Annotated in this window: 89 protein-coding genes and 1 rRNA gene (1 of these 90 cut by a window edge); 61 read left to right on the top strand and 29 right to left on the bottom strand. The window is 71.2% G+C overall.

The window, feature by feature from the left end; all coding sequences use genetic code 11:
* The 5 genes from rrf to ACIA8K_RS32745 form a co-directional block, all read left to right on the top strand.
* Positions 1-94: ribosomal RNA gene (gene rrf, locus ACIA8K_RS32765) — 5S ribosomal RNA — on the top strand; the annotation flags it as partial.
* A gap of 92 nt (positions 95-186) precedes the next feature.
* Positions 187-2,811 (top strand): valine--tRNA ligase, encoded by a 2,625-nt coding sequence (locus ACIA8K_RS32760; protein WP_396066313.1) that lies wholly within the window; start codon positions 187-189, stop codon positions 2,809-2,811.
* A 75-nt stretch (positions 2,812-2,886) separates the two neighbouring features.
* Complete coding sequence (locus ACIA8K_RS32755; protein ID WP_396066321.1) at positions 2,887-4,158, top strand: bifunctional folylpolyglutamate synthase/dihydrofolate synthase; 1,272 nt, start codon at positions 2,887-2,889, stop codon at positions 4,156-4,158.
* A gap of 4 nt (positions 4,159-4,162) precedes the next feature.
* Positions 4,163-4,516: a DUF4233 domain-containing protein gene (locus ACIA8K_RS32750; RefSeq protein WP_396066311.1), complete on the top strand. Its 354-nt coding sequence runs from the start codon at positions 4,163-4,165 to the stop codon at positions 4,514-4,516.
* 20 nt (positions 4,517-4,536) lie between these two features.
* On the top strand, positions 4,537-5,568 hold the full coding sequence (locus ACIA8K_RS32745) for a winged helix DNA-binding domain-containing protein (RefSeq protein ID WP_396066309.1): 1,032 nt from the start codon (positions 4,537-4,539) through the stop codon (positions 5,566-5,568).
* On the opposite strand, the gene ACIA8K_RS32740 is transcribed toward ACIA8K_RS32745, so the two are convergent.
* Positions 5,522-6,763: a glycosyltransferase 87 family protein gene (locus ACIA8K_RS32740; RefSeq protein ID WP_396066307.1), complete on the bottom strand. Its 1,242-nt coding sequence runs from the start codon at positions 6,761-6,763 to the stop codon at positions 5,522-5,524. The two genes, ACIA8K_RS32745 and ACIA8K_RS32740, sit on opposite strands and share 47 nt — an antisense overlap.
* On the bottom strand, positions 6,739-13,332 hold the full coding sequence (locus tag ACIA8K_RS32735; protein WP_396066305.1) for a VOC family protein: 6,594 nt from the start codon (positions 13,330-13,332) through the stop codon (positions 6,739-6,741). Before ACIA8K_RS32735 ends, ACIA8K_RS32740 begins: the two co-directional genes overlap by 25 nt.
* A 176-nt stretch (positions 13,333-13,508) precedes the next feature.
* Here ACIA8K_RS32735 and ndk point away from each other — a divergent pair, with 176 nt between their 5' ends.
* Entirely contained in the window at positions 13,509-13,934 is a 426-nt protein-coding gene (gene ndk, locus ACIA8K_RS32730; protein ID WP_396066303.1) for a nucleoside-diphosphate kinase, read from the top strand.
* Positions 13,935-14,348: 414 nt separating this feature from the next.
* On the opposite strand, the gene ACIA8K_RS32725 is transcribed toward ndk, so the two are convergent.
* Genes ACIA8K_RS32725 through ACIA8K_RS32715 form a run of 3 tightly spaced genes read right to left on the bottom strand, consistent with a single transcriptional unit; the run spans position 14,349 to position 16,887 of the window.
* Positions 14,349-15,125 (bottom strand): ABC transporter permease, encoded by a 777-nt coding sequence (locus ACIA8K_RS32725; RefSeq protein ID WP_396066301.1) that lies wholly within the window; start codon positions 15,123-15,125, stop codon positions 14,349-14,351.
* Positions 15,122-15,892: an ABC transporter permease gene (locus tag ACIA8K_RS32720; protein ID WP_396066299.1), complete on the bottom strand. Its 771-nt coding sequence runs from the start codon at positions 15,890-15,892 to the stop codon at positions 15,122-15,124. Before ACIA8K_RS32720 ends, ACIA8K_RS32725 begins: the two co-directional genes overlap by 4 nt.
* Positions 15,889-16,887, bottom strand: coding sequence for an ATP-binding cassette domain-containing protein (locus tag ACIA8K_RS32715; protein ID WP_396066297.1), 999 nt, complete (start codon positions 16,885-16,887; stop codon positions 15,889-15,891). Before ACIA8K_RS32715 ends, ACIA8K_RS32720 begins: the two co-directional genes overlap by 4 nt.
* Positions 16,888-17,203: 316 nt before the next feature.
* Here ACIA8K_RS32715 and ileS point away from each other — a divergent pair, with 316 nt between their 5' ends.
* Complete coding sequence (gene ileS / locus ACIA8K_RS32710; RefSeq protein ID WP_396066295.1) at positions 17,204-20,356, top strand: isoleucine--tRNA ligase; 3,153 nt, start codon at positions 17,204-17,206, stop codon at positions 20,354-20,356.
* A gap of 121 nt (positions 20,357-20,477) precedes the next feature.
* The gene (locus tag ACIA8K_RS32705) at positions 20,478-21,164 is read left to right on the top strand and encodes a lysophospholipid acyltransferase family protein (RefSeq protein WP_396066293.1); all 687 of its coding nucleotides are present in this window, start codon (positions 20,478-20,480) and stop codon (positions 21,162-21,164) included.
* Here ACIA8K_RS32705 and ACIA8K_RS32700 read toward each other — a convergent pair.
* Positions 21,151-22,623, bottom strand: coding sequence for a cryptochrome/photolyase family protein (locus ACIA8K_RS32700; protein WP_396066291.1), 1,473 nt, complete (start codon positions 22,621-22,623; stop codon positions 21,151-21,153). The genes ACIA8K_RS32705 and ACIA8K_RS32700 overlap by 14 nt on opposite strands.
* A gap of 93 nt (positions 22,624-22,716) precedes the next feature.
* Positions 22,717-24,687, bottom strand: coding sequence for a hypothetical protein (locus ACIA8K_RS32695; RefSeq protein ID WP_396066289.1), 1,971 nt, complete (start codon positions 24,685-24,687; stop codon positions 22,717-22,719).
* A 176-nt stretch (positions 24,688-24,863) separates the two neighbouring features.
* Here ACIA8K_RS32695 and ACIA8K_RS32690 point away from each other — a divergent pair, with 176 nt between their 5' ends.
* The 5 genes from ACIA8K_RS32690 to ACIA8K_RS32670 all read left to right on the top strand — a co-directional run bounded on the left by ACIA8K_RS32690 (position 24,864) and on the right by ACIA8K_RS32670 (position 29,873).
* Positions 24,864-26,816, top strand: coding sequence for a TIGR03960 family B12-binding radical SAM protein (locus ACIA8K_RS32690; RefSeq protein ID WP_396066287.1), 1,953 nt, complete (start codon positions 24,864-24,866; stop codon positions 26,814-26,816).
* Positions 26,817-26,876: 60 nt separating this feature from the next.
* Entirely contained in the window at positions 26,877-28,034 is a 1,158-nt protein-coding gene (gene rffA / locus ACIA8K_RS32685; protein WP_396066285.1) for a dTDP-4-amino-4,6-dideoxygalactose transaminase, read from the top strand.
* 135 nt (positions 28,035-28,169) lie between these two features.
* Entirely contained in the window at positions 28,170-28,928 is a 759-nt protein-coding gene (locus ACIA8K_RS32680; protein WP_396066283.1) for a type IV toxin-antitoxin system AbiEi family antitoxin domain-containing protein, read from the top strand.
* 2 nt (positions 28,929-28,930) lie between these two features.
* Positions 28,931-29,173 carry a hypothetical protein gene (locus tag ACIA8K_RS32675; RefSeq protein ID WP_396066281.1) on the top strand — a complete coding sequence of 81 codons (243 nt, stop codon included), beginning with the start codon at positions 28,931-28,933 and terminating at the stop codon, positions 29,171-29,173.
* Positions 29,174-29,201: 28 nt separating this feature from the next.
* Positions 29,202-29,873 carry a nucleotidyl transferase AbiEii/AbiGii toxin family protein gene (locus tag ACIA8K_RS32670; RefSeq protein WP_396066279.1) on the top strand — a complete coding sequence of 224 codons (672 nt, stop codon included), beginning with the start codon at positions 29,202-29,204 and terminating at the stop codon, positions 29,871-29,873.
* Here ACIA8K_RS32670 and ACIA8K_RS32665 read toward each other — a convergent pair whose 3' ends face one another.
* Positions 29,874-30,377, bottom strand: coding sequence for a GNAT family N-acetyltransferase (locus ACIA8K_RS32665; protein ID WP_396066277.1), 504 nt, complete (start codon positions 30,375-30,377; stop codon positions 29,874-29,876). It lies immediately after the preceding gene.
* Positions 30,361-31,461, bottom strand: a complete 1,101-nt coding sequence (locus ACIA8K_RS32660) for a glycosyltransferase (protein WP_396066275.1) — start codon at positions 31,459-31,461, stop codon at positions 30,361-30,363. Before ACIA8K_RS32660 ends, ACIA8K_RS32665 begins: the two co-directional genes overlap by 17 nt.
* A gap of 90 nt (positions 31,462-31,551) precedes the next feature.
* Here ACIA8K_RS32660 and ACIA8K_RS32655 point away from each other — a divergent pair, with 90 nt between their 5' ends.
* Entirely contained in the window at positions 31,552-31,938 is a 387-nt protein-coding gene (locus ACIA8K_RS32655) for a GtrA family protein (RefSeq protein ID WP_396066273.1), read from the top strand.
* On the top strand, positions 31,935-34,529 hold the full coding sequence (locus ACIA8K_RS32650) for a hypothetical protein (protein ID WP_396066271.1): 2,595 nt from the start codon (positions 31,935-31,937) through the stop codon (positions 34,527-34,529). Before ACIA8K_RS32655 ends, ACIA8K_RS32650 begins: the two co-directional genes overlap by 4 nt.
* A 432-nt stretch (positions 34,530-34,961) precedes the next feature.
* Here the strand turns inward: ACIA8K_RS32650 and ACIA8K_RS32645 are convergent, their stop codons facing one another.
* Together ACIA8K_RS32645 and ACIA8K_RS32640 are read right to left on the bottom strand one after the other, a co-directional pair.
* Positions 34,962-35,690, bottom strand: coding sequence for a class I SAM-dependent methyltransferase (locus ACIA8K_RS32645; protein ID WP_396066269.1), 729 nt, complete (start codon positions 35,688-35,690; stop codon positions 34,962-34,964).
* Positions 35,690-36,757 (bottom strand): glucose-1-phosphate thymidylyltransferase, encoded by a 1,068-nt coding sequence (locus tag ACIA8K_RS32640; RefSeq protein WP_396066267.1) that lies wholly within the window; start codon positions 36,755-36,757, stop codon positions 35,690-35,692. The genes ACIA8K_RS32645 and ACIA8K_RS32640 overlap by 1 nt, the downstream gene beginning before the upstream one ends.
* Before the next feature lie 147 nt (positions 36,758-36,904).
* On the opposite strand from ACIA8K_RS32640, the gene ACIA8K_RS32635 reads away from it, so the two are divergent.
* The 11 genes from ACIA8K_RS32635 (at position 36,905) to ACIA8K_RS32585 (ending at position 47,481) form a co-directional block, all read left to right on the top strand.
* Positions 36,905-37,639 carry a TIGR03936 family radical SAM-associated protein gene (locus ACIA8K_RS32635; RefSeq protein ID WP_396066265.1) on the top strand — a complete coding sequence of 245 codons (735 nt, stop codon included), beginning with the start codon at positions 36,905-36,907 and terminating at the stop codon, positions 37,637-37,639.
* A 174-nt stretch (positions 37,640-37,813) separates the two neighbouring features.
* Complete coding sequence (locus ACIA8K_RS32630; RefSeq protein WP_396066263.1) at positions 37,814-41,380, top strand: Rne/Rng family ribonuclease; 3,567 nt, start codon at positions 37,814-37,816, stop codon at positions 41,378-41,380.
* Positions 41,381-41,501: 121 nt separating this feature from the next.
* Entirely contained in the window at positions 41,502-42,068 is a 567-nt protein-coding gene (locus ACIA8K_RS32625; RefSeq protein WP_396066261.1) for a hypothetical protein, read from the top strand.
* A 256-nt stretch (positions 42,069-42,324) separates the two neighbouring features.
* Positions 42,325-42,642 (top strand): 50S ribosomal protein L21, encoded by a 318-nt coding sequence (gene rplU / locus ACIA8K_RS32620; protein WP_033340082.1) that lies wholly within the window; start codon positions 42,325-42,327, stop codon positions 42,640-42,642.
* 11 nt (positions 42,643-42,653) lie between these two features.
* Entirely contained in the window at positions 42,654-42,917 is a 264-nt protein-coding gene (gene rpmA / locus ACIA8K_RS32615; protein ID WP_396066259.1) for a 50S ribosomal protein L27, read from the top strand.
* 164 nt (positions 42,918-43,081) lie between these two features.
* Positions 43,082-44,575: a GTPase ObgE gene (gene obgE, locus ACIA8K_RS32610; protein ID WP_396066257.1), complete on the top strand. Its 1,494-nt coding sequence runs from the start codon at positions 43,082-43,084 to the stop codon at positions 44,573-44,575.
* 64 nt (positions 44,576-44,639) lie between these two features.
* Positions 44,640-45,089, top strand: a complete 450-nt coding sequence (locus ACIA8K_RS32605) for a GNAT family N-acetyltransferase (protein ID WP_396066255.1) — start codon at positions 44,640-44,642, stop codon at positions 45,087-45,089.
* Between the two features lie 68 nt (positions 45,090-45,157).
* Entirely contained in the window at positions 45,158-45,559 is a 402-nt protein-coding gene (locus ACIA8K_RS32600; protein ID WP_396066253.1) for a hypothetical protein, read from the top strand.
* Positions 45,560-45,912: 353 nt separating this feature from the next.
* Positions 45,913-46,176 carry a hypothetical protein gene (locus tag ACIA8K_RS32595; protein ID WP_396066251.1) on the top strand — a complete coding sequence of 88 codons (264 nt, stop codon included), beginning with the start codon at positions 45,913-45,915 and terminating at the stop codon, positions 46,174-46,176.
* Positions 46,173-46,706 (top strand): hypothetical protein, encoded by a 534-nt coding sequence (locus ACIA8K_RS32590; protein ID WP_396066249.1) that lies wholly within the window; start codon positions 46,173-46,175, stop codon positions 46,704-46,706. Before ACIA8K_RS32595 ends, ACIA8K_RS32590 begins: the two co-directional genes overlap by 4 nt.
* A gap of 196 nt (positions 46,707-46,902) precedes the next feature.
* Entirely contained in the window at positions 46,903-47,481 is a 579-nt protein-coding gene (locus tag ACIA8K_RS32585; protein ID WP_396066247.1) for a cellulose binding domain-containing protein, read from the top strand.
* 6 nt (positions 47,482-47,487) lie between these two features.
* Here ACIA8K_RS32585 and ACIA8K_RS32580 read toward each other — a convergent pair whose 3' ends face one another.
* On the bottom strand, positions 47,488-47,715 hold the full coding sequence (locus tag ACIA8K_RS32580) for a DUF397 domain-containing protein (RefSeq protein ID WP_033340074.1): 228 nt from the start codon (positions 47,713-47,715) through the stop codon (positions 47,488-47,490).
* A gap of 134 nt (positions 47,716-47,849) precedes the next feature.
* Between ACIA8K_RS32580 and pepN the strand changes: the two genes are divergently transcribed.
* The 7 genes from pepN (at position 47,850) to ACIA8K_RS32545 (ending at position 53,751) form a co-directional block, all read left to right on the top strand.
* On the top strand, positions 47,850-50,363 hold the full coding sequence (gene pepN, locus ACIA8K_RS32575) for an aminopeptidase N (protein WP_396066245.1): 2,514 nt from the start codon (positions 47,850-47,852) through the stop codon (positions 50,361-50,363).
* A 118-nt stretch (positions 50,364-50,481) separates the two neighbouring features.
* Entirely contained in the window at positions 50,482-51,078 is a 597-nt protein-coding gene (nadD, locus tag ACIA8K_RS32570) for a nicotinate-nucleotide adenylyltransferase (protein WP_396066243.1), read from the top strand.
* 102 nt (positions 51,079-51,180) lie between these two features.
* Positions 51,181-51,585 carry a ribosome silencing factor gene (gene rsfS, locus ACIA8K_RS32565; RefSeq protein ID WP_396066241.1) on the top strand — a complete coding sequence of 135 codons (405 nt, stop codon included), beginning with the start codon at positions 51,181-51,183 and terminating at the stop codon, positions 51,583-51,585.
* Positions 51,582-52,211 (top strand): histidine phosphatase family protein, encoded by a 630-nt coding sequence (locus ACIA8K_RS32560; protein WP_396066239.1) that lies wholly within the window; start codon positions 51,582-51,584, stop codon positions 52,209-52,211. The genes rsfS and ACIA8K_RS32560 overlap by 4 nt, the downstream gene beginning before the upstream one ends.
* Before the next feature lie 37 nt (positions 52,212-52,248).
* On the top strand, positions 52,249-52,656 hold the full coding sequence (locus ACIA8K_RS32555) for a hypothetical protein (protein WP_396066237.1): 408 nt from the start codon (positions 52,249-52,251) through the stop codon (positions 52,654-52,656).
* A gap of 18 nt (positions 52,657-52,674) precedes the next feature.
* Positions 52,675-53,496, top strand: coding sequence for a DegV family protein (locus tag ACIA8K_RS32550; RefSeq protein ID WP_396066235.1), 822 nt, complete (start codon positions 52,675-52,677; stop codon positions 53,494-53,496).
* 36 nt (positions 53,497-53,532) lie between these two features.
* Positions 53,533-53,751 carry a hypothetical protein gene (locus ACIA8K_RS32545; RefSeq protein WP_396066233.1) on the top strand — a complete coding sequence of 73 codons (219 nt, stop codon included), beginning with the start codon at positions 53,533-53,535 and terminating at the stop codon, positions 53,749-53,751.
* On the opposite strand, the gene ACIA8K_RS32540 is transcribed toward ACIA8K_RS32545, so the two are convergent.
* Positions 53,748-54,923: a hypothetical protein gene (locus ACIA8K_RS32540; RefSeq protein ID WP_396066231.1), complete on the bottom strand. Its 1,176-nt coding sequence runs from the start codon at positions 54,921-54,923 to the stop codon at positions 53,748-53,750. The two genes, ACIA8K_RS32545 and ACIA8K_RS32540, sit on opposite strands and share 4 nt — an antisense overlap.
* Positions 54,924-54,979: 56 nt before the next feature.
* Between ACIA8K_RS32540 and ACIA8K_RS32535 the strand changes: the two genes are divergently transcribed.
* From ACIA8K_RS32535 to ACIA8K_RS32520, 4 genes are all read left to right on the top strand, one after another.
* Positions 54,980-55,738 (top strand): helix-hairpin-helix domain-containing protein, encoded by a 759-nt coding sequence (locus ACIA8K_RS32535; RefSeq protein ID WP_396066319.1) that lies wholly within the window; start codon positions 54,980-54,982, stop codon positions 55,736-55,738.
* Positions 55,735-58,140 (top strand): ComEC/Rec2 family competence protein, encoded by a 2,406-nt coding sequence (locus ACIA8K_RS32530; RefSeq protein WP_396066229.1) that lies wholly within the window; start codon positions 55,735-55,737, stop codon positions 58,138-58,140. Before ACIA8K_RS32535 ends, ACIA8K_RS32530 begins: the two co-directional genes overlap by 4 nt.
* 65 nt (positions 58,141-58,205) lie before the next feature.
* Positions 58,206-59,189: a DNA polymerase III subunit delta gene (gene holA, locus ACIA8K_RS32525; protein ID WP_396066317.1), complete on the top strand. Its 984-nt coding sequence runs from the start codon at positions 58,206-58,208 to the stop codon at positions 59,187-59,189.
* Complete coding sequence (locus ACIA8K_RS32520; RefSeq protein ID WP_396066227.1) at positions 59,186-60,688, top strand: hypothetical protein; 1,503 nt, start codon at positions 59,186-59,188, stop codon at positions 60,686-60,688. Before holA ends, ACIA8K_RS32520 begins: the two co-directional genes overlap by 4 nt.
* Positions 60,689-60,783: 95 nt before the next feature.
* Here ACIA8K_RS32520 and ACIA8K_RS32515 read toward each other — a convergent pair whose 3' ends face one another.
* From ACIA8K_RS32515 to ACIA8K_RS32505, 3 genes are all read right to left on the bottom strand, one after another.
* Positions 60,784-61,338 (bottom strand): GNAT family N-acetyltransferase, encoded by a 555-nt coding sequence (locus tag ACIA8K_RS32515; RefSeq protein WP_396066225.1) that lies wholly within the window; start codon positions 61,336-61,338, stop codon positions 60,784-60,786.
* A gap of 72 nt (positions 61,339-61,410) precedes the next feature.
* Positions 61,411-61,683: a 30S ribosomal protein S20 gene (gene rpsT, locus ACIA8K_RS32510; RefSeq protein WP_396066223.1), complete on the bottom strand. Its 273-nt coding sequence runs from the start codon at positions 61,681-61,683 to the stop codon at positions 61,411-61,413.
* Positions 61,684-61,829: 146 nt separating this feature from the next.
* Positions 61,830-62,831 carry a phosphotransferase gene (locus ACIA8K_RS32505; RefSeq protein ID WP_396066221.1) on the bottom strand — a complete coding sequence of 334 codons (1,002 nt, stop codon included), beginning with the start codon at positions 62,829-62,831 and terminating at the stop codon, positions 61,830-61,832.
* Between the two features lie 427 nt (positions 62,832-63,258).
* Between ACIA8K_RS32505 and lepA the strand changes: the two genes are divergently transcribed.
* The 3 genes from lepA to ACIA8K_RS32490 all read left to right on the top strand — a co-directional run bounded on the left by lepA (position 63,259) and on the right by ACIA8K_RS32490 (position 65,983).
* The gene (lepA, locus tag ACIA8K_RS32500) at positions 63,259-65,121 is read left to right on the top strand and encodes a translation elongation factor 4 (RefSeq protein ID WP_396066219.1); all 1,863 of its coding nucleotides are present in this window, start codon (positions 63,259-63,261) and stop codon (positions 65,119-65,121) included.
* Between the two features lie 23 nt (positions 65,122-65,144).
* The gene (locus tag ACIA8K_RS32495) at positions 65,145-65,618 is read left to right on the top strand and encodes an NUDIX domain-containing protein (protein WP_396066217.1); all 474 of its coding nucleotides are present in this window, start codon (positions 65,145-65,147) and stop codon (positions 65,616-65,618) included.
* Between the two features lie 86 nt (positions 65,619-65,704).
* A complete protein-coding gene (locus tag ACIA8K_RS32490; protein WP_396066215.1) occupies positions 65,705-65,983 on the top strand; it encodes a GlsB/YeaQ/YmgE family stress response membrane protein in 279 nt (92 codons plus the stop codon).
* A gap of 91 nt (positions 65,984-66,074) precedes the next feature.
* Here the strand turns inward: ACIA8K_RS32490 and ACIA8K_RS32485 are convergent, their stop codons facing one another.
* Both ACIA8K_RS32485 and ACIA8K_RS32480 read right to left on the bottom strand, forming a co-directional pair.
* Positions 66,075-66,890, bottom strand: coding sequence for a hypothetical protein (locus tag ACIA8K_RS32485; RefSeq protein WP_396066315.1), 816 nt, complete (start codon positions 66,888-66,890; stop codon positions 66,075-66,077).
* 66 nt (positions 66,891-66,956) lie between these two features.
* The gene (locus ACIA8K_RS32480) at positions 66,957-67,733 is read right to left on the bottom strand and encodes an enoyl-CoA hydratase-related protein (protein ID WP_396066213.1); all 777 of its coding nucleotides are present in this window, start codon (positions 67,731-67,733) and stop codon (positions 66,957-66,959) included.
* Positions 67,734-67,750: 17 nt separating this feature from the next.
* Between ACIA8K_RS32480 and hemW the strand changes: the two genes are divergently transcribed.
* The gene (gene hemW, locus ACIA8K_RS32475; RefSeq protein ID WP_396066211.1) at positions 67,751-68,968 is read left to right on the top strand and encodes a radical SAM family heme chaperone HemW; all 1,218 of its coding nucleotides are present in this window, start codon (positions 67,751-67,753) and stop codon (positions 68,966-68,968) included.
* A 24-nt stretch (positions 68,969-68,992) separates the two neighbouring features.
* Here the strand turns inward: hemW and ACIA8K_RS32470 are convergent, their stop codons facing one another.
* On the bottom strand, positions 68,993-69,700 hold the full coding sequence (locus ACIA8K_RS32470) for a DUF4870 domain-containing protein (RefSeq protein ID WP_396066209.1): 708 nt from the start codon (positions 69,698-69,700) through the stop codon (positions 68,993-68,995).
* A 194-nt stretch (positions 69,701-69,894) separates the two neighbouring features.
* Between ACIA8K_RS32470 and hrcA the strand changes: the two genes are divergently transcribed.
* The 4 genes from hrcA (at position 69,895) to ACIA8K_RS32450 (ending at position 73,652) form a co-directional block, all read left to right on the top strand.
* Complete coding sequence (hrcA, locus tag ACIA8K_RS32465; protein ID WP_396066207.1) at positions 69,895-70,917, top strand: heat-inducible transcriptional repressor HrcA; 1,023 nt, start codon at positions 69,895-69,897, stop codon at positions 70,915-70,917.
* Between the two features lie 44 nt (positions 70,918-70,961).
* Positions 70,962-72,104, top strand: coding sequence for a molecular chaperone DnaJ (gene dnaJ / locus ACIA8K_RS32460; protein WP_396066205.1), 1,143 nt, complete (start codon positions 70,962-70,964; stop codon positions 72,102-72,104).
* Between the two features lie 208 nt (positions 72,105-72,312).
* The gene (locus ACIA8K_RS32455; RefSeq protein ID WP_396066203.1) at positions 72,313-73,044 is read left to right on the top strand and encodes a 16S rRNA (uracil(1498)-N(3))-methyltransferase; all 732 of its coding nucleotides are present in this window, start codon (positions 72,313-72,315) and stop codon (positions 73,042-73,044) included.
* Between the two features lie 35 nt (positions 73,045-73,079).
* Positions 73,080-73,652 (top strand): GNAT family N-acetyltransferase, encoded by a 573-nt coding sequence (locus ACIA8K_RS32450; protein WP_396066201.1) that lies wholly within the window; start codon positions 73,080-73,082, stop codon positions 73,650-73,652.
* Between the two features lie 5 nt (positions 73,653-73,657).
* Here the strand turns inward: ACIA8K_RS32450 and ACIA8K_RS32445 are convergent, their stop codons facing one another.
* Both ACIA8K_RS32445 and ACIA8K_RS32440 read right to left on the bottom strand, forming a co-directional pair.
* On the bottom strand, positions 73,658-74,143 hold the full coding sequence (locus ACIA8K_RS32445) for an NUDIX hydrolase (protein ID WP_396066199.1): 486 nt from the start codon (positions 74,141-74,143) through the stop codon (positions 73,658-73,660).
* A gap of 10 nt (positions 74,144-74,153) precedes the next feature.
* Positions 74,154-76,568, bottom strand: a complete 2,415-nt coding sequence (locus ACIA8K_RS32440; protein ID WP_396066197.1) for a beta-glucosidase — start codon at positions 76,566-76,568, stop codon at positions 74,154-74,156.
* Between the two features lie 87 nt (positions 76,569-76,655).
* Between ACIA8K_RS32440 and ACIA8K_RS32435 the strand changes: the two genes are divergently transcribed.
* The 3 genes from ACIA8K_RS32435 to ACIA8K_RS32425 are packed head-to-tail and all read left to right on the top strand — an operon-like array spanning position 76,656 to position 78,996.
* The gene (locus tag ACIA8K_RS32435) at positions 76,656-77,273 is read left to right on the top strand and encodes a DUF1707 domain-containing protein (protein WP_396066195.1); all 618 of its coding nucleotides are present in this window, start codon (positions 76,656-76,658) and stop codon (positions 77,271-77,273) included.
* Positions 77,274-77,296: 23 nt separating this feature from the next.
* The gene (locus tag ACIA8K_RS32430) at positions 77,297-77,650 is read left to right on the top strand and encodes an HIT domain-containing protein (protein ID WP_396066193.1); all 354 of its coding nucleotides are present in this window, start codon (positions 77,297-77,299) and stop codon (positions 77,648-77,650) included.
* Entirely contained in the window at positions 77,647-78,996 is a 1,350-nt protein-coding gene (locus tag ACIA8K_RS32425) for a serine hydrolase domain-containing protein (RefSeq protein ID WP_396066191.1), read from the top strand. The genes ACIA8K_RS32430 and ACIA8K_RS32425 overlap by 4 nt, the downstream gene beginning before the upstream one ends.
* A 42-nt stretch (positions 78,997-79,038) precedes the next feature.
* Here ACIA8K_RS32425 and ACIA8K_RS32420 read toward each other — a convergent pair whose 3' ends face one another.
* Both ACIA8K_RS32420 and ACIA8K_RS32415 read right to left on the bottom strand, forming a co-directional pair.
* A complete protein-coding gene (locus ACIA8K_RS32420; protein WP_396066189.1) occupies positions 79,039-80,172 on the bottom strand; it encodes an SseB family protein in 1,134 nt (377 codons plus the stop codon).
* 40 nt (positions 80,173-80,212) lie between these two features.
* The gene (locus ACIA8K_RS32415; RefSeq protein ID WP_396066187.1) at positions 80,213-80,632 is read right to left on the bottom strand and encodes a YbaB/EbfC family nucleoid-associated protein; all 420 of its coding nucleotides are present in this window, start codon (positions 80,630-80,632) and stop codon (positions 80,213-80,215) included.
* Between the two features lie 117 nt (positions 80,633-80,749).
* Here ACIA8K_RS32415 and ACIA8K_RS32410 point away from each other — a divergent pair, with 117 nt between their 5' ends.
* From ACIA8K_RS32410 to ACIA8K_RS32370, 9 genes are all read left to right on the top strand, one after another.
* Positions 80,750-81,079 (top strand): hypothetical protein, encoded by a 330-nt coding sequence (locus tag ACIA8K_RS32410; RefSeq protein ID WP_396066185.1) that lies wholly within the window; start codon positions 80,750-80,752, stop codon positions 81,077-81,079.
* A complete protein-coding gene (locus ACIA8K_RS32405) occupies positions 81,076-82,161 on the top strand; it encodes a WXG100 family type VII secretion target (protein ID WP_396066184.1) in 1,086 nt (361 codons plus the stop codon). Before ACIA8K_RS32410 ends, ACIA8K_RS32405 begins: the two co-directional genes overlap by 4 nt.
* Before the next feature lie 16 nt (positions 82,162-82,177).
* On the top strand, positions 82,178-83,068 hold the full coding sequence (locus ACIA8K_RS32400; RefSeq protein WP_396066182.1) for a hypothetical protein: 891 nt from the start codon (positions 82,178-82,180) through the stop codon (positions 83,066-83,068).
* Positions 83,069-83,268: 200 nt separating this feature from the next.
* On the top strand, positions 83,269-84,333 hold the full coding sequence (locus ACIA8K_RS32395; protein WP_396066180.1) for a PhoH family protein: 1,065 nt from the start codon (positions 83,269-83,271) through the stop codon (positions 84,331-84,333).
* Between the two features lie 28 nt (positions 84,334-84,361).
* Positions 84,362-84,844, top strand: a complete 483-nt coding sequence (gene ybeY, locus ACIA8K_RS32390) for an rRNA maturation RNase YbeY (RefSeq protein ID WP_396066178.1) — start codon at positions 84,362-84,364, stop codon at positions 84,842-84,844.
* Positions 84,844-86,208 carry a hemolysin family protein gene (locus tag ACIA8K_RS32385; RefSeq protein WP_396066176.1) on the top strand — a complete coding sequence of 455 codons (1,365 nt, stop codon included), beginning with the start codon at positions 84,844-84,846 and terminating at the stop codon, positions 86,206-86,208. Before ybeY ends, ACIA8K_RS32385 begins: the two co-directional genes overlap by 1 nt.
* Positions 86,201-86,581, top strand: a complete 381-nt coding sequence (locus tag ACIA8K_RS32380) for a cytidine deaminase (protein ID WP_396066174.1) — start codon at positions 86,201-86,203, stop codon at positions 86,579-86,581. Before ACIA8K_RS32385 ends, ACIA8K_RS32380 begins: the two co-directional genes overlap by 8 nt.
* Entirely contained in the window at positions 86,578-87,465 is an 888-nt protein-coding gene (gene era / locus ACIA8K_RS32375) for a GTPase Era (protein WP_396066172.1), read from the top strand. Before ACIA8K_RS32380 ends, era begins: the two co-directional genes overlap by 4 nt.
* Before the next feature lie 310 nt (positions 87,466-87,775).
* Entirely contained in the window at positions 87,776-88,858 is a 1,083-nt protein-coding gene (locus tag ACIA8K_RS32370) for an acyltransferase (protein ID WP_396066170.1), read from the top strand.
* Here ACIA8K_RS32370 and ACIA8K_RS32365 read toward each other — a convergent pair.
* On the bottom strand, positions 88,817-89,602 hold the full coding sequence (locus ACIA8K_RS32365) for a DUF4097 family beta strand repeat-containing protein (protein ID WP_396066168.1): 786 nt from the start codon (positions 89,600-89,602) through the stop codon (positions 88,817-88,819). The two genes, ACIA8K_RS32370 and ACIA8K_RS32365, sit on opposite strands and share 42 nt — an antisense overlap.
* 142 nt (positions 89,603-89,744) lie before the next feature.
* Between ACIA8K_RS32365 and recO the strand changes: the two genes are divergently transcribed.
* The 4 genes from recO to ACIA8K_RS32345 all read left to right on the top strand — a co-directional run bounded on the left by recO (position 89,745) and on the right by ACIA8K_RS32345 (position 94,376).
* Positions 89,745-90,506 (top strand): DNA repair protein RecO, encoded by a 762-nt coding sequence (gene recO / locus ACIA8K_RS32360; protein WP_396066166.1) that lies wholly within the window; start codon positions 89,745-89,747, stop codon positions 90,504-90,506.
* Positions 90,507-90,518: 12 nt separating this feature from the next.
* Entirely contained in the window at positions 90,519-91,349 is an 831-nt protein-coding gene (locus tag ACIA8K_RS32355) for an isoprenyl transferase (RefSeq protein WP_396066164.1), read from the top strand.
* A 110-nt stretch (positions 91,350-91,459) separates the two neighbouring features.
* The gene (locus ACIA8K_RS32350; RefSeq protein ID WP_396066162.1) at positions 91,460-92,281 is read left to right on the top strand and encodes an SAM-dependent methyltransferase; all 822 of its coding nucleotides are present in this window, start codon (positions 91,460-91,462) and stop codon (positions 92,279-92,281) included.
* Positions 92,262-94,376 carry a putative bifunctional diguanylate cyclase/phosphodiesterase gene (locus tag ACIA8K_RS32345; RefSeq protein ID WP_396066160.1) on the top strand — a complete coding sequence of 705 codons (2,115 nt, stop codon included), beginning with the start codon at positions 92,262-92,264 and terminating at the stop codon, positions 94,374-94,376. Before ACIA8K_RS32350 ends, ACIA8K_RS32345 begins: the two co-directional genes overlap by 20 nt.
* Before the next feature lie 266 nt (positions 94,377-94,642).
* Here ACIA8K_RS32345 and ACIA8K_RS32340 read toward each other — a convergent pair whose 3' ends face one another.
* From ACIA8K_RS32340 to ACIA8K_RS32320, 5 genes are all read right to left on the bottom strand, one after another.
* A complete protein-coding gene (locus ACIA8K_RS32340; RefSeq protein WP_396066158.1) occupies positions 94,643-95,170 on the bottom strand; it encodes a hypothetical protein in 528 nt (175 codons plus the stop codon).
* Positions 95,170-96,879, bottom strand: coding sequence for a PHP domain-containing protein (locus ACIA8K_RS32335; protein WP_396066156.1), 1,710 nt, complete (start codon positions 96,877-96,879; stop codon positions 95,170-95,172). Before ACIA8K_RS32335 ends, ACIA8K_RS32340 begins: the two co-directional genes overlap by 1 nt.
* 105 nt (positions 96,880-96,984) lie before the next feature.
* The gene (locus tag ACIA8K_RS32330; RefSeq protein WP_396066154.1) at positions 96,985-97,782 is read right to left on the bottom strand and encodes an energy-coupling factor transporter transmembrane component T family protein; all 798 of its coding nucleotides are present in this window, start codon (positions 97,780-97,782) and stop codon (positions 96,985-96,987) included.
* Positions 97,779-99,299: an ABC transporter ATP-binding protein gene (locus ACIA8K_RS32325; RefSeq protein WP_396066152.1), complete on the bottom strand. Its 1,521-nt coding sequence runs from the start codon at positions 99,297-99,299 to the stop codon at positions 97,779-97,781. Before ACIA8K_RS32325 ends, ACIA8K_RS32330 begins: the two co-directional genes overlap by 4 nt.
* Positions 99,300-99,301: 2 nt before the next feature.
* A protein-coding gene (locus ACIA8K_RS32320; protein WP_396066150.1) for an ECF transporter S component crosses the window boundary here: on the bottom strand, positions 99,302-99,397 show its 3' portion. It continues 489 nt past the right edge of the window; 96 of the gene's 585 nt are visible here — the last part of the coding sequence; the start codon falls outside the window, past its right edge; it ends in the stop codon at positions 99,302-99,304.

Below are 99,397 nucleotides of genomic sequence, written 5' to 3'. Positions count from 1 at the left end.
AACGCCCGGTTACATTCCGAACCCGGAAGCTAAGCCCACCAGCGCCGATGGTACTGCACTCGTGAGGGTGTGGGAGAGTAGGACACCGCCGGACTCCTTTCTAATCAGGGCCACCCCTCATGGGGTGGCCCTGATTGTGTTTCACCCCGAAACGGGTGCGCTGCCGCGCGTCCGTAGAATCGACGGGTGACCGATACGACGGATGCCCGCACGACCCCGACCACCGAACTCCCCAGCCAGTACGCGCCGGCCGAGGTAGAGCAGCGGCGGTACGAGACGTGGGTATCCAACGGCTACTTCACGGCCGACCCGGCCAGCGACAAGCCGCCGTTCGCGATCGTGATCCCCCCGCCGAACGTGACGGGTTCGCTTCACGTCGGCCACGCGCTTGACCACACCATCCAGGACGCGATTATCCGCCGTAAGCGGATGCAGGGCTTCGAGACGCTGTGGCTGCCCGGCATGGACCACGCCGGCATCGCCACGCAGAACGTGGTGGAGCGCCAGCTCGCCGCGAACGGTCAGTCCCGTCACGACCTGGGCCGCGAGGCGTTCGTCGCCCGCGTCTGGGAGTGGAAGGCCGAGTCCGGCGGCGCGATTCTTGGGCAGATGCGGCGTCTCGGTGACTCCGTGGACTGGAGCCGCGAGCGGTTCACCATGGACGAGGGCCTGTCCCGCGCGGTCCAGACCGTGTTCAAGAAGATGTTCGACGACGACCTGATCTACCGGGCGAACCGGATCATCAACTGGTGTCCGCGCTGCCTCACCGCGCTCTCCGACATCGAGGTCGAGCACAGCGATGACGACGGCGAGCTGGTCTCAATCCGCTACGGCGAGGGTGACACCGCGATCGTGGTGGCTACCACGCGTGCCGAGACCATGCTCGGTGACACCGCGATCGCCGTGCACCCGGACGACGAGCGTTACAAGCACCTCGTGGGTACGGAGGTGGAGCTGCCGCTGACCGGCCGCCGCATCCCGATCGTGGCGGACGAGCACGTCGACCCGGCGTTCGGGACCGGCGCGGTGAAGGTGACGCCGGCCCACGACCCGAACGACTTCGAGATCGGCCAGCGGCACAACCTGCCGAGCCTGACGATCATGGACGAGCGCGCGGTCATCACCGTACCCGGGCCGTTTGAAGGTCTTGATCGGTTCGAGGCTCGTCCTGCGATCGTTGCGGCTCTGCGCGAAGAGGGCCGGATCGTCGCCGAGAAGCGGCCGTATGTGCATGCGGTCGGTCACTGCTCCCGCTGCAAGACCACTGTTGAGCCGCGCCTGTCGCTGCAGTGGTTCGTCAACACCACGCCACTGGCGCAGGCCGCCGGTGATGCGGTGCGGGACGGCCGGGTGCGGATCGATCCGCCGGAGCTGGCCAAGCGCTACTTCGCCTGGGTCGACAACATGCACGACTGGTGCATCTCGCGACAGCTGTGGTGGGGGCACCGGATCCCGGTCTGGTACGGCCCGGACGGCGAGATCGTCTGTGTCGGCCCGGACGAGGAGCCGCCGGCCGGCGACGGCTGGACCCAGGACGAGGACGTGCTTGACACCTGGTTCTCCTCCGGTCTGTGGCCGTTTTCCACGCTGGGCTGGCCGGAGCAGACGCCGGAGCTGACCAAGTTCTACCCGACGTCCGTGCTTGTCACCGGCTACGACATCCTGTTCTTCTGGGTCGCCCGGATGATGATGTTCGGGCTGTACGCGATGGACGGGAAGCAGCCGTTCGACGTCGTGGCACTGCACGGCATGGTGCGTGACCAGTACGGCAAGAAGATGTCGAAGTCGTTCGGCAACGTCGTCGACCCGCTGGACTGGATCGAGCGCTTCGGTGCGGACGCGACCCGGTTCGCGCTGGCCCGCGGCGCCAACCCCGGCTCGGACGTCGCCGTTTCCGAGGAGTGGACCCAGGGCTCCCGGAACTTCAACAACAAGCTGTGGAACGCGACCCGGTTCGCGCTGCTGAACGGCGCGACGCTTGCGGGTGAGCTGCCGGCCGAGCTCTCCACGGTGGACCGCTGGATTCTGTCCCGGCTGCAGCACGTGACCGCCGAGGTCGACGACTACTTCGAGGCGTACGAGTTCGCGAAGGTCTGTGACGCGCTCTACCACTTCGCCTGGGACGACGTCTGCGACTGGTACCTGGAGCTGGCCAAGCCGGTCATGCAGGCCGGCGGCCCGGCCGCGGACGCCACCCGGCGCGTGCTCGGCGAGGTGCTGGAGAAGCTGCTCAAGCTCCTGCACCCGATCGTCCCGTTCGTGACCGAGGAGCTGTGGCTGGCGCTGACCGGCGGCGAGACCATCGTGCGGGCCCCGTGGCCGGTCCCGGTCTCCGCCCTGATCGACGACGCGGCCGAGGCCGAGGTCGCCACGCTGCAGAAGGTGGTCACCGAGGTCCGCCGATTCCGGTCCGACCAGGGTGTCAAGCCGACCCAGCGGGTCTCGGCGCGGCTCACCGGGCTGGACGCGGCCGGCATCGCGGCACACGAGTCGCTGATCCGCTCGCTGGCCCGGCTTGACGCGTCAGGCGACGACTTCGCCGCGTCCGCGACGCTTGCGGTCTCCGACGCGGTGACGGTCGAGCTGGACACGCGCGGCACCATCGACGTGAAGGCGGAGCGCGCGCGGCTGGAGAAGGACCGGGCCGCCGCAGCCAAGGAGCAGGCGCAGTGCCAGGCGAAACTCGGCAACGAGGCGTTCATCGGCAAGGCACCCGAAGCCGTGGTGGCGAAGATCAAGGACCGGCTCGCGACGGCCGAGGCAGACTTGGTGCGAATCGCGGCGGCGCTCGACGCGCTGCCCGCGGCCTGAGTCGTACCGTAAAGAGGCATTGTGGTCAGTTATAAAGAGGCTGTGGCCGCGCTCGATGGGCGCGGCTTCACCCGCATGGAGTTCGACCTCGGCAAGATCGAGGATCTGCTCGACGTGCTCGGGAGCCCACAGCGGGCCTACCCGACGATCCACCTGACCGGCACGAACGGCAAGACGTCGACCGCACGCATGATCGACTCCCTGCTGCGGGCGTATGGGCTGCACACCGGCCGGTACACCAGCCCGCATCTGGAGTCGGTGCGCGAGCGGATCAGCCTGGACGGCGAGCCGGTCTCGGAGGAACGGTTCGCGGCCGTCTACACCGAGATCGAGCCGCTCGCGGACATGGTCGACGCACGGCACGCGGAGCCGCTCACCTACTTCGACATGACTACCGCGCTGGCGTTCGCGACGTTCGCGGACGCGCCGGTAGACGTGGCCGTGATCGAGGTCGGGCTCGGCGGCGAGGACGACGCCACGAACGTCATCCAGGCCGGCGTCTGCGTGATCACCCCGATCGGCCTGGACCACCAGGAGTTCCTCGGCGACACGATCGAGGACATCGCGCTTGCCAAGTCCGGAATCATCCACGCCGGCGCCACAGTCATCACCGCGGTACAGGACGACGAGGCGGCCCGCCCGCTGCTGCAACGGTGCGCTGACGTCGGTGCCACGCTGGCCCGCGAGGGCGGTGAGTTCCGGGTGATCGAGCGCGCGGTCGCGCTCGGCGGCCAGGTGGTCAGCCTGCAGGGCCTCGGCGCACGGTACGACGAGGTGTTCCTCCCACTGCACGGCGAGCACCAGGCGCAGAACGCGGCACTGGCGCTCGCGGCCGTCGAGGCGTTCCTCGGCGCCGGCAACGCCAAGGAACTGAGCGACGAGATCGTCCGCGAGGGCTTCGCGAGCGTCGACTCGCCCGGCCGTCTGGAGCGGGTCCGCCACGCGCCGACGATCCTTGTCGACGGCGCGCACAACCCGCACGGCATGAAGGCCACGGTCAAGGCCGTCGAGGACGAGTTCATGTTCCGCAACCTGGTCGGCGTGGTCGCCATGCTCGCGGACAAGGACGTCGAGGGCGTGCTGGAACTGCTGGAACCGGTCATCTCCGAGCTGATCATCACGCGGAACTCGTCGCCCCGGTGCATGCCGCCGGAACAGCTCGCGGTCATCGCGGACGAGATCTTCGGCGAGGACCGGGTGCACGTGCTTCCGGAGATGCCGGACGCGATCGAACGCGCTGTCGAACTTGCCGAGTCCGACACCGAGGGCGGCATGAGCGGCGTCGGCGTGCTGATCACCGGCTCGATGGTGACTGTCGCGGACGCCCGTACCCTCCTGAAGCGGTGATCGTGTGACGGACGAGAAGAAGCCGTCCGGGCTGAGAAACCCCGCGGGCGCGGTGCGGGGTCTCGGCGCCGGGACGTTGATCATGGAAGCGATCATCCTGCTGCTGGCGATCCAGCCGATCCGGCTGCTCGGCGGCGACCTCGGCCCGGTGGCGATCGGCCTGGTCATCACGCTTACCGTGGCCGCGATCGCGCTGGCCGGGCTGATGGGCCGGGCGTGGGCCTGGCACGGCGGCAGCGCGATCCAGGTCGCGCTGCTGGCCGGCGGCTTCCTGCACTACTCGCTTGCCGCGCTCGGCGTCATCTTCGGCCTCGTCTGGCTCTACGCCTTGCACGTCAGAAAGACGATTCTGTCGTAACCCGGTCCTAGGCTCGGGCTGTGACGACGACGATCGAGCAGGTGGGCCCGCTGCGGCTGGTGGCGCAGCGGGTCGCGGGGCCGGGCTTCGCGACCGCTGCCGAGGCGGTCCGGTGGATGACCGCGATGCAGGCGCAGGACCCGCGCGGCGCGGCCGAGTCCGTGCTGCTCCGCGCGGCCGGCGGGGATGTGGCCGCCGCGTTCACCGCCGGGGAGATCGTCAAGTCCTGGCCGATGCGCGGCACCCTGCACCTCACGGCCGCGGAGGACCTGCAGTGGATCCTCGGGCTGACCTCCGCGCGCACGCTCAGGGCCGCTGCCTCCCGCAAAGCCGGGCTCGGGCTCGACGACACGACCATCGGACAGGCCCGTGACCTGCTGATCGAGGCGCTGACCGGCGGCCGGTCGCTGCCGCGCGCCGGGCTGATGGCGCTCTGGGACACCGGCGGCGTCAGCACCGCGGGCCAGCGCGGATATCACCTGCTCTGGGACTGCGCGCTCACCGCCCTGGTCTGCTTCGGGCCGGTCCGCGACGGCGAACACCACCTGGTCCTGGCCGACGAGTGGATCACCACGCCGCGCCGGCCCGGCCGCGAGGAGGCGCTCGCCGAGCTGGCGCTGCGCTACTTCCGCAGCCATGGGCCGGCCACCGCGCGCGACTTCGCCCGCTGGACCGGGCTGCTCGCCGGCGACTGCCGTACCGGGATCGCCGCCGCCCGCCCGTCGCTCACGGCCGTGAACATCGACGGCGTCGAGCACCTGATGGACCCGGCCACGCCCGACCTGCTGGCCGCGCACCGGCGGGACGCGCACGGCGTACACCTGCTGCCCGGCTTCGACGAGTTCATCCTCGGCTACGGCGAGCGCGGCGCGGTCCTCGACCCGGAGTTCGCGCAGCTCATCGTGCCCGGCAACAACGGCATGTTCCGGCCCACCGTGATCGACCACGGCCGGGTCACCGGCGTCTGGAAACGCGGTCGCACCGGCGCGGTCGACGCCACGCCGTTCACCGCGTTCCCGGACCGGGTGACGAAGGCGCTTGCCGTGCGCTGACCACACCCAGCCCGGCCAGACACACGGCCACGGCCCCGAACGCCCGCGCGTTCTCACCAAGGAACAGCACCAGGGGGTACGCCCCGGCGCCGCTCGCCACCGCCCCGAACGACACGACAGCGGTGGCCAGCAGCACCCCACCCGCGATCCGGGCCGCGCGGCCGCTGCGCGCCGCCGGGTCGCCCGTCGCTGTGCCTCCAGCCGGTGCCACGAGCAGCACGACCGCGGCGAGGGGCAGCCACACCTGGTGATGTGTCCAGGAGACCGGCGACGCGGCGACGGTCGCGCAGCCGATCACCACGGCGGCCCGGAGCGGCTCACCGGCGAGCTGGGCGCGGCGGGCCTGCCAGAGCGCCGCAAGACAGACCACCGAGGCAAGCGCCAGCCAGAGCGGCGTCAGCATGCCCTCAGGTACCCCGGCGCGCAGCAGCACACCGTTGATCGACTGGTTGCCGGTGGAGGTCAGGTCGCCGATCCGGGACGTGTGCAGGAACGTGCCGGACCAGTACGTCAGGCTGTCCGACGGGAGCACTGCCGCACCCAGCAGGCCGCAGACGAGGAAGGCGGCGATCGCGCGTACCGCCGAACGGGTCTGCCCTGAAGCCACGAAGAAAAGCACGAAGAGCAGCGGGGTCAGCTTGATCGCGGCGGCCAGGCCGATCAGCACGCCGCGGTATCGCGCGGGCGTCAGACCGGCCGCATCGATCAACGCCAGCAGCACCAGAAACACGCTCACCTGCCCGAACCGCAGGTTGCTCTGTGTTGACGCGGTGACCAGCACGGTGATCGCGATGCCGGGCGCCAGCAGGCCCCGGCGCGCCGGCAGCAGGCGCGCCACCGCCACGCCCAGCCCGGCCACCGCCGCGGTCGTCGCGGCCAGCCAGATGATCCGCAGCGTCAACTCCGGAATCCAGGTCACAATCACGAACAACACCGCGGCGAACGGGGGGTACGTGAACGGGCCGCCGTTCTCCGCGACAAAGCCGTAGAGCGCGTCGCCGGCCCGGACCGCCTCCGCGGCGCCGTAGTAGATGTGCAGGTCGGAGAGGCGGTCGTCCGGCGAGCGACGCAACACCAGCACGGACGAGACGACCGCGGTCACCGTAAAGACCGCCCACAGCAGGGCCACCCACAGTGCGGCCGCCCCCGTGTGGGGACGGCCGGACCAGGTCACGCGGGTGGGGCGGATCTCCATTGGGACACCGTAATGCCATTGCCGTCCGGGTCACTGAACGCGGCGGCCCACAGCTCCAGCTTCTCGCCCCGGTTCACCGCCCGCGGCTCGTGCACGAACGACACACCCTTCCGGCGCAGCGCGTCATAGACCGCCTGGACGTCGCCGACCTCCAGGTTGAGGTGCACGGTCCGCACGTTGACCGGCAGCGTCTCCGACACCGTACGCAACACCAGCCGCGTGTCACCGGACGCCAGGAACACGTTCCGCTCGCCCCTGTCGATCTCGTGGAAGCCGAGCATGTCCCGGTAGAACTCGATCGACCGATCAAGCTCCGTCACCAGGATCGTGATGCCGACGCCGTGGATCCCGCCGGCCGCGCCCGGTCGTGCACTCGGATACGCGGTGATCAGGTCATCCACCGCCCCGGCCTCCGGATCGTCCGAGAACCGCGACCGTGCCCGTACCTCGTCGGCACGATGCGCACCCCGGCTCAGCGGCCGATCCGGTGCGGTAGCCGGATCCACCTCCCGCCACCCCACCGTCCCGATCCCGGACACCCGGTTCCCGTCGCCCCCGCCCAACTGCAGCGTCTGACGGGCCGCGTGCGCCCCGGCTTCGGGGCTGCCCGTCCCGCTGTCCGGCACATCTGCGCCGGGTACGGCCTGGTCGCCGGGTACGGCCTTGGCGTTGCCGGTTGCGGGCAGGGCTTCTCCGGCGGCGGCCGTGGCTCTTCCGGTCTCGACCGGGGGCGACTCTGCCTCGGTACGCCGAGTTCCGGTCGTGGCGTTGTCGTCCGCGCCGGTTGTTGTGACATCCGGAGATCCCGCAGTCCCGCCGACGACGGACGGGGCAGCGGCTTCCTGAACACCGGACGGCGTGCGGAGAGCTGCCGGCGGCGTGTCCCCGGTACTCCACGGCCCCGGCACCACCTGCGCTCCGAGCACCGGTCCGAGACCGCCGCTCTCCGACATGGGCCCTTCGTCGTGAGCCGGTGTGCGATCGACGTCAACGCCCGGGGCAGCCGCCGTCGTACCGTCGCCGTGGTCTTCCGCGGCCTCGGTCGTGCGGTCAGCCCAGAGACGGGTCGTGGTGGAACCCGAGGCGTCGCCGATGTTCGTGCCCGGGATGTCGGTGGTACCGGTCTCCGAGGTCTTGGAGGTGCCGGTGTCCGAGGTCTTGGAGGTGCCGGTGTCCGAGGTGTCGGTGGTGCGGATGACTGCGGGCTCGGTGGTGCGGATGGCCGCGGGTTCGGTGGTGCCGTCAGCCGCCGCGCCGACCATGACGGCCCTCAAGTCGGAGTCCGTGGAGCTGGACTCGGCGTCGGGGGCGGGATGAGTAGTCCCTTCGGCGGTTCCCTGGCCCGCCCTGTCCCGGTCGGAGACCACCGGGGTGACTGTCGTGCCCGCCGCGCCGGCGGCCGGGTCTGCCGGCCGACGCCAGCTCGCGTCCGCCGCGGAGGTGTGCGTTGTCCGGCCGGGCGGTGTGGCCTCCGGGGCGGACTCCGCCGAGGTGGTCGGCCGACGCCAGTCGAGATCCGCGTTCGCAACACCGGCAGGTGATTCGTCAGTGCCCTGCGAGACAGCGTGGACAGACGAGGCCGGGGGAACCTGCGAGGCCTGCGCGGTCGCAGAACTCGGATAGGCCGGCGAGACCGGCATGTCCGTCGCAGCGGAGGACGGGGCCTCGGTCTCCAGCGGTGGCAGGGAATGCGGCGAGATGAGCGTCATCTCGATCGTGGTCTGCCGCTTCGGTAGGCGCGGCGGCCCGATCTTGTTTCCGGTCGGCCGCTGCAACCGAGGGTTGACCGGCGCCGTACCCGGCTGCGCGGGCCGAGCGGACTCCCGCTCCCAGGCCTCCGGCACGGCGGAGCGCTGCCCCGCCGACTGCGGCCCGGCCGGCCGTGGACCACCGGCTTGCGGTCCCGGCCACTGCGGATTGCCCGACTGCGGGTCGGTCGTCTGCGGGCCGATTCTCTGTGGGCCGGGCGACTGTGGGCCAGCCGACTGTGGGTCAGCCGACTGTGGGTCGGACGGCTGCGGGCCGGTAACCCGGCGGGGGCCCGGCGACTCCGGCGTTGTGGTCGGAGCGTGTGGGGCTACCGGACGGCCCGGGTGGGCCGTCGGTGGTGCCGTTGCCGAGGCGGGATCAGACGTGGCCGGTGCGACGAAGTGTGCGGACGGAGACTCCGTACCACCGACGCCGGTCGCCCCGCCACCCTCCGGAGCAGCGTCCGGTGCGGTCAGGTCGTAGGGATTCGGGCTGGCCGAGATCGTCCGTCCGGTCCCGGCGCCCTGCGACGGGGGAGTGCGCCGCGTGGCAGTGGGTGGCGTGGCCCATGCGGACTCGGTGGGTCGCCGGTCCTCCGCGGAATCGGAGGCGTCTGCGGCAGCGCCCAGCGCGGCTCCCGCCGCGACAGCGCCGGTCGTCAAGGCGGATCCGGCCGTTCCTGTCGTGCGGCCGGTGCCGGTCGTGCCGGTCGTGCCGGTTACGTCCGGCGCCGTGTCGTCGCGACCCTCGGCGCGGGTTTCGGGACGGGCCTCGGCCGGGGCATCGCGGCGCGGACCGGCCGGCGTCCTACCCGCGACGATGCGGCGGGGCAGACCGCCCGGAGTATCGGCTTGCAGCGGCGTCTTCGCCCAGGTGGTTCGCTCCCTCCTTGGCAGTTCATCACCGCCGGTGACACCACCTGCCGCAGCCCCGCGGACATCCCGAGCAGTCGCACCGCTTGCCGCCGTGCCGCCTGCCGCCGTGCCGCCTGCCGCCGCACCGCCATCGGCCGTGTTGCCTGCTGCCCCACCGCCAGCGGCCGTGCCGCCTGCTGAGGCCGGGCTACCACCTGTCGCGCGTGCTTCCGCCGTGCCGCCTGTTTCCCGGGCGGCTGTCGTGCCGCCAGATTCTGTTCCACTGCCAGCGCCGCCGCTTGCTTCGCGCCCTGCCGTCGTGCCGCTTGCCGATGCGCCGCCTGTTGCTGCAGCGCTACCGCCTCCTGCGTGCTCTTCTACCGCGCCGCTTGCTGCGCCGCTTGCTGCGCCGCTCGCCGTGCCGCTTGCCGCGCCGCTCGCTGGCGCTGCGCCGCCCGCCGCGGTACCGCCGCCTGCTGTGCGGCCTGTCGGCGCTGCGCCGCCAGCTGCTGTACCGCGTGCCGCCGTTGTACCGCTGCCCGCTGTGCCGCCTACTGGTGCACCGCCGCCCGCAGCCGGGCGGCTCGCCGCCGTTGTACCGCTGCCCGCTGTGCCGCCTACTGGCGCACCGCCGCCCGCAGCCGGGCCGCTCGCCGCTGTTGTACCGCCGCCTGCTGCACGGCCTGTCGTTCCCGGTCCGCTGTCTGCTGTGGGGTCGTCCGCCGTGCCTCTCTCGAATCCGGCCATGTGGCGCTCATCGCCGGAACGTGCATCCGGCACCGGCTTGCCGCCGCTGCCGGTGGTGTCGCTCCTGGCTGGGGCGGCAGGAACGGCCGAAGTCGGCATCCCTGTCGTGCGACTCGGTTCCCGGCCGGTTGTCGCCGCCGACGCCGCATCTCCTGCGGAGCCGGCGTCACTCCCCGCGGGGACGGAACTGTCCGGTGCGGCAGGGAAGCGGTCGTCGGGCTCGGACTGTGCGGGGTCGGTGAGCGGCACCAGGTCCGGCGCCGCACGCCCGCCGGGTACGACACGTCCGCCGGGCACGATGGGCCTGGAGGGGGCGGGTTGCGGCCCGTCGTCCAGCGGCAGGTCGACGTCGTCATGCAACGGCAGGTCGATGTCGTGGTCGACCGGCGCCGTGGCCGCCGCGCTCGTCGGTACGGACCGGCTGGGCACCGGATCGCCGAAGTCCCTCCGCGTGCTCACCGCAGGTGAGTCATGGCCGGCCGCGGTCTCGCCAGGAGCGCCGTCAGCCGCGGACGATGTCGTCGACGTGACGTCACCCGGAGAGTCGGTGCCGGCGGACGCCGCACCGGCGATCGGCTCCTCATCGGCAGGGAAGTCCAGCTCGTCGAGGGCGTCCCGGCCGCGATCACGGTCGGAGGTGTCTCGGTCGGCGGGCGCCGGGCGGCGCTCGGCGACGGCTGGTCGCGGCCGAGGCGTCCTGGGCCGTTCGTCGCGCCTGACGTCATCGTCATCGGTGGATGCCGGCCGTGGAGCGGTGGCCAGCTTGCGAGCGGCGGAACCGTCGTCCCCGCCGCGCTGCTCGGGTGGGCCTGTGAGACGGCCGAGGAAGCCCTTCACCCCGGCGAGGAAGCCCTTCACCGGGTTTCCTGCCGACCCGACCACCGGACCGCGGCCGGTCGTCATCGCCGGGTCTTCGACCTGACCACGGCCGGTCTCCATCGCCGATAACTCGCTTCGGCCACTACCGGCCGCCGCGTCCTCACCGCGGTCGCGGCCGGTGGCGGGCGCTGCCCCCTGAGCAGGGCTGCGCCCGCCGTCCGCTGCCGGTTCCTGACCGCTGTCCGCCGCCGAGAACGTGGCTGCCTGCCGGTCTGGATCCTCGTCTCGGTTCCGGCCGGTGGCACGCGCTGACCCTTGAGCCGGGCTGTGTCCATCGCCCGTCGCTGGGCCGTCGCTGTCCACAGCCTTACTCCGGCCGCTGTCCGCGGCCGGGAACTCGGCCGCGCGCCGGTGGTCCAGGTCCTCATCCAGGTCACGGCCGGTGGCGTCCGCCGTCCGTCCGGTGACCCACGGAGGGTCCTCATACAACTCGTCGTCGTCGAATTCGGCCGGATCCCGGTGGCGATCAGCGTCCGCAAGCGAGCCGGCAGCGCCCCCGCGTTCAGAACCAGCCGATCCTTTCTCGCCATCGGACGCCATCCCGGTCACCCGAGACGCCGGCCGCGTGCCGGCCACCCCGGCCGACGCCGGGTCGGCCTCCGGCTCATGACCCCTGGCGCGAGCGTCGTCCCCCGCCCCCTCCGCAGCAGCGGAAACCCGCTCGCTTGCGGCGGGTCCGCGGTCCCGCTCACTTGCGGAGGATCTCAGGTCCCGCTCGGAAGCTGCGGAACCCCGGTCCTCTTCGGACTCCGTCTCCTCGTCCGGTGCGGGCGTGAAGCGGTCGCGTGCCGGCCGCCGGTCATCGGCCGGCTCCTCCGCCTCGTGCTCGCCGCCCTCCTGGTCACGCCGGTTGCGGAAGCGTGACGCCGCAGCCCCCACCGCCGCTCCCGCGGCAGCCGCAGCCGCCGTGCGGAACCCGCCTCCCGCCTTCGACGGCCGAGAGTCGGCCTCGGGGGAAGGATCCGGCTCGGCGAACAGGTCGTCATAATCCGCGTACGCCTCGTCGTCCACGAACGGGTTCGGCGCCGGTGGTGCTACGTCCTCCTCGGTTCGCCGGTCACGGGCCGAGGGGGACGGGTTTCGTGTGTCGTCCTCCGCATCGTCGTCAGTGCTCCGCGGCCTGGCCGACGGCCGGCCCTCACCGCGCGGCTCGCGGGGTGAGTAGGCGCCGCGCCACGCCTCCGCGTCGTCGTCGCGGACCGTCCGGGCGCTGCGCGGGGAGTACCCCTCGCCGGGGTCGGCCGGCTCGCCCACTCCGCGTGGGGAGTATCCGGCCGCGGTCGAGGGTGCGGTCGAGCCACGGGGTGAGTACGCCGAACCCATGCCCGGATCGCGCTCGGTCCGCCAGGGCGAATAGTCCTCGTTCGCAGGCAGGTCCGGTTCGGAGATCAGCTCCGGCTCGTCGTCGTCATCGTCGTCGTCCGCGGCGGAGGACGTCGTCCCGGGCGCGGTCGACCAGGCGCTTCCGGAGCGGGCGCCGGGTGCGGGTGGCGGGTCGGCGAGGGCGGTGCCGGTGCCGCGGTGCGGCCGGGGGCGGCGGGCGCGGTGCGGGAGCTGGGTGACGCTTGTGTCGTCCTTGGCGACGAAGCTTCCTTCAAGCACTATTCCGCCGCCGGGCGTCTCGCGGATGACCACCGGGTGCTCGCCCTCGGGCACGCGGCCGTGCGGGATGTCCGCGCCGCCGGCCGGGGCGCCGCCACCGGACGGCGGCTCCGCCGGGTACGAGTCCGCACCGTACGGGTCCGGCCCGTACGGCTCGGAGGTGTATAACGGCGTGCCGCCCGGGTTGTCGTCGGCGCGGCGGTCCCACGGGGTCTGCTCGGCCTCGCGGAGCATCTCGTCCACGTCGTCGTCGTGCTGGCCCAGGAAGCTCGCCGGGCCCTCGCCCATGCCGGCGGCGGCCTCGCCGTGAGTGAGCACGTCGTCCCACTGGATGCGCGCGTACCGCATGTCGTCCATGGCGACCAGCACGGGAAGTGTGGCGCCGGGGTCGGGCCACTTGTTGACCGGGACGCGCGGGTCGCGGATGCGCACGGACGCGGCGGGCAGGCCGGGCGCGTCGATCATCACCTGCATCTCGGCGCGACCGTACGGCGTGCCTATCGGCGCCTCGGAGATGCTGTGCACGTGGGCGGTGCCCTGGACCAGCGCGCGCGGGCCGCGCCGCATCACGTTGGTCACCAGCAGGCTGATCGAGAGCACAAGCAACGCGATGCCGAGTGCGGCGATCGGCCAGCTCTGCATGCCGGCGCCGAACAGCATGATGAACACCGCGATGGTGCCGAGGACGGCCGCGCTCACCTTGCGGATCGGCGCGATCGGTCGGGTACCGTTCGCCACAGTGGACCTCCTGGGAGTGTTGAAAACCAGGCTAGGCCGCTTCGCGGGCGGATGGGAAGGGCCAGGTCATCCGCTGGGTGACGGCTGCGCCGCAACCTGCGGCTATTAGTCTGAGTACCCAACGTCACGGCTGATCCATCAGTGACTCTCGAAGATCCACCCCAGGAGGCAGTTCGGTGTCCACCACCACCCCGGCCGAGCGCACGCTCGTTCTCCTCAAGCCTGACGCGGTCCGCCGTGGCCTCGTCGGCGAGGTGCTCGGCCGCTTCGAGCGCAAGGGCCTGACGATCGACGCGATGGAGCTGCGCACGATCGACGCCGCCGCGGCGGACGCGCACTACGCCGACCACACCGCCCAGCCGTGGTACCCGCCGCTGCGCGACTTCGTGACCAGCGGCCCGCTTGTCGCGCTCGTGCTCTCCGGCGACGAGGCGATCTCCGTGACACGCGGCCTGATCGGCGCGACTGACGGCCGGAAGGCGGCCGCGGGCACGATCCGCGGCGACTTCTCCCTCTCCAACCGCGAGAACCTGGTGCACGCCTCCGACTCCCCGGAGAGCGCGAAGCGCGAGATCGACCTCTGGTTCCCCGGCCAGGCCTGATCCCGTAGTCATGAGGGCCGCGCGGGCCACCCACTGTCCGCGCGGCCTCGTTTCACCCGGACGCCGACGTCAGACCCCAAGCCGACGTCAGAACCAGAAGCCGACCTCAGAACCAGAAGCCGACCTCAGAACCAGAAGCTGAAGTCACAAGCAGAGCCAGAAGCGGATTTCCCACTCTGTGGACGGTGCTGCCCGCGTGCTCCCGCGGGCCGCGGACCCGTGGGTGGTCACCGCGAACACGCGACGCCCGTCGTGGGCCGCGTCACCGGCGCGACCCACGACGGCGGTCGCGAAAGATCTGGACGTCACCCCCACGGGCCCGCGGCCCGCGGGAGCGTGCGGGCCGGACCACCCACCGAGTGGGAAATCCAGATCTTGATCTGCTTAGGGCCCATGATCAGGCCGGTCCTCGTCCTACAGCGTGTCCAGGGACGCCCGCCGCCGGGACTCGGCCTCGAAGACCCGGAGCAGCACGGCGGTCAGTACGGCGTAGGCGAGCCCGATGCCGGCCTCGGCCAGCAGGTCCGGCGCGATCTGGGAGAGACCTGCGCCGGCCGCCGCGTCCCGGGCGGCCGCGGCCGCGTGGGTGACCGGCAGCGCGGTGCCGATCGCCCGCAGCCCGGCCGGCAGCTGGTCGAGCGGCACGTTCACGCCGGTGAGCAGCACCATCAGCGCGGTCGTCACGTTCGAGATGACCCAGATGTCGCGGAACCGCAGCCCGAGCGCGCCGAGCGTCAGCCCGAAGAACGAGCACGCCACCGAGCTCACGGCCAGGCACAGCGCAAGCGACGGGATTGCGGACGCCGGGATGTGCAGGCCGAGCAACAGCGCGCCGACGGTCAGGATGACCGCGGCCACCAGCAGGCCGTTCGCGGCGTAGGGGGTGGCCCGGCCGAGGAAGATCAGCGTGCGGCTGCGCGGGGAGAGCAGCACGTGCCCGAGCGTGCCGAACCGGCGCTCGTTGCCGATCGCCATCGTGCCGCCGAACACGCAGGTCCAGGCGACGGAGAGCACCGCGTTGCCGACGATGTAGAACCTGTCGTCGCCGACGGCCAGCTCCCGGCCCACATAGGCGAAGAAGATCAGCTGGAAGAGCGGGCCGATCAGCAGCGAGCCGATGAACACGATCGGCGTGGTCCAGTTGAAGAGCGCACGGTAGGCGATCACGCTGCCCAGGCCCAGGAGCCTCATGCGAGCGCCAACGTCGCCGCCGCGCGGGCCTGCCGCTCGACGTGGACCAGGGCCAGCGCGCCGAGTCCGAGGCAGACCGCGCTGATCCCGGCGCAGAGCGCGAGCGACGGCCAGACCTTGCCACCGGCGGTCGCCTCGCGCAACGCCCGAGCGCCCCAGGTGGTGGGCAGCGCGGCCGCGATCGGGCCGGTCCAGGCGGGCAGCGACGCGATCGGCAGCAGCATGCCGGAGAGCAGCCAGATCGGGTACTCAAGCGCGTTCATGAACGCGTTCGCGTGCCGGACCAGGATGAACAGCGACGCCAGCAGGATGCCGAACGCGCCGAGCGAGAGCACTGTGACGAGCGCGGCGACCGGGAACGCGAACGGGTGCGCGAAGTCCAGCGGGATGCCGTAGAGGACGCGGCCCCAGACCAGCGTGGCCAGCAGCGCGTAGCTGCCCATCGCGCCGTTCGCGAGCGTGATCGGCAGGAACACCATCACCGGGCGCCGGGGCGCGAGCATCAGCATCTCAAGCGTGCCCTGCCAGCGCTGGGACTGGATCGCACCGCCGGCGCCGAACAGCACCGACGACCAGACGCCCATCATCCCGGCGCCGACCGCGGCCTGCAGCAGCTTCTGCGGCTCGTCCGACGCGCGGAACAGGTAGACCGCGAGCGTGGCCTGCACGATCGGTACCACCACGAACGAGCCGATCTCGAACGGCGAGCGGGACGCGTGCTTGAGGTGGAACAGCATTCCCATGAACAGCATGCGCAGCGTGCTCATGCGACCACTGCCGGTTCGCGTTTGCCGGCCGCGGAGATGATCGCCACGTAGGCGTCCTCGAGGGTGGGCTCCCGGGACGTGACCCGGCCCAGGCGCACGCCGTCCAGCCGGCGCAGCACGTCCGCCTGCACGTCGGTGTCCGCGTCCGACTGCACTGTCACAAGCTGGACCTGGCCGCGTTCCTCGACCGCCGCCTCGCGTACCCCCGGCAGCTTTTGAAGATCTTCAAGGGCATCCGTGGGTACGCCGTAGGCCTCGATCTCCAGCACCCGGCGCCCGTCCGCCCGGTGGCGCAGTTCCGCGGGCGTGCCGAGCGCCTGGATCTCCCCGTCCGAGATGACGGCGATCCGGTTGCAGAGCTCGTCCGCCTCGGCCATGTAATGCGTGGTCAGCAGCACTGTGGTGCCGGTCGCGGCCAGGTTCGCCACGGTGGTGCGCAGCTCGCGGGCGGCCACCGGGTCCACACCGATCGACGGCTCGTCCAGGAAGATCACCTCGGGCTTGTGCAGCAGGCCGCGGGCGATGTGCAGTCGCTGCCGCATGCCGCGTGAGTAGCCCTCGACCCGCTCGTTCTCCCGGCCGGTCAGCTTCACCAGCTCCAGCAGCTCGGCGATCCGGCTCTTCTGCTCGCGGGCGGGCACGCCGTAGAGCTCGGCGAAGTAGCGCAGGTTGTCGAGCGCGGTGAGGCGCTCATAGAGGCCGCGGTCGCCGCCGAACACGTAGCCGATCCGCCGCCGCACCTCGCGGGTCTGGGTGACCACGTCGAAGCCGCAGATCCGGGCCGTTCCCGCGGACGGGATGAGCAGCGTGTTCAACATCTTGATCGTGGTGGTCTTGCCGGCGCCGTTCGGCCCGAGCAGGCCGAAGAGCTCGCCCCGGCCGACCGCGAGGTCCACGCCGCGCACCGCGTGCACCTCGGTCGTCCTGGGTCTCAGCCACCCCGTGCGGCTGCGGTAGGTGCGCCGCAGCCCTTCAGCCTCGATCGCATAGTCCATGCGGGTGACGCTAGGGGTTTTCGAATGCGTGTGCGAACCGGTTTCGTGCTTGATCGAACGACGGCGGTTGGTAACTCGGATGAGAACGCTCCGCGAGGGTGGGTACTCTTGGGGGCAGCAAGGCGTTGATCCGGCCATCACCGGGGAGCCTCCGGAAGAAAAGCTCTCAGGAGCCCAGTAGAACCGGACGGGGCGGCCCGTCACAGCCGACATTGAGCGGGTGGTCGTTCCATGATCACCAAGCGGGGTGGTACCGCGGGTCCGTGAGGGCTCGTCCTCGCAGTCCGTGCAGGCTGCGAGAAGAGAGCGACCTCCGATGGCGTACCCCAAGAACGCTGCGACACCCGGCGTGCCGGCCAGCCCGGACCTGCCGGCGGTCGAGCGCGGCGTCCTGGACTACTGGGCGTCCGACAAGACCTTCGAAGCCTCCGTCGAGGCTAGGCCCGCCTCCGGCGGGAAACCGGAGACGACGGACAGTGCCGCTGAGGGCTCCGCAAGCTCCGCCGATAATGAGTACGTCTTCTACGACGGCCCCCCCTTCGCCAACGGCCTTCCGCACTACGGCCACCTGTTCACCGGATATGTGAAGGACCTGGTCCCGCGCTACCAGACGATGCGCGGGCGGCGGGTGGAGCGGCGCTTCGGCTGGGACACGCACGGCCTGCCCGCCGAGGTCGAGGCGGAGAAGCAGCTCGGCATCTCCACCAAGGCGGAGATCCTTGACCTGGGCGTGCAGACGTTCAACGACGCCTGCAAGACGTCGGTGCTCAAGTACACCAAGGACTGGGAGCGGTACGTCACGCGCCAGGCCCGCTGGGTCGACTTCGAGAACGACTACAAGACCCTCGACCCGGACTACATGGAGTCCGTGATGTGGGCCTTCAAGACCCTTCACGAGAAGGGGCTCGTCTACGAGGGCTTCCGCGTGCTGGCGTACTGCTGGCGCTGCGAGACCCCGCTGTCGAACACCGAGACCCGGATGGACGACACCTACCGCGACCGGCAGGACCCGTCCGTCACCGTCTGGTTCCAGCTGGACTCCGGCGAGAAGATCGCGGTCTGGACCACCACGCCGTGGACGCTGCCGTCGAACCTGGCGCTTGCGGTCGGCCCGGACATCACCTATGCGGTCCTGTCGCGCGATGGGGAGAAGTATCTCCTGGGTGAGAACCGGGTGGCCGCCTACGCCAAGGAGCTCGAGGGCTTCGAGCAGGTCGGCACCGTGCAGGGCTCGGAGCTTGTCGGGAAGCGGTACACGCCGCTCTTCGACTACCTGGTCGAGCAGGCCGGGCCGAACGCGTTCCAGGTGCTCGGCGCCGAGTTCGTCACCACCGAGGACGGCACCGGCGTGGTGCACATGGCGCCCGCGTTCGGCGAGGACGACCAGAACACCTGCAACGAGGCGGGCATCCCGACGATCGTGACGGTGGACGAGCACACCCGGTTCACCGCGCTGGTCCCGGACTTCCAGGGCGAGCAGGTCTTCGACGTCAACAAGCCGATCATCCGGCTGCTCAAGGACCGCGGGGTGGTGCTGCGGCAGGACACATACACGCACTCGTACCCGCACTGCTGGCGCTGTGAGACCCCGCTTGTCTACAAGGCGGTCTCGTCCTGGTTCGTGGCGGTCTCCACGTTCCGGGACCGGATGGTCGAGCTGAACCAGGAGATCACCTGGACGCCGTCGCACATCAAGGACGGCTCGTTCGGCAAGTGGCTTGCGAACGCGCGCGACTGGTCGATCAGCCGCAACCGCTTCTGGGGCTCGCCGATCCCGGTCTGGAAGTCGGACGACCCGACGTACCCCCGGGTCGATGTCTATGGCTCCTATGCGGACATGGAGCGGGACTTCGGCGTGAAGATCGAGGACCTGCACCGGCCGTTCGTGGACGAGCTGACCCGGCCGAACCCGGACGACCCGACCGGGCAGTCGACCATGCGCCGCGTGCCGGAGGTGCTTGACTGCTGGTTCGAGTCCGGTTCGATGCCGTTCGCCCAGGTGCACTACCCGTTCGAGAACACCGAGTGGTTCGAGGACCACTACCCGGGCGACTTCATCGTCGAGTACATCGGCCAGACCCGCGGCTGGTTCTACACCATGCACGTGCTGGCCACCGCGCTCTTCGACAGGCCGGCGTTCCGCAACTGCCTCAGCCACGGCATCCTGCTCGGCGAGGACGGGCGCAAGATGTCCAAGAGCCTGCGGAACTACCCGGACGTCTACAAGGTGTTCGACTCGCACGGGTCGGACGCGATGCGCTGGATGCTGATGTCCTCGCCGGTGCTGCGCGGCGGCGACATGGCGGTCACCGAGGTCGGCATCCGCGACGCGGTCCGGCAGGTGCTGCTCCCGCTCTGGAACGTCTACTACTTCTTCTCGCTCTACGCGAACGCGGAGGGTTACGAGGCGAAGCGGAAGACGGACAGCACAAACGTCCTCGACCGCTATGTGCTGGCCAAGACCGGCGAACTCGTCGAAACCGTCCAGCGTCAGATGGACGACTACGACATCTCCGGCGCCTGCGCCAGCGTGCGGTCCTACCTGGACGCGCTCACCAACTGGTACGTGCGCCGGTCCCGCGACAGGTTCTGGGAGGGCGACGCCGACGCGTTCGACACGCTCTACACAGTGCTTGAGACGCTCGCCCGGGTGGTGGCGCCGCTCGCGCCGCTGACAAGCGAGGAGATCTGGCGCGGCCTGACCGGCGAGCGCTCGGTGCACCTGACCGACTGGCCGTCCGCGAGCGAGTTCCCGGCCGACCACGCGCTTGTCGCGGCGATGGACTCGGTCCGGGACGTCTGCTCCGGGGCGCTGTCGCTGCGCAAGGCCCGCGCGCTGCGGGTCCGGCTGCCGCTGCCGCGCCTGACCGTCGCCACGCCGGACGCCGCCTCCCTCGGTGACTTCACCGCGCTCATCGCGGACGAGGTGAACGTCAAGGAGGTCGTGTTCACCACGCAAGTGGAGGACTACTGCCGGCAGGTGCTCACGGTCGTGCCGCGCGCGCTCGGACCGCGCGTCGGCGGCCAGGTGCAGCAGGTGATCAAGGCGGTCAAGACCGGGAACTGGGAGCTTGTCGACGGCGCACCCGTCGCGGCCGGCGTCACGCTGCAGGACGGCGAGTACGAGCTGAAGCTGGTCGCGGTCGACGTGGAGAACTCGGCCACGCTGTCCAACGGCGGCGTGGTCGTGCTCGACACCGCTGTCACGCCTGAGCTGGCCGCCGAGGGCCTGGCCCGGGACGTGGTCCGGGTGGTCCAGCAGGCCCGCCGGGACGCGGACCTGAACGTGTCGGACCGGATCACGGTCACGGTCTCCGCCTCGGACGAGGTGGTCGCGGCGGTCCGCGGGTACCGGGACTTCGTGGCCGGCGAGGTGCTCGCGGACGATCTCGTCTTCGACCAGGTCACCGACGGCTTCATCGGCGAGGTCGGCGACGGCGAGCAGGTTGTCGTCCGGGTCGCCCGCTGATGTGACGTAATAGCACCCCGTGCCGCTGTTACCCGGGGCACGGGGTGCTTTCATTTCGGCGCCGGTCCGCTACCGTGTGATCGCCCGTGACAGCGGGGCTACGTCGCGGGAGGGTCGAGGGTTGCCAGCGCTCTATTCGGTGGGGAAGGTCACTGTCGGCCCGCTCCTGAACCTGATTTGGCAGCCCACTGTCGAAGGCCGGGAGAACATCCCGCACTCCGGTGGCGTCGTCTTCGCGAGCAATCACCTCTCCGTCGCCGACGAGCTGCTCTCCGCCGTCGTCGTCCCCCGCCACCTGGCGTTCTGGGCGAAGGCGGAGTACTTCAGGGGTTCCGGCCCGCGCGGCCTCTTCCTCAAACACCTGCTCCAGGCGCTCGGTGCGATTCCCGTCGAGCGCGCCGGCGGCCGCGCCGCGCTCGCCGCGTTCGATGCGGCGATACCGGTCCTCAAGGGCGGCGGCCAGGTCGTCGTCTACCCGGAGGGCACCCGCTCGCCCGACGGCCGCCTCTACAAGGGCCGCACCGGCGCCGCCCGGCTCGCCACCATGGCCGGCGTCCCGGTCATCCCGGTCGGCGTGGTCGGCACGGACCGGATGCAGCCGATCGGCCAGCGCATGCCCCGGCTGCTGCCCAGCGACGTGACGATCCGCTTCGGCACGCCGATGGATCTCAGCGGACGCCCGGCGGACACCCTCGGCCTGCGCGCGATGACCGACGAGATCATGGCCGAGATCCAGAAGCTGACCGACCAGGAGTACGTCCCCCGCTACGCCCCGCCGAAGGACCAGCCCGCCGCTACGGGGCTCTAGAGCCGCGGTCCTGCTCCTGGGCGATGATCTGGTCCAGGTCGTGGATGCTCTCGAGCTGCTGTAACGAGCGCATCATCCGGACGTTGCCGGACAGGCGCTCGCGGGTGCGGTGCAGGAACGTCCAGTAGCCGGCCGTGAACGGGCAGGCGTTCTCGCCGAGCCGGGTGCGTGGGTCGTAGCGGCAGCCGGAGCAGTAGTCGCTCATCCGGTTGATGTAGTTGCCACCCGCGGCGTACGGCTTGGTGGTGATCTTTCCGAGGTCGGCGTACTGGCTCATGCCGACCACGTTCGCGACCATCACCCACTCGAAGCCGTCCACGAAGTTGCGGTGGAACCAGTCGACCATCGCGGCCGGCCGCCACCCCCGTTGCAGCGCGTAGTTGCCGAGCACCATCAGGCGCGGGATGTGGTGCACATATCCCCGATCGCGTACGCCGGACAACACGTCCGACAGACAGCGCGCGTCGACCGCGTCCGCGTCCAGGTTCGCGAACCAGTCGGGCAGCCGGTTGCGCGCGTGCAGCTCGTTGACGGAGCGGTAGCCGGCGTCGAAGTACCAGTAGAGGTGCCAGACGTAGTCACGCCAGCCGATCAGCTGCCTGATGAAGCCCTCCGCGCCGGCCAGCGGCACCGCGTCGACCCGGTAGGCCTGCTCGGCGAGGTCGATCGCCTCCACCGGGTCGAGCAGGCCCAGGTTGAAGCTGCTGGACAGCAGGCTGTGCGCCATGAACGGGTCGCCGGAGAGCATGGCGTCCTCGTAAGGGCCGAAGAGCGGCAGCCGGTCCGTGACGAAGTGCCGTAACCGGGCCAGCGCCTCCGCCCGGGTCGCCGGGAACAGGCGCGGGCCGTCGACGCCTGTGAACTCGACGCCCTCGGCCGCCCATCGGTCCAGGTCAGCGCGGACCTCGGCGTCGATCTCGTCCTCGACGATCTCCGGCGGCGGGGGCACGTTGAGCCGGGTGACACCGCGCGGCGGCGGGTTGCGGTTGTCCGCGTCCAGGTTCCACTTGCCGCCGGCGGGACTCCCGTCCGGCTCCATCAGCACGTCGTGCCGATGCCGGGCGTGCCGGTAGTAGTCCTCCATCCGGAGCGTGCCGCGCCGCGCGTCGGCCCAGCTCACGAAGTCCTCGTGGCTGGTCACGTAGCCGCGCGGCGGGAGCACTGTGACGTCGTCGAGCGCGTCGACGAGCCTGCGGGCCCGCAGCGTGGTGGGTGCGCAGACGTCGACCGGCTCACCGGCCAGGCGCAGCGCCTCCCGATAGGTGCGGGTCTTCAGGTAGAGCACCCGATCGCCCAGCTCAGCGGCCCGGTGCCGCATCGCGGAGAGCGTCAGATGCGCCTTCTGCCTGTGGAACGCGCGCCGCTCGAAGACCCCGCGCGACTCCACCATCAGCACGGTCTGCTGCGGCTCGTCGAGAAAGTGCGGCCCCAGTTGGTCTCCGAACAGCCAGCGCCGCATGCGACGAATTCTTTCCCTGCCGGAGGTCTCATCCGGCGGCGACGCACCTTTTATTACTGTGGTTCAAGTCACATGCAAGTTGCAGATTTTTACCTACACCGAGATGGAGATCTGCTCGCGGGTGATCACCGACGAGCGGATCCGGTCAAGCAGCGCCGCGCTGTCCGACAGTGAGCGGCGGGTGAAGACCACCGCGCCGAGGCTGCCGTGGTCGGCCCAGCCGCAGACGACCACTGCCGCGCCGTCCGACTCGCCGGTGCCGCAGCGCTGGAAGCCGCCGACCTCGCCCGCGTCCACCGGCTCGGTCTCGGCCAGGTTGTACTGATTGCTCAGCCTGGTCATCTCCTCGGTCAGGTCGGTCTCGGGCGACCAGCGGAACCCGGTGATGCCGTAGATCGTCACGCGCTTGCCGGAGCCGTCGCCGTAGACGCCTGCGAACGTGCTCTCGGCCAGCAGGTACTCGCCGCGCATCTCGTCCTGAAGCGTCCGTGCGGTGTCGTCCGCCTCGGTGCCGCCGCGCAGCGCCAGATCGCCGATCGCCTCAGGTGTCGACGCGCTCGCCGGGTACTGCTGCCACAGCGGCGTCCCGAAATACGCGGGCAGCCCGCAACAGCACGCCACGGTCAGCAACAGCATGGTGAGCAGCACCATCGGCCAGCGGCGACGACGGCGCCGGGGACGGCGCATCGAGGCCGGCGGCGGATATCCCGGTGGCGGATATCCCGGCGGGAGCTGCGGGCGCGCGGCCGGCTGCCGATCCCTCTTCCGCTTCTTCTCCTTCTTCGGGGGTACGACAGGCGCGCTGGGCGGTGCCGGCCGGCTCTGCGCCGCGGGCGGGGACGGCGGCGGAGGCTGCTGCTGCGGGCGGGTGTAGGCGGGCGGCGGCGCGTACTGCGGCGGCGGCGTGTGGGCGCGCGGCTGCTGGTGCGGGGGCTGTGAGCGTGGTTGCTGGGACTGCGGTGGCTGGAACTGCGACGGCTGGGACCGGGGCGGCTGGGACCGGGGCGGTGCCTGCGGCGGCCGTGACCCCTGCGGCCGCTGTGACTGGGCCGGCGGCGGGGGCGGGGGTGCGGCGGCCGGGCGGTCGATCGTGGTGCGCGGCATGTCCGGCCGGTCTATCCGGGTCGGGTGCAGCGGCGGCGCCGGGTAGTCGTAGTGGTGCTCCGGCTGGTCGTCGTCCCACGAGGAAGAGCCCTCCCACGGGTCGACCGGGGCGGGCAGATCAAGCGTCGGATCGAGCTTCTCCCGCCTGTCCGGCCCGTCCGCCCGCGCGGCAGGCCGCTGCTCGTCGTCACGGCCGAGGCCGAACCGGCGGCGCTTCTTCGGCCCGGGTGGCGGCACGGCGGCCGCACCCCGCCACGCGGCCGGTCGCGGCTCCTCGGTCTTCGCGTCATCCCCGGCATCCATCTTCGCGGTGCCGTCGGCGGCGGAGGGCTCCTCGGCGGCGGGGCGCTGCTCGGCGGCAGGGTGCTGCCCGGCGGCAGGGTGCTGTTCAGCGGCAGGGTGCTGTTCAGCGGCGGGGCGCTGCTTGGCGGCAGGGTGCTGCTCAGCGGGGTCGGTCGGAGTGGGGCTGGACGCGGCGCTGCCCGGCTGCTCAGGCGCGGCCGTCTTCGCCGTGCCGTGGCCGGCCGGCCCGGACGCGGCGGGCGCGGGCATCCTCCTCGTGCCCTCTCCGCCGGCCTGCGGCATCTTGTTCGTGCCGTCTTCGCCGGCGGCCGGCATCTTCGTCGTGCCGTCCCCGCTGACGGTCGGCATTGTGCTTGTGCCGTCCCCGCCGGCCTGCGGCATTGGGCTTGTGTCGCCTCCGCCGGCCTGCGGCATTGGGCTTGTGTCGCCTCCGCCGGCCTGCGGCATTGTGCTTGTGCTGTCCCCGCCGGCCTGCGGCATTGTGCTTGTGCTGTCCCCGCCGGCCCGCGGCATTGTGCTCGTGTCGTCCCCGCTGGCCTGCTGCATCGCCGCCGTGTCGTCCGGCGTGCTCCCGGCCGTACCCCCGGGTGATTGTGGCTTTGGTTCTGAGGCCGTCGGATCGGGCTCCGGGTGGCGGTCCGGCCGATCTTCCGACATCGCTCAGGTCTCCTTGCCGCTCAGGTGTCACACAGGTCAGCGGGCCACCCCGCGGGCCCTACCGACGAGGTTAGCCCCGCCCGGCCAGCCCGGCTCGGGGCGGCGTTCCGGGCGGGTGCGGGTCGGTGCGCGGCTACGGGCGACGCGTACCCTGGGTGGTTGATCCGGGAGGTTTCATGAGCGTCACTTCGGTGTGGCCCCAGCTCGAACAGCTGCTGCCGCTGATCAGCAAGCCGATCCAGTACGTCGGCGGCGAGCTCGGCGCGGTCACCAAGGACTGGGACTCCGCGACCGTGCGCTGGGCGCTGATGTACCCGGACGCCTACGAGGTGGGCGTCCCGAACCAGGGCGTCCAGATCCTCTACGAGGTGCTCAACGAGCAGCCGGACGTGCTTGCCGAGCGCACCTACGCGGTGTGGCCGGACCTCGAGGCGCTGATGCGCGAGCGGGGCGTGTCCCAGTTCACCGTGGACGCGCACCGGCCGGTCGGGGCCTTCGACCTGCTGGGCCTGTCGTTCGCGACCGAGCTCGGGTACACGAACTTGCTGACCGCGCTTGACCTGGCCGGCATCCCGCTTGACTCGCGGGACCGCACGGAGGCGCATCCGATCGTCGTGGCCGGTGGGCATGCGGCGTTCAACCCGGAGCCGATCGCGGACTTCATCGACGCGGCAGTGCTCGGCGACGGCGAGGAAGCGGTCCTGGAGATCACCGCCATCGTCCGGCAGTGGAAGGCGGAGGGCGCGCCCGGCGGCCGGGACGAGATCCTGCTGCGCCTGGCGAAGACCGAGAGCGTCTACGTGCCGCGCTTCTACGACGTCGACTACCTGGAGGACGGCCGGATCCACCGGGTCGTGCCGAACCGGGCGGGCGTTCCGTCGCGCATCCACAAGCGCACGACCATGGACCTGGACGCGTGGCCGTACCCGAAGAAGCCGATCGTGCCGCTTGCCGAGTCGGTGCACGAGCGGTACGCGGTGGAGATCTTCCGGGGCTGCACGCGCGGCTGCCGCTTCTGCCAGGCCGGCATGATCACCCGCCCGGTCCGCGAGCGCTCGATCACGACTGTGGGCCAGATGGTCCGGGACGGCCTGGAGTTCTCCGGTTACTCCGAGGTGGGTCTGCTGTCGCTGTCCAGCGCGGACCACAGCGAGATCGGCGACATGTGCTCCGGCCTCGCCGAGCAGTACGCGGGGACGAACGTGTCGCTGTCGCTGCCGTCGACCCGGGTGGACGCGTTCAACATCGAGCTTGCGCAGGAGCTGTCCAAGAACGGGCGGCGCACCGGCCTGACGTTCGCGCCGGAGGGCGGCTCGGAGCGGATCCGCCGTGTGATCAACAAGATGGTCAGCGAGGAAGACCTGATCAACACGGTGGTCACGGCGTACACAAACGGCTGGCGGCAGGTGAAGCTGTACTTCATGTGCGGCCTGCCGACCGAGGAGGACGAGGACGTCCTGCAGATCGCCCGGCTCGCGCACGAGGTGATCAAGGCGGGCCGCGCCGCGACCGGGTCGAAGGACATCCGCTGCACCGTGAGCATCGGCGGGTTCGTGCCGAAGCCGCACACCCCGTTCCAGTGGGCGAAGATGGATCCGCCCGAGGTGATCGACAACCGGCTGCGGCTGCTCAAGGCCGCGATCAACAGCGACCGTTCGCTCGGCCGGGCGATCGGCTACCGGTACCACGACGGCGAGCCGTCGCTGATCGAGGGACTGCTGTCGCGCGGTGACCGGCGGGTCGGCGCGGTGATCCGCAAGGTGTGGGAGAACGGCGGCCGGTTCGACGGCTGGAGCGAGCACTTCTCCTACAGGCGCTGGATCGATTCGGCTGCCGAGGTGCTGCCCGGGTTCGGCGTGGACACCGCCTGGTACACCACCCGGGAGCGCGAGGAGCAGGAGGTCCTGCCCTGGGACCACCTCGACTCGGGGCTGGACAAGGAGTGGCTGTGGCAGGACTGGATGGACTCGAAGAGCGAGTTCGAGCAGGACGACTGCCGCTGGACGCCGTGCTTCGACTGCGGCGTGTGCCCGTCGATGGACACCGAGATCCAGGTCGGCCCGACCGGGAAGAAGCTGCTGCCGTTGACGCCGCTGAACTCGTCCGGTCCGAGGGTTCACGCACACTGACGGGTTACTAGTCCGTTTTGATCACCCTTTTCATGAAATAGGAGCATTAGCGTAGGCGGGGTGACCGCGACGCTGACCCCTCTGACCGGAATCCCGTTCAACCGCCCGTACCTGTGCGGGCTGGAACGGGAGTACGTCGGCGAGGCGATCGGGCTGGGCGCGCTCTCCGGTGACGGGCCGTTCACCGCGCGCGCCACCGGGCTGCTCAGCCGCCTCGTCGACGCGCCGGAGGCCCTGCTCGCCACGTCCTGCACGCACGCGCTCGAGATGGCCGCGATCCTGCTCGACCTGCGGCCCGGCGACGAAGTGATCATGCCGTCGTTCACCTTCGTCTCCACCGCGAACGCGTTCGCGCTGCGTGGCGCCGTGCCGGTCTTCGTCGACTGCCGCCCGGACACGCTTAACCTGGACGAGCGCCTGGTCGAGGGCGCGATCACGTCCCGTACCCGGGCAATCGTGGTCGTGCACTACGGCGGCGTGGCCTGCGAGATGTCCACGATCACGGCGGTGGCGGCCCGGCACGGACTCGCGGTGATCGAGGACAACGCGCACGGGCTCGGCGGCACCTACCGCGGGCGGCCGCTCGGCTCGTTCGGCGCGCTCGCCACGCAGAGCTTCCACGTCACCAAGAACGTGCAGTGCGGCGAGGGCGGCGCGCTGATCTTCAACGACCTCAGCTACTTCTCCCGCGCCGAGATCGTCCGGGAGAAGGGCACGAACCGCAGCCAGTTCTTCCGCGGCATGGTCGACAAGTACCGGTGGGTGGACGTCGGCTCGTCGTACCTGCCCGCCGACCTGCTTGCCGCGTTCCTCACCGCGCAGCTGGAGGCGTTCGACGACATCCAGCGCCGCAGGCACGCGGTCTGGTCCGCCTACGACACCCGCCTGGCCGCCTGGGCGTTCGATCGCGGCGCCGCCCGCCCGGTCGTCCCGGTCAGCTGCGAGCACCCGGCCCACCTCTACCAGCTCCTGATGCGCGACACGGCGGACCGGCAGGAGTTCATCCGGCACCTCGGCCACCGCGGCGTGCAGGCCGCGTTCCACTACCTGCCCCTGCACTCCGCCCCGGCCGGCCGCCGCTACGGCCGCACCGCGCCCGGCGGCTGCCCGGTCACCGAGGACGTCGCCGACCGCCTGGTCCGCCTCCCCCTCTTCGCCGGCATGACCGCCTCCGAACTCGACCAGGTCATCGACGCGGTGATCAGCTACCGGCGGTGAGCCGGAGTCTCGGCTGTCGGCACACGTGTCATTCGTCTGGGTACTGCAAAAATACCGCCTCGTACTGCAAAGTTAGCCCCTGAGGCTACTATTGAAGACATCAGGGGAATTTTTGCAGATCTTGGATCGGTCATCGTGGCGAACATCCGTACAGTCGCGGAGCTGGCGAGCGACCAATGGGGCCTGGTGACGGTACGGCAAGCGCGACTGCTTGACGTCACGCCGCAGTCGATGGCGAAGATGGCTCTCGCGGGAGGCCTCGTCCGGATCGCCCACGGGATCTATCGCCTGGTGGGAAGCCCCTCGCATGAGCATGAGGAACTGCGGGCGGCCTGGTTGAGTCTTGATCCCGCCCGCACTGCCGGCGAGCGGATCTTGGATCCGGACGTCGAGATGGTGTCGCATCGCTCCGCTGCGCGCGTGCGTGGCCTCGGCGATCTGGCCGCTGACGTCATGGAGTTCACGGTTCCGCGTCGTCGGCAGTCGCGTCGGCATGATGTGCGGTTACATCGAGGCGCCGTGACCGAAGTGGACTGGAATCTGGTTGACGGCCTGCCCGTCGCCATGGCGGCGCGGACCATCGACGATCTCGCCGCTGAACGCGTCGATCGGGGTCATCTGTCCGGGATCGTCCGAGACGCACTGTCCCGAGGGCAGGCACAGCCGGACGAACTGGTTCGGGTGCTGGCACGTCATACCCGTGCCTACGGAATGGGTGTCGGCGGCGGGGCCCGGTTGCTCGAAGTGCTGCAGGACGAGGTACCGGACCGTTCGGCGCAGGAGCTGCTGACTGCTGTTGACCCGACGGTCGTGCAGGCGGTCATGTCGAGCCTCGATCCGGCTCTCTTGCGGGCCATTGTCCGGCAGATGCAATCTCGACCCGAGGACGAGTGACAATGCCCGCGACCGAACCGCCGTTGTTCAAGAGCGCCACCGCCTTTCGCGCGTCGGTCGACGCTCACCTGAAGACCAGGCAGCGGCAGCTCGGCCCGCCCACGACGTCCGAGCTGCTCCGCCGGCGTTTCCTCCAGGAGCGGCTGCTCGCCCGGGTATTCGCGAGCCCCGACTCTCCATGGATTCTCAAAGGAGGGCTGAGCATGCTCGTAAAGGACCCCACCTCAGGCGAGATACAGCCGTGACGTCGACCTTGTGCACCTGCCTGCGGACATGGGACGGGTAACAGCGGATCTCACACAGACCATCAGCGCTGCCGTGGGTGACCCACTGCGATTCCAGATCGTCCGCACCACACCGCTCAGCACCGACGCGGCCCTGCGCGCCCTCGTCGAGGTGTACGCCGGGACCGGAAAATGGGACGAGTTCCCGATCGACGTCTCCTGCGAGATCCACTTTGTCGGCCCGCTCGAACATCGCGTCCACACGCCGGTGCTGCCGCCGGAGAAACTGGGCCTGAGCCTGCCGGAGTTCGTCCTGTATCTCCTGGTGGATCAGGTGGCCGACAAGGTCTCCGCCATGTATGAGCGCCATCGTGGCGCGGCGTCCAACCGTTGGCGGGATCTGGCCGACCTGGTGCTGCTGGTCGCCTGCGACGACGATCTCGATGCCGCCGGACTCGTCGCCGCGCTGGAGGTTCGCGCTCGGGTCGCCCGCAGCCCCATGACCTTGCCGACCGCGATGCGGGCGCCGGCGCCCGAGTGGAGAACCGGATATCCGGCGTTCGCGGCCAAGGAGACGCTCATCGACCGGCGGTATCACGATCTAGATGAGGCGATCCGTTTTGTTGGTGAATGCCTCGATCCTGTTTTGAGCGGACAGGTCGAAGGCGGACGGTGGAGTCCCACCCTCCGTTCCTGGACCGGTGGTGGCCCGAACGGCTGATCACCGCGCGGGCGCGTGTAGCTCCAGCCAGAGGACGTGTTCCGGGGTGCCGTCGATCTCTGTGGTGTAGTGGCGCTCGGGGATCTCGATGAAGCCGTTGCGGCGGTGCAGCGTGAGCACCGGTTTGTTGCCGGCCAGCGTGCGGGCGCCCAGGACCGCGAGCTGCAGATCGTCGAGCGCGTAGCGGATCGCCGCCTGTTCGAGGCCGACCCAGGCGCCGAAGAGCGTGCCGCGCGGGCGGAGCGTTTCAAGATCAAGGAAGAAGCCCCACTCGGCGGTACGGGTGAGTGGGTCATGATCTTTGAAGGTGACCGCGCCGACGCCCTCGCCGTCGTGCTCGTAGATCAGGATGCGGCTTGCCGGGTCCGCGGACATGCGATCCCACCAGGTGCGATGGTCGTCCGGTGAGATGACGTCGCGGTAGAGGAACTGGGCGCGGACCTCGGGGTGGTTGCGCCAGCGCCGCACGTTCTCGGCGTCGTGCGGCTCAGCGGGTCGAAGCACGGGACGTCACCTGGCCCTCCACCTGCTCGCGGATCACGTAACCGGGGCGGCCGCTGCCGGTGGTGTGGATGCGGCCGATGTATTCGCCGAGCACGCCCACCGCGATCATCACGGCGGACGACGAGAACGCGACCATTGACGCGATAGTGGTGAAGCCGGCGATCCGGGTCTCGCCGCTGGCCCAGGCCCAGATCAGGCGTGCGAGCAGGGCGAGGCCGCCCAGCCCGACCAGGAACCCGGCGTACGTCACCAGCCGCAGCGGCGCCGTCGAGTAGCCGAACGCCATGTCCGCCGCGTGTGCCAGCAGCCGACCCGGGGTGTAGCCGGACCGGCCGGCCGCGCGCGGCGCGATGCGCACCCGGACCGCTGTCACCCGGGTCGTGCCCCAGGAGAGTCCCACGTCGATAGCGGTTCCGGGGCCGCGCACACCGTCCAGGCCCTGCACCAGGAATGACCGGAACGCCCGGAACGCGCCGACCAGCCGTGCATTGCGGACGCCCATCGCGCCGGCCAGGCCCGCCTTGATCAGCCGGGAGGCGGCGTTGCGAAGCAGGCCGTGCTCCTCCGCCTCGGGCACGCCGTAGACCAGGTCCACCTCGTCGGTGAGCGCGGCCAGCAGGCGGGGGATCTCGGACGGCGGGTGCTGCAGGTCGTCGTCCATGGTCACGATCACCTCGTGCCGGGCCGCGCGCAGGCCGGCCAGCAGCGCGCCGTGCTGGCCGACGTTGCGGGCCAGCCGGATCGCCCGGACCTCGGGTCGCGTCCCGGCCAGCGCGGAGGCGGCGGCCCAGGTGTCGAGGCCGCCGTCGTCGTCCACCACCAGCACGACCTCATAGCCGCCGAGGCGCCCGCCACCGAAGGTCCCACCGCCGAGAGATCCGGCACCGAAACGCTCGCCGTCGAGGGGCCCGCCGCCGGGAGGCCCGCCGCCGGGAGGCCCGCCGCCGGGAGGCCCGCCGTCGAGAAGCCCGCCGTCGAGAAGCCCGCCGTCGGGAGGCCCGCCCAGGACCTCGCCGAGCTGGGCCACCAGCAGCGGCAGCGTCTCCGCGGAGCGGTAGCAGGGCACGACCACCGAGATCCGCATCCGTACCCCTCTACCAGGCCACCGTCGGCCCGGTGGATCGTTGAAACACGCGTGACTTGCACCGCGCACGCGACCGGCCGGCGGAGGCGTTTGCTCCGCCCCCTGCTCAACGACCGACGCGCTCTCTACGTTCTCGCCGGGGGTTGCGGCGCGGTCGTCTACTACGGGTTGTTCTCCGCGGGATGGCTGATCGCCGGGCACCGCACGCCGTACCTGCTGATCGCCGTGCTCGCGAACGCGGCGACCGCGCTGATCACCTACCCGGCGTACCGGCGGATCTTCGGTGGCACCGGCTCGTGGGGGGCCGGGCTGGCCCGGTTCTACCTGGTCTCGCTGGGCAGCCTGGCCTGCACGCTTGTCGGGCTGCCGCTGCTCGTCGAGACGGCCGGGCTGCCGGTGCTGCCGGCCCAGGCGCTGATCATCGTGGTCGCGCCGGTGATCACCTATCAGCTGCACCGCGGCTGGTCGTTCCGGTGACCGCCACGCTCACCCGCGCGGCGTCCGCCGGGAACACCGCCCCGCCGACGGTCCCCGGCCGCTTCGCCCGCGGCGCCGGGTTTGTCGTGCGCTTCCTGCCGGCGGTGCTCACCGCCGCGGTCATCGTCACAATCCTTCGCTGGTACGGCGTGAGCACGCGCGACATCGCGGCGTTCGCGGCCTACCTCACGCTCGCGGTCCTGCTCCCCGGCACGCTGGTCTGGCGGGCGCTGCGCCGGGGTGCGGGCACGCTGCCGTCCGACGTGGCCGGTGGCGCCGCGATCGGCTACTCCCTGGAGATCATCGGGTACGTCGTCGCGCGCACTGCCGACCAGCCACGACTCGCCCCCGCGCTGCCCGCCGTGATCCTGCTCGCGTTCCTTCTGGTCAAGCCGCTGCGCCAGTACTGGCGGGGGTCCGGAGACCCGGTACCGCGCCGCTGGGCCTGGGGCGTCGCAGGTGTCTGCCTGCTGGTGCTCGGCTGGACCGCCGCGAAGTTCTTCAGATCGCACGGCCTGGAGTGGCCGTCGGTCGGTACGCCCTACGTGGACATGCCGTTCCATCTGGCGCTGGCCGGCGAGCTGAAGAACCATGCGCCGCCGCAGATCCCGTACCTGATCGGCGAGCCGCTGCACTACCACTGGTTCGTCTATGCGGACCTGGCCGCCACCAGCTGGGGGACCGGCATCGAGCTGCAGGTGCTCCTGCTGCGGCTGAGCCTGCTGCCGATGGCGCTGATCTTCGTGGTCGGCACCGCGGTGCTCGCCACCAAGCTGGTCGGCGAGTTCCGCAATCCGGTGCCGTGGTGGGCCGGGCCGCTGGCCGCGCTGCTGCCGCTGGTCGGGGCGCCGTTCAACCCGTACCGGAATCTGCCCGCCTCGGTGCCGCAGGGCTCGATCCTTGACGCGCTCTGGCTCAGTCCCACCCAGACGTTCGGCGCGATGCTGGCGATCGCGGCCGTGATGCTGCTGATCGAGCTGCTCCGCGACGTCGGCGGTGCCGGCCGGTGGACCATGTTGATCCTGCTGCTCGTGGTGATCACCGGGGCGAAGGCCACCTACCAGCCGCTGCTGCTGGCCGGGCTGGTGCTTGCCGTGACAGTGCGCTGGATCGGCGAGTTCCGGCCGCCCCGGGCCGCGCTCGCCGCCGCCGGCCTGACCACTGTCACGCTCGTGTTCGCGCAGCTCATCCTCTTCTCCGACTCGGCCGGCGGGCTCAGCGTCAAACCGCTCTCCACCGCGCTCAACTCCGCGCTCGGCCACATCGCCGGCACCGCCACGCTTGTGCCAGGCACCGAGGGCGGGCCGCCGGGGCCGATCCGCTACTCCGCGATGGACGGCGTGCCGTTCGGCGGGCAGGACGTGGACCCGGCCGCGCTGGCGCCGATCGGTGTCACGGCCGCGACAGGTGGCAATGCGGTCGAGGGTGCTGCCGCGACCACGCCCGGCTCGGTGGGGGAGGGGCTTGCCCAGCTCGGGCTGGAACGGGTGGCCGAGCTGGGCTGGTGGCCCGCGTTCACGCTTGCGACGCTTGTGCTGCTGCTGTGGATGAGCATGGTCGGCGGCGCCTGGGCGATGCTGCTGCGGCCGCGCCGGCTTGTCGACCCGGGCGTGCTGATCTGCCTGGGCATCGTGGCGGCCGGGTTCGGTGCGGCGCTGACGTTCGAGCATCCGGGCGCCAGCCAGCTCTACTTCGTCAACTCGGCGCGGCCGTACCTGGGGTGCCTCGCGGTCGCCGGGCTGGTCGTGGCAACGGCGCAACGCCGTACCCTCTGGGGCTGGTCCTTGGGGATCTTCTCGCTCGCTGCCGGGGCCGGTGCGGTCTGGGCCGGGCACGACCTGATCGGTGAGCCGCGGGACAACCAGGGCTTCGGTTCCGTGCTGGCGCCGCTCGGCGTGCTGGCCGGGGCCGGCGTCGCGGTGTGGCTGCTGGTCTGGGGCCTCGGCCGGGCCCGGAAGCGCGCGCGGCCGTCCCGCCGCGCCTGGTTCGCGGTCTGGCTGGCGATGCTCGGCATGGTGCTGCCGGCCGCGGTCGGCGGCTACGCCTCACCGATCCTGGCCGCGATGCGCGGAGGCTGGCGCGACGTGCCGATGGAGGCGGACCCGTCCGAGGTGCGACCGGCCGTGCCGGAGGGCGCGGTCGAGGCCGGCCGCTGGCTGCGCGACCACTCCGCCCCTGACGACCTGGTCGCGACCAACGTGCACTGCCGCACGCTGCGGCAATGGGTCTGCGACAACCGCAACTTCTGGGTCTCCGCCTACACGGAACGGCGGGTGCTGATCTCCGGCTGGGGCTACACGGTGACCGCGCACGCGGAGGCCGCGCGCACTGGCACTGTCGTCAACCGGGTCGAGTTCTGGGACCGTGCGCTGCTCAACCTGAACGACGCCGCGTTCCAGATGCCGTCCGCGGTGAGCGTGGGCCGGCTCGCGGCCGACCACGGCGTCCGCTGGCTGCTCGTCGACCGCCGGACCAGCACACCGCCGCCGGAGCTATCCCGCTATGCGGTACCGCGCTTCACCGCGGGCGTCTGCGACGTCTACGAGCTGCCCGCCTCCGCTGCCGACTACCGCGTCACATCCGCCGACTGACCGGTCGTCAGGGCGCGAGCTGCCCGGTCGTCAGGGCGGGAGCTGACCGGCCGTCAGCGCGGGACCGACCGGCCATCAGGGCCGGGAGCGCCCGATGTTCCGTGACGGGCACCGCACGACTTTCCGGAGTCGCGCGGTGCCCGTCATCCGCAGAACGCGGACTCGGAAACCGATCATCCGGTACCGGAGCGGGGCCTGCGCACCCGCTATTCCAAGAAATAGCGGGTTACTCGGGCACGCGAGGCCGATAACGCGAAATGTGGTGGGAAAAGCGTGCAGGACGGGGTTGATCTGGCACGACGAGACCGGAAGGAAGGCCCCCCGGGGCCGACCGGAGCCCGCGGGAGCGTGCGGGCCGGACCACCGCGAGAGCGGGTAGATGTGGCACTGGAATTAGATCTTGGGTTTCTTGGGTCGCCGCACCCTGGGACGTCAGGGGCGCCGCGCGCGGAGGACGAGCGAGACGCCGGGGAGCGCGCCGAGCGGGAGGTGGCGTTCGAGGCGGACCACGGCGCCGAGCGCGGCGTTGAGCAGCGGGTGAACGGCGGTGACGTCGTGACGGAGCGTCGTCTCGGCAGCAGGGCTGGCGGTGGCGGTGCGGCGGAGCGCGACCGCGGGCCGGAGCAGCACGTTCCAGCTCCGGAGCGCCTCGACGCGCAGGCCGGCGCCGGTCACGAGCGCGGTGAGGCCGGCCCGGTCATAGCGGCGCACGTGACCGCTGAGCTCGTCAAAAACAGACCATAACCGCATATCGGCGGGTACGGCGATGAGCGCGGTCCCGCCCGGCCGGAGCACCCGGTGAATCTCGGCGGCCGCGCGCTCGTGCTCCGCGATGTGCTCGAGCACGTCGAACGCGACCAGCAGGTCACGGCTCGCATCCGGCAGCGGCAGGTCCCGGGCGTCCGCCTGGATCGCGGTGAGGCCGCGGGCACGGGCGATCTCCACGCCCTCCGGCAGGAACTCGGTGGCCAGCACGTCGTAGCCGAACGCGCGCAGGACCAGGCAGTTCCCGCCACCGGCGGCGCCGATCTCGACGGCCCGGCGCGGCCCCGGAGACCTGTCGAGCCGGCGCAGCTCACGGGCGAGCAGGGCACGGCGCTCGCGGTACCACCAGTGGTGATCCTCGACCTCGGCGGTGTCCCGGATGTCGGCGCCGCGCATCAGGCCCGCAGCCGGACGGTGCTGTGATCGCCGACGATCAACTGATGAGCCGCGGGGGTACGCGGAGCGGGCAGCACCTGGGCGTCGCGACCGATGATCGACTCGCCGATCCGGGAGACGCCGCGGATCGAGGCGTTGGCGAAGACGATCGAGTACTCGATCTCCGCGTCCTCAAGCATGCAGTCGTCCGCGATCGAGGTGAACGGGCCGACGTACGAGCGGATGATCTTCGTTCCGGTGCCGATCACGATCGGGCCGCGCAGCACCGAGTCCTCGACCACGGCGCCGGACTCGATCACCACCCGGCCGATGATCTCGGTGGATCCGGCCACCGTGCCGTCCAGCCTCGGCTCCACCGACTCCAGCACCATCCGGTTGCACTCAAGGATGTCCCGCGCCCGGCCGGTGTCCTTCCAGTAGCCGCTGACCAGGTGCGAATGCACGCGATGGCCCTGCGCGATCAGCCACTGCACCGCGTCGGTGATCTCCAGCTCGCCGCGGGCGGACGGGCCGATCGCGCGGACCGCCTCGTGGATCGCGGGGCTGAACAGATAGACGCCGACGATCGCCAGGTCGCTCTCCGGCTCGGCCGGCTTCTCGGTCAGCCCGACGATCTCCCCGCTGCGGCCGAGCGTGGCCACGCCGTACGAGCGCGGGTCGTCCACGGCCGCAAGCAGGATCTGCGCCTCGTAGTCGCCGGCCCGGAACGCCGTGACCAGCTCCTGCACGCCGCCGAGCAGGAAGTTGTCGCCGAGATACATGACGAAGTCGTCGTCGCCGAGGAAGTCCCGGGCGATCAGCACGCAGTGGGCCAGCCCGAGCGGCGCTTCCTGCGGGATGTAGGTGATGGACAGGCCGAAACGGGAGCCGTCGCCAAGGGCGGCCCGTATCTCCGCGCCGGTCTCGCCGGTGATCACGCCCACCTCGGTGATGCCCGCCTCGCGCACCGCCTCCAGCCCGTAGAAGATCACCGGCTTGTTCGCGACCGGGAACAACTGCTTGGCGGACGTGTGCGTGAGCGGCCGCAGCCGGGTGCCGCGCCCACCGGCAAGCATCAGAGCCTTCATGCCGGATGTAACGGGCTGCGTAGGCGGATGGCGACGGCGAGTCGCGTTGCCGCCGTGCGTACGGGAAGATGGGCGGGACCCACCAGAGGACAAAGGAGCCCCACGATTCCTCCCAAGCCACAGCCAGAGGGGGGCCAGGCGCCCGTCGTGCAGCGGATCCGGATCCGCTATGCCAAGCGCGGCCCGCTCCGATTCACCTCGCACCGGGACTTCGCGCGCGCGTTCGAGCGTGCGCTGCGCCGGGCGGGCATCCCCATCGCCTTCTCCCAGGGATTCACGCCACACCCCAAGATCTCGTATGCCAGCGCCGCGCCCACCGGCGTCGCCAGCGAGGCGGAGTACCTGGAGATCGGCCTGCAGACCCACACCGATCCGGAGACGGTCCGGGCCGCGCTCGACGCCGCGCTCTCGCCCGGCCTGGACGTGCTGGACGCGGTCGAGGCCGGCCCCGGCAGCCTCGCCGACCGGATCGACGCGTCGCACTGGCGGATCGAGTTCCCCGGGATCACCGACGAGACGTTGACCAAGGCCGTCACCGCGTTCCGCGACGCGCCGGAAGTCGCCGTCGAACGGCTCACCAAACAGGGAAAGCGACAGCTCGACGCACGTACGCCGGTCACCCGCATCGAGGTGAAATCGGAGGGCGGCGCACCTTCCGGGGTCGGGGCCGCACCGTGTGCGATACTGGACCTTGTCGTGCGGCAGGTCACCCCGTCCGTACGACCCGATGACGTCCTGTCCGGCCTCCGCGTGGTGGCCGACCTGGAGCCGCCGTTGCCGCCGAGGGCGACACGGCTGGCGCAAGGATTGCTGACCGCGCAGGGGGAGATCGTCGACCCGCTGGCCGCGGACCGCGACGGGGCAACCATCGGTGGGAGCTAGCCGGGTTTTCCGGCCAGCGCTCGTCGGCAGACTTCGGTAATTCGCGCCTTACGGGTTTCCCGGCCATCGGACGGCGGCGGGAGACGCGCGCGGCGCGGCACCGGAACTACTTTGCGGCGATCCTGCGTGGCAGCGCTCACCCGCGCCCGGGGCCGCCAGAACTGGAGAACGCCCATGCTCGACAACGAGCCAGAGGGCGGTGAGCGGACCGGTTCCACACCGGCCGGCGACACCGTCGACAGCACTACTAGCGACAACGTCCGCGAGGCGGAGCGCCCGGCGCCCGTCGATACCCCGGCGCCGCACGGCACCGCGGCCGAGCTGCTCGGCGAGACCACGCCGGTCCAGGCCGTCCCCACGGCCGAGACCGTCGAGGACGCCGCCGAGACGGTCGACCCGACGGCCGAGACGGCCGAGGACGCCGCCGAGGACGAGGAGATCGCTCCGGCGGTCCTGGAGTCCGTGCCGGTCGCGCCCGTCGAGACGCCCCCGTCCGGCGTCTCCTCGGCCGACACCGCCCCGGCGGAGGAGATCGTGCCGATCGACGCGGGTCCCGCGCCGCTCACCGACGACGAGGTTCCGGTCGCGCCGGTCAAGGCCACGCGCACCCGGACCCGCACCCGCAAGGCGGTCGCTCCCGCCGCCGACGGCGAGACCGCCGAGGACGACGCGCCGGCCGCCCCGGTGCGGCGCACCCGCACCCGGAAGGCCGCTGCTCCCGCGCTCGCGGCCGAGCCCGGTGCGGAGACGGCCGAGCCCGGCGCGGAGACGCAGGCCGGGGTGAACCCGGAGATCAGCCCGGTACCGCTCACGCTTGACGACGAGGCCCCGGCCGCGCCGGTCAAGGCCACGCGCACGCGTACCCGGACCCGCAAGGTCGCCGCCCCCGCGGCCGAGCCCGATCAGCTCCCGATCGTCCTGGTCCCGCTTGACGACGAGGTCGAGGACGAGGCCGGCACCGTGACGCCGGTCGCCGCACCGGTCGAGCCGGCCGAGGACGGGCCGCGTACCCGCCGCCGTGCGGCGATGCCCCCGCCGGTGCTGTTCATGGCGCCCGAGCCGGAGCCGATCGTGCCTGTCACCCGGCGCGCGGAGGCCCCGGCCGCCGCGCTTATCGCACCGGCCGAGGCCGTGCCCGCGCCGGTCGAGGCGGAGGAGGAGGCGGAGCCGGTCGAGACCACCCGCCGTCGCCGTCGCCGCCGTGGCGCCGCAGAGCCGGCCGACTCCGACGACGACACCGAGGACTACCGCAGGTCGCCGGCCGAGGAGTACAGCCGGGCCGCCGTCACGGACGTCGAGGAGCAGGACGAGTCCACCGACGACGTCGAGGACGACCTCGACGGCGAGGCGGACGACGAGGACGGCAGCCGCCGCCGTCGCCGCCGTGGCCGCCGTGGCCGTGGCCGCGGTCGTGGTGGCGCGGACGACGACGGCCTGGGCGAGGACGAGCCCGCTGAGGAGAACGAGGCGCCGGCCGCCGAGGCGGACGACGAGGACGAGGACGGCGGCGAGCCGATGACCCGCCGTCGCCGCCGCCGTCGCCGCAAGGGCGCGGGCGACGCGGACGAGGCCGAGGAGGCGGGCGTCCACACGGTCGTGCGCATCCGCGAGCCGCGGGCCGTCGCCGACGAGGTGCAGGGCGTCTCCGGCTCCACCCGGCTGGAGGCGAAGCGTCAGCGTCGTCGCGACGGCCGTGAGCAGCGCCGGACCCGCCCGCCGATCCTGTCGGAGTCGGAGTTCCTGGCCCGCCGCGAGGCCGTGGACCGGACGATGGTGGTCCGGCAGACCAGCGACCGTACGCAGATCGCGGTGCTCGAGGACGGCATCCTTGTCGAGCACTACGTCAGCCGCGGCTCCTCGGGGACCATGGCCGGCAACGTGTACCTCGGCAAGGTGCAGAACGTGCTGCCCAGCATGGAGGCGGCGTTCGTCGACATCGGGCGCGGCCGCAACGCCGTGCTCTACGCCGGCGAGGTCAACTGGGACGCGACGGGTCTGGAGGGCCGCTCCCGCTCGATCGAGCAGGCGCTGCGCTCCGGCGACTCGGTGCTTGTGCAGGTGACCAAGGACCCGATCGGGCACAAGGGCGCGCGGCTGACCAGCCACATCGCGCTCTCCGGCCGGCACCTGGTCTACGTGCCGCACGGCAATGCGTCGGGCATCAGCCGCAAGCTGCCGGACAACGAGCGCAAGCGCCTCCGTGACGTGCTGAAGAAGATGGTGCCGGACGGCGCGGGCGTGATCGTGCGTACCGCGGCCGAGGGCGCCAGCGAGGACGAGCTGGCCCGCGACGTCAAGCGTCTGCAGGCACAGTGGGAGGACATCCAGTCCCGGGTCGCCGAGGGTGGCGCGCCGGTCGCGCTCTACGAAGAGCCCGATCTGCTGGTACGGGTGGTCCGCGACCTGTTCAACGAGGACTTCCGCGAGGTCCTGGTGCAGGGCGAGGACGCGTACGACATGGTGGAGGACTACCTCACCCACGTCTCGCCGGACCTTGTCGAGCGCCTGCACAGGTACACAGGCGTCGGTGACATCTTCGCCGACAAGCGGATCGACGAGCAGATCCTCAAGGGCCTGGACCGCAAGGTCTTCCTCCCGTCCGGCGGTCACCTGGTGATCGACCGGACCGAGGCGATGACTGTGGTCGACGTCAACACCGGTAAGTACACGGGCGTGGGCGGCAACCTCGAGGAGACGGTCACCCGGAACAACCTGGAGGCGGCCGAGGAGATCGTGCGTCAGCTGCGGCTGCGCGACCTCGGTGGCATCGTGGTCATCGACTTCATCGACATGGTGCTTGAGAACAACCGCGAGCTGGTGCTGCGGCGGCTGACCGAGTGCCTGGGCCGGGACCGGACCAAGCACCAGGTCACCGAGATCACCTCGCTCGGCCTGGTGCAGATGACGCGCAAGCGGATCGGCGCGGGCCTGCTCGAGGCGTTCAGCGAGACCTGCGACCACTGCAAGGGCCGCGGCCTGGTCATTCACACCGACCCGATCAGTGACCGGTCTCGCAACGGCGGCAACGGGCACGGCCACGGTGGTGGCGACCGCGTGAAGTCGGTGGCCTCTGGCATCGTCCCGTCGCCGGTGCGCACCGAGCGCATCGAGCGGACGGAGCGTGTCGACCGTGCCGAGGGCTCGGGCCGGGTCGAGAGCTCCGGTCGTGCCGAGAGTTCTGGTCGGGCCGAGAGTTCTGCTCGCGCGGAGAGTTCTGGTCGGGCCGAGGGTTCTGGTCGTGTCGAGGGTTCTGGTCGCGTCGAGAGTTCCGGTCGTGTCGAGGGCTCCGGTCGTCGTCGCGGGCGGAAGACGGCCGAGCTGGTGGTGGCCGAGTCGGCGACCGCGCAGGCGCTGCTGGCCGAGCCGGACCTCGAGCCGGATCCCGCACCCGCGATCGAGCTGGAGGCCGACCCGCAGCTGCGGGTGGAGGCGCCAGTCGCGCCGGTTATCCCGCCGGTGATCGGTGCGGTGTCGGGCATCCTGCAGCAGTCGGCCCCGGCGCCGTCGCTGTCCGCCTACGAGGCGGCGAGCTACGACGACACCATGGGCTACGACCTCTCCCGGTACGAGAGCACGGTCGAGGACGACGAGGACGAGGACGACGAGGCGGGTGAGCCCGCGCGGCTGGCCGCGGCGGACGACCCCGACGCGCTCGGCGAGGACGAGGACGAGGATGCCGAGGGCGGCGCGAGCGGCCGTCGCCGGACCCGGCGCAGCACCCGTCGGCGTACCCGTCCCTGATTGAGGTTTGTGCAGGCCCGGACCGTTATCGGTCCGGGCCTGCTCCACGTCCGCGCGCGGGACCGGCGCGCACGGGTTAGGGTCGACGGCGGTCAACGGTCCCGAACCCAGGAGCACCCCCATGACCCGCCCCCGGTCACTCGTTCGTCCCGCTGCCGCCGCGTTCGCGCTCGCGGCCGCGCTGCTGCTCACCACCGCCTGCTCCGACGACGAGGAGCCGCCGCCGGCCGCCGTGCCGTCCGCCACCGCGTCTCTGCCCGGCGCCGCCACGGACCCGTCCGTCACCGATCCGGCCGCCACCGCGTCCCCGCCCGCCCCCGTGGCCGGCGAGGTGCCGATCCCGGCGGGTACCGGCCCGGCCGGCGGTAACGCGACGAACGTCTGCGACACGGTGACGAAGGAGAGCTCGGCCGCGGTCACCGAGTACGTCGGCCAGCTGGCCAAGCTCGCCCAGGCCGGCCCGGACACCGCCGAGGGCAAGGCGGCCCAGGCTGCCGCCGAGAAGGCGCTTGACACCTGGGAGGCGTCGCTGCAGGCCCAGGCCGGCTCCGCCTCGGACGCCCGGCTGAAGGCCGTGCTGACGAACATGGCGGCCCGGGTGGGTGTCATGACCGCGGATCTGGAGTCGATCGGTGGCGGCCAGGTGGAGCAGCTGCAGGCGCAGCTCGACGAGCTCTGTGGGAGCTGACCAGCACCCGAGTTGGGAGGCCACGGCCTGATGGCGTAGTCTTGCCTCTTGGCGCACCATCGTGCGCCGAGTTCGCGTGCGCCATCCGGAGGTCATCTCCCGGCTGGGCTTGCCTGTACGTCTGTGGGGCTTGACCTCATCAGTCTGTGGGGCTGGACCTTAGTCGTGGCACGCTGCGAGCACGAACCATCCGCCAGCGGTTGCGTTGCGTTGTCTGTCTACGCGCCGCTTGTCAACGACAGGGAGTCCGCGTCTCATGTACGCGATCGTCAAGACCGGCGGCAAGCAGTACAAGGTCGCCGAGGGCGACGTGATCGAGGTCGAGAAGCTGGTGGGTGAGCCCGGCGACGCGGTGAAGCTCGCGGCGCTGCTCCTCGTTGACGGCGATGACCTGGTGACCGACGCGGCGCAGCTTGCCAAGGTCTCGGTGTCCGGCGAGATCGCCGAGCACACCAAGGGACCGAAGATCCGGATCCACAAGTTCAAGAACAAGACCGGCTACCACAAGCGCCAGGGGCACCGTCAGCCGCTGACCAAGATCAAGGTGACCGGCATCTCCAGCGGCAAGAAGTAGGGGGCTAACTCATGGCTCACAAAAAGGGTGCTTCCAGCTCGCGCAACGGCCGCGACTCCGCAGCTCAGCGGCTGGGCGTCAAGCGCTTCGGTGGTCAGGTCGTGAAGGCCGGCGAGATCCTGGTCCGCCAGCGCGGCACCAAGTTCCACCCGGGTGACCTGGTCGGCCGTGGCAAGGACGACACGCTGTTCGCGCTGTCCGCCGGGTCGGTGCTGTTCGGCACCGCGCGTGGCCGCAAGACGGTCAACATCGTGCCGGTCGCGGTCGAGGCCTGATCTCGCGATCTTTCGGAGCGGGTCGGGGCGGTTGCCCCGGCCCGTTTTCGTATTTCGATGGTTTTCAACACGAAACGGAATGAACCGGCTTCGTGTGTTCTTGAGTTACCCGGGCGCGCCTCCAGGCGTACCCCCGGATGGTTGTGATCTTTAAGGGGCTGGAAGTGGCAACGTTTGTCGACCGCGTGGTGCTGCACCTGCAGGCGGGGAACGGTGGCCACGGCTGCGTGTCGGTGCTCCGGGAGAAGTTCAAGCCGCTCGGCGGCCCGGACGGCGGCGACGGCGGACACGGCGGCAGCGTGAAGCTGGTCGTCGACCCGCAGGTGCACACGCTGCTTGACTTCCACTTCCGGCCGCACATCAAGGCGCAGAGCGGTGTGGGTGGCGGCGGCGGCAACCGGGACGGCGCGAAGGGCCGCGACCTGGTGCTGAAGGTGCCGGACGGCACTGTCGTGATGACGCCCGAGGGTGAGGTCCTGGCGGACCTGATCGGCGCGGACGCCTCGTTCGACGCGGCCCGTGGCGGCCGTGGCGGCCGTGGAAACGCCTCGCTTGCGAACTCGCGGCGCAAGGTGCCCGGCTTCGCGGAGCTGGGCGAGCCCGGTGACACGCTCGACGTGGTGCTGGAGCTGAAGAGCGTCGCGGACGTGGGCCTGGTGGGTTACCCGTCGGCCGGTAAGTCCTCGCTGATCTCGGTGGTCTCCGCGGCCAAGCCGAAGATCGCGGACTACCCGTTCACCACGCTGGTGCCGAACCTGGGCGTCGTCCAGGCCGGCGAGAAGACGTTCACCATGGCGGACGTGCCCGGCCTGATCCCGGGTGCGGCCACCGGCAAGGGCCTCGGCCTGGAGTTCCTGCGGCACATCGAGCGGTGCGCGGTGCTCGCGCACGTGATCGACTGCGCGGCGCTGGAGACCGAGCGCGACCCGATCAGCGACATCGAGACGCTTGAGGCGGAGCTCGCGGCCTACGGCGGCCTGGAGGACCGGCCGCGCGTGGTGGTGCTCAACAAGATCGACGTGCCGGACGCGCGCGACCTCGCGGAGATCGTCCGGCCGGACCTGGAGGCGCGTGGCTACACCGTCTTCGAGATCAGCGCCGTGACCCGGGAAGGGCTGCGGGAGCTGACGTTCGCGCTGTCCAAGCTGGTCGAGGAGAACCGTCTCGCGATCGCGCCCGCCGAGCCGTCCCGGATCATCATCCGGCCGATGGCGGTCGACGACAGCGGCTTCACGATCACCAGGGAGAGCGAGCCGGACCCGGAGGCGGAGGAGCAGACGACCGTCTGGGTGCTGCGCGGCCCGCGCCCGGAGCGCTGGGTGCGCCAGACGAACTTCGACAACGACGAGGCGATCGGTTACCTCGCGGACCGGCTGGACCGGCTCGGCGTCGAGGACGCGCTGGCCAAGGCCGGTGCGAGCGCGGGCGACACGGTGCGGATCAGCACCTGGGAGTTCGACTGGCACCCGGATGCGGGCGAGTACATCGCCGGTCCGCGCGGTACTGACATCCGCCTGGAGGAGAAGAACCACCGGCCCACCGCGGCGGCGCGACTGGCGGCCCGGAAGGCGCGGCGCGAGCGTACGGTCGTCCCGGAGGAGGCCGCCTGGGTCGGCACGCTGAAGGCCGAGCAGCTGACCGAGGACGACTGGTCGTGATCACCACAATTCAGGTCCATTTCTCGGAAACCTCGTAGAAAACGGATTCGACTAACCTCGAAGCATGTTGATCGAGCCTCGTACCGGTGCCGACCCTGAGCTGCACGCGCTGATAACCGAGCAACAGCGCGAGCTCGCCTCGGCGTCCGGCGGGGAGGACGAGATCGTCTACCCGGTGCGGATCGGCGCGACCTACCTGGTGGGGATCGTCAACGGGCATGCGGTGGCGTGCGGCGCGGTGGTCACGCTCGACCCGGACACGGCAGAGATCAAGCGGATGTTCGTCCGGCCCGCGTTCCGCGGCCGGGGGTACTCCCGGGCGATCCTGGCGGAGTTGGAGGAGCTGGCCACCCGCGCGGGTTACCGCACGCTGCGGCTGGAGACCGGGGGTTACCTGCCGGTGGCGATGTCGCTCTACCGCACCGCGGGCTACGAGCCGATCCGGGCCTACGGAGAGTACGTAGGCAATGCGCACAGCGTGTGCTTCGAAAAGCGCCTGCCTGTTCTGGCCTGATTTATCGGATATGGCGTGCGCTATCGGGGGATGGCGACGCCGTGGCAACGGTGAAACGATGGTCGACTATGGACGAGGCGCGCCTTGACACGCCGGCGGCGATCGACGAGCACCTGACCCAGGCGCTCACCCGAGCCGACCGGGCGCGGTACGGGGTGCGCTTCGTGCTCTGTGACCGGGACAACCGGGTTCGCGTGCACTGCCCCGTGGACGAACTGCCGCCGTTCTCGGACGGTGAGGGGCCACGCGCGACCGTCGCCGCGTTCGCCACCTCGCTCACCGGCGAGCCGGCCGACGGCGGCGTGCTTGTGGTACTGACCCGGCCCGGCTCCGGCGCGGTGAGCGCGTCCGACCGGGCCTGGTTCCACGCGACATACGACATCTGCCGGGTGGCCGGCGTGCGCGTTCTCGGCGTCTACCTGGTGACGCCCGCGGATCTGCGCCAGATCCTGCTCGACGACGCGCTGTAGGACCCGCAGTAGGACCCGCTGTAGGACCCGCCGCCGGCCGGTGAGGCCCGTGGCCGGGCCGCGGGGTCTGCCGTGCTGGAGGGACCGTTGACCGGAGGCCGGGCGGGCCGGTGGCGTCCGCGTGTCACCGTACGCGCCGCTGCCCGGTGGGGGAGGGGCCGGGAAGGGGGGCCAGGAGTGGTGCGGGTGTGCTGGCCCCTGTTGGTGGCTCCTCTGGGAGGGGCGGGGGTGGGTGGATCGTGGTGGGCGCCGGGGGCGATCGCAGTGTCCGGTGCGGCCGGCGGCTCCGACGAGTCGCGGCCGGAGGCAGCGTGGCGAGGCGGGCGGGCGCCGCGCCCGAAGGGAGGCACATCGTGAACGCCACGGATTCTCACCCGAACTCCGACATCGAGACCGCGCTGGCCGCATGCCGGAAGGCCGGGCTGACCACCATCCGGGGAGGTGACGGACCGATCTGGGGGTGGGCCGAGTGTGCGACCGGCGCCCGCCGGATCTCGGTCCCCGCGCACCCGGCGGACCCGGCCCGGCAGGTCACCCGACTCATGATCTTTCTGGACAGCCATGTCACGCACCGGGTGCGCAGGCGCCCGGCGCCACGTGTGAGGAGCGGCCGATGACTCGGGTCTTCCAGTTTCGGATGGTGGTGGACACCCCACCCACTGACGCACAGGCGGTCGCGCTGGTCGCGTTACCGGATTCTCCCGCGGTCGAGATCGCGCCTGAGGAGGAGGTCGGGGTGGTCTGGTTCGACCGGCCCGCGCCCCGGCTGGCCGAGGCGATCGTCACTGCCACGCATGACCTCGAGCGGGCCGGACTGCGGCCGGTCCGGGTGGAACCCCGCGATCCGGTGACGATTCCGGAGGCGGCGGCCCGGCTCGGCCGCCAGGTGGAGTGGCTCCGGGCCCGGCTGGCCGGCGCGAACGGCGAGCAGGGCGCTCCGGTGCCGCTGCCGATGCGGGCGGCCGGGCGGGAGAAGCTCTTCAGCTGGGACGACATCACCGAGTGGGCACGTGAGCGGTTCGACCCGGGCCTGCCCGACGATCCGCTGGTCCTGACCGCGGCCGGCCTCGTGCTCCGCCTGCGCCGCTGCGCGCACGGCGTGGACGGGCTGCCGATTCTGCTCACCCTGATCGGCACCGAGACGTAGACGGCGGGGGAGGGTGGCCGGGCACTGTCCACGATCGAGCCGCGATGCGCTCAATCCGGTACGGGCCATGTGCAACCGGGCAATGATCCGGCTACCCTCACTCGGTCGTGACCTAATACGAGGGGGGCGAATGCCTGCGAGGCACGGTGGCCGGCGGACAGCGCAGAGCGGCTGGGCTGAGATCTCGGTGCCCTGGGTGCCGGTTCTGGCCACGGCCGGAATTCTGGCCGGGGTGCTGGTGGCCGCGTTGCTTCTGGTGCCGGGCGACGCCCCGCAGGACGCGAGCGCCGCGTCTCCGCCCCGCTCGTCCGCCCCCGATCCGACGTTCGACACGCTTTCGGACTCGCCCGAGCTGTCCCGTGTGCCCGGGATGGGCAATCCGTCGCCGAGCGCGATGGGGGAGACCTCGCTGGTGTCGGGCGAGGGCGAGACCGAGAGCACGGACCGGTCGGACGCGACCGGCACCTACCGCGTGCTGAACTCCTACGGCGACTCGTTCATCGGCGAGGTGCTTGTGCACAACCCCACCACGGGGGTACGGCACTGGTCGCTGCAGATCGCCTTCGACGACACCGTGGGCGAGCTGTACACCTTCTGGGTGGAGTCGGCTCCGCAGGCCACCATGAGCCGCAACGGGCCGGTCTACACGTTCATCAGCACAGTGCCGCTGAGTGCGGGCGCGTCCGTCTCGCTGCGGTTGCAATTCGCCCGTACGGGTGAGGACGCGCCGCCTCGGTTGTGCACAGTCAACGGGGGAACCTGTCGGTACAGGTGACCCCGGTCACTCCAGGTCGAACTCGCCGTCCTTGGCGCCCTCGACAAAGGCGTCCCACTCGGCCTGCGTGAAGACCAGGACGGGACCGTCCGGGTCGGCGCCGTTGCGCATGCCGATCAGGTCATCGACGAAGGCGACCTCGACGGAGCTTCCGTCGCCGCCCTCGCCCGGCCCGGCCGACTGCCACACCGCGCGGGAGAGATCGAAGTCGCCCTTGGGGTGAGGCGTGGTCATAGGGTCTCCCTAGGGGATCTTGAACTGGGGATTCGGCGGTAATGCGAGGCGCGATGCGGGCGTGCGCCAGGTCACATCGCAGGACACAGGTTACCCGGGGTTGCCGCCGGGCCCGGACCGGGGAGGATGGTCGGATGCGCAGCCTGACTCGTGCGGAGGCCGTGGAGCGCGCCGCACTCCTGACCGTCGACGGTTATGAGATCCACCTTGACCTGACGGGTGGCCCGGAGCTGTTCCGATCGACCACCACCATCCGATTCCGGGCCGCCGCGCCCGATCCCACCTTCGTGGAGGTGAAGCCGCACCGGCTGCTCGCCGCGCGGCTCAACGGCACGGACCTGGACGTGAGCGAACTGGAGGGGAACCGGCTTGCCCTGGCCGGACTGCTCACCGGCGAAGCGGAGAATCTGCTGGTCGTCGAGGCGGAGATGGCGTACACGAACACCGGCGACGGACTGCACCGGTTCGTCGACCCGGCGGACGGCGAGGTGTACCTGTACGGGGGATCGTTCCTGGACGAGTCGGAGAAGGTGTTCGCCTCGTTCGACCAGCCGGACCTGAAGGCGCCATTCTCGCTCACCGTGCGCGCGCCCGAGGGGTGGCGCGTCGCGGCGAACGGCGCGGAGGTCGCCCACGACGGCGGGCTCTGGACGTTCGCCCGTACGCAGCCGCTGTCCACCTACTTCTGGTCGATGATCGCCGGGCCGTACCACCTGGTCAGCGCCGAGCACGACGGCATCGCGCTCGGCCTGTACTGCCGGCGGTCGCTCGCCGCGGACCTGGACAAGGACGCGGTGGAGATCTTCGACGTGACCGCGCGCTGCCTGGACCGCTTCCACGAGCTGTTCGAGATGCGTTACCCGTTCGGGAAGTACGACCAGGCGTTCGTGCCCGAGTTCAACGCCGGCGCGATGGAGAACCCGGGCCTGGTCACGTTCCGGGACGACTACGTGTTCCGGTCCGTGGTCACCGACAGCGAGCGTGAGCTGCGCGCCACCGTGATCGCGCACGAGATGGCGCACATGTGGTTCGGCGATCTGGTCACCATGCGCTGGTGGGACGACCTGTGGCTGAACGAGTCGTTCGCCGAGCACATGGGCTACCGGGTGATCGCCGAAGTGACCGACTGGCAGACCTGGACCACGTTCGGCATGCGGCGCAAGGCCTGGGGCTACATGGCGGACCAGCGCCCGTCCACCCACCCGGTCGCGCCGCCCGAGCTTGAGGACTCCGCGCTCGCGCTGCTCAACTTCGACGGCATCTCGTACGCGAAGGGCGCGGCCGTGCTGCGCCAACTGGTCGCGTTCCTCGGCGAGGAGGCGTTCTTCGCCGGCATCCGGGAGTACTTCCGGGCGCACGCGTTCGGCAATGCCACGCTCGCCGACCTGCTCGACGCGCTGAGCCGGGCCGCGGGCCGGGACCTCACCGGCTGGGCCGACCTGTGGCTGCGCCGCGCCCAGGTCAACACGCTCACGCCGGAGGTCACGCCGGGCCCGGACGGCACCTGGGCCGAGGTCGCGATCCGGCAGACCGCCCCGGAGGACCACCCGACGCTGCGCCCGCACCGGATCCGGGTCGCGCTCTACGACCGGGACGGCACGGCAGTGGTGTGCCGCGAGCGGTTCGAGGTCGACCTGGCGCCGGACCGGGACGGCGGCCGCACCGTGCTGGACCGGCTGGCCGGCCGGCGCGCCGCCGACCTGCTGCTCATCAACGACGGCGACCTCACCTACGCGAAGGTGCGGCTCGACGACGCCTCCGCGTCCGCGGTGCCGGTGATGCTGCCCGCGATCGAGGACTCGCTCACCCGTGCGGTGCTCTGGAGCGCGGTCATCGACGCGATCCGGGACGGCGACCGCCCGGTCTCGGATCTGGTCGCGCTGGTGCTCGCGGCGCTGCCTACCGAACGCGAGGTGATCATCGTCGAGGACGTGCTGCTGCTCGTCACGCGACTCGTCGACACCTACCTCGAGGGCGCGGCCCGAGAGGATGCGCTGCTGCTCATCGCGGGCGCCTGCGACCGGCTGCTGGCCGCGGTGCCGCCCGGGGAGTCGCTGCAGCTGGCGGCCGCCCGGGGGCTGATCCGGTCGACAGCCGATGCGGCGCGGCTGTCCGGCTGGCTGTCCGGCGAGGGCGTGCCGGCCGGGCTCGCGGTCGACGCGGACCTGCGCTGGCGGCTGCTCAACCGGCTTGTGGTGCTGGGCGGGGCCGGAGAGGCGGAGATCGAGGCGGAGTCGCGGCGGGACCGGAGCGCGGCCGGCGAGCAGTGGGCCGGCGGCTGCCGTGCGGCGCTGCCCGACCCGGAGGCGAAGGAGCGGGCGTGGCAGCGGCTTGTCGCGGACGAGTCGCTCTCCAACCGCATGCTTGTCGCGTACGCGAACGCGTTCTGGCAGCCGGAGCAGAGCGAGCTGACCGCGCCGTATGTGGCGCGTTACTTCGCGGAGATTCCGGAGGCGGCGCGGAAACGGTCGGCCTTCTCGGCGGAGCGGCTGTCGCTGTTGCTGTACCCGGCGTACGCGGTCTCGCTGGAGACCCGGGCCGCCGCGTCGCAGCTGCTGGAACGCGATGATCTGCCACCGGCGGTGCGTCGCGCGGTGACGGATGCGGATGACGAGATGCGTCTCGCGCTCCGGTCACGAGGCGCCTGACGAAGACCTCTGTGCCCATGGGGGTACGGCCGCGGCCGTACCCTCGTGGCGCCGTTGATCTGGATCTTGATTTTGATCGGGGTTTGCCGGAGCGGGCCGGGCGAGAGAAGATCATTCTGTGGGCGAGCGTGGGCAGCGGATCGGGATCATGGGCGGCACGTTCGATCCGATTCACAACGGTCACCTGGTCGCGGCCAGTGAGGTCGCGGACAGGTACGGGCTGGACGAGGTGGTCTTCGTCCCGACCGGGCAGCCCTGGCAGAAGGGGCGGCAGGCGGTGACGCCGGCCGAGGACAGGTACCTGATGACCGTGATCGCGACAGCGTCCAACCCGCGCTTCACGGTGAGCCGTGTCGACATCGACCGGCCGGGCCCGACCTACACCGTCGACACGCTGCGTGACCTGCGCGCGCTCTACGGCCCGGAAGCGGAGCTGTTCTTCATCACCGGCGCGGACGCGGTCGGCAAGATGCTCTCCTGGAAGGACGCGGAGCGCATGTTCGCGCTGGCCCGGTTCGTCGGTGTGACCCGGCCGGGCTTCGAGCTGACCACCGAGCACCTGCCGGACGACGCGGTGAGCCTGATCGAGGTGCCCGCGATGGCGATCTCGTCGACCGCCTGCCGCGCGCGCGTGGTGGCCGGAAAGCCGGTCTGGTACCTGGTCCCGGACGGTGTGGTGCAATACATCGCCAAACGAGGGCTCTACGCTGGGTAGTTCGTCCTCTTATGTCCGTTCTGGGGATGAAGTGACAAGACGACCGTCCACCGGTTGTGAGACCCTGGAACGGTTGTTGCTGTCCCCATGAAAGGAGCCCGGGTGACGGTACCCGAGCGTGCACTGGAGCTGGCGCTGGCCGCCGCTCAAGCCGCTGCCGACAAGAAGGCCGAGGACGTCGTCGTCATCGACGTCGGCGACCAGCTTCCCATCACCGACGCTTTCGTGATCGCCTCCGCGCCGAACGAGCGCCAGGTGCTCGCGATCGTCGACGCGATCGAGGACGAGCTGCTCAAGCTGCCCGAGAAGGCGAAGGCCGTCCGCAAGGAGGGCGAGCGCGCCGGTCGTTGGGTCCTGCTCGACTACAACGACATCATCGTGCACGTCCAGCACAGCGAGGAGCGCGAGTTCTACTCGCTCGACCGGCTGTGGAAGGACTGCCCGATCGTCCCGTTCGTCGATCGCGACCTCGTCGAGGCCGAGGCCGGGGCGGGCTCGGCGGCGTGACGCGTCTGATCATCTGGCGGCACGGCAACACGGACTGGAACGCGGAGGGTCGCGTCCAGGGCCAAACCGACGTGCCGCTGAACGATCTCGGCCGCTCCCAGGCCGCCACCGCGGCGCCGCTGCTGGGCGGGATGGAGCCGGACGCGATCTACTCAAGCGACCTGCAGCGCGCCCGGAGCACCGCGGCCGCGCTGTCCGGCCTGGCCGGGCTGCCGATCGTGGAGGACGCGCGGCTGCGCGAGCGCCACTACGGCGAGTTCCAGGGGCTCACCAACCCGGAGATCGCCGAGCGCTTCCCGGAGGCGCACGCGCGCTGGTCCGGCGGCGATCCGGACGTCGGCTGCGGCGTCGAGCGCAACGACGACGTCGGCAAACGGGTCGGCGAGGCGCTGCGTGAGATCGCCGACCGGCACGCCGGCGAGCTGGTCGTCATCGCCACCCACGGCGGCGCGGCCCGGCAGGGCTTCGGTGACCTGCTGGCCTGGCCGCTCGACGTGATGTCGATGATCCGCCCGCTGCAGAACTGTCACTGGACCGAACTTGTGGACACGCCGAACCGCGGCTGGCAGCTGCGTGCCCACAATGTCGGCCCGTGGCCGGAGAAGTCGATCCCCGCGCCGGTCTGAACGGAACCCGGCGCGGGCCGGTAACGTCACAGTCATCATGACTCTGCGCCGGTTTCCCCTGATTCTCGCGGCCGTTGCGGTTCTCGCGGCATCCGCGTGCGCCTCGCCCGGCTCCTCACCGGAGTCCGGCGCGCCGGCGGCTCCCGGGTCCTCCTCGGCTGCCGCGGCCCCCGACCCCGGACTGCCGCTGGAGACGCCGCCCGACATGACCGGCAAGCCCGGCAAGCCGATCGAGGTGACAGTCACCGGCCAGGTCACGGCCGGTGTCGAGCCCGGTTGCCGGTTGCTCTCCGACGGCCGCAACTCCTACCTGCTGCTCGGCGGCGACGAGACGGTGGCCGCGGTCGGAGCGCAGGTGACCGTCACCGGCACGGTCGGCGAAGGCATGATGACCACCTGCCAGCAGGGCACGCCGCTGCAGGTGACCTCGGTGAAGGCGTCCTGATTCGGGTACCGTGCCCGCATGTCAGTCGCGGTCGTCACGGACTCCACGGCGTACCTGCCGCACACCGGCGGGCTCACGGTCGTGCCGCTGCACGTGGTGGTCGACGACCGTGAGCTTGCCGAAGGGCCGGAGCTGGGCTCCGGCGAGCTGGCCCGGGTGCTCGGCGACCGGCGGGTCACTGTCACCACGTCCCGCCCGGCGCCGGAGCGCTTCGCCGAGGCGTACCGCAGGCTGCTCGACGGCGGCGCCACAGGTGTGGTCTCCGTGCACCTCTCCTCCCGGCTCTCCGGCACCGTCGAGGCAGCCCGGCTGGCCGCCACCCGGTTCGGCGACGCGGTCCGCGTGATTGACTCGCGGTCCGCCGGGATGGGCACCGGCTTCGCCGCGCTTGCGGCCGCCGGCTACCACGATCTCGACGAGGCAGCCAAGGCCGCGCAGTCCACGATCGAGCGGACCACGTCGCTCTTCTACGTCGACACGCTCGACTTCCTGCGCCGTGGCGGGCGGATCGGCGCCGCGTCAGCGCTGGTCGGGACCGCGCTCTCGGTCAAACCGATCCTGCGGATGCAGGACGGCGCCATCGTGGTACGCGACAAGGTGCGCACGGCCGGCCGGGCCCTCGCCCGGCTAGCTGACCTGGCGGTAGAGGCGGCCGGCGACGGTGACGCCGACCTCGCCGTGCACCATCTGGTCGCGCCGGAGCGGGCCGCCCAGCTGCTGTCCCGGGTGTCGGAGCGGCTCGGGTCGCGGGTGCGGGGGACGTATGTCACGGAGATCGGCGCGGTGGTCGGGGCGCATCTGGGGCCCGGCGCGATCTGTGCCGTGGTTTTGCGCCATTAGGCCGATCCTGCAACCTGCCGGCGTGACAATTGGTCTATGACGGGCGACGAACACTACCGCGCGGCGGAGAAACTGCTGGGCCGGGCCGGGTACGAGGCCGACCGGACGGCGTGGGCAACCCAGGCCAGGCCCGGTGAGGACGTGAACGCCAACCACATCGCGGCGGCTCACGTGCACGCGATGCTCGCGGTCGCGGCCTCGAACAACCCCTCCTACGGCGAGGTCTTGGTGCCGGACGTCCCGCCTTATAACTAGGGCTGTATCTCGCAGCCCTTCAGTGCGGCGCGGGCCGGCTCGTCCGGGAACTCCGGGGCCAGGTGGCGGGGCGGCGCAACGCCGTCCAGCGGCGTGAAGAGCTCACGAAGAGCAAGCTCCGCCCACGGTACGAAGAAGGTGCCGCCGGACCCGTCCGCGATCGCCACCAGGTCGGCGACCGGCACCAGCGCGGGCTCCTCACCGGACCACAGCGCGTAGGTGAAGGTGGAGCCGTCCGGCCGCTGCGCCATCCGCAACGGCAGCGGCGTACCGGGCAGTCCGGCGGAGTGGTGCTGCCGTTCGTACTCGCGCAACGCAAGCAGCCGCTCCGCGCGCCGGACCGCATGGTGCAGCGGGTGACCGGGCGGCGCCTCGTAGGGGACGGTGCGGCCCAGGTCGTCGCTCACGTAGGCCATCGGCGAGGTCGACCGCTCCGAGTTCAAGAACTCGGCCTCCACAAGCGGGAACGTGGCCAGCAGCGTCTCTGGGTCGTCCGTGGTCACCACCACAGTGGTGCGGTCCGGCAGGAACGCCACCGGCCGCCGCCCGTCCAGCCGCCCGCCGAGCCCGGCCAGCCAGCCGTCGACAAGCGGGAACGACGCGCAGTACGAGTCGCCGTCGTCCACGAAGTGCAGGATCGTCGGCAGGCTCTCGCCCGGCCGCGCGGAGACGCCCGGGTTCGCCCGCAGGTTCGCCCGCGCGGTCGCGTACGCCTCGTCCACGGTGACGCCCCAGGTGCGCAGGTGCTCCTCGGTCACGTAAGCCATCGAGGCCGGCAGGTCGATGACCAGCAGTTCGGCCAGGAACGGCAGGGCCGGGCGGGAGACCGGGGCATGCCTGTCGAACACCATCGGCGCGGCGCCACGCAGGACCGGGCGCAGGCGCGGGCGGGCACCCGACCACTCGGCCGGGGCCTGCGGCATGCGGACCAGCGTGTCCACGAACGCGTTGACCCTGGCGCGCAGCTCCGGCCGCGGCGCGGACGTGACCTCAGCGAACAGGTTGTGCAGGTAGAGCGCCGCGTTCTCGTACTGAACGGCGAACTCGTCCGGATCGAACCGGGCGTCCCGGATGCCGTGCCGGCGGAGTCGCTTGACCACTCGCTTGGCCAGGTCCTCCCTGGTCAGCGGCGTACTCCGGGTGGCGCGGCGCCAGAAGAACACTCGGTTCACCTCGGTCTCGTCCCTGTCCTCGGCGGTCACTTCGCGTGATCGCCAGCCGGGCCGGGATGGTAGCAGCATCGGTCCACGATTCCAGGGCTGTCCACCGGCAGAACCGTTGTCCACAGGGCCGACAAGCATCGATCTTTCGGCCGTACGGTGCCCGGGTGGACGACGAGGACGAGGCAGAGCGGCGGAGCGATCCGTTCGGCCCGGGCGGGCGTTTCGGGCGGTGGGACCCGGGGTCCCACGGTGTGCGGGCCATCGCGGCGGTGGTGCTGGTGGCGGCGCTTGGGGCGGCGGCGCTCGCCTGGCGGGCGCGGCCACAGGCGGACGTTGTCGCATTGCCGACGGCCGCGGCGTCAGGGCTGTTTTCGGAGGCCTCCGCCCCGTCCCCGGCCGAGCTGGTGGTGGCGGTCGCGGGGAAGGTGCGGCGCCCGGGAACGGTGCGGTTGCCGCCGGGCGCCCGGGTGGCGGATGCGTTGGAGGCGGCCGGCGGGGCACTGCCTGGCGTCGACACGGCGCTGCTCAACCTGGCCAGGAAAGTTACTGACGGTGAGCTGATCCTGGTGGGGGTGAGTGCTCCGCCGGGCCTGCCGTCCCCTCCCGCGGCGGGTGCCGGCGCGGTGCCGGGTGGGCCGCTGAACCTGAACACCGCAACGCTCGCTGACCTGGACGGGCTGCCGGGTGTGGGGCCGGTGCTGGCGCAGCGGATTCTCGACCATCGGGACAAGATGGGCGGCTTCAAGGCCGTGAGCGACCTGCGCGAGGTCGACGGGATCGGCGACAGTCGCTACGAGCAGCTGAAAGAGCTGGTCACGGTATGAGTGAGTCTCCACTCGACCTCCGGCTGGCCGGCGTCGCGCTCGGTACCTGGCTGGCCGGGCTGGCCGCGCTGTATCTCCCCGTCCGGTCCTCACTGCTGCTGGTGGGCGTTGCGGTGCTGCTCGCGGCGCTGGTAACGGGCTGGTGGCCGCGCGGGGACGCGGTCCGCGTGCTGCCGGGGCGGCGTGATCGTGCGGCGCCGGCGCTGCGCGGGTGGCGTGGACCCGCGGCAGGCGCGCTGCGCGGGTGGCGTTGGATCGTGGTCGGCGTGCTGCTCGGGGTCGCGTGCGGTGCGGCCGTCACCGCGGCGCGGGTGGCCGTCCGGGACGCGGAGCCGCTGGCCGGGATGGCCCGTGAGCGCGTGGCCGTGCGGGCCCGGCTTACCGTCCGCGACGATCCGCGGCCGCTTACCTCGTCCGCCGGGCGGGCGCCGACCTGGCTGGTCGCGGCCCGTCTCACCTGGATCGCGCCGCAGGAGACGCCGGCCGGTCACCGGGTCGACGCGCGCGTGCTTGTGCTCGGCGCCGGGGACGGCTGGCGCGGCCTGCTCCCCGGGCAGCGCCTCACGGCCGAGGGCCGGCTGATGACCGCACGCGGCGGCGACCTCACCGCGGCGGTGCTCGCGGTCGACGCCGACCCGGTCCCGATCGGCGTCGCCTCCTGGGCGCAGCGCGCGGCCGGCACGCTCCGGGCCGGGCTGCAGCGGGCCTGCGCCGGCCTGCCGGACGACGCGGGCGGACTGCTGCCCGGACTCGTCGTCGGCGACACCACCCGGCTCGATCCGGCCGTCGAGGAGGACTTCCGTACCACGGGCATGACCCACCTGTGCGCGGTCAGCGGCGCGAACATCGCGATCGTGATCGGCTGTGTGCTCTTCCTGCTCCGCCGGGTCCGCGCCGGGCCGCGCCTCTCCGTCGTACTGGCCGCGTGCGCGCTTGTGGGGTTCGTGATCCTGGCCCGGCCGTCGCCGAGCGTGGTGCGCGCCGGCGTGATGGGCGCGATCGCGCTTGTCGCGCTCGCCACCTCCCGGCCGCGCAACGCGGTCCCGGCGCTCGCCACCACGATCGTCGTGCTTGTGGTCGCCGACCCGGAGCTGGCCGGCGACGCCGGATTCGCGCTCTCCGTTCTTGCCACCGGCGGGCTGCTGGCCTTTGCGAGCCGCTGGCGGGACGGGCTGCGCCGGCTGGGCGTGCCCGGCGGGCTGGCCGAGGCGCTCGCGGTTCCGGCCGCCGCGCAGGTCACCTGCGGCCCGGTCATCGCCGGGCTGTCCGGCTCGGTAAGCCTCGTCGCCGTCCCGGCGAACCTGCTGGCCGCGCCCGCGGTCGCGCCGGCCACAGTGCTCGGCGTGATCACCGCGGTCGTCTCGCCGCTCTGGCCGGACGCGGCCGCACTCACCGCCTGGGCAGGCGGCTGGCCGGCCCGCTGGCTGGTGCTCGTCGCCCGGTACGGCGCGCTCGTCCCGTCCGGCTCCGTCCCCTGGCCCGGCGGCGTCGGCGGTGGACTGCTGCTGGCCGCGCTCACGGTCGCGATGCTGCTCGCGTTCCGCCGGCCCCGGGTGCGCCGGATCGTCGCCGCCCTCACCGTCGCCGTGATCATCGGCGCGCTGCCGGTGCGCCTGGTCGCGTCCGGCTGGCCGCCCGCCGGCTGGGTGATGGCGAGTTGCTCGGTCGGGCAGGGCGACGCGACAGTGCTCCCGCTCGGCCGCGGGCAGGCCGTGGTCGTCGACGCCGGTCCGGAGCCCGCGCCTGTCGACCGCTGCCTGCGCGACCTCGGCATCGACCGTGTCCCGGTGCTTGCGGTAAGCCATTTCCATCAGGACCACATCGGCGGCCTCGCCGGTGTCTTCCGCGGCCGCCGCGTCGACGCGGTCGTCACCACCGCCTGGCCGGAGCCGGCTGCCGGGCACGACCTGGTGCATGAGGAGGCGGCGCGGCACGGGACACCTGTGCTTGCGGTCCCGGCCGGCTGGACCTGGACGGCCGGCGACCTGGCACTTGAGGTGGCCGGGCCGCCGGAACAGCTGCGCGGCACCCGCTCCGACCCGAACAACAACTCGCTTGTCCTGCTCGCCCGGTCGGCCGGCGTGCGAGTGCTGCTGATGGGCGACGCCGAGACCGAGGAGCAGGACGCGCTGCTGCGGCGGTGGGGGTCCATGCCTGTCGACCTGCTGAAACTTGCCCATCATGGGTCCCCTTTTCAGAGCACGGACTTCCTGGCCGCGGTCGATCCGGCGGTGGTATTCGTCTCGGTCGGCAAGGGCAACGACTACGGGCATCCGAACCTGCCGTTGCTGGCCCGGCTCGCCCGGGACGGCGCGCGGATCCTGCGTACCGACGAGCAGGGTGACCTCGCCGCGGTCCGGCATCCGGACGGCCTCGCGGTCGTGCCCCGGGGAGCGCCGTGACGAGCGGATATGCGACCGGACCCGTTCGGGTGACCGGGGGCGGGTCCCGGGTGACGCGTGCGACGATGTCCGGCGTGACTGCCGCGATCCCCCCTGCGTTGACGCTCGTCCTGGGTGACGAGGAGCTGCTCTCGGCCCGCGCGATCGCGCAGACCGTCCAGGCCGCGCGCGCGGTGGACCCGGGGGCGGACGTGCGCGAGTACGAGGGCGGCGCGCTCGTGCCCGGCGAGGTCGCGGAGATGCTCAGCCCGTCCCTGTTCGGCGGCCGCCGCGTGCTCGTGCTCCGCGCCGGGCAGGACGCGCGCAAGGACATGATCGCCACACTGCTGGCGTACGCGAAGGACCCGGACCCCGAGGTCAACCTGATCGTCGCCCACCTCGGCGCCGCCAAGGGCAAGGCGCTCGCTGACGGGCTGAAGTCCGCAGGGGCAACTGTCATCCCGGTGCCCAAGATGAAGGGCGCGCGGGAACGGGTCGCGTTCGTCCGCGACGAGATCCGCCGGCTCGGCGGCTCGTGCAGCGAGGACGCGGCCACCGGCCTGCTCGACGCGGTCGGCAACGACCTGCGCGAACTCGCCGCCGCCTGCTCACAGCTGATTGCCGACACGGACGGCCGGATCACCGCGGAGACCGTCGCCCGCTACTACAAGGGACGGGCCGAGGTAAGCGGCTTCACGGTCGCGGACGCGGCAGTCGTCGGCGACGTGCCGGGCGCGCTCGAGGCGCTGCGCTGGGCGCTTCACGTCGGCGTGGACCCGGTGCCGATAGCGGACGCGCTTGCGGACGGGGTGCGTACCGTCGCGCGCGTCGCCTCGGCCGGGCGTGGAAACGCGTACCAGCTGGCCAGCAGCCTCGGCATGCCCGCCTGGAAGATCGAGCGCGCCCAGCGCCAGTCGCGCGGCTGGAGCCCCGAGGGACTTGTTGACGCGATGAAGGCGGCGGCGGACTGCAACGCGGCCGTCAAGGGCGGCGCCGAGGACCGCGGCTACGCGCTCGAGCGCGCCGTGGTCGCGGTGGCCACCGCACGCCGCACGGGTGGCGGCCGATGAACCGTCCGCTCTACGTCCGTGTGCTCCGACTCCGGTACGTCAGCCCCGGCGGCCTGCTCTGCTTCGTCTACTTCGAGGGTGCGTTCGGGCTGGGCGTGCTGCTCGCGCTGGCCGAGCTGGTCACCTGGTGGGGCGTCCTGGTCCTGCCGGCCTCGATCGCGCTCATGGTCAAGCTGAACGATGTGATGGCAGGCGTCGCGGCCGTCCGCTCCGCCACACCCCGCCGGGCCCAGGGTGGCGCCGGCGACGCGGTCCGCCGCTCGCTGGCCCGCCGGACGGCCGCGCGCGCGGCCGGCGCGGTACCCGGGCCTGTCGGCGCGGTACCCGGGCCTGTCGTGCCCGGGCAGGTATCACGGGTCTTCGACGGTGCTGCGGCCGAGGTTTATGGTGCGGCGCTCGCCAGAGGCGCGGCGGATCTCCACGGGGCCGCGAACTCCCACGCTGGCCTGACCGGCGGCCACGGCACCCTGGCCGAGCAAGCCAGGGTCGAGGCGTCTCGGGCCCGCACTGTGCGGGCTGCGGCGGTGCGAAACGAGCGCTCCGGGGCCGAGGCCGTTCCGGATCAGGCTGTGCGGGTCGCGGCAGCGCGGATCGAGGGCCCGTGGGGCTCGGGATCTCAGGATCAGGGCTTCCAAGCCGCGGCGGATTCGCGAGCTGCGGCAGTTCACGATGACGGCGTGCGGGCGGGCGCGGGCCGAGACGGCAACGCGTGGTCCGGGACCGGGACTCCGCAGGGCGTGAGACCGGCCAGAGCAGGGGCTACACGCGGCGTCGGCGGAGCGCGGTTCGCCGGCCAACGCGTCGATTCGACGAGGCCGGTTTCAGGCGCGGTCTACCGGGCGTCGGGGGAGGCCTACGGGGCTTTCGAGGATTCTGGGGATTCCCGGGACATGGCAGGTATGCACGGCGGCCGAGGCGGCAATTCGAGGAACAGCGAGGCGCAGGACGGCAATTCGAGGAACGGCGAGGCGCGGGACGGCGAGGCGCAGGACGGCAATTCGAGGGACGGCGAGGCGCGGTTCTACGGCGGCGAGCCGTCCGTGGCACCGGTCGCGGGGCAGGCGGTTTTCCGGTCTACACCGGCGGACCGAGCTCCGATTCCCACTGCTCCCCGCGACGCGGTCGGACCTCAGCGGACGCCGGGCGGCCGGCGCCCGAACGATTCCCACCGTCTCGTCCCACCACCCGGTCGCGGCACACCGCCCGGCCGCGCGCCGATGACCGGTGGCGCCCCCGCCGCCCGCCGTGCCGCCGATGGTGGCACCCACCGCTTTCCCGACCGTCCGGCCGAGTCCTGGGATGGTCGCCAGCCCTACCGCGGTCCGGCAGACGGCACGGCCCGGCAGGCCCCGGGCGCGGCCGGAGTTGGGCGGCGTCCGGCCGAAAGCACCGGCAGGCACGACAGCGACCTGCGTACCGACGACCGTTTCACAGCGACCGGCCACCCGGACACCCCTCAGCAACGGGCCAGGCAGTCCGGCACCCGCCGCTACGAGTAAGCAGCACCCGAGCGCCGCCACCAGGGCTGGCGCCGGAGCGGCACCAGGGCTGGCGCCGGAGCGGCACCAGGGCTGGCGCCGGAGCAGCACCGCGGCTAGCGCCGTAGCGGCTGGCGGGCGCCCATGAGCAGGTAGTACGGCGGTATTCCGCCGAACAGGAACGGAGTGGTGAGCTCCTCGAAGCCCAGGTCCGTGTAGAGCCGGCGGGCGGCGGCGCTCTCCACGCGGACGCTCAGCAGGACGCGGGAGGCGGGGCTGGCGTCACAGACCGAGGTGATCAGGGCACGGCCGAGGCCCTGGCGCTGGGCGGCGGGGTGGACGTGCAGCTCGGTGAGTTCGAGCGTGTCGGGGGTGAGCCAGGAGGCGGCGGCCACGGCGGCGAGGCGGGGGTGGACCTGCCGTTCCCACCAGCTGTGGTCCCCGGCCGGGAAGGCGTAGCAGAAGCCGGCCAGGTGCGGGCCGTCGAATGCGCCCCGGGCGATGACACCGGGATGCCGCGCGTGCTCGGTGAAGATGTCGCGGCGCTGGAGCTGCTCGGCGGGAGTGAGACCGAACGCGGCGGTCATCACGTCCGCGGCGGCGGACGCGGCGACGGCGAGGTCAAGCGAGGTGATGATCATGTCGCGCGGGACAAACGCAACGACGGGCACCGCGCGGCCTTGGAGGAGGCCGACACGGTGCCCGTCCGTGAAGCGCTGTTTAGAGCAGACCAGTGCGGTGGATCAGGCGGCGGTCGAGAGCGCGAGCAGGCGCTTCGCGATGGCCGACTTGCGGTTCGCGGCCTGGTTCTTGTGGATCACGCCCTTGCTCACCGCCTGGTCGAGCTTCCGGCTGGCGTCCCGCAGGAGCGTGGTCGCGTTGGTGTTGTCGCCGGCCTCGGCGGCGGTGTGGAACTTGCGGATGGCCGTCTTCAGCGACGACTTGACCGACTTGTTCCGCAGCCGGCGCTTCTCGTTCTGCCGGTTGCGCTTGATCTGGGATTTGATGTTCGCCACGCGACAGCCACGTCCTTACGAAATTGCGATTACTGACGACAGAAAGATGGTGAATCAAGCTGGTGCGAGCGCAGGCAAACTGGTGCCGCTGCACGCGAAAGCCCAGAGTACCAGCCCGGATGCGGGCCGGCCAAAACGGCCGCCGATCAGGTCGTCAGCCACCCTCGCCGGGTGGCCAACCAGTGCAGCGCCATGTTGCCGCTCCACCGCTGGTGACCACGAATATACGGTGACGCGCTGCTCGGCCCGGAGTCGGCCCTCGTCAACCAGTACCCGGCCATCGACGCGAGCATCGCGTCGAGCGCTTCGGCGGGCACGTCGCGGGCGGTCGGGTGCGCGGCGAAGAGGCCGTCCGCGTCCAGCCCGCTGGCGTGCGCGGTGACAAGCAGCGTCGCGGTGTCGAAGAACGGCGCGCCGCGGCAGCACCAGGTCCAGTCGCAGATCCACCCGCGACCGGCCTTGTCGACCATGACGTTGTCCAGCCGGAGGTCACCGTGGATCACGCCGTCACCCCGGCCGTACCCGGGCGCGAGCTTCTCCAGTGCGACCAGCTCGTCGAGCAGCTCGCCGTGCCGCGCGGTCGCCCAGGACGGCAGCGCCGGCTCGGGTTCACGGCCCCCGGCGATTTCCGCCCACCAGGACAGGTCGTGCTCCAGCAGGTAGGACAGTGGCGGCAGGTCCAGCGCGAGCAGCTCCGCGGGTGGATCGGCCAGCGCGTCCGCCGCGGTCGCCCAGGCGTCAAGCGCGGCCCGCAGATCCGGCGCTGTCCAGGGCAGTAGCGGCACCGCGCCGTCGATCGCGTCCAGGCAGGTCGCGTAATAACCGGCGGCGGTCAGCGACCAGCGCGGCCGTGCCGCCGGGACCGCCTCGGGCAGCGCGCCGGTGATCGACACCTCCCGGTACTGCCAGTCCGCCAGGTGCCGTTCGTGCTCAAGCGACGCCGCCTTCACGAAGAACCGCTGTCCCGCCTCGGTGTCAAGCACCCCGGCGAAGCCCCTCGTGAAACCGCCGCCCGCACTCGTCGCCCAGACCACCGGCGAACCGAGCCGCGCCCCGATCACGGTGCGCAGCTCCATCGGCAGGTCCGCCCAGGCCGGCCGCACCGCGGTGGCGCCGTACGGCACATCGGGCAGCGAGATCACACCCATCGCCCCATCCTGCCCCGGATGACCGGAAATCGTTACCGCGGGGTAGGTCCACACCACAAGATCAGCCGCGGGGGGTACGCCGTCGCCGCCCGCGCGCCCGGCGTATGGAGAATCGCCCGCCGCCGGCCATCCACGCCCGTCAGCCCGCACGCATTCCGCGGCTTGCGCCGGGTGGGGCGGGGGATCCGGGGCCGGTAGCGCGCGGAGCGCGTGATGGCACCGGGCCGCGAAGCGTGCGGGGTGTGCGAGGCCGCGGCGTACCCTCGGAGGATCCTGGTTTTGATCGCTCCTCCCGGCGGGTCGCCGGGCGGGCTCGGCGGCATGGGACCATGGAGTGCGACCCAGTGACTCCGAGCGCGATCGACCCGGCGGCTCTGAGTGCGGTGACAAGCGGCCTCGACGACAAGAACGGACGAACGTGCCACCCATGCGTGACCCCGGCGCGACCGATCCCGGCGCCATCCGGAACTTCTGCATCATCGCCCACATCGACCACGGCAAGTCGACGCTGGCTGACCGGATGCTGCAGCTCACCGAGGTGGTGGACGCGCGGCAGATGCGGGCCCAGTACCTCGACCGGATGGACATCGAGCGCGAGCGCGGCATCACGATCAAGTCCCAGGCGGTCCGCATGCCGTGGACCGTGCGGGAGGGTGAGCGCACCGGCGAGTCCGCGGTGCTCAACATGATCGACACGCCTGGGCACGTGGACTTCACCTACGAGGTGTCGCGCAGCCTGGCCGCCTGTGAGGGCGCCGTGCTGCTTGTCGACGCCGCGCAGGGCATCGAGGCGCAGACGCTTGCGAACCTGTACCTGGCGATGGAGAACGACCTCCAGATCATCCCGGTGCTGAACAAGATCGATCTGCCGGCGGCGCAGCCGGAGAAGTACGCGGAGGAGCTCGCCCACCTGATCGGCTGTGAGCCAGAGGACTGCCTGCGGGTCTCCGGCAAGACCGGCATGGGCGTGGCGCACCTGCTCGACGAGGTGGTGCGGAAGCTTCCGGCGCCGACCGGTGATGCGGCCGCGCCGGCCCGCGCGATGATCTTCGACTCGGTGTACGACATCTACCGGGGCGTGGTCACCTACATCCGGGTGATCGACGGCAAGATCGAGGCGCGCGACCGGATCAAGATGATGTCCACCGGCGCGGTGCACGAGCTGCTGGAGATCGGTGTTATCTCGCCGGAGATGCTCAAGGGGACCGCGCTCGGCGTCGGCGAGGTCGGTTACCTGATCACCGGTGTGAAGGACGTGCGGCAGTCCCGCGTCGGCGACACCGTGACGATCAACAACCGGCCGGCCACCCAGGCGCTGGGCGGCTACAAGGACCCGCGGCCGATGGTCTACTCCGGCCTCTACCCGATCGACGGCTCGGACTACCCGGCGCTTCGCGAGGCGCTGGACAAGCTGAAGCTCAACGACGCGGCCCTGGTGTACGAGCCGGAGTCCAGCGCGGCGCTCGGCTTCGGCTTCCGCTGCGGCTTCCTCGGCCTGCTGCACCTGGAGATCATCCAGGAGCGGCTGGAGCGCGAGTTCGGCCTCGACCTGATCTCCACCGCGCCGAACGTGGTGTACCGCGTGCAGATCGAGGGCGGCGAGGAGGACATCACCGTCACCAACCCGAGCGAGTTCCCGGAGGGCAAGGTCGGCGCGATCTTCGAGCCGACCGTGCGCGCCACGATCCTCGCGCCGAATGACTACGTGGGCGCGGTCATGGAGCTCTGCCAGGGGCGGCGCGGCCAGCTCAAGGGCATGGACTACCTGTCCAGCGAGCGCGTCGAGCTGCGCTACACGCTGCCGCTCGCCGAGATCATCTACGACTTCTTCGACCAGCTGAAGAGCCGCACGAAGGGGTACGCCTCGCTTGACTACGAGCCGTCCGGCGAGCAGGAGTCCGACCTGGTCAAGGTCGACATCCTGCTGCACGGCGACCCGGTGGACGCGTTCAGCGCGATCGTGCACAAGGACAAGGCCTACAACTACGGCGTCACCATCGCGGCCAAGCTGCAGAAGCTCATCCCGCGACAGCAGTTCGAGGTGCCGATCCAGGCCGCGATCGGCAGCCGGATCATCGCCCGCGAGACGATCCGCGCGATCCGTAAGGACGTGCTCGCCAAGTGCTACGGCGGTGACATCTCCCGGAAGCGGAAGCTGCTTGAGAAGCAGAAGGAAGGCAAGAAGCGGATGAAGATGGTGGGCCGGGTCGAGGTGCCCCAGGAGGCCTTCATCGCGGCGCTGAACACCTCCGACGGCGGCGAGGCGGGCGGCAAGGCCCCGAAGAAGTGACGGTGCACTGCTCGCGGTGCGGCGTGGCTCTGCCCGCCGCACCGCCGACCGTCTGCGCGGCCTGCGGCTACCACGTGTACGTGAACGCGCGCCCGACCTCCGGGTTGATCATCCTGTCCGAGGACGGGACCCGCTTCCTGGCGCTGCTGCGGGCCCGTGAGCCCAAGGCCGGGCTGTGGGAACTGCCTGGCGGTTTCTGCGACGGCTGGGAGCACCCGTCCGAGTCGGCGGTCCGGGAGGCACGCGAGGAGCTCGGCGTCGACGTCACGCTCGGCGCGCTGGTCGGCATGTATGTCGGCTCGTACGACTACCAGGACGAGACGCTTCCGGTGCTCGACTGCATCTACCTCGCCACGCTGCCGCCGGACGCGGTCATCACGCTCGATCCGGCCGAGGCCGCGGAGCTGACCTGGTTCCCGATCACCTCGCCACCGGCAATGGCGTTCGGGACGATGGACCGCGCTCTCGAGGACGCCCAAAAATACTTCATGCGATAGGCGGTTTGGTTTCTCCGAAGTCCGGGAATCCATCGATCACACAACGACGGATACAAGCACCACCCCGGATATCTGGAGGCTCTTCAATGACCATCGTCGGCATCCTCACCGCTCTCATCGTCGGCCTGATCATCGGCGCGCTCGGCCGCCTGGTCGTGCCGGGTCGCCAGAACATCCCGCTGTGGCTGACGCTCGTCATCGGTGTCGGCGCGGCCCTGCTCGGCACCGCTATCGCCCGTGGCCTGGGCTACGCGGAGACCGCCGGTTTCGACTGGCGTGAGCTGCTCACCCAGGTCGTGCTCGCCGCGATCGGCGTCGCGCTGGTCACCGGCTTCTGGGGCCGTCGCAGCGTCTCCCGCTACTGAGACACCGGAACCTCAAAGCCCGGCCGCTGGTGCGGCCGGGCTTTTCCGCGTCCAATTCCCACACGTTGTAGGTATTGAACGGGAATGCGCGTCAGCTGAACACCTCGGCCACGACGCGGCCGGTTCCCGCTGCCGGAACGCCCGCGATCGGTGACCAGTCGCCGCGCTCCGCGTCCCACTCCAGGCCGCCGAAGAGGACGCGTTTCACGCCGAGCTGGCTGGCGTGCGAGACGAGCCAGTGTGCGTAGCGCCAGCCGTCGCGGTCGTCGCTGACGTCGAGGGTGAGGCCGGCGGTGTCCGAGGCGGCGGATTTTCCCCAGTCCGCGTGAAGTCCCTCCGCGAGGACTGACGCGGCCGCGCTGCCCCGGAGCTCGGGCTCGCCGGTGACCGTGCAGGAAACCGCGCCGGTCGCCTCGCCGAACAGCGCCCTGGCCAGCACCTCGGACTCCGGCGCCCACTTCTGGTACGCCTCCGGGAACGCGCTGCGCTGGACCAGTTGGGCCGCATCGGTGACCCGCATGTCCTCCCAGCCGGAGACCTTGCGGAGCGCCTCGTAGAACTTCCCGGACGCGTAGCGGGGGTCGCGGATCTCCTCGGGCGTGCCCCAGTTCATGCTTGGCCGCTGCTGGAAGAGGCCGATCGAGTCGCGGTCGCCGCCGGCCAGGTTCTCCAGCTTCGACTCCTGCAGCGCGGTGGCGAGCGCGACAGTGACCGCGTACTCCGGCATCTTCTGGCGGATGCCGACCGCGGCGATGGTTGCCGCGTTCGCCATCTGTTGCGCGCTCAGGTTGACCTGGCCGTCCGCGGTGACCACGCAGGCGCGGGACAGCACGAGCGGAACCTTGGGGAGTGTCTCGCCCCAGTCGTGCCGGGCGGCCAGCAGGCCGAGCGTCCCGGCAAGTGCCATCGTCGCGACCGCAGCAGTCACTCCCTGTATACGCAACCGTCACCCCCGTTGTGTAGGGGTCCCACTTTACTGGCGAGAAGTGGGAATCCAGTGCGGTGGTCGTTTCTCGCGGTGAGCCAGGATTCCCTCCCGGCCCTCGGCGGACCGGAAGTAGTGGTCGGAGGCGTCCGCCATCCGGGCCAACTCGTCCCGCACTGTCGCGTCCTGAAGCAGCGCACGGGCCCCGCCGAGCGCGGCCGGCGCGCCCTTGAGCATCGACTCGCAGTAGCCGGCGACGCTCTCGTCGAGCGCGGTCTCGTCGACCACGCGGGTGACCAGGCCGATCTCCGCCGCGCGGGCCGCGTCGAACACGTCACCGGTTAGGAACAGCTCGGCGGCCGCGCGCGCGGAGATCCGCCGGCGCACCGGCACCGAGATGACCGCCGGGACCACGCCCAGGCGGACCTCGCTGAACGCGAACGTCGCAGTCGACGCGCAGACCACGATGTCCGCGGCCGCGATCAGGCCGATGCCGCCGGCGCGTGCGGCGCCGCCGACCCGGGCCACGATCGGCTTCGGCGACTCCCAGAGCGAGGCGAGCAGGTCGGCCAGGGGCACCACCGGCAGTGTGCCGTCGCCGTCGAACGCGGCCGCGGTCTCCTTCAGGTCGGCGCCGGCGCAGAAGACCGGGCCGGTGTGGGAGAGCACGATCACCCGGACGGCGGGGTCTGCCACGGCCGAGGCGAACGCCTCGGACAACTCGCTGATCAACGACGTGGACAGGGCGTTGCGATTGCGCGGGCTGTCCAGCGTGAGGGTTGCCACCCCGTCGCCGGCCTCCACCCGCAGGAGCGCGGACGTCATGCGGGCACACTAGACGAGTGCCAGGCGAACTTCCCGACGGCGAGGCCGTACCACGTGACGGCGCGTTGCCCCCCTTTGCGCTCGAGGCGTCGGGGCGACGCGGTTTCGGCGTCTATCTGCACGTCCCGTTCTGTGCGAGCCGGTGCGGGTACTGCGACTTCAACACGTACACCGCAACGGAGCTGGGTGGGGGTGCGAGCCGGGACGAGTACGCGGAGACCGTGCTGGCCGAGCTGCGCCTCGCATCACGCGTTATGACGAAAAAACCGAAAAAAGTGGACACGGTGTTCGTGGGGGGAGGGACGCCGACGCTGCTGCCGGCCGACGACCTCGCGCGGATCCTGGCCGCGATCGACGACACCTGGGGACTCGCGCCGGACGCCGAGGTGACCACCGAGGCCAACCCGGAATCCGTCGATCCGGCGTACCTGAGGACGCTCCGCCGGGCCGGATTCACCCGGATCTCGCTCGGCATGCAGTCCACCGCGCCGGGCGTGCTGCGCATCCTCGAACGGCAGCACTCCGCCGGTCGCGCGCCGGCTGCCGCGATCGAGGCCCGGGAGGCCGGCTTCGAGCACGTCAACCTCGATCTGATCTACGGCACGCCGGGAGAGACCGCGGAGGACTTCGCCCGCTCGCTCGACGCGGTGATCGCGGCCGGGGTGGACCACGTCAGCGCCTACGCGCTGATCGTCGAGGACGGCACCCGGCTGGCCGCCCGTATGCGCCGCGGCGAGCTGCCCTACCCGGACGACGACGTGGCCGCGGACCGTTACCTGGCCGCCGACCGCGCGCTGACCGCCGCCGGATTCAGCTGGTACGAGGTCAGCAACTGGGCCACCACGCCCGAGGCCCGCTGCCGGCACAACCTGCTCTACTGGACCGGCGGCGACTGGTGGGGTCTGGGGCCGGGCGCGCACAGCCACGTCGGCGGCGTCCGCTGGTGGAACGTCAAACACCCCTCCGCGTACGCGAAGCGCCTGGCCGCCGGCGAGACACCCGCGCTGGCCCGGGAGCTGCTCACCGACGCCGACCGGCACATGGAGGACGTGATGCTCCGGGTCCGGCTCGCATCAGGGCTGCCGCTCGCGGCGCTTGACGAGGCTGGGCGCGCCGGAGCGAAGAGCGCGCTGGTCCGCGGCCTTCTCGACCAGGACGCCTACGGCGAGGGCCGGATCGTATTGACTCGAGACGGGCGGCTGCTTGCCGACGGGGTGATCCGCGAGTTGCTCTGACGGACCACCCCTGCGGCAGCGTGCTTACTTCACGATGCGGTACGTCACCGGGTAGGTGTACCACTCGCCGTCATTGACCTTGATCGTCGCCATGATGCCGAAGATCAGGACCACGATCCAGACGACGAACGGCAGGAACGACAGAATGCCGAGCGTGCAGACCGAGAGGACCACGGCGACAAGCATCGCGACGCCCCAGGTGATCTGGAAGTTCAGCGCCTCGACCGCGTGGGCGCGGACGGTCTGCGACTCGTTGCCCTTGACCAGCATGATGATCAACGGAGCGAGGAAGCCGATGAAGATGCCGCCGACGTGCGACAGGATCACCCAGGTCTTCTCGTCGTTGACGTAGTTGCCCTTGGCGCCGGGGTAGCCGGGCTGGCCGTACGGCTGCTGGTAGCCGCCACCGGGCGGGGGACCGTAGCCGCCGGCCGGCGGGTAGGCGTTCGGGTCGCCGCCGGGCGGGGGATAGGCGTTGGGGTTTCCACCGGGCGGCGGGTAGGCGCCCGCGCCACTGCTGGGCGGCGGGTAGGCGCCGGCGCCGCTGGACGGAGGGGGATAGGCGCCCGCGCCGCTTGTGGGCGGCGGATAGGCGCCGGCGCCGCTGGACGGGGGCGGGTAAGCGCCTGCGCCGCTGGACGGAGGCATGTTGTCGTACGACGGCGGGGTGCTGTACGACGGGTCGTTGGAGCCCGGGGTGCCCTCACCAGGCGGACGAGGCGGTTCGGTCATGCCCGTCACGGTAGAGGGGGCGATCAAAGGCCGCCACCGCCGTTCCGCCATAAAAGCATATATCAGAAATATCGCATATGTGGTGCAAAGTGATCATCGCTTCTGCCGGACGTGCGTCGTAGACTGGCACTCGCTACAGTCGAGTGCCAGCATCGGCGAGAGGAACCTCTGACCGGCGGGAAGGTAGGTTGGCGATGGCGTTGGATGATCGCAAGCTCGCCGTCCTGCGTGCGATAGTCGAGGACTACGTCGCCACGCAGGAGCCGGTCGGCAGCAAGGCACTTGTCGAGCGGCACAATCTCGGCGTCTCCCCGGCCACCGTGCGTAACGATATGGCGGTCCTGGAGGAGGAGGGTTACATCCGGCAACCGCACACAAGCGCCGGCCGCGTCCCCACCGACCGCGGCTACCGCCTCTTCGTCGACCGGCTCTCCCGGGTCAAACCGCTGAGTCCAGCCGAGCGGCGCGCGATCGAGCGGTTCCTGGTCGGCGCCGTCGATCTCGACGATGTGGTGCATCGCACTGTCCGGCTTCTTGCTCAACTCACCCGTCAGGTCGCGGTCGTGCAATATCCGAGCCTGGCCCGGTCCTCCGTGCGTCACCTGGAGCTGGTCTCCATCTCCAGCACCCGGCTGATGCTGGTCATGATCGCGGACACCGGCCGGGTGGAACAACGCCTGGTGGAGCTGCCTGAGCCGACCCCCGCCGACGAGGTGCTCGACCTGCGTACCCGGATAAACGAAAAGCTCTGCGGCAAGCGTCTGGTGGACACGCCGACGCTCGTCGAGGCGCTTCTCGACGAGATCCGGCCGGAACAGCGGACCACGATGGCAGTGCTCTCGTCCGTGTTGCTTGAGACACTTGTCGAGCGGCGCGAGGAGCGGGTTGTCCTGGCGGGCACCGCTAACCTGACCCGGGGTGGCATCCTGGACTTCCATGGTTCGCTCCGGCCCATCCTGGAGGCGCTTGAGGAGGATCTGATCCTGCTCAAGCTGTTCGGGGAGGTCGAGCCGGCCGCCACGCGGGTCATGATCGGTGATGAGACGAAGATCGACAATCTCCGGTCCGCGGCGGTGGTCAGCACCGGTTACGGACCGCACAGCACGATCGTGGGTGGGTTGGGCGTGCTCGGCCCGACCCGGATGGACTACCCCGGCAACATCGCGACGGTGCGAGCCGTGGCACGCTACGTGAGTGAACTGCTGGCACAGAATTAACGGCCGGCATTCCTGATCCAGACAGACATGGGGACACCAACGCAGTGGCCAGGGACTACTACGGGATCCTCGGCGTAAGCCGGGACGCGACCGACGACGACATCAAGCGGGCCTATCGCAAGCTGGCCCGCCAATACCACCCGGACGTGAATCCGGATCCCGAGGCGCACGAGAAGTTCAAGGACATCAACGCGGCGTACGAGGTTCTCTCGGACGACAAGAAGCGTCAGATGGTGGACCTCGGCGGCGATCCGCTGGCCCCGGGCGGCGGTGGCGGCGGTCCGGGCGGTCCCGGCGGCGCCGGCCCGTTCGTCGGGTTCCAGGACATCATGGACGCGTTCTTCGGCCAGGCCGCGGGTGCGACCCGTGGCCCCCGTCCGCGCACCCGCCCGGGCGCCGACGCGATCCTCCGCCTCGAGCTCGACCTGCAGGAGACCGCGTTCGGCGTCGAGGCGCCCATCACAGTCGACACCGCGGTCATCTGCACCACCTGCTCCGGAGCGGGCACCGCGGCCGGCACCCACCTCGCCACCTGCGAGACCTGCCAGGGCCGGGGCGAGGTGCAGTCCGTGCAGCGCACGTTCCTCGGCCAGGTCGTCTCCTCGCGCCCCTGCACGGTCTGCCAGGGCCACGGCACGGTCATCCCGAGCCCGTGCCCGACCTGCGCCGGTGAAGGCCGGGTGCGTACCCGCCGGTCACTCACCGTGAAGATCCCGGCCGGCGTCGAGGACGGCATGCGCATCCGCCTCGCCCAGCAGGGTGAGGTCGGCCCCGGTGGCGGCACCGCGGGCGACCTCTACGTCGAGATCCACGAACGACCCCACGACGTCTACTCACGTCGCGGCGACGACCTGCACTGCCGCGTCACAGTGCCGATGACCTCGGCCGCGATGGGCACCCGCCTGACCATCAAGACGCTCGACAGCGAAGAGGCGATCGACGTCCGCGCCGGCACCCAGCCGGGCGCGACGATGCGGATCCGCGGCAAGGGCGTCCCGAGACTCCGTGGCCAGGGCCGCGGCGATCTCTTCGTCCACCTCGACGTGCGCACCCCCACCAAGCTCACGTCCGAGCAGGAGCGGATGCTCCGCGACTTCGCGAAGACCCGCGGCGAGGACATCGCCGAACTGTCCAAGCAGGGCGGCTTCTTCTCCCGCATGCGCGACGCCTTCAACGGGCATAACTGATTGGTCGTCGCTTCGCTCCTCCGGGCTCGACGCCACGGCCGAAGAAAGTCGTTCTCAGGCAGACGAAGAGCGTGTCTGACGGAGAACGACTTTCTTCGGTCGTCCGCGCCTCACGACGTGGTCACGCAAGCGACGGGTCCGGAGAAACTGCAGACTAAGAGCGGAGCGGGTGGGCTTCGAGTGTTCACGATGGGCTAGTGGGTCTCTGATGTCGTTGCCGTTGTTTCTGGTCGAGTCGCTTCCCGCGGTTGATGAGTGGGTCCTGGATGGGGCTGAGGGGCACCATGCGGCGAATGTGCAGCGGCTTGGCGCGGGCGAGGAGCTGATCCTGGCGGACGGGCGAGGTGGGACGGCGATCGCCGTCGTCGTTGCACCGGGGAAGGGCAACCTCAAGATCAAGATTAGGTCGCGGGGGTACGAGGAGAGCGCCGACCCGCGTCTGGTCGTCGTGCAGGGGCTGCCCAAGGGAGACCGGGGCGAGCTGGCCGTGCAGGCGATGACCGAGGTCGGGGTGGACGAGATCATTCCCTGGTCGGCCTCACGCTCGGTCACGGTGTGGAAGGGTGAGCGGGCCGGCCGTGCCCGGGACAAGTGGGCGTCCACCGCCCGGGAGGCGGCCAAGCAGGCCCGCCGCGCCTGGCTGCCGGAGGTCGCACCCGGCGCGCTGAACACCGGGCGGGTGGCCGAGCGTCTGCGGGGTGGAGCCGCCGCGTTCGTGCTTCACGAGGAGGCGACGGAGCGGCTCAGCACGGTGCCGCTGCCGTCTGCGGGAGAGATCCTGCTTGTGGTGGGGCCCGAGGGTGGGATCGCACCGGCGGAGTTGGACGCGTTCGTCGAGGCCGGCGGGCGTACCGTGCGGCTCGGTGATCAGGTTTTGAGAACGTCGACCGCGGGAGTGGCGGCGCTGTCCGTCCTCTCCACCCGCCTCGGCCGCTGGTGACCGTGCACGGTCCCGGCCGTGATGAGGCGCCCGAGGTGACGCTGCGGCCGCTCGCCACGGAGGACCTGGACACGGTGGTGCGCTGGTTCGCCGAACCACACGTCACCCGCTGGTGGGAGGCGCCCACCGAGCCCCAGGCGGTCCGCGCTCGCTATGCCGGCCGGATCGCCGGCCGCGAGCCCACCGAGGTCTTCATGATCTCGGCGGGCGGCCGGGCGGCCGGCCTCATCCAGCGCTACCTGATCGACGACCACCCGGAGTGGGCCGAGGCCCTCGCCGCCACCGGTGCGCTCCCGTCCCCCGCCGCAGGCCTGGACTACCTGATCGGAGACCCGTCCCTGACCGGGCGCGGTCTTGCCTCCGCCGCGATCCGGAGCTGCGCCCAGCGCACCTTCGCCGACCATCCGACCCTCGCCGCGGTCTGCGCGGCCCCGTTCGTGGAGAACACGGCGTCCTGGCGCGCCTTGGAACGGGCCGGCTTCACCCGCGCCTGGTCCGGGCCGATCGCAGACGTGGACTCCCACCTCTACCTGTCCGCTCCCGAGCTGGGGCGAGCGGCCGAGGATCTCGCGTTGCTTGCGACTGAACTTCGCAAGACCCGCCGATAGCGGACCTACCGTCTCGGTGGCACGAGCGTGTCGATGATCGCAAACAGAGCGTAGGCGCCGTTGCGGGTGTCGTCGAACATCGTCAGGGACGGCAAGTCGCCGGCGGCGTACCAGTGGAAGGGGAGTTCTGGGTCTGTGGTCGGCGTGGCCGATCGGGTGACGGCCAGGTAGAGGTGGTCGACGTGGATGTGGGCGGACGGCAGGCGGGACTCGGCCGGGACCTGCTGCTCGGTGATCCACAGTGGGATCGGGACACGGACGGCGGCGGGGTAGTCCGGGACGATGCCTGAGAAGGGCAGCACCAGCGTCGCCTCCAGGCCGGCCTCCTCGCGCACCTCGCGTAGCGCGGCCTCGGCCGGGTTCTCGTCCGGTTCGACGTGGCCGCCGGGGAGCATCCAGCGGCCGAAGCGCGGGTGTTGGATCAGGCCGATCCGCCACCCGCCGTCGACGAGGCCGAAAAGGAACACGCTCGCGGTGGCATGTTTGATCATGAGGACATTGTCAGATGCTCAGTTCGGCGCTCAGCGGGCGGTCGTCGACGGAGCGGGCAGCCTCGATGCGGTAGGTGCCGGGGACGGCCTGCCAGCCGTCGTCCCAGATCTGGAATGCGCGTTCGGGCAGCGGGATGCGGACGGACACGGTCTCCCCGGGGGCGGCGGAGGCGGGGGCGAAACCGGCGAGCCAGCGTTCCGGGCGGTCGACGGTGGTGCCGACCACGGCGCCGGCGTAGATCTGGACGATCTCGCGGCCGGGGCGGGTGCCGGTGTTGCGAAGCGTGACCACGACGCTGCCGACGTGGTCCGGCTCGGGGTGGAGTTCCATCGACTCATACGACCAGGTGGTGTAGCCCAGGCCGTGCCCGAACGGGAAGAGCGGCGCCACAGTGCCGCGCTGCCACGCCCGGTAGCCGATGAACACGCCCTCGTCGTAGGACAGCACCCCGTCGACGGGCGTGGTGGAGAGCACCGGGCAGTCCTCGGCGCGGCGGGGCCAGGTGGTGGGCAGGCGGCCGCCGGGTTCGGCGTGCCCGAGCAGCACGTCGGCGAGCGCGGCGCCTGCCTCCTGCCCGGGGAACCAGGTGAGCAGGATGGCCGGTACCTCGTCGGCCCAGGGCATCAGCACCGGTGAGCCGGAGTTGACCACGACGATCGTGCGCGGGTTCGCGGCGGCGACGCGGAAGACCAGTTCGTCCTGGCGGCCGGGGAGCGCGAGCGAGGAGCGGTCGAAGCCCTCGGACTCGACCTCCTCGGTGGTGCCGACGACGACCACTGCCACGTCGGCGTCGCGGGCTGCGGCGACGGCCTGGTCGAGCAGTTCGTCGGGGGAGGGGCCGGGCGGCGCGTAGCCGATGCTGAAGCCGACGAAGCCCGCGGTCTCCGGCGTGACCTCGAGCGTCAGCGACAGGTCGACGGCGTCGCCCGCGGTCAGCTGGATCGGGAAGCGGCGCTCGACCGGTTCGCGGAAGACGGTGTCCGCGTCGTCCGCGAAGACCGGACCCTCGAAGATCACATCTCCGGCGACCCGCAGCACGAAGTGCCCGAAGCCGACGATGGACAGGTTGTGGAGCCCGGTCACGGCCGGGTCGAGCCGCCCGGACAGCTCCACGGTGGACAGCTCGTCCGGGGAGACGCCGGCCGGCAGGCTGCCCATCCAGCGGACGGTCGCGGTCGGCAGCGGGGACGAGTACAGCACGCGGAAGTCGCCGGCGCGCAGCGTGGCGGTGAGGCCGTCGAACGTGGCGGCCGGCAGTGACGGCCGGGGGTCGGCGCCGGGCGCGTAGACGATCGAGGCGCCGGGCAGCGCCGCGGCCAGGCCGTCCCGCGGCGAGATGACGTGTGGTGGGAAGACGAGCGCGCTGCCGCCGCCGAGCACGCGCGCGTCGACCGCGAGCGCGCCGAGCAGCGCGACCCGGTGGACCGCGCCGGCATCGAGCGGCAGCAGGTCGTGCTCGTTGCGGGCCAGCACGAACGAGCGGGCGGCGATCTCCCGCGCCACGTCGGAGCCGTCAAGCGAGGCGAGCGACGGGACGACAGGCGGGGCGCCGGCGAGGATGCCCACCCGGGCGGCGAGGCGCAGTACCCGGCGGACCTTGTCGTCCAGGACCTCCTCCGGTACGTCGCCGGCCCGCACCGCCTCGACAAGCGCCGGGCCCCACGGGTCGCCGTAGGCGGGCATCACCACGTCGAGGCCGCCGAGCGCGCTCGGCACGGTGCTGCGCGCCGCGGTCCAGTCCGAGACGATCACGCCGTCCCAGCCCCACTCCCGCTTGAGCACGTCGTTCTGAAGCGGGCCGTGCTCGGTCATGGTGTGGCCGTTGACCGTGTTGTAGGCGGCCATCGCGCCCCACGCGCCGGCGGCGGTGATCCGGGCGAACGGCGCCAGGTACAGCTCCCGCAGCGTGCGTTCGTCGACCCGGACGTCCACCCGCATGCGGTCGGTCTCGGAGTCGTTGCCGACGAAGTGCTTGACTGTGGTGCCGACGCCCTGATCCTGCACGCCTGTCACGTAGGCGGCGCCGATCTCGCCGGTGAGCAGCGGATCCTCCGAGTAGCACTCGAAGTGCCGGCCGCCGAGCGGTGACCTGTGCAGGTTGACGGTCGGCGCCAGCAGAACGTGCACGCCCTTGCGCCGGCACTCCTGGCCGAGCATCCTGCCGGCCGTGCGGGCCAGCGTGACGTCCCAGGTGGCGGCGAGCGCGGTCGGGCTGGGCAGCGCGACCGACGGGTCATCAGGCGCCCAGCCGGTGCCGCGCACGCCGACCGGGCCGTCCGACATGACAAGCGACGCGAGGCCGATCTCCGGCAACTCGGGGAGCGTCCAGAAGTCCTGCCCGGACAGCAGGCGCACCTTGTCCTCGACGCCGAGTCGCGCCAGCGCGCGCTCGACGGCGTCCTCCCGTTTCGCATCGTCCGACATGTCCTGGCACCACCCTCACATCGTGTGACCCGGTCGTTCCGATCCTGTCAGTTCCACAGGCTGCGCGCCCCCACTACGCTGTGCGTCGTGGACGAGCATCGGTTGCGTGTGTCCGACGCGGAGCGCGCCGCGGTGGTCGAGATCCTGGGTCAGGCCACCAGCGAGGGACGCCTCACCCTGGACGAGTACTCGGAGCGGGCCGCGACCGCCTATGCGGCGAAGACCCGGGCGGACCTGGCCGGGCTCACCGACGACCTGCCCACCGGGCAGGAGATCACACCCATCGACCCGCGGGGGTACGCCGTCGCGCCCGCACCGCTGCACGGCGAGGTCCTGCCCGCGGGTGAGAGGGTGTCGGCGATCTTCGGCAGCGACAACCGGCGCGGCGCGTTCGCGGTTCCGCAGCGGATGGAGGCCTCGGCGATCTTCGGCGATGTCAAGATCGAGCTGCAGGATGCGCACCTCACCCACCAATACTCGGTGATCGAGGCGACCGCGATCTTCGGCAGCGTGACGATCTACGTGCCGGAGGGCGTGGACGTGCGGATGACCGGCCGGGCCGTGTTCGGTGCGAAGACCTCGAAGCTGCGCGGTGGTGTGCCGCCGGGCGCGCCGGTGCTCGAGGTGCGTACGACCGTCTGGTTCGGCGAGGTCACCGTGCGCCCGCCGAAGATCAACTGGATGGATCGCCTCGGCCTGACATAACGGGCATCTTTAGAATTTCCCGGATGAGCGCTGACTGTCTCTTCTGCAAGATCGTGGCGGGTGCCGTCCCGGCCGACGTCGTCCACGAAACCGACACCACGCTGGCGTTCCGCGACATCGGCCCGAAGGCGCCGGTGCACGTACTCGTGATCCCGAAGGCGCATCACGCGGACGTCGCCGCGCTCGCGCTCGCCGACCCCGGCCTGGCCGGCGAGGTGCTTGCCGCGGCCGCCGCGGTGGCCGGAACCGAGGGCCTGCTCGCCGACGGCTACCGGACGATCTTCAACACCGGTGGGTACGGCGGCCAGGAGGTCTTCCACGTGCACGCGCACGTGGTCGGCGGCGCCCCGCTCGGCCCGATGCTGAGCCCCAGGTGACCTCGCTCCTCCGCCAGGTGCAGGCCGCGCAGGCCGACGGCCGGATCCCGGCGCTCCAGGTCGCGCTGCACCGTGCCGACCGTCCGCTGTGGACCGCCGCGGTCGGCACGTCCGGCACGGACCGGCCGCTTGACGACGACACCCGGTTCCGGATCGGCTCGGTCACCAAGACGTTCACCGCGGTGCTTGTGATGCAGTGCCGCGACGAGGGCCTGCTCGACCTCGACGACCCGCTGAGCCGCCACCTGGACGTGCCCGCACACGGCGACCTGACCGTCCGCCGCCTGCTGTCGCACACCTCCGGCCTGCAGCGCGAGCCGTGGGGCGACGTGTGGGACTCGCTGGACAGCCCGGAGACGGAGGTGCTGCTTGCGGAGGTGGCCCGCGCCGAACGGGTGCTGCCGCCCGCCCGCCGCTACCACTACACCAACCTGGGCCCGGCACTGCTCGGTCACGCCGTGGCGCGGCTGCGCGGCGGCACCTGGGCCGAGGTCCTGCACGACCGGGTGCTGCGCCCGCTGCGGCTGCAGGCCACCACGGCCGAGCCACCGGAGCAGGCCGCTGTCGGCTACCTCGTCGACCTCTACTCGGACACGGCGCGGCCGGAGCCGCGGTTCGACATGAAGGGCGCCGGGCCGGCCGCGCAGCTGTGGAGCACCGCCTCGGACATGGCCCGCTGGGCCGCGTTCCTGGCCGACCCGGCCGCGCTCGATCCGGCCGGCCGGGTGCTCGCGCCCGCCACGCTTGACGAGATGCGCTGGCCGCTGACGCCGACCGACGAGACGGTCTGGGCGCGCGCGTACGGCCTCGGCCTGCACGTCGTGCCGGCCGGTCCGCGGATTGTGCACGTAGGCCACGACGGCGCCATGCCCGGCTTCCTGGCCAGCGTGTTCGGCAGGCGGGGCGGCCCGGAGACGCCGGGTGCGATGGGCGTGGCAGTGCTCGGGTCGTCCGGCACCGCGGACATCACGCACGAGCTGTCGCACGCGCTGCTGGCCGCGGCCGTGGAGTCCGACCCGGCGGACATCGTGCCGTGGCGGCCGGGCGCACCGGTGCCGGACGCGTACCGCTCGGTGCTCGGCCCGTGGTTCGGCGAGGGCGTCCAGCACGTCTTCTCCTGGCACGACGGGGCGCTCCAGGCACGCTTCGCGGACGCGCCGGCGAACAAGCCCCCGGCGGTCTTCACGCCGCTGCCTGATCGCCCGGACGTGTTGCGCACCGTCTCCGGCCGGGAGGCCGGCGAACTGCTGCGGCTGACCCGCGACGAGGCCGGCACGGTGGTCCGCATGCACTGGGCGACCTACCGCTTCACCCGGGCGCAGGAGACGTTCGACGGCGTCTTCTGATGAGCCGGGCGTCCCTCAGCCGCGCTGAGGGACGCCCGTCGGTCAACCGGCCGCGGCCGTCGCGAACGCCTCGTCCGGCGGGTTGGCGGACCGCAGCTCGGCGAGCGAGACCGCGGTCAGCGTGAGCGCCCGGTCCGTGCGCGGATCGATGATCACGCCCCAGTCCGGCTCCGGCCAGTCGTCGATCAGGTCGTTGAACGAGATCGCGATGAACGGCACGCCGTTCCCGGCGAACTCGGTCAGTCCGTCCGCCGACGTGAAGATCGGCAGGAAGATCGCGTTGTCCGCGCCGCGCACCACGGCCGGGCGCACACCGGTCTCCGGCGACGGATCCTCAAGGAGCGGCATGCAGACCGCGGCGGTACGAAGCGCGGTGAGATATCCGGTCAGGTCCCGCTCGGCGACCGCTTCGGTCAGCACCGCGCGCAATGCCGCCAGCTCCTCCTCCGGCGACCGCGGCGAAATGTCCGGCATTTCCTGACGCTGCGCCGGGATCGAGGGCCGCCGCGCCGGGATCTCCGGCGCCGCAGCCGCCGCAGCCGCATTCGCCGGGGCTGGAGCGGTCGCCTCCGAGGCCGCGTTCTCCAAAGGCGCGTTCTCCGAGGCCGCGCTCTCCGAGACAGAAGCCGCCGCGGCAACAGGTTCCGAAGCAGAAGTCCCTTGGGCAAAGGGTTCCGCAGCAGAAGTGTCCGGGGCAAAGGGTTCTGGGGCAGAAATTCCCGGAGCAGCGGGTCCCGAGGCGGAAGCACCCCAGGCAGCGGGTGCCGGAGCAACGGCCTCCGGAGCAGCGGGCGCCGGGGCCGGGACGATTGTCAGCGCGGGCCGGATCTCCTCGGCGTCGTCCGGGGCGGCCTCGTGGAACGTGAGCGTCGCCGGGTCCGGGCTGATCAGCAGGCTCGCGCCGTGCACCGCGAACCGGCACAGCCAGTCCACGTGCTCGACCGAGCGCGGCACGTCATAGAACCACAGGTCACGGCCGTCCTTCGGGGTACGCCAGCCGAGCGTGGCGAGTCGCGCCGGGTCGTACGCCGGGATTTCCACAGTGACCGAGTCGGCCCGCACGGTCAGCCACAGCCGCCGGTCCGCTCCGGCCAGCGTGAACCGGGTCTCGCGGTCGCACGCGAACAGCCGGTCGTGGATCGCGGTCAGCAGGCCCGCCCAGCCCGCGTCGCTCATCTGCCGGCCTTGCCGCGACAGCCGGGGAACAGCAGCGCTCTCATGCGTACCCACCAGGCCTTTTTGTGTCTAGATCCTGTAGGCGGGCCAGTGCGGAGTCGAGTCGGTTCAGCGCGGAGAAGTCGCCGGGCCTGCCGAACAGGCCGGACAGCTCGTCGCCGATCGAGGCCTCCAGGCCTGCGGTGTGCGCGGCGAGCGTGGCGTCCGCCTGCTGCTTGGCGGTGCGGTACGCGTCAAGGATCATCGCGGAGAGCTGGTCCGTGGTGGACCGCATCGCGCGCGCGTCGAGATCGAGCCCGACCAGGTCGCCGGTGCTGCTCACGGTCACCGACACCAGGCCGCTCGCGTCCGGCGCGGAGACCGTCGCCGCCGCGAGCTCCTCCTGCATTCCGGTCGCGCGTGCCTGTAACGCCTCCATCCGCGCGGCGAGTGACTCGAACGCTGACGATGGATCTGTCATGCCTTTACCTCCCCGTGCCCTCCGCCTGCCTTCGCAGGTCACGCCTCCGGCCGGGGCTGGCAGCGGTGGCGTGGGAATTGTATCTTCAGGCCGCATGTCCAACCGGGGGAGGAACAGATGGCGGACATCGAGGTCGATTTACCCGCGATCGAGCGGCTTCGGGCCGCGGCCGGGCGGGTGGCGTCCGGCATGTCGGGCTTGTCACCGCGCGTGACCGCCGCGAGTGAGCTGCCGGACGGCGCGTTCGGTCATCTTCCCTTCATCAGCGACTTCCTGCGGGAGAAGTACGCGGAGGTGTCGGACGGCGCGACAGCGATGTTCCGCGCGGGCACCGACGCGTTCGACCGGGTCGGCGACGGGCTTGGCGACACGGTCCGCGGCTACGAGGAGAACGAGGCGCAGACCGGCCGGAGCTTCACCGCGCTCCAGGACAGGCTGCCGCGATGAGCGGGCCCGCAGGTACCGCGGTCGAGCTGTACCGGAGCATGGACAGCGCGCTGTCCGGTGTGGAGGAGGCGGTCAACAGCGTCTGCAAGGTGCTGGCCTGGCCGCTCATCCAGCTTGTCGATCTGGTCGACGGCGATCCGGCCACGCTTACCGCCCGCGCCGCCGACTGGGACGCGCTCGCCGCCGAGGTGCGCGCGCTTGCGAACGAGCACCGGGCCGCGCGCGAGGCCGACCAGGGGAACTGGAACGCGGAGTCCGGCCGGGCGTACGCGCAGAAGATGGCCGAGACCGAGCAGCAGCTGCTTGAGGTGGCCGACGAGTTCACCGGCACCGCGGACTACCTGCGCGGCGTCGCCGAGGCGTTGCAGACCGTGCACGACGTGCTTGTCGACCTCTGCGTCGAGCTGATCAACTGGCTGATCGTCACGTTCGTCACCGCGCTGCTCACGATGGTGATCACCGCGGGTGCGTCGTGGGCGGTCGCGCTGACCGCGGGCACGGTCCGGACGGTCGCGACAGCGGGCCGGTTCACGATGATCATCGCGCGGCTCTCGACGCGGATGGCGAAGGTCGCCAAGGTTCTGCAGAAGGTCCAGCAGCTGCTGATCAAGGTCGCGGACCGTCTGGCGAAGCTCGCCCGGCACCTCGAGAAGCTGAAGAAGATGCAGACCGACAAGCTGCTCAAGGGCGGGAAGTACGCGGAGAAGCGGGTCGACGCCGGGAAGGCCGACAAGTGGTTCCACACGGTCACCGATCCGCTGCGGGGCTCGTTCAAGCTGGGTAAGTCCGGCACGCCGTTCGACATGGGCACGTTCGACCGGATCAAGGCGCTGAAGAGCCGGGGCCTGCTTGGGGGCGGCACCGACATCCTTGTCAACGCGATCGACCATGCGCCGTACAACATTCCGAACAGCGTGTTGCACGGCGCGGCGTGGGGGACCACCGCGCTTGTCACAGGTCTCTCGGTGCCCGGCGCGGATCAGGTCAAGGACGCGGTGACCGACGCGGCCGACTCCGGTGCGCGGTGGATCGACGAGAATGTCTTCGGTCAGGAGCCGGTGGATCAGCCCGCCGGCCGGTGAGGTTGCGGGGCGGGCGATGACTGACGGCGACGGCAGGGGCCGGTTCGGGCTCGGCGATCTCGGGCGCTGGGGCGGGCGGCTCGGCGGGGCCGCGGTCAGCGGTGTCCGGAAGGTGCGGGACACGGTGACCGACATCCGCGAGGACTTCCGGCGTGCGCTCGACAATCAGCCGGAGATCGACCTGGTCCAGCCGCTGCTGATGCCGGGTGAGCACCTGCGCTACGTGGCCCGGCAGGGTGCCCGGGTGGATCAGTTCTACGGGGCGAACCAGAAGCTCGCCGACGACATCGCGGAGATCCTCGATCCGCGCGCGCTGCTCGGCCTGCTCAACGTGCTCAACCCGGTGGTCTGGGTGGAGGCGGTGATCACACCGTTCCGGATCGCCGGTGCGCTGCTGGCGGCCCCGGCCGTGGCGGTCGAGGCGGCGGTGCGGACCGCGGACGGCCGGGTGGTGCACCAGCCGCTCACACCGGAGCAGGAGGCGTTCCGGGTGGCGTTCGGGCTGCGCCGCGACGTACCGCTCGCGGACCAGCTGGCGGAGATCGCGTACGAGTACCGGTACACGTTCGCGGGTGGCCTGCAGTCCCCGGCGGGCGTCCTGCTGCTGCTCATGCGCCGCAACGACCGGCTCAAGCTGGCGATCAGCGACACGCACCTGCACGCGCTGGAGATGCCGGACCGGCCGCTCGACGGCCCGGACGAGCGGAGGCCGGTGCTGCTCTGGAGCCTGGACCGGCGGCACATCACCCGGGTGGACAGCCGGAAGACGACGTTGACCTTCCCGGTGGTGATCGCCTTCGACGACGGATCGTGGCTTCGTTTCCTCTCCGGCGACATGCAGGCCGGCGAGCACAAGCAGTTCGTCGAGGCGATCCGGGAGATCCCGGGAACCCGCCCGTCGCTGTGACCCGAAGACCATCCAGCCTCACGATTGCATGGCTGGGTGATCGGAGCATCACCCACGGTAGTAGAGGTGGCGTATCACCCCGGGAAATGGCGTCGGTGTGCCCGGCGTTGACCCGATACGATGGCAGCTAATCGCCCGCCGCGCCGATGGGGGGCGGCACCAAGATCGGAAGCAGGTGGCGGAGGCCCTCGGGCCGCACTATGACCGGCACACCAAACTCGGGGAACACCCGAGCGCAGACCAGGATCACGGTCGCGGACTCCAAGATCATGGTGAATCTGCTCGGCCCGGGCGACGAGATCCTCCGGCTCATCGAGCGTTCACTGCCCGCCTGCGACGTGCACGTGCGCGGCAACGAGATCACCATCACCGGCGTGCCCGCGGAGAACGCGCGGGCCGAGCGCCTGTTCGCCGAGCTCGTCGAGCTGATCGAGAAGGGCGAGACGCTGAGCGTCGACGCGGTCCGCCGCACCGTCGCCATGCTCGAGCAGGGCACCGCGGAGCGCCCGGCCGACGTGCTCACGCTCAACATCCTGTCCCGGCGCGGGAAGACCATCCGGCCGAAGACGCTTGGTCAGAAGCGCTACGTCGACTCGATCGACGTCAACACGATCGTCTTCGGCATCGGCCCTGCCGGTACCGGTAAGACGTACCTGGCGATGGCGAAGGCCGTCCAGGCGCTGCAGGCCAAGCAGGTCAACCGGATCATCCTGACCCGGCCCGCGGTCGAGGCGGGTGAGCGGCTCGGCTTCCTGCCCGGCACGCTCAACGAGAAGATCGACCCGTACCTGCGGCCGCTCTACGACGCGCTTCACGACATGCTCGACCCGGAGACGATCCCGCGCCTGATGCAGGCCGGGACGATCGAGGTCGCGCCGCTTGCGTACATGCGCGGGCGCACGCTCAACGACGCGTTCATCATTCTGGACGAGGCGCAGAACACCACGCCCGAGCAGATGAAGATGTTCCTCACCCGGCTCGGCTTCGGCTCGAAGATCGTGGTGACCGGCGATGTGACCCAGGTCGACCTTCCGGGGAGCACCGTCTCCGGCCTCCGGGTCGTGCGTGACATCCTGGAGGGCGTCGAGGACGTTCACTTCGCGCAGCTGGGAAGCGCCGACGTGGTGCGTCACCGCCTGGTCGGCGACATCGTCGACGCGTACGCGAAGTGGGACGCCGACCAGAACGAACTCCAGGCCGGCCAGGTCCACCCCGCGAACATGCAGGGGCGGGCCGCCGGTGGCCGCGCCGGCCGCCGGCGCTGAGATACAGGGAAAAGAGAAGACAACCGCAGTGTCCATCGAGATCGCCAACGAGTCCGGGGTCGACGTCGACACCGACGCCATCCTCGGGGTGGCGCGGCACGCCCTCGACGAGATGGGTGTCAACCCGCTCGCCGAGCTGTCCATCCTGCTCGTCGACATCGAGTACATGTCCGAGCTGAACCACAGGTGGATGGGCGGCGACGGCCCCACCGACGTGCTCGCCTTCCCGATGGACGAGGGGAGTGTGGACCACGGTCCGGGCGAGTCATCCGGCAGTGAGCCCGCGCTTCTCGGCGACATCGTGCTCTGCCCGGAGGTGGCGGCCAAGCAGGCGGTCACCGCTGGGCATACCGCCGCCGACGAGATGCACCTGCTGACCGTGCACGGGGCTCTCCATCTGCTCGGTTACGACCACGCCGAGCCGGAGGAGGAGCGGGAGATGTTCGGTCTCCAGGCCCGCCTGCTCAGCGGCTGGCAGTCCCAACGCCGATCGGCGAAAGAACCCTCCTGATGCTCGCCGAAACGGCCGTCCCCGCGGGGTTGCCCGACCTGCAGCTGATCGTGATCGCGGCAGGACTGGTGATCCTCGCGGGGATCTTCGCCATGACCGAGGCCGCGCTGGCGGCGGTCTCGCCCGCCCGCGCCGGGGAACAGGCCCGCGAGGGCCTCCGGGGCGCGCGCACGCTGCAGATCGTCGCGGCCGACGCGGCCCGGCACATCAACCTGCTTCTGCTGCTGCGGCTGCTCTGCGAGCTGACCGCCACCACGCTCGTCGCGCTTGTCGCGGTGGACAGCTACGGCGCCGGCTGGACCGCCGCGCTGGTGACCGCGAGCGTGATGACCGTGGTCAGCTTCGTGGCCGTCGGCGTGGCCCCACGCACTGTGGGCCGCCAGCACGCCTACGCGGTGGGTCGCGCGGTCGCGCCACTTGTGCGCTCGCTGGGCCGGGCGCTCAACCCGCTCGCCTCGCTGCTGATTCTGATCGGCAACGCGGTCACGCCCGGCAAGGGCTTCCGTGAGGGCCCGTTCGCCACCCAGGTCGAGCTGCGCGAGCTGGTCGACCTGGCCGAGCAGCGCGGCGTCGTGGAGCACGGCGAGCGCGAGATGATCCACTCGGTCTTCGGGCTGGGCGACACGATCGCCCGTGAGGTGATGGTCCCGCGCACCGAGATGGTGTGGATCGAGGGGCACAAGAGCCTCCGGCAGTCGCTGATCCTGTTCATGCGCTCCGGTTTCTCGCGCATCCCGGTGATCGGCGACAGCGTGGACGACGTGCTCGGCGTGATCTTCCTCAAGGACGTGATCCGCCGCACGCACAGCGATGACCCGGCCGCGGACGCCACGCCGGTCGCAGAGCTGATGCGCGAGGCGACGTTCGTACCGGAGTCGAAGCCGGTCGACGACCTGCTCTCCGAGATGCAGGCGGCTCGTACCCACCTGGTCGTGGTCGTCGACGAGTACGGCGGAACCGCCGGCCTGCTGACGATCGAGGACATCCTGGAGGAGATCGTCGGTGAGATCACCGACGAGTACGACGTCGAAGAGCGCCCGCCTGTCGAACGGCTCGAGGACGGCTCGGTGCGCGTCACCGCCCGGCTCCCGATCGAGGACCTGGGCGAGATCTTCGCCGTCGAACTGCCCGCGGACGAGGTCGAGACCGTGGGTGGGCTGCTCGCCCAGGCACTGGGCCGCGTTCCCATCCCGGGTGCTACCGCTAATGTGGGCGGGCTGCGCCTGGTCGCCGAGGGGACCACGGGCCGGCGGAACCGGATCGATTCTGTCCTGGTCCGCCGGGTGCCGATGGGGGACGACGAGGGCGCGGCCGCCAGGAACGACACACCACATGCCGACGAGAGGCAGCCCGCAGATGCCTGAGCCCACCGGAACCGCCGTACCGGCCGCACCCGGGGAGGTGACGCTCGCCGCCGAGGACGCGAAACTTGTGACCCTGGCCCGCAGCGTCCGCGCCCGGGCCGGCGCCGTGGAGGGCGCGGCCGTGCGGGACCAGGACGGCCGGACCTACGCTGCCGCCACCGTGACCCTGCCGTCCCTGGCGGTCACCGCGTTGCAGCTCGCGGTCGCATCCGCGGCCTCGGCCGGCGCGACCCGCCTGGAGGCCGCGGCCGTGGTGACCGAGGCGTCGGCGCTTGACGGCTCCGGCCACGCGGCCGTGCGTGACCTGGCCGTGGACGCGCCGATCTTCGTGGCCGCCCCGGACGGCGTCGTCTTCGGCACGGTGGCGGAATGAAGGCGAACTACCGGGCCGGCTTCGCGTGCTTCGTCGGCCGGCCGAACGCGGGCAAGTCCACGCTCACCAACGCGATCATCGGGCAGAAGATCGCGATCACGTCCGATAAACCGCAGACCACCCGGCACGTCATCCGCGGCGTGCTGCACCGGCCGGACAGCCAGATCGTGCTTGTCGACACGCCCGGTCTGCACCGGCCGCGCACGCTGCTCGGCGAGCGGCTCAACGATCTGGTCCGCTCCACCTGGAGCGAGGTCGACGTGATCGGCCTGTGCATCCCGGCGGACGAGCCGGTGGGCCGTGGCGACCGGTTCATCACCGGCGAGCTGGCGGAGCTGAAGGCAACTGTGCTTGCCGTCGTCACCAAGACCGACCTGGTGCCGAACAAGAAGAAGCTTGCCGAGCAGTTGCTCGCCGTGCAGGAGCTGGGCGACTTCGCGGAGATCGTGCCGGTCAGCGCGGTCGCCGGCGACCAGGTCGGCGTGCTCACCGACGTCATGGCGAAGTACATGCCGCCGTCCCCGCAGCTCTACCCGGACGACATCCTCACCGACGAGCCGGAGCGGGTGCTGATCGGCGAGCTGATCCGCGAGTCCGCGCTGGAAGGCGTGCGGGACGAGCTGCCGCACTCGATCGCGGTGCTTGTCGAGGAGATGGTGGAGGAGGACTCGGTGCTGCGGATCTACGCGGATCTGTACGTCGAGCGCCCCACCCAGAAGGGCATCATGATCGGGGCGAAGGGCGCCCGGCTCAAGGAGGTCGGCTCGCGCGCCCGCGTGGAGATCGAGAAGTTGCTGGGTCGCCGCATCTACCTCGACCTGCACATCCGGGTGGCCAAGGAGTGGCAGCGCGACCCGAAGCAGCTCCGGCGTCTGGGCTTTTAGCGGTATCTATCCGCATATATTGCACGAGGCGATCTTTATAACGGTTCGGCCGAGTCGGGGTGTTTTTGTCCACTCCGCTCGGCCGCGGGTTACCCATCCGTACCCACGTATGATTGTCGTTGATGCAGGTGAATGGAGCTTTTGCTCGCCCGCGCGGCATTTTGTCCGTTATTGTCGCTATCTCGCGAGCGTGAGCGGGATCGTCGCCACAGGTTCGGCGGTCACCATTCCGGGTAAACGCTCGACGGCTTCCCGTTGCTGATTCCCGTCCGGGGCGGACCGCGCGCCGGGCCCGACCAGGCTTGGGTAGATGAGAAATCGATATCTGGACTGTCTGCGTGCGGCCGCCGTTGTCCGAGTGGTCGTTTATCACGTCACCGGCCTGGCGGCACTGACCATTCTTCTGCCCGCTATGTCGGTCATGTTTGCATTGGCGGGCTCGTTGATGGCCGCCTCGGTCGACAGGTTCGGCGTCTCCGCGATCGGCCGCCGGATGCGGCGGCTGCTTCCCTCGCTGTGGGCCGTGATGGCCCTGTTCCTGCCGGTCATGCTCGCCACCGGGCTCGGCTGGGACTGGCGCATCCTCTTCTGGGCCGCGCCGTTCATCGACCCGCCGGCGAACGGTTTCGGCCTGGCCGCGCTCTCCGCCAACTGGTACCTGCGCGACTTCCTCTGGTTCGTCGCGCTCTCACCGCTTGTGCTGCCGATCTTCCGCCGGTTCCCGCTGCCCACGCTCGCGGCGCCGTTCGTGCTGCTCATCGTCACCGAGCTCAAGCTGGTCACGATCGACAACTACGTGCTGCGCGACATCGGCATGTACTTCGGCGCCTGGATGCTCGGCTTCGCGCACCACGACGGGATGCTCCGGCGGCTCACCTGGCGCCGCCTGGTGCCGATCGCGGCCGTGCTTGCGGTCGCGGGCGCGGCCTGGATCGTCACCCACCCCGGGCCGCGCGGGTACGACCTCAACGACATCCGCATCGGCAACGCCCTCTGGTCCTCCGCGTTCGTGCTGATCGCGCTCGGCCTCGCGCCGGACGCGCTGCCTTGGCTCAGCCGCCGCCCCCGCCTGGACCGGCTGGTCACGTTCCTCAACAGCCGCGCGCTCACCATCTACCTCTGGCACGTGCCGATCATCGTCGGCGTCGGCTGGGTGGCGCTCCGGTACGGCTGGCCGTTGACCGGCGCCGCCGCCACCACGGTCCGGCTCGCGGTGGTGCTGGCCGGTGTCGCGCTCGCGGTCCTGGCGTTCGGCTGGATCGAGGACGTGGCGGCCAAACGCCGGCCCGAGCTGTTCCCGGGCCGGGTCGCCACCCGGCAGCCGGTCAGAACGTCCGAGGAAGTGCTTGTCTCACGCGGACAGGAGGCTCAGATCGCCGCTCTCCGTGCGTAGATTGAGCACGATTGTGGCCGCCGGGTCGTTCGGCACGTTCGTCACGTCCACGTCGCCGGACTCCGCCGAGGTCTGCACCCGGTAACTGCCGGCCGGCACCCGGACCGTCAGCTCGCCGCTCTCCGCGCTCGCCGTGACCGAGGTGGCCGCGCTGAGCGTCAGGTCGACGTCGCCGGACTCCGCGGACGCGGTCACCGGCCCGGCCAGGCCGCGGCCCTCCACGCGCCCGGACTGGGCCTGCAGGTCGGTCGTGCCGGTCACGTCTGAGACCGACACGTCGCCGGACTCGACCCGCGCGCGAACCGTGCCGTCGACGCCTCTCGCGGTGATCGACCCGGAGTCCAGCTCCAGGTCCACGGCCCCGACCGAGGTCAGCGTCACGTCGCCGGAGGAGTTGCTGCCGGCGACCGAGACGCCGCGCGGCGCGCTGATCGCCCAGTCGACGTCGCACGTCATGCCACAGTCGGTGTCGATCACCAGGGTGGTGCCCTCGAGCGTGTAGACGGTGTCCGGCGCGGAGGCGGTCGCGTAGTGCACCACGCGGTCGATCTGCGTGTCCTTGCGGTCCGAGGTGGTCACCACCACATTGCCGCCGCCACCTGTCATCCTGATCGCGGTGATCCCGGTCGCCTCGGTGTTCTGGAACTCGAGCAGGCGGACGTTCCGGGCGTCGCAGCCGGTACCGAGCACGGCGATCCCGGCGAGGAGCACGGCCCCCGTGGCCGCAGTGATGCGAGTGGTCATGCCCTGACGCTAGTGCGAGACGACCCGCACCCGGATCCAAGCTTTTCCCTGAGAGTCCCCTGATAGCCGAGGGCTGCGCGGGCAGGCGACATCTCTCGCTCCGGCCCGCACCCCGGCCCGGGCTCTGGGGCAGAATGGGAGCGTGGCACGCATACCCAGGCAGTTGTACCGCGACGACGGACTCGTGTTGCGCGTGCAGAAGCTCGGGGAGTCGGACCGGATCATCACGGTGCTGACCCGGCGGTTCGGGCGGCTGCGCGCGGTGGCCCGCGGTGTGCGGCGTACCAACTCCCGGTTCGGTGCGCGGCTGGAGCCGTTCGGCCACGTCGACCTGCAGCTGTCCGGCGACCCGAAGGACCAGGGCGGCGGGCTGCACACGGTCAGCCAGGTCGAGGCCGTCGAGCTGTACGGCAAACGATTCCTCACCGACTACCCGCGCTACACGGCCGCGTGCGCGGTGGCGGAGACCGCGGAACGGCTGACGCCTGTCGAGCGCGAGCCGTCGCTGCGCATGTTCCAGCTCACGCTCGGCGCGGTCCGGGCGCTGTCCGCGGCCGAGCACGCCGCCACGCTGGTCCTGGACGCGTACCTGCTTCGTGGCATGGGCATCGCGGGCTGGGCGCCGGCGCTTACCGACTGCGCGGTCTGCGGCGATCCGGGCCCGCACCGCGCGTTCTCCATCCCGGCCGGCGGCAGCGTCTGCCCGGACTGCCGGCCGCCCGGCGCCGCTCACCCGGCCCCGGCGACGCTTGAGCTGATGAGCGCGCTCGCCAAGGGCGACTGGACGATCGCGGACAATGCGGAGCCGCCGCTGCAACGCGAGGCCAGCGGCCTGGTGGCGGCGCATCTGCAGTGGCACCTGGAGCGCGGGTTACGCTCCCTGCCGCTGGTCGACCGTACCTAGTTAGGAAAACGCATGCGTGCCCTCAATCTGCGCGGCAGTGCACAGGAGTTCCGCCCGCCCACGCCGCACCCGTCCGGCGCGCGGCCGCCGGCGCTCCCGGCCGAGTCGCTGCCGAAGCACGTGGCGATCGTGATGGACGGCAACGGCCGGTGGGCCAAGGACCGCGGCCTGGCCCGGACCAAGGGACACGAGGCGGGCGAGCACTCGCTCTTCGACACCATCGAGGGCGCGATCGAGCTGGGTGTGCCGTACCTGTCGGCGTACGCGTTCTCCACCGAGAACTGGCGTCGCTCGCCGGAGGAGGTGCGCTTCCTGATGGGCTTCAACCGGGACGTGATCCACCGGCGCCGGGACGAGCTGGCCGCGATGGGCGTACGGATCGTCTGGTCCGGCCGTGCGGGCCGGCTGTGGAAGAGCGTCATCGGCGAGTTGACCACGGCCGAGGAGATGTCGCAGAAGAACACCAAGCTGACGCTGCAGTTCTGCGTGAACTACGGCGGCCAGGCGGAGATCGCTGACGCGGCGCAGGCGATCGCGCGGGACGTGGCGGCCGGCAAGGTCAAGCCGGAGAAGGTCAACGAGAAGCTGATCGCGAAGTACCTCTACCACCCGGAGATCCCGGAGGTGGACCTGTTCCTGCGCCCCTCCGGTGAGCAGCGCATCTCCAACTTCCTGCTCTGGCAGTCCGCGTACGCCGAGATGGTCTACCTGGACACGCTCTGGCCCGATTTCGACCGCCGCCACCTCTGGTACGCCTGCGAGCTCTACGCCCAGCGGGACCGCCGTTTCGGTGGCGCGCTGCCGAACCCGGTGCCGCCGCCCAAACCCGACGAGAATGACTGACGACTCAGTTCATTTGTGCGCCATCCGAAACCGGGACCCGTGATACACCCTCCCCTGTGGACGCCGCCTATGCTGGCGCGAACCGATTTCCGCGAAGGAAAGGTTCTCCCATGGAAGGTGCGGAGCGCCCCGTCTGGGCGCCGGACGAGGTCGACCTGACCAAGCCCAGCGTCGCGCGCGTCTACGACTACTACCTTGGTGGATCGCACAACTTCGCGGTGGACCGGGCGTTCGCGGCCACGGTCCTGGAGGCCATGCCGGACCTGCCCCGGCACGCCCAGGAGAATCGCGCGTTCCTGCGCCGTGCGGTGCGGGCGCTGGTGGCCGAGGGCATCGACCAGTTCGTCGACCTCGGCTCCGGCATCCCCACTGTCGGAAACGTGCACGAGGTGGCGCAGGCGCTCAACCCGGACGCCCGGATCGCGTACGTGGACTGGGACCCGGTGGCGCTCGCGCACAGCCGCGCGATCCTGGCCGGCAACCCGAACGCCACTGTGGTCGCCGGTGACCTGCGCAAGCCCGCGGAGCTGCTTGCCGAACCGGCGCTTGCCGCGGCCGTCGACCTGGCCCGCCCGTTCGCGATCCTGCTCGTCTCCGTGCTCCACTTCGTGCCGGACGACGACAAGCCGGAGGAGATCGTGGCGACGCTTGCCGACAGCGCGCCGCCCGGCAGCTACCTGGTGATCTCGCACGCCAGCAACGACAGGTCCGGCCAGCCGGACCAGGCGGGCAAGGCCGAGGCGCTCTACAACAGGACGACCAGCCCGTTCCGCATGCGCGACCGCACCGAGATAGCCGCGCTCTTCGGCGGCCTGGAGCTGGTCGAGCCCGGCGTGGTCCAGATGCCGCTGTGGCGTCCGGACTCGCCCGAGGACGTCGCGCCGGACGCCACCACCTACCCGGGGTTTGCGGGTGTCGCCCGAATCAGCTGAGCCCCTCGCGGACGTGATCGCCCGCGCGTGGGCTCGGGCGATCAGCCGCACCAGTTACGTGTCCATGGCGCATCATGAGCTTGTCGGCTACCTGACCGGCCAGGCCAAGCGCCTCGTCGGCGTGCTCGAAGCCGAGGAGGACGACCGGCTCACGCCGTACGGCATCGGCGCCGCGCTTGTCGCCGACCACTTCACCGAGCCCGCCTCGCTCGACCGCACGCTCGCGGTGCTCGGCGAGGAGCTGGCGGTGCTCGGCCGTCCCGACCGGCTCGCCGCGCTGCAGGGCGCGATCGCGGCCGGGTTCGCCGGCGCGCTCAAGGAACGCACGCTCGCGGAGCAGGAGAGCATCCGGAACGCGGCCTTCACCGCGCGGTCCGCCGCGGAGAAGGCACGCTGGACCAGCGAGGCGCGGTTCCGGGCGATCTTCGCGGAGGCGGTGATCGGCATCGGGGTCGCGGAGCTGGACGGCTCGATAATCGACGTGAACACCGCGATCTGCGAGATGTTCGGCTACACGCGCGACGAGTTCCTGCGGCAGAACGTCGGCACGTTCATCCATCCCGAGGACGCGCCGGGGGTGTGGGACACGTACAACGATCTGATCGAGGGCCGGCGGGACCACTTCCGGCTGGAGAAGCCCTACTCGCGCAACGACGGCGACAGCATCTGGACCGACCTGGTGGTGTCGCTGGTCCGCGCGCACGACGGCACACCCCGGTTCGTGGTCGCGATGGTGGAGGACATCACCGACCGGCACCGGCTGCGCCTGCAGCTCGAACACCAGGCGCTTCACGATCCGCTGACCGACCTGCCGAACCGGACGATGCTGTTCCAGCGGCTTGAGGAGGCGCTTGCCGATCCGCAGCCACACGGCCGGGTCGGCCTCTGCTACCTGGACCTGGACGGCTTCAAGGCGATCAACGACACGCTCGGCCACGCGGCCGGTGACCAGCTGCTGCGCACTGTCGCGAGCCGGCTGGCCGCCGCGGTCTCCGGCGGCGCCGCAAAGGGCACGCTCGTCGCGCGGATGGGCGGTGACGAGTTCGTGGTGCTGGTACCGCGCTCGTCCGGCACCGCGGAGCTGGTAAGCGTCGCGGAGGCTGCGCTCGCCGCGGTGCGCCGCCCGGTCACGCTTGACGGGCGCTCGCTTACCGTCTCCGCAAGCGCCGGGCTGATCGAGCGCCCGGCCGGCGGCGACACCAGCGCGGCCGAGCTGATGAAGGCCGCGGACACCACGCTCTACTGGGCGAAGTCGGACGGGCGGGACCGGTGGGCGTTCTTCGACGCGGGCCGCTACGCCGCAGACGTCAGCCGCTACCGGCTCTCCGCCGAGCTGCCGCGCGCGCTCGCCCAGAACGAGTTCTTCGTGGAGTACCAGCCGCTGGTCCGGGTCGGCGACGATGGCCTGGCCGGGGTGGAGGCGCTGGTCCGCTGGCAGCACCCGGAACTCGGACTGCTCGGCCCGGACCGCTTCGTGCCGCTGGCCGAGGAGACCGGCGTGATCGTGCCGCTCGGCCGCTGGGTGCTGCACGAGGCCTGCCGCCAGGCCGCCCGCTGGCGCGCCAGCCACCCGGAGAAAGCGCTGCTGGTAAGCGTTAACGTGGCCGTCCGCCAGCTGCGCGAGCCCGGCTTCGTGGCGGACGTCCGGGAGGCGCTCGCCGCGTCCGAGCTGGAGCCCACGTCGCTGCAGCTGGAGCTGACCGAGAGCACGCTGATGGGCACCACCGGGGAACCGCTGCGCCGGTTGCGTACCCTCGCGGATCTGGGTGTGCGAATCGCCATCGACGACTTCGGCACCGGCTACTCGAATCTCGCCTACCTGCGAAACCTGCCGGTCACCGGCCTGAAGCTGGCCGGCACGTTCGTCACCGGCAAGACCCGCGCCGACCTGCCGGACCGCGTCGACCGGGAGATCCTTGCCGCGCTGGTCCGCCTCGCGCACGCGCTCGACCTGACAGTCACCGCCGAGGGCGTCGAGACGGCCGAGCAGGCCGCGTTGCTCCGCTCCCTGGACTGCGACCTGGTCCAGGGCTGGCATTACGCCCGCGCGGAGCCCCCGGAGGCGTTCAGTGCCCGCCTGGCGGCGAACATCTAGATCGCTGTCCCGCTCCCGCCGTGGTCCGGCCCCGCGAGCTCCCGCGGCCTCGGGTCCGTGGGTGGCGGGAAAACCGGCCCGTGGTGATTTCGCCATTGACGGGTGTCATGGCACGATCCCTGGCCATGGGAGCACTGAAAGCCTCGCACGTCATCGTCCTGCTGCTCTGCGTGGTGGGAAGCCTCGGCATCGCCGGAGTCGCCACCCTGATCGCCCGCCGGAGGTAGCGCGCCGGGCGGCGCCGGAAGACGCCGCCCGGCCACACGTCAGTGATCCGCGCAGCAGGGGGTCGGGTTCGGCACCTCGAACGGGGCGAAACGGCCGCCGACCACCGGGACCAGCACCAACTCCAGCTTCCCGGACCTGATCAAGGGCCGGACGAAGTCGCGCGTCTCGATCCGCGCGTCCGGCTCGGCATCGGCGCCGCCGAGGACCGCGACCCGCTCGATCGCGCTGTGCTCAAGGATCTCGGCCGCGGTGAGCGTGCCGGTGAGCGTCTCCACGCCGGGGAAGATCACCGCACGCCCGGACACCCGGTTCCGGTGCCGGGCGGCGGCCTCGTCGGCCGCCACCCGGAACGCCGGGTCCATCTCGGGCAGCTCTCCACCCGTACCCGCGGAGGGGTCTGGAATGTCGAAGCTCATGGCCACGTGCGGGTACGGGGCCTGCACGTTGTGCGTGCACACCACAAGGCCGGGAACGTCGCGCAGGCCCGGCAGACGGTCGGTGAGCCAGTGCTCGGCCGCCTGATCCGTGGCGTGGCCGAGGCTCAGCCCGAGATGGACGGCGGACATCAGGAGGGCAGGACCCAGATCGGGTTCGCGTAGAACCACAGGTCGAGCCACGGGTCCGCGTCGCCGACCACGTCGAGCTTCGGGCCGGTCGGGTCGACCGCGGCGCCGTAGATGCCGGGCTGCGAGAAGTGACCGTCCGTGCCGCGCACCCGGAAGTAGAACGGCGCGGTGACCCTGCCGAACGAGTAGGTGAAGGAGACCGAGGTCTTCCCCTTGGCGACCTCGAACGACTTCACCACCTTCGTGCCGGGCGCGGTGAACACGTCCCGGTCCGAGGCCGCGCCGGTGACCGCGCCCTGGATCAGGTCGACGCGGGCCAGCACCGGGAGCAGCTGCGCCCAGTTCGGCTTGTCGGCCAGCTCGATCTCGATGGTGACCTCGACGGCGGTGCCCTTGCGGACCTTCAGCACACCGCCAAGCGGGGTGCCGCCCTTGCGGTTGCGGTCGCCCTGCACCCGCGCGCGTACGTCCAGCGACTTGATCAGGCCGCCGTGGTCCACCCAGACCCGGCCGGCGCGCAGCGCGTCCATCACGTGGCGGTAGTCGTTGCCGGCCGCGCCGACGTGGGTCTTGCTGTAGAAGCCCGGCCAGAAGTCGCCGTTCGCCACGTCAAGCGTGCCGCCGTGCTCCGGGTCGTTGTAGCGGCCGTTCGCGTTGAAGTCGCTGTTCGCGCCGCGGACCGAGGTGTCCCAGAGGACGTTGTGCGAGTCCGAGTTCGCGGTGATCCACCACGGCTTGCCCTCGGAGAGCAGGCTGTCCCAGAGGCCGCCGACCGTGGACGTCATCCAGTCGAAGCCGCCCCAGGTGCGGTAGCTCTCCAGCGGGTACGCCGCGAACGAGTCCGCCCCCGGGCTGCTGTCGTAGTAGCCGCGGCCACTGCCCGGGCCGTACTTGGTGGCCGGGATGCCCGCCGCCTGGTGACCTGGTGCACCCTCGAAGCCGAGCGCGATGTCCGGCTGCGCGTCCCGCCAGCCGCGGATCTCGTGCGGTGAGTCCAGACCCTTGCGGGCCGGGTGGTTCGCGAAGAACATCGCGTCGCTGACCCGGCGGTTCTTCTTCGCGGCCGCCAGGAAGTTGAGGCCGGCGATGGCGAGCGCCTCGTTCGCGGCCGACTGCGAGGACGCGCCCTTGACGCTGCCGTCGTAGTTGGTCTCGAACTCCTTGAGCACCTCCACCTCCTTCTTACCGGGGTGGACGATGATCGTGCCGTGCTCGGCGGCCGGGATGTTCCACTCCAGGCCCTGGAAGACAAGCGCCTCCGGGAACTGCTCGCGCGCCTTCACGATGTCCGGGTTGACCTTCTCGACACCGATCTTGGCGTGCGTGGCGCCGCCGTGATCCGTGATGACCAGCCAGTCCAGGCCGTACGCCACACCGTGCTGCACGTGGTCCGCGACCCGGTACTTGCCGTCGCTCGAGTGCTGGGTGTGGATGTGATGATCGCCGGCGCGCCAGGTGAAGTCGCCGGTCTTCGTGGAGGCGCTGTGCGCGACCGCGAGGTCCGCCGTGCCGAACACGCCGGCGGCGGTGCCCGCGCCGGTCAGGCCGGCCGCGGCGCCGAGCAGGCCCGCGCTGCGCAGGAAGCCGCGGCGGCTCACATCGGCGGGGGAGAGCTCGCTGTCCGGGATGGACAGGTCGAGCGCATCAGGCGTCGAGGCGCCGTCGTGGTCATGACCGTGATCGTGATCGTGCGGGTGGCCGTGGCCCATGGGTCCCTCACTTCTGTTCGCGATGATCCAGCGGTCACGCTCGTCTTCCACGGCGAACATAAGGTGACGTGTCGTGGGCACCTACGCGAACATGCGGACGGATCTTCAGAAGATCGGGCGGAAAGCGCCGGTCAGGGCACTGATGGCCAGCGCACCGGCACTCAGTGCGGCCGCGGCGAGCAGCAGCGCGGCGTCCCGGCGGCCGAACGTCTGACGGCGCGCGACAGTCCGCGGCGTCCGTGAGTCGAAGCCGCGCGCGTCCATCGCTGTCGCCAGCCGTACCCCGCGCCTGATCGCGCCCACGAGCAGCGCGAACGCGGTCGACGCGAAGATCCGGACGGCCGCCGCCGGGTTGCGGCCCGCGTCCACGCCACGTGCCCGGCGGGCCGCGGCAAGCGTCCGCCACTCGTCCGTGAGCAGCGGCACCAGCCGGAACGCGGCCAGCGCGCCGATCGCGAACCGCGGCGAGAACCGGGCGTTCTGGATCAGCGCGTCCGCCAGGTCGGTCGGGTCCGTGGTGGCCAGCACGATCAGGCCGGGCAGCGCGACCGCGACCACGCGTAGCGACAGGCCGAGCGCGGTCAGCAGCACGCCCGTGGTGAGCGTGACCGGGCCGGCCGCAAGCAGCACCGTGCCGGACCTGTCCGCCGCGAACAGCAGCACCGTCACCAGCAGCCCGGCGATGCTGAGCAGCAGCGGCGCGGCCCGGCGCAGCAGCAGCAGCGGGTGCACGCCGAAGAGCGGCAGCACCGCCAGCTCCACAGCGATCGCCACGGCCGGCGCGACCGGGTCCAGCGTCACGATCAGCGGCAGCGAGAAGAGCAGCGCGGCCCCGAGCTTCGCGGCGGGATTCCGCCGGGCCAGCGCGCCACGCCAGCCGTTGGCCGTCGGCACCGCGGTCATCGGCCGGCCTCCGTCGCCGTAGCCTCGCCCGTGGGCGTGCTGTTCTCGCCCGTGGGCGTCGTGCTTCCGGCGGTGGGCGTGCTGTTCGGGGTGGTGGGCGTCGTGCTTCCGGCGGTGGGCGTGCTGCTCGGGGCGGCCAAGGTGGTGATCTCGTCGGCAAGCGAGGCCACGAAGTCGGGGTCGTGGGTGACCGCGACGATCGCGGCCCCGTCCTGATCGCGAAGCGCGGCCAGCAGGTCGACCAGCTCGATCCAGGTGCGCCGGTCCTGGCCGAACGTGGGCTCGTCAAGCACAAGCACGCCCGGACTCGCGGCCAGCGCGGTCGCAACGCTCAGCCGCCGGGCCTCGCCACCGGAGAGCGTGAACGGATTCGCGCCGGCCAGCCGGGTCAGCCGCAACCGTTCCAGCAGGTCATCAACCACAAGATCAACCTCTGCGGGGGTACGCCTGAGGCGGCGCGGGCCGAGCGCCAGCTCCTCCCGGACCGTACCCATGACGAACTGGTGCTCCGGGTTCTGGAAGACCGACCCGATGCGGCCGGCGAGCGCGGCGGCCCGCCACCGGTGCGGCGGCCGGGACGCGTCCTTCCCGGCCAGCGCGGCCGAGGCGCGGACCGCGCCGGCGTCCGGGGTCAGCAGGCCGCCGAGCAGCCGGGCCAGCGTGGACTTCCCGGCGCCGTTCGGCCCGAGCACGGCGTGGACCTGCGCGGCGCGTACCCCAAGGCGGGTCGCGGCAAGTCGGTTGGTGAGCGCGACGCGCTCCGCGGAGAGCAGCACGTCGCCGGCCGCGCGGGCGGACCGCCGGGGCGCGACCTGACAGCCGGGGACCCAGATGCCCGCGTCGGCAAGCATGGCGCCGTGCTCCGCGAAGATCCGGTCCGGCGGGCCTTCCGCGAGCACGCCGCCACCGGGTGTGAGCACGACAACGCGGCCGACAAGCGGCAGCACCTCGGCGACCCGGTGCTCCACCATGATCAGCGCGGTGTCCGCGGGCAGCGCGCGGGCGAGCGAGTCACGGATCAGCGCGGCGCCGGCCGGATCCAGGTTCGCGGTCGGCTCGTCGAGCAGCAGCAGCCGGGGGCGCATCGCCAGCACGCCGGCCAACGCCAGCCGCTGCGCCTCGCCGCCGGAGAGCGCGGCGGTGGGCCGGTCGCGGCCGTAGGGGAAACCTGATCTCTCCAGCGCCTCGTCCACCCGGGGCCAGATCTGGTCCGCGGGCGTGCCGAGGTTCTCCAGGCCGAACGCCACGTCGTCGCCGCTGCGGCTCATCACCAGCTGCGACTGCGGGTCCTGGAAGAGGATGCCGCTCTCGTGCTCCGTCTTGATCTCGCCCTCGGACTCGCCGGAGTCGGCCGGAAGTAGCCCGGCCAAGGCGGCAAGCACAGTGGACTTGCCGGCGCCCGAGGCTCCGAGCAGCAGCACGCGCTCGCCGGCCTCGACGGTCAGGTCGAGGCCGCGTACGGCCCAGTCCCGCCGGCCGGCGAACCGCCACCCGAAACCCCGGACGTCGACGCGCATTTCTAGACCAGGGCCCGATCCCGGCCGGACGCGAAGCGGTCCAGCACGCCCGTGGACGCGAGCGCGCGGGTCAGCGCCCAGCCGCCGGCGCCCGCGAT

It is taken from the genome of Catenuloplanes sp. NPDC051500, assembly GCF_044454585.1.
Classification (GTDB): domain Bacteria; phylum Actinomycetota; class Actinomycetes; order Mycobacteriales; family Micromonosporaceae; genus Catenuloplanes.
Note: the sequence above shows the minus strand (reverse complement) of the source record. Positions and strands in the feature narration are given on the sequence as shown.

Excerpts from the sequence above, each read along its gene's own strand:
- ACIA8K_RS32755 (WP_396066321.1), top strand. The coding sequence starts at position 2,887 with ATGGAGTTCGACCTCGGCAAGATCGAGGATCTGCTCGACGTGCTCGGG.
- ACIA8K_RS32740 (WP_396066307.1), bottom strand. The coding sequence starts at position 6,763 with ATGGAGATCCGCCCCACCCGCGTGACCTGGTCCGGCCGTCCCCACACG.
- ACIA8K_RS32725 (WP_396066301.1), bottom strand. The coding sequence starts at position 15,125 with ATGAGGCTCCTGGGCCTGGGCAGCGTGATCGCCTACCGTGCGCTCTTC.
- ACIA8K_RS32720 (WP_396066299.1), bottom strand. The coding sequence starts at position 15,892 with ATGAGCACGCTGCGCATGCTGTTCATGGGAATGCTGTTCCACCTCAAG.
- ACIA8K_RS32715 (WP_396066297.1), bottom strand. The coding sequence starts at position 16,887 with ATGGACTATGCGATCGAGGCTGAAGGGCTGCGGCGCACCTACCGCAGC.
- ileS (WP_396066295.1), top strand. The coding sequence starts at position 17,204 with ATGGCGTACCCCAAGAACGCTGCGACACCCGGCGTGCCGGCCAGCCCG.
- ACIA8K_RS32700 (WP_396066291.1), bottom strand. The coding sequence starts at position 22,623 with ATGCGGCGCTGGCTGTTCGGAGACCAACTGGGGCCGCACTTTCTCGAC.
- ACIA8K_RS32695 (WP_396066289.1), bottom strand. The coding sequence starts at position 24,687 with ATGTCGGAAGATCGGCCGGACCGCCACCCGGAGCCCGATCCGACGGCC.
- ACIA8K_RS32690 (WP_396066287.1), top strand. The coding sequence starts at position 24,864 with ATGAGCGTCACTTCGGTGTGGCCCCAGCTCGAACAGCTGCTGCCGCTG.
- ACIA8K_RS32675 (WP_396066281.1), top strand. The coding sequence starts at position 28,931 with ATGCCCGCGACCGAACCGCCGTTGTTCAAGAGCGCCACCGCCTTTCGC.
- ACIA8K_RS32670 (WP_396066279.1), top strand. The coding sequence starts at position 29,202 with ATGGGACGGGTAACAGCGGATCTCACACAGACCATCAGCGCTGCCGTG.
- ACIA8K_RS32660 (WP_396066275.1), bottom strand. The coding sequence starts at position 31,461 with ATGCGGATCTCGGTGGTCGTGCCCTGCTACCGCTCCGCGGAGACGCTG.
- ACIA8K_RS32645 (WP_396066269.1), bottom strand. The coding sequence starts at position 35,690 with ATGCGCGGCGCCGACATCCGGGACACCGCCGAGGTCGAGGATCACCAC.
- ACIA8K_RS32640 (WP_396066267.1), bottom strand. The coding sequence starts at position 36,757 with ATGAAGGCTCTGATGCTTGCCGGTGGGCGCGGCACCCGGCTGCGGCCG.
- ACIA8K_RS32630 (WP_396066263.1), top strand. The coding sequence starts at position 37,814 with ATGCTCGACAACGAGCCAGAGGGCGGTGAGCGGACCGGTTCCACACCG.
- ACIA8K_RS32625 (WP_396066261.1), top strand. The coding sequence starts at position 41,502 with ATGACCCGCCCCCGGTCACTCGTTCGTCCCGCTGCCGCCGCGTTCGCG.
- rplU (WP_033340082.1), top strand. The coding sequence starts at position 42,325 with ATGTACGCGATCGTCAAGACCGGCGGCAAGCAGTACAAGGTCGCCGAG.
- rpmA (WP_396066259.1), top strand. The coding sequence starts at position 42,654 with ATGGCTCACAAAAAGGGTGCTTCCAGCTCGCGCAACGGCCGCGACTCC.
- ACIA8K_RS32605 (WP_396066255.1), top strand. The coding sequence starts at position 44,640 with ATGTTGATCGAGCCTCGTACCGGTGCCGACCCTGAGCTGCACGCGCTG.
- ACIA8K_RS32600 (WP_396066253.1), top strand. The coding sequence starts at position 45,158 with ATGGACGAGGCGCGCCTTGACACGCCGGCGGCGATCGACGAGCACCTG.
- ACIA8K_RS32590 (WP_396066249.1), top strand. The coding sequence starts at position 46,173 with ATGACTCGGGTCTTCCAGTTTCGGATGGTGGTGGACACCCCACCCACT.
- ACIA8K_RS32580 (WP_033340074.1), bottom strand. The coding sequence starts at position 47,715 with ATGACCACGCCTCACCCCAAGGGCGACTTCGATCTCTCCCGCGCGGTG.
- pepN (WP_396066245.1), top strand. The coding sequence starts at position 47,850 with ATGCGCAGCCTGACTCGTGCGGAGGCCGTGGAGCGCGCCGCACTCCTG.
- ACIA8K_RS32555 (WP_396066237.1), top strand. The coding sequence starts at position 52,249 with ATGACTCTGCGCCGGTTTCCCCTGATTCTCGCGGCCGTTGCGGTTCTC.
- ACIA8K_RS32550 (WP_396066235.1), top strand. The coding sequence starts at position 52,675 with ATGTCAGTCGCGGTCGTCACGGACTCCACGGCGTACCTGCCGCACACC.
- ACIA8K_RS32545 (WP_396066233.1), top strand. The coding sequence starts at position 53,533 with ATGACGGGCGACGAACACTACCGCGCGGCGGAGAAACTGCTGGGCCGG.
- ACIA8K_RS32535 (WP_396066319.1), top strand. The coding sequence starts at position 54,980 with ATGGTAGCAGCATCGGTCCACGATTCCAGGGCTGTCCACCGGCAGAAC.
- ACIA8K_RS32530 (WP_396066229.1), top strand. The coding sequence starts at position 55,735 with ATGAGTGAGTCTCCACTCGACCTCCGGCTGGCCGGCGTCGCGCTCGGT.
- holA (WP_396066317.1), top strand. The coding sequence starts at position 58,206 with ATGTCCGGCGTGACTGCCGCGATCCCCCCTGCGTTGACGCTCGTCCTG.
- ACIA8K_RS32520 (WP_396066227.1), top strand. The coding sequence starts at position 59,186 with ATGAACCGTCCGCTCTACGTCCGTGTGCTCCGACTCCGGTACGTCAGC.
- ACIA8K_RS32505 (WP_396066221.1), bottom strand. The coding sequence starts at position 62,831 with ATGGGTGTGATCTCGCTGCCCGATGTGCCGTACGGCGCCACCGCGGTG.
- lepA (WP_396066219.1), top strand. The coding sequence starts at position 63,259 with ATGCGTGACCCCGGCGCGACCGATCCCGGCGCCATCCGGAACTTCTGC.
- ACIA8K_RS32490 (WP_396066215.1), top strand. The coding sequence starts at position 65,705 with ATGACCATCGTCGGCATCCTCACCGCTCTCATCGTCGGCCTGATCATC.
- ACIA8K_RS32485 (WP_396066315.1), bottom strand. The coding sequence starts at position 66,890 with ATGGCACTTGCCGGGACGCTCGGCCTGCTGGCCGCCCGGCACGACTGG.
- ACIA8K_RS32480 (WP_396066213.1), bottom strand. The coding sequence starts at position 67,733 with ATGACGTCCGCGCTCCTGCGGGTGGAGGCCGGCGACGGGGTGGCAACC.
- ACIA8K_RS32470 (WP_396066209.1), bottom strand. The coding sequence starts at position 69,700 with ATGACCGAACCGCCTCGTCCGCCTGGTGAGGGCACCCCGGGCTCCAAC.
- hrcA (WP_396066207.1), top strand. The coding sequence starts at position 69,895 with ATGGCGTTGGATGATCGCAAGCTCGCCGTCCTGCGTGCGATAGTCGAG.
- ACIA8K_RS32455 (WP_396066203.1), top strand. The coding sequence starts at position 72,313 with ATGTCGTTGCCGTTGTTTCTGGTCGAGTCGCTTCCCGCGGTTGATGAG.
- ACIA8K_RS32445 (WP_396066199.1), bottom strand. The coding sequence starts at position 74,143 with ATGATCAAACATGCCACCGCGAGCGTGTTCCTTTTCGGCCTCGTCGAC.
- ACIA8K_RS32440 (WP_396066197.1), bottom strand. The coding sequence starts at position 76,568 with ATGTCGGACGATGCGAAACGGGAGGACGCCGTCGAGCGCGCGCTGGCG.
- ACIA8K_RS32430 (WP_396066193.1), top strand. The coding sequence starts at position 77,297 with ATGAGCGCTGACTGTCTCTTCTGCAAGATCGTGGCGGGTGCCGTCCCG.
- ACIA8K_RS32420 (WP_396066189.1), bottom strand. The coding sequence starts at position 80,172 with ATGAGCGACGCGGGCTGGGCGGGCCTGCTGACCGCGATCCACGACCGG.
- ACIA8K_RS32415 (WP_396066187.1), bottom strand. The coding sequence starts at position 80,632 with ATGACAGATCCATCGTCAGCGTTCGAGTCACTCGCCGCGCGGATGGAG.
- ACIA8K_RS32410 (WP_396066185.1), top strand. The coding sequence starts at position 80,750 with ATGGCGGACATCGAGGTCGATTTACCCGCGATCGAGCGGCTTCGGGCC.
- ACIA8K_RS32405 (WP_396066184.1), top strand. The coding sequence starts at position 81,076 with ATGAGCGGGCCCGCAGGTACCGCGGTCGAGCTGTACCGGAGCATGGAC.
- ACIA8K_RS32400 (WP_396066182.1), top strand. The coding sequence starts at position 82,178 with ATGACTGACGGCGACGGCAGGGGCCGGTTCGGGCTCGGCGATCTCGGG.
- ACIA8K_RS32395 (WP_396066180.1), top strand. The coding sequence starts at position 83,269 with ATGACCGGCACACCAAACTCGGGGAACACCCGAGCGCAGACCAGGATC.
- ACIA8K_RS32385 (WP_396066176.1), top strand. The coding sequence starts at position 84,844 with ATGCTCGCCGAAACGGCCGTCCCCGCGGGGTTGCCCGACCTGCAGCTG.
- ACIA8K_RS32380 (WP_396066174.1), top strand. The coding sequence starts at position 86,201 with ATGCCTGAGCCCACCGGAACCGCCGTACCGGCCGCACCCGGGGAGGTG.
- era (WP_396066172.1), top strand. The coding sequence starts at position 86,578 with ATGAAGGCGAACTACCGGGCCGGCTTCGCGTGCTTCGTCGGCCGGCCG.
- ACIA8K_RS32370 (WP_396066170.1), top strand. The coding sequence starts at position 87,776 with ATGAGAAATCGATATCTGGACTGTCTGCGTGCGGCCGCCGTTGTCCGA.
- ACIA8K_RS32365 (WP_396066168.1), bottom strand. The coding sequence starts at position 89,602 with ATGACCACTCGCATCACTGCGGCCACGGGGGCCGTGCTCCTCGCCGGG.
- ACIA8K_RS32355 (WP_396066164.1), top strand. The coding sequence starts at position 90,519 with ATGCGTGCCCTCAATCTGCGCGGCAGTGCACAGGAGTTCCGCCCGCCC.
- ACIA8K_RS32350 (WP_396066162.1), top strand. The coding sequence starts at position 91,460 with ATGGAAGGTGCGGAGCGCCCCGTCTGGGCGCCGGACGAGGTCGACCTG.
- ACIA8K_RS32340 (WP_396066158.1), bottom strand. The coding sequence starts at position 95,170 with ATGTCCGCCGTCCATCTCGGGCTGAGCCTCGGCCACGCCACGGATCAG.
- ACIA8K_RS32335 (WP_396066156.1), bottom strand. The coding sequence starts at position 96,879 with ATGGGCCACGGCCACCCGCACGATCACGATCACGGTCATGACCACGAC.
- ACIA8K_RS32330 (WP_396066154.1), bottom strand. The coding sequence starts at position 97,782 with ATGACCGCGGTGCCGACGGCCAACGGCTGGCGTGGCGCGCTGGCCCGG.
- ACIA8K_RS32325 (WP_396066152.1), bottom strand. The coding sequence starts at position 99,299 with ATGCGCGTCGACGTCCGGGGTTTCGGGTGGCGGTTCGCCGGCCGGCGG.